We start from the raw sequence: 113706 nt of genomic DNA on the forward strand, positions 1-113706 counted from the left end.
CAGCGGCCAACCTCAAGTATGGAACGACATATTTCCTGGTCGTCGAGTATGGTGGCTGGGATTCAGGCGTCAATGGCTACACCACTGCGACCTCCTGGGTCTATGCCGACGATGGCGAGGGAGGCACTACCATTGTCTCGGCCACAAAGACCGTAGTGTCGGAGACGACGGGCTCGAAGGGCATTATCGGCCTGAACCTGCGCACGCATTTCATTACGGAAGATACCCACCTTTTGTTCGATGATATTGTCTTCGGAGACAGCCTGGCCAGCGTGACCGGAGCCATTCCTGAGCCGGCGACCTACGCGGTCTTTGCCGGGCTGGCCATACTGGGCATCAGCATTCTTCGCCGTAAGCGTCGCTCCTAGGAGAGCGTTTTTAGAAACGATTTTATGAAAAAGCCGCAGCCGAAACGTGCTGCGGTTTTTTTGTGCCTGTCGGATGCCACCCCTCAAGGAGCTTTGTCCTGTGCATTTAAGAGGGGCGGGGGAGAGGGCCGTCCCAGCTCTCGGTCTTCAGGCGGATGCCGCCCATCTCGCGCATCTTCTCGGGGAGCATGAGGTAGACCCAGACCTGTCCGAGTGAATCACCGTCGAGGTCCCAGCATTCGACACTGCGGCGTTGGTACTCGTTTTCGGCTTCAGGGCGCCCCTCGACATAGCCTTCGAGTTCGTCGAAGCCTTGCAGGGCCGCTTCATCCTGCAGGGTAAGCAGGACGCCCTGTGCCCAGCCTTCACCCTCCAGTAGCCCGGGATAACCGGGGGAGAGGTCGTAGAGCAGGCCACGTACACGGGCGGGCTGATGGGCGGCGACTTTCCCCTCCGCATAGCGGCCCCAGTAAAAGCCGCCGGGCTTGAGCGTGCCATAGACGAATACGCGCAGACCAGCGGGATTACTTTGCTTTGGAGCCATGCATGTCGCGGTTTTGCATTTGGCGGCCGGGGACAACGACCTCTGGATCGTCGTAGTTTTTCATCTGGCCGGGAGGTGCTGGCAGCAGGTTGGTGCCGGATTCGGTGGTGGCACTCAAAAAGATCATGACACGCTGTCCGCCGGACTGGCGGGATTTTTCCAACGGGATGAGCGGGATGCCCTGCTTGCCGTTGCTGCCGCTGGTTGTGCTGGAGCCGCCGATGGCGACGGTGCCGCCATCGGGCACGGTGATGCGGGTTGCGGCGCCACGCACGATGATGTCGTCTTTGCCGCCGCTGCGGCTGACCACAGGCGTCAGCATCACGTCGATATCGCCGCTCTCCGGTTTTACGCGTGGGAGCACCTGGAGGAATTCGCCGACGGGTACACGGGCATAGATGGTCTCGGGGTTGCCCCATGCATCTTCCTGCTGCCCGAGTGTGACAAACTGGTCCGAGGAAACCTGAAGGTAGGCGGGGTCGCCGCTCATGGTTGTCGCCTCCATAAACTGCTCGATGCGGCCGCCCTGGCCGGAGTCGATCAACTCGAGGGCGGCATCAAATTCCGAGCGCGGAAGCACCGTCTGCCTGGAAATATCGAGGCCGAAGCGTTTCTCCATGGCGGTGTTGATCTCGGCCACGTAGACGGTGAGTGAGACCTGCTTGAGGGCCTGATCCAGCTCGGCAAGCAATTGCCCGAGCTGTTCGAGCTGGGTGGAGGTGCCGTTGGCGATGATCGTATTCGTGCGGGTATCAACGCTGGCGCTGCCGTCGGGGCTCACCATCTGCTCAGCCACAGAGAGCAGCTCCTGGGCGTCACGGTTCTCAAGCTTAAAGAGTTTTACTTCAGTCGTGCCTTGCGCGAATGCACAGACGGGCAGCATCCATAGGGCCAATAGAGTCAGGCAGAGGAATCGCATGAGGTAGATGTTAAATCGCTGGCCTGCAATTTCAAGTATTTGGCGCTTTCTCGTTCTTGAGCAGATGGGAATGTTTGGAAAATTTTAGGGTTTATTGTTCATGCAATACCTATAAATATCATTAAAAGATGAAACACCGCCTGTTTCTACTTGGTATTCGATGTTACTATTACAACATCAAGCTTTGCTTATGGGTGAGCCGACGTATCCATAAGAAGAGCCTGAAGCGCTGGGCGTTTCTCTGTCTCTCGCCTTGGCTACTGCTGCGTTGGCTGGCTTTCGGTCTTTACGAGTGGGGAGTGGGGCGTGCCCTGGTGGAAAGGCAGAAGCGCCGTGAGGCGGGGATGGACTTTGAGCACGAGTTGTCGGTCGTCGCGATTGCCAAGAACGAGGGTTTGTATGTGCGTGAGTGGGTGGAGTACCACCGGCTGATCGGTGTCGGGCAGATTATCTTTTACGATAACGAAAGCACCGACGGGACGGCCGAGCTTTTACAGCCTTACATTCAGTCCGGGTTTGTGAAGTATCATACCATTGTAGGAAAAGCTCAGCAGCTGCCTGCCTACAACGATGCCGTGCGCCGGTACCGGGACACGACGCGCTTTATGGCCTTTATCGACCTGGACGAGTTCATGAAGACGAGGGTGGATTTTGAGCCGATCGGGGAGGTTGTCTCTCGATTGATAGAGGGCAGAAAGGGCGCGGTTGGCATTGGGGTTAACTGGCATGTCTTCGGAGGGGGCTTTCACAAGACACGCCCTGATGGATTAGTGATCGAGAGTTATACGCGCTGCTCCGAGCGTCAGACTCAGATGAATGCCCACATTAAGACGATTTGTAATCCGCGCTTTATCAAGGAGTACATCAGCCCGCACTTTCCGCTATATGTGCTGGGAGCCTCTGCGATCAGTCTCAGCGGTAAGCGAATCTATGCCTGGTTCGCCGATCCGCTTTGCGACCCGGTCATTCGCGTTAACCACTATTCGTGCAAGTCGGAGGAGGACTATCAGATCAAGATGGCTCGCGGCATGGGCGACCGTATCGGCTCCTACGACATGACCTCGTACCGCGCGATGGATCTGAATGACTGTGAGGACATCTCGATGATGGTCTATGCCTGTGTCCTAAAGCAGCAGATCTCTAAGGTCATGGAGCTATAGCCGGACGCCCCCATCGGGGCTGGCAATCCTGGAATCTCCAGCGGCAGATGCCAGGGGCTGGAATCATCCGCCGGTATCGGCGATCGCGATGGTGATCGGTTTGCCTTGTGTGATCAGCACTTGAACTCATGGGCGTTTAAGCTTATCTACTAGCCCCTTTTCACCATGAACCGCGTCCACATAAAGACCTACGGCTGCCAGATGAACGAGCGTGACTCGGAGGCGGTGGCTGCCATGTTGCGCACCCGCGGCTACAGCATCGTGGACGATGAGGCCGAGGCCGACGTCGTGCTGCTCAACACCTGCTCCGTGCGCGATCAGGCAGAGCAAAAGGCTATCGGCAAGGCCAGCCACCTCAACCGCCGTAAAAAGCGCAACCCGAACTTTCTCGTCGGCGTCATGGGCTGCATGGCGCAAAACCGTGGCTCGGATCTGCTCGACCGCCTGCCGGATCTCGACCTGCTGGTGGGCACCCAGAAGTTTCACGCCGTCCCGGACCACCTCGATAACCTGATCAGCAGTCTGCAGGGGCAGGGGCCGCGCCCCTCCACACTCGTAGACCTGGAGGCCGAGGAGGGCTCGCAGAACACGATCCGCGATCATGCTCCCGGCGAGCGCCAGGTGTCGGCTTTTGTCAGCATCATGCAGGGTTGCAACATGAAGTGCAGCTACTGTATCGTCCCCAAGACCCGTGGCCCCGAGCGCGGGCGTCCGATAGACGACATCGTGGCCGAGATCGAGCAGCTGGCGGCCAACGGGACGAAAGAAGTGACCCTGCTGGGCCAGATCGTCAACCAGTACGGTATCCGCGAGTTCCCGTTTGTGGACGGCAAGAGCCCCTTTGTGCAGCTGCTGGAGCGCGTCAACGCCATCGAGGGCATCGAACGCATCCGCTTCACCAGCCCGCACCCTTCCGGCTTTAAGCAGGACCTGATTGACTGCTACGGACGGCTGGAAAAGCTCTGCGAGTACATCCACTTTCCACTGCAGAGTGGCTCGGATAAGCTGCTCAAGGCGATGCGTCGCCCCTACACGGTGGAGAAATTCCGGCGCATCCTCGACGCCATGCGCGCCCGCTGCCCGGACTTGTGGGTGTCTACAGACGTCATTGTCGGCTATCCCGGCGAGACGGAGGAGGACTTTGACATGACCTGCGAGGTCTTCGAGCAGATCGGCTTCGATATGGCTTTTATCTTCAAGTACAGCGTCCGCCCGGACACGACCGCCGAGGCCCTTGGCGATCCGATCCCGGCCGAGGTCAAGGATGCACGGAACAAGCTCCTCCTCGACAAGCTCCAGGCCCGCTCACTGGCCCGTAACCAGTCCTTGGTTGGGCAGACGCTGGAGGTGCTGGTCGAGGGGCCGGCCCGGCGCGGAGAGAATCGCTTCACCGGTCGCACCCGTGGCTACCGCAAGGTGGTTTTTGACGGTAACGAGCGCCTTGTCGGCCAGCTTGTGCCGGTGACGATCCGTGAGGCCACCGTCACAACGCTGGATGGGGAGCTCGTCCTGAGCGGGGTGGACGCCGATGTGGCTGCACTCTGAGGCGACTCTCTTGCTAGTCGCCAGAGGGCTGTCATCTCTATGAGGAGGTGCACACCGATATTTAGAGGATTATTTCTCTGGGAGGGGTGTGTTTACGATATTTTTACAAATTAAGCGGCCTGATGCTTGCTTTGCGGGGACTGTTCATCAACATGGCGCGAGGTGAGTAGAAAATGGACGAACTACATGGAATTTATCCGGCGTTGCGGAGGGGCTGTGACCTTCGAGCGTTTCATGCGTGAGGCGCTTTATCACCCGGATAGCGGCTACTACTCTCAGCACATTACGAATGTCGGGCGTGAGGGCGATTTTTCCACAACCACGACGTTAAACTCCATCCTTGGGGACGCCGTGGCGGCCTGGCTGGTTGATCAACGGCACCGGCTCTTTGGGGATACGCCCTGCGCAGTGATTGAGCTTGGCCCCGGTAATGGCGCTCTACTGCGGCAGGTTCACCAGGCACTGGAGAAGGAAAAGCGTATCGAGGGCTTTAGTTTCTGTGCGGTGGAGACCTCTCCGGTGTTCCGGGCTGGACTGCGTCGCAGTTTCCAGGGGGCAGTTGAGGTCTGCGACACACTGGCTCAGGCGCTGGAGCTCTGCGATGGGCGTGCGCTCATCTACTCGAATGAGTTTGTGGATGCCTTTCCGGCTGTGCAGCTGGCGTGGCGCAAGGACGACTGGAGGGAAATTTACGTCGGGGTAGACGATGGGGAGCCCCATGAGTGGAGCAAGCCGCTGCTGCGCGGGATCGACGCCGACGCTCCTACCCGTGTGCGCGAGGACCTGCGCATCTTTGTGCATCCGTCCTACCATGCCTGGCTGCGGCGCAGCCTGTCCCGGCTCAAGCTCGGGGCGGTACTGACGATCGACTATGGCAAAGCCTATCCCTCGACCGAGTGCCGCGCCTACCGGCGTCACGAGCGTCTGGAGGGGATGGATATATTCGCGCATATGGGCGAGCAGGATGTGACCTGCGATGTCAACTTTACGGACCTGCGGCGTTGGGGCGAGCAACTGGGCCTTCGCACGCGCGGCATGGGCTCGCAAGCGGAGTTTTTGGAGAAGTGGGTGCCCGATTTGGCTGAGCGCGTGCAGGCCAGCCCGGCTGCGGCTTTTGTCGCGGACCCCTTCGGGGCTGGCGGGGCTTTTTACGTACTTGAGCAGGTACGCCCCCATGTTTGAGGCGGCAGGCTTGCATCGGCGGTAAATGCGAGGCAGAATCCTACGGACTTGAACGCCGTTTAACCATGTGGGACGAAGCTTACGACACCGACGAATACGTGTTCGGCACTGCGCCGAACGACTTCCTGGCTCAGCAATACAAGCAATTGCCGAAGGGGGACATCCTCTTCCTGGCCGGGCAGGGCTATCACGTGACGGCGGTGGATAACTCCACGGTCGGCCTGAAAAAAGCCGCTGCCCTCGCCAAGTCAAAAGGCGTCGAAGTAAACTACATCCACGCCGACCTCGCCGAGTATGACCTCGGCCGTACATGCTGGGACGGCATCGTGGTGATCTTTTGTCACCTGCCGCCGGAGCTGCGGGCAAAGGTTTACCGGGGCATCGTGAATGCCCTCAAGCCCGGTGGCCTGCTCCTGCTGGAGTGCTACGGGCCGGGGCAGATGGCCTTTGGTACCGGGGGGCCGCGTGAGGAGTCGCTGCTCCTCAGCGCGGACATCGTTCGCCGCGAGCTGGTGGGGCTGGACTTTGAGCTTTTGGAGGAGAAACACCGTCCGGTCGTTGAGGGCAAGCGCCACAGTGGCCAGGCCTCCGTCGTCCAGGTCCTCGCCCGTCGGGCTACACCCGCTGGCAATGACGGGGCCTAGGCTGGGTCCTGCTCTGGGGAAGAATCAGTTTGACGCTCCGGCGAGGCGGGTGTTCTTTTTTTTGCATCGATATGAATCACGCACGCACGCGCACCCTCGTTATTGTAGGAAGCTGGATTCGCCTTTGGGCGGATGGAGCTCTCCGGTGACGCCGTGTGCGCATCTGCCGGAGCGGCCTGACGGATCAGGGCTTTCGCAGATGAACGTGAGACACCAGACCGCCGGGTCGCTTTTTCTAAAGCGAAGTCAGCCATGAAACGACCCGAATCCCAAACATCTCCCATCGACGGACACCGTCGGGGTGTGCTCTTGATGGTCCTGTCCATCTTCCTCTTTGCGGCCAGCAGCCTTATCTTTAAGGCTGCCGGTGATATGCCGGGTGTGACGGGGTGGGTCATTTCTCTGGCGCGTGGCGCAGTTGGGCTGGGGATCGTGGTCGTGTTTTTCTGGCCGCGCGGGCAGTTTCAGCCCACCCACCTCTTTACGAATAAACTGCTCGTGCTTCGCGGCATTCTCGGTGGCGGAAACCTGACCCTCCTCTACATGACAATGCTCGAACTGGGGGCTGGGCGCGCGATCGTGCTCAACTGCATGTACCCGATTTTCGGGAGTATCCTGGCCGCGATTTTCCTGAAGGAGAAGCTGCGGGTGGTGCAGTTCTTCTGGATGGGGCTGGCGTTTTTCGGGCTCACTCTGATCACGGGCATCTGGGAGCAGGGGCTGGACATCAACGGCTACTATGCTCTCGGTGTGCTGGGGGCGTTCGTCGCTGGCTGTGTGATCGTGGTCATCCGGCACCTCTCGCGCACGGAGCACACCGCCACGATTTTCTCTGCCCAGTGCTTTTACGCCGTGCTGGTCGCTATCGGGCCGGTCGCTGCGCACCCGCAGATCCCACCGCCCGCTGCGTTGGCCGTGCTGGTGCTGGGGGGAATCCTGGTCAGTGGAGGTCAGCTCTCCATGACGCGCGCGTACCTGTATCTGCCGGTGGCGCAGGGATCGAGCATGCAGCTCTCTCTGCCGGTCGTAACGGCGCTCGGAGCGGTTGTTTTCCTCGGGGAGCAGTTCAGCCTGATCGAGGCGTTCGGTGCTGCCCTGATCATCGTCGGCTGCCTCCAGATGGTTCGCCTTAAACACCGGGGATGATCCGTCCCGACCCACGCGGTGAATCTCCCGCCCTGCAAGCGAAAGCTGGCATTTGGTGCACTGATGCCCGATATTAGCCGCATGCAGGAAACGGCCAAAGAGGGGCTGCAACGCCGTGCCAAGGCACTGGGGCTGGACGCATTGGGCGTCGCCCCGGTCGATCTGTCTTTGCGCCATGACTACTACCTGCGCTGGATCGCCGAGGGCCGCCATGGCGATATGGGCTGGATGGCGCGCGACAATATCCGCCGCATGAATCCCGAGCGCGTGCTCCCGGAGGCCCGCAGCATTATCTGCGCGGGCATTAACTACTGGCAGCCGGAGCCGTCTCGCCGTGGCCGCATCGCCAAGTACGCCCTCGGCGGCGACTACCACAAGGTCGTGCTCAAGAAACTGAAGCAGTTGTGCAGGTATCTGCGCGAGGAGCATGGCGGGGCGCAGCGCCCCTACGTCGATACCGGTCCGGTGCTGGAGAAGCCTGTCAGCATGCATGCGGGTCTCGGCTGGCAGGGGAAAAGCACCATCCTGCTCAACCCGGAGCACGGTACCTGGCTATTTCTGGGGATCATCTTTACCACGGTCGAGCTTGAGCCCGATGCGGCCGCGACTGAACGCTGCGGATCGTGCACGCGCTGTATCGATGCGTGCCCGACGCGCGCCATTAATGCCCCCTTCCAGCTCGATGCGCGCCGCTGTATTTCCTATCTCACCATCGAGCACAAGGGCTCCATCCCCGAGGAGTTCCGGACCGCTATCGGCGACCGCCTCTACGGCTGCGACGAGTGTCTCGATGTCTGCCCCTGGAACAAGTGGGCGCGCCTCACCCGCGAGGTGAAGTTCACGCCCCGGCCCTTTCCAGATCTGCGGGAGATGCTCCGGTGGGATCAGCACGACCTCGATACCGTGCTGGCGGGGACCGCCATGCGGCGCATCGGGCTCGTCCGCTGGAAGCGAAATGTCTGCGTCGTGCTGGGAAACATCGGCGAAGCTGCCGACCTGCCCGCGCTTACTCAAGCAGCGGCCGATCCCGATCCGATTATCGCCGAGCACGCGCAGTGGGCGCTCAAGCGTGTGCGGGAGCGCCTCGATGTTTCTTCAGAGGCATCTATTCCGGATTCTCGTCGGGCATAGTTGGTTGTATTGCGTTGCGTTGGGGCGGATGCTGAGATACCTTTTATCACGATGAAGCCCCTTGATCTGCGTGAGTGGCCGAAGCTTGTCCGGCCTGGAAGCCGTGTTTTTATCGGCTCGACGGCAGCCTGTCCTCACGCCCTGGTAGAGTCGATGCTCGCCTGCCGGGAGCGGCTCAGAGATGTCGAGCTGGTGCACATTTTCGTGCTGGGTGGCTCACCCTGGGCGGATGAAAAGTATCGCGACACCTTTAAGGTGAATTGCTTTTTTCTCAGTACCGGCACGCGCGAGTCGGTAAACGCCGGCTGGAGCGATTACACGCCGAGCTTTTTGAGCGACGTGCCCGCGCTTTTCAAGGAAGCGATCCTGCCGCTGGATGTCGCCTTGATCCAGGTCTCGCCGCCGGATGAGATGGGCTTCTGTTCGCTGGGTGTGAGTGTGGATGTGGTGGCAGCCGCAGTGCAGAGCGCCCGGTGTGTCATCGCGCAGGTCAACCCGCGCATGCCGCGCACGCTCGGGGAGAGCTTTCTGCATGTCGACGAGATTGACTACTGTCTGGAGGCCGAGGCCGAGCTGCCCGAGTGGCATCCCTCGCCCGGCGCGGGGGAGGCAAGCATCATCGCCGACTATGTGGCGCAGCTGATTGAGGACGGTAGCACACTTCAGCTCGGCGTGGGCAATATCCCTGACCAGGTCTGCCGCGCCCTGAGCGGACACAAGCACCTCGGCGTGCATACCGAGATGTTCAGCGACGGGGTCATGCGCCTGATGCAGTCGGGGGTGATCGACAACAGCCGCAAGACCTACAACCGCGGACGGACGGTGTCGTCGTTCTGTATCGGTAGCCGCGAGCTGTACGACTTTGTTGATGGTAACCCGCATATCCATTTCCTGCCAACAGAGCTGACGAACAACATTACGAACATCGCCCGGAATACCCGCATGGTGGCAATCAATAGCGCCGTGGAGGTGGACTTAACCGGCCAGGTGGCGGCTGACTCGATCCGTGGCCGCTTCTACAGTGGCATCGGCGGGATGGTAGACTTTATGCGTGGAGCTGCTCTGAGCGAGGGTGGGCTGCCGATCATTGCTCTGCCCTCGACCGCAGAGGATGGTATGACCTCGCGTATTGTGCCCCTGCTTAGCCCCGGCGCAGGGGTGGTTGGCAGTCGCGCCGACGTGCATTTTGTCATCACCGAGTATGGCATTGCCACGCTGCGTGGCCGGAGTATCCGCGAACGGGCGCTGGAGCTGATCCAGATTGCGCATCCGAAGTTTCGGGATGATCTGCTGCGCTTTGCGCGTGAGCAGTGCTACGTGCCGCCCTACCAAAAGCTCGTTCCGCGCCCGACGCGCGAAATCGGCGGAGTAGAATTTGAGCGGCTCAAGCTTGCTGACGAAGAGTACGTGCTGCGCCCCCTGCACCCCTCTGATGAGCGCAGGCTGCAGGAGTTCTTTTATTCGCACACGCCCGAGACTGTCCAGAAGCGCTATGGTTATAACATCACCAGCATGACACGCGAACGCGCGCACGAGCTGGTAAGTGTGGACCAGGAAAAGGACCTGGCTTTGGGCATCTTTGCCGTCAAGGGGCCGCGCCAGCGTATCCACGCGGTGGGCCGCTACTATCTGGACCCGGATGGCGAATCGGCAGAGATCGCCTTTGTCGTGCGCGAGACCAAGCGCAGACTCGGGATGGGCGGAGTGCTGCTGCGGCGCATGATCGAGATTGCCACTAAGCGGGGCCTGAATCGGCTATGGGCATTTGTGACAAGGGGTAACGATCCCATGATTCGTTTATTCTATAAGCACGGCGGCCACGGGGAAAAGGTCAATGACCAGGAAGAGCTACGCATAACCTTTAAGCTGAATGCTGATAAGAGCCCGTCTTTGGGTGAGGATCTTGAATAAACAATCGCATAAAGGGACTAGGGTGAGTCCCTTATGGGTGTTGTAGTGCTCTTATGATTATAGGCATGAGTAGTCTATAGGATATTCAAGAAAATGTAATGTATAGCCTCGTTAAGGCTTGCCATAGTTACCGTCTGACCTAGCTATTGCATGTTTAAACACTACAAACAAGCGAGACTATGAGTATTGATAACGAGCTGAAGCGCATAGAGAAGGCTGAGCAAAACCTGGCCAAACAAAAGAAAAAGCTGATTGATCAGCAGAAAAAAGATAAGGCTGCCCAGGCTAAATTAGAAGCCCTGGTTAAGCAGAGCGGGTTCGCAACCCCGAAGGAGCTTGTTGAGGCGCTGATCGAAAAGTACAACCTGCGCCTGCATCGCCGCCGTACGACGACCGGCTCCACGCCGACGGGTCGCCGCAAGCGCACCAAGATCACTCCCGAGCTTCGTGACGAGGTGAAGACTAAGCTTAAGAGCGAGTCGATGAATAAAGTCTCGAAGGATATGCAGATCAGCTACGCGGTTATCGCTAAGATCGCCAAGGGCGCTTACGATAAGATCAAGTAGACTGAGAGTCCATTTTTCTTACCCAGCGCAGGCCTTGAGGCCTGCGTTTTTTTGTGCCTGTTCACCGCGGGCTGCGTTTTGACAAGGCGTTACAGGTGGCATAAGCTATGCTTAAGCAAATTGTCATGCGGCTCGTATTGCCCAGATGCAGGCAGCGCCTCACCCATGAGGATGAGAGCTTCCTGAGTGATACGCTCGCGGTTTCCACCGGAGCGCGTGAGGCGCTTGTTATGCTGCTCAAGGATTCGCAGATGCGCGATGTCCTGCTGGATGAGAAAGCCGTGCTCCACGCTCTGCTCGAGTCGACACGCCCCCTGCCGGTATCGCCCGATCTTTATTTCTATGTGCTCGTGCGCCACAGCCTGCGAAGTGGCGGGATCGACGATCGCGACCTGGCCGACTATCTGGCCTCGCTCCTGATCGCCTATCTGCCGGAGCGGGGATCAGGGCGGACGCATGTGCCCTACATCGGGGACCGGATGAGTGATATCTCCGCAGCGACCGGGCCGGACCGGTTCTTTATGGTGGTCGAGTTGGCGGACCAGTTGCTTTTTCTAACCGGTGTCTTTCCGGCGCATGTCGAGCACCGTCGGCAGCGGCGAGGGGCTCCGTCTTTAGACTTCTATGAGCATGTCGGTCTGGCGCAGTACCGCACCGCCAGCAGCCATGCGCTCGCGCGCGAATTTTGCCTGGAGCCGATTTTTAACGCGCTCGGTGAGGCATTTCACGAGGTGCGGGTCGGCCTGAACCGCCTTGGTGAGACATTGGCCTTTACGGGGGATGATGGTCAGATGCCCTCCGGCCCGCTGCTGAATTAATGATCCCGAAGCGGCCTGCGTGTTGGATAAAAAAGAACCGTAAGCAGCCCGTTTTGGTGCGGGCCGCTTACGGCTCAAGCTGAGTATATGAACGAAAAGCGTTCTGCGGATTACAGGCGCGGGAGCGTCAAGCCGCCGTCCACCATGATGACCTGACCGGTGGAGTAGGGGAAGTCTCCGCGTGCCAGCGAGCTGACGGCGCGGCCGATGTCGTCCGGGAAGCCCCAGCGCGGAGTCACACACAGACCATCGGCGATGAGCTTGTCATACTTTTCTGTGACGCCAGCGGTCATGTCGGTCTTGATCACACCGGGGCGCACTTCGTAGACCGGGATGCCGTACTCGCCGAGGCGCACCGCGAAGAGCTGAGTGGCCATGGAGAGGCCAGCCTTGGCGATGCAGTATTCGCCGCGGTTGACGGAGATGACGGTGGCCGAGATCGAGCTGACGTTGATGATCGCGCCCTGATAGGCGTCGTCGGCTTTTTTCTGCTCCACCATCCAGCGGGCGGCTGCCTGCGTGAGGAAGTACGCGCCCTTCAGGTTCGTGCCCACCACGTAGTCGAAGCTCTCTTCGGAGGCTTCGAGGATGTCGAGGCGCTCCTTGGGGGCGACGCCGGCGTTGTTGACCAGCACGTTGAGCTTGCCGAAGCTTTCGCGCACGACGGCGAGGATGCCTTCGCGGCTTTCCTTCGAGCCGATGTCACCGCGGGCGTAGGCCGTGCGTGCGCCGAGGTCCTGCAGGGCCTTCAGCGCATCGCCGACAGACTCCTCGGGGCGCATGCCGTTAATGACCAGGTCGAATCCGGCCTTGGCCAGTTGTTCGGCACAGCCGAAGCCGATGCCGCGGCTGCCGCCAGTGACGAGGGCGACGGGTTTGTTGACAGTGTTTTCGCTCATAGAAAATAAGGGCGGGCGCTGCCCGCGATTCGGATTAGCTATCGGCGAGCTTGGCCACGGCCTGCATCAATGCGGGATCGGCCGGGTGTCCAAGCCAGAGCACCTTGCCCTCGGGCGAGATCAAGGCGACGTGCGGAATGGAAGTGATGTTGAGGAGGTCGGAAAGGGGGAAGGCTTCGGTCTCGAGGAGCCATTTGAGAGGCGTGCTGGAGATGTCGAGGTCCTTGGCGACTTTCTCGGCGCTGGCGGCGTCTTCGAGGTTTACCCCGGCGAAGACAATGCCCTTGGCGCTGTACTCGGCGGCGCGGGCTTTCAGCTCTGGCATGGCCTGCATGCACGGTCCGCACCAGCTGGCCCAGAAGTCGATGTAGACGGCCTTGTTGCCTTTGACCAGGTCGCCGAGGGTGGTTTCCCCTCCGGCGGCGATAGCAAGCGGCTTGTCCATCGGGATGGTTACATCCGCCATGACCTTATCCTGCCAGTAGGTGTTGACCCATTCGCCGGCGATGGCCTGGGCGACTTCAGGGACCTGGACGAAAGCCTGGCCGATGAGAGCCGAGGCGGCATCCATATCGCCCTTGTCCCAGCTTTTGCGGGCATCGCCCATCAGCACGATGGCGCGGGCGGCGCGGGCGTTTTCAGAGTTGGGGCCATCCGTTTTCTCGATCTCGGGGATGGCTTTCTTAACGTCGGCGATCTTCGCATCGGCCTGTTCGTTCATGCCGAACTGATAGTAGGCCATGGTCTCCAGAATGGTCAGCTCCATGTCGCTGGCTCCCTGAGCCTTCAGCTGCTGGAGCTGCTGCTGGATGATCTCGACGCGGGGGTCCTGCTGCGGTGCGGCAGGTGCGGACTCCTGCGCGAAGGCAGGCTGGGCGATGAGACAGAGCGCAACGGCGGCGCCCGAGAGAATGCGGGTCAGTGATTTCATAGGGTTTATCCGGTGTGGGTGGAGGATGTTTGAGAGTACCTTGCCCGCGGTAGAGACCGCGGGCAAGGCTTCCCTCGAAACAGATTCCGGTGGAACCGGATAATGACAAGGCTTTAGGCCTTCAGTTCCGGCAGGTCGATCCACTGGCGGGCATCGCTGCTCTTGATGCCGTACTCGGCCAGCTGCACGCCCTTGGCGCCTTCGAGGAGGGTCCAGCGGAAGGGCTCGTCGAGCACCACGTGGCGCAGGAACAGCTCCCATTGTACCTTGAAGGCGTTGTCGAAGTTCTCCTGCTCGGGCACCTTGCTCCAGCCGTCGAAGAAGTCGATGGGCTGCGCGATGTCCGGGTTCCAGATCGGCTTGGGGGTGTTCCCGTAGTGCTGGATCCACACGTCACGCAGGCCGACGATGGCGCTGCCCTTGGTGCCGTCCACCTGCATGGTGAGCAGGTCGTCGCGGCGCACGCGCACGTTCCAGGAGGAGTTGAAGTGGCAGACGACGCCGTTTTCCAGCTCGAAGGTCGAGTAGGCGCTGTCGTCAGCGGTGCACTTGTAGGGCTTACCCTGCTCGTCCACGCGCTCGGGGATGTGGGTCGAGGCGAGGCAGGAGACGCTCTTGACCGGGCCAAACAGGTTGTCGATCACATAGCGCCAGTGGCAGAGCATATCGACGACCATGCCGCCGCCGTCTTCCTTGCGGTAGTTCCAGGAGGGGCGCTGGGCCGGGATGGTGTGGCCCTCGAAGACCCAGTAGCCGAACTCACCGCGCACGCTGAGGATGTCGCCAAAGAAACCATTTTCCTTCAGGCGCATGAACTTGAGCATGCCGGGCAGCCAGAGCTTGTCCTGAACGACGCCGTTTTTGACACCTGCGTCACGGCAGATCTTGTACAGCTCGTAAGCGTCCTCGGTCTTGATCGCGGTGGGCTTTTCGCAGTAGACGTGCTTGCCGGCTTCGGCAGCCTTCTTGACCGCGTCAAAGCGCTGGAGCGTGCCCTGCGAGTCAAAGTAGATGGAGAAGCGGTCGTCGTTCATCACGCTGTCAAGGTCAGTGGTGTACTCCTTGACGCTGCTGATCTCGGTCAGGTGCTTGAGCTTGTTCTCATTGCGGCCGACCAGGATCGGATCGGGCATGATGACTTCGTTCGGGCTGATCTTGACGCCGCCCTGCTTGATGATCGCGTCGATGGAGCGGAGCAGGTGCTGGTTGGTACCCATCCGGCCGGTGACGCCGTTCATGATGATTCCGACTTTGTGTGTCTTCATTTCAGTTTTTCCGTTAACAGTTTTCAGTTTTAAGTTGTGGGGAAATGGAGCGCTCGCTCAGGAGTGCTTCAGGTAGGCTTCCTTGATCTGGTCGAGGAACTTGTTCTGGTCTTCATTCCACCAGCGGTTGGAGAAGATTTCGACTTCGTTGTAACCGGTGTAGCCGGTGGCTTCGACCCATGAGCGGATCTCGCGGATGTTGATCACGCCCTCGCCCATCAGGCCGCGGTCGAGCAGGAAGTCCTCCGTGGGGCTGCGCCAGTCACAGATGTGGAAGGCGAAGAGCTTGTCCAGGGCGGCGCAGCGTTCGATCTCGGCCTTGAGCATGTCGTCCCACCACAGGTGGTAGACGTCCACGGCGACGCCGCAGTGGTCGTCGGCGATGGCTTCGCACATGTCGTTGGCCTGCTTCATGGAGTTCACGGCGGAGCGCTCGGCGGCGTACATCGGGTGCAGCGGCTCGATAGCGAGCTTCACGCCCTTGTCGCGGGCGCGGGGCAGCACGGCGCGGATGCCGTCGGCGATCTGCTGGCGAGCCTCGGGCAGCGAGATGCCGGGGGCGGCGCCAACCACGAGCACGATCAGCGGGGCGCCGATAGCGGCGGCCTCGTCGATGCACTTTTCATTGTCGGCGATAGCGGCAGCGCGCTCGGCCTCGGTCTTACCGGGGAAGAAGCCCCCACGGCAGTACGAGACGATGTCGAGGCCCTTGTCGCGGATCATCTTGCCGGCGTCCTCGTGCGTCATGTCCTTGACGGCGTCGCGCCACACGGTGATGCCGGGCACGCCCTCGCGGGCGAAAGCGTCGGTGGTTTCCTTGAGACTCCAGGGCTTGTGCGTGATGGTGTGGATGCACAGGCGGGAGAAGTCGGTCAGCTGGTTTGTATCCATGATTAAATACAGTTAAGCGGTGATGGGACGACTTAGTTGAAGAAGCGGTAGTAGGGCTCGTCCTTGAGCATGCGGGTGACGAGCAGGGCTGCCTCGCGCATGTGGTAGTCACCCCACATGGAGGCCTCGCCGCAGGCGATCTTCTGCCCGGCGGGGACGTGATCCCAGCCGTTGGGCTCGTGGTAGATGCTGTGCAGGGTGAGGCCCTGATGCTTCGGGTCAGTGGAGAGGTAAGGCTCGTCGAGCAGCGTCTTGAGCGTGGTCAGGCCAGCCTGCCAGTAGCGCTCGGCGTCGGCGGTCTCGCCCTTTTCTTTGAGGTACTTGCCGAGGCGGAAGAGCCCCTGCACACCGATGGCGGCCGCGGAGGAGTCGACCGGTTCCCAATCGTTGAAAGGATCGGCGGGACGCTCGGTGTAGTCGCCGAGCTGATACAGCTTCGGGGCGCCGGTGTCCCAGTACGGGATGCCGTCCGATGCGGTGTTCTTGATGAAGAAGTCGTTGGTGGCCTTGGCGGCCTTGAGGAGGAAGGCCTCGACCTCGGCGCGGCCACCGAGGGGCTCAAGCGCTTCGTCCGGCACGGAGGCGACGAACTCCAGCTGCTCGGGGAAGCCGATCATGGCCCAGGACAGGCCGCGCGTCCAGGTGGTGAACCCGGAGAAGCCCTGCTGGGAGTTCGGGCAGCGGAAGGCGCCGTCGTTGATGTTAAAGATAGCCTCGTGGGAGGTGCGGCCCCACTCGTCGTAGCTGTCGCGGCCTTCGCCGTAGAAGACGTTGTAGGCGGCAGTGGAGCGGGCGTGGTTGAGGGCGCGCTCCAGCAGGTTGATGTCGGCGTCGTTGTCGGTCAGCAGGGTGTGGCCGAGCAGCCAGCTCATTTCGACGGCGCGGATGGTGCGCACGGTATCGACGAAGAGCGAGTGCGGCCCGTTGAAGGAGTAGAGGTAACCGCCCTTGTCGTTCGGGCTCCAGCGCATGGCCTGAACGGCACCGGAGGCCTTGAGGGCCATTTCGTAAAAGTTCATCTCCCAGTCGTCCTGAGCGATCTTACCTTCGCGCATCAGGCGGCGGAGGTTACCGTAGGTGGAGACGTTGTTAAAGCCGTGGTCGTGCACGCCCTTGTGGGTGATGTGCGGGGCCATGACGGCGAGGGTCTGCTCGCGGCCATACTTGAGGAAGCTCTCTTCGCCGGTGGCGTCAAACTGCAGGATGGCCGAGCCAAACTGGAAACCTTGGGTCCACTCCGTCCAGCCACGGGTGGTGTACTTGCCTTCGACGGTGAAGACGGGCGAGCCCTTGGAGGTGTCATATTCGGCCTCGATCAGCTTGATCTTTTGACCGGAGATTTCCCAGAACTTGTCCAGGGCGGGCTTGAGGGATTCGAGGGTGAGGGAGGTATCGATTTTCATCGTTAGAAGCTAGTGGGTTATTGTTTATTAAAGATTAGAAGCGGTTTTCCTTACGCAGGTGGACGAGGACCAGCTCGGAATCCTCCAGCGCTTCGTAGGAGTGCTCCAGAATGGCGTCAAACTGTAGGGCGCGTCCGGATTTGACGATGCGGGTCTCCGAGGGGAGGTTGATCTTGATCTTACCCTTGAGTACCCAGCAGGTCTCGAAGTCGTCGTGGTGCATCTCAGGGCGGGTGATACGGCTGCCTTTTACGGCGCGTCCGTAGAAGACTCTCGCCTTTCCGTAGTTGATGCGGCTAAATTTGAAACCGTCATGCTCATACCCTTCGGCCTTCACCTCGTGCGCCATGCGCGCTTCGGCCAGCCCCAGCAGCTCGGCCGCGCTCATGCCGAATACCCGTGCGAGGCGGTAGAGGGTTTCCAGTTCGGCGCTGGACTGGTTGCGCTCCAGCTTGGAGATGCCGGCGACCGATACGCCCGAGCGCTCAGCCACCTGACCCAGCGTCAACGCCTCCCGCTTGCGCAGGGCGCGCAAGACCGAGAAGTCGTACAGCGGGGCAGATTCGCCCGCGGGGCTGGTGTGGGCGGTGGGCATAGTAAAATTTTCGCTTGCGATAAAAAATAGATAGTTTCATATTGTCAAAGAAAAATTCAAACCCATGAGTGAACATCCTGCCGTAACCCTGCTCCAAGAAAAACGCCTGCTGCCCGTCGCCGTCCTCGAAGACGTCGAATCGGGCCTGAAAACCGCTGCCGCTCTGCGTGAAGGTGGCCTGAACATGATCGAGGTCACCCTGCGTAACCCTGCCGCCAAGGAGGTTATCGCCGCCATCATTAAGGAATTTCCGGACATGGTCGTGGGCGCCGGTACGGTGCTGGACCCAGCCATGGTGCAGCCGCTGGCTGACATGGGCGTGCAGTTCTTTGTCGCTCCGGGCCTGAATGAGCAGGTCGTGGAGGCCGCCCACAAGGCTGGCTGCCCGATCACGCCGGGGGTTGTCACCCCGAGCGAAGTTGACCGCGGCATCCGTCTGGGCTGCAAGGTTCTGAAGTTCTTCCCGGCTGAGCCTGCCGGTGGCGCCAAGATGCTCAAGGCATTGACCGCGGCCTTTGGCCATACGGGCGTGAAGTTTATCCCTACCGGCGGTATCAACGCCGCCAAGGCCCCCGAGTACTGGGCGCTCAAGAGCGTGCTGGCCGTGGGTGGCTCGTGGTTTGTAGCCGGCGACCTGGTCAAGGCTGGCAAGTTCGACGAAATCGCCAGCATGACGAAGGAAGCGCTCGCGCTTGCAAAGGCTTAAGCCGTCAAATCCAATTTTTTACGAGAGCTTCCGGATGCGATCCGGAAGCTTTTTTTGTATCCCTGGCCTTCGGGCTTGCGCTGTTTTAGGTGATGGAGGATAAAAATACATACGGTCGCCCGGCGCGTATCCGTTACGCCAAGGCGCCGTGAAGATCGCCAAAATCTCACCTGTTTTATCACATGCGTAGTGCCTTTAATTTTATCCTGGGGCTAGTGGCTCTGGCTGCAGCTATTGTCGGTGGCTGGTTCTTCTACCAGATGAAAACTGAGGAAGCCTCGAAGAAGGCTCCTGAGGTCTCTGAGGCGGAATCCGGCTCTGCGCCTTCGGTCAGGGCTTTTGGTAATGGCCAGATGCCATCCATATCCAGTGACGAGACCGAGGATAAGCCTGCGAGCGAAGTCGCATCTATCACTGAGCCCGAGCCTCCAGCAGCCACCGAGGAGGAGGAAGAATACGATGGACCCCGCTGCCGCATCACGTATCCGGACCTGGGGGAGTATTTGCAGGGTAAACCGGTTGTCATCAGAAGCCAGAGACTGGACGATGCTACGCGCAGACTGATGGAGCGGCAGGTGCTGCTCTTTAAGAGTGTCATGGGCCTCGAAGATGAGGATAAAAAAGCCGAGTTGAATCGGCGCTTTATCGAGCTTTGTGCTGCGATCCCGGAGCCCGATGGTCGCGGGGGCTACAAATACGATTTAGGGGAGGATACCCTCTACGCCATCCCTGTGCGTGAGCAGTCTGATGCGCGGATGGTGCGCGACTTTCGCCTCCCCCTGCAGAACGGAAGCCTCGACACGATCGACTATATCGTAGCGACGCTACAGTCCAGAAATGACAAGTGGCAGGAAATCCTCGTGAAAACGGCGCCTTCAGGCTCGGGCAGTACAAGTGACGCCCGTTATCTTCAGTACGGGGCGAATCGTGCGTTTTTGAGGCGTATGCCGGGATATATCGAGCACTGGGTATCGCTTCAGGAGGACCTTAAAGCTTTTAGGGAGGACAGACTGGAGACCAGCGCGGCCAGAGCGCAGTGGGCTGCGTTTGAGGCTGATGGGCTGCCCCAGCTCAATGCCTACATCGAGACCGATGTGAAAGGGACCTGGGAGCTGGATGACAATGACATTATCGAAACAGGCCGGTGGGACCGTGACCGGACCTACCTCCAGCTCAATGTGGTCGGTCGGCTGATGTATTTCCCGCTTGATACAGGCTGGGACCCGGCGTTGGGCATTTCCATGCTTGATCCCGAGTAGGGCTGCCTGTGCTGCAGAGCCGTTCCGCTAGGCAGCGAGTCCTCTTGGGCGTGGCGGATGCGTGCGACGGAAGCGCTTGATCAGCTTGATCCCGAGCCACAGCACGATGCACAAGACAACGATCCCGATGAGCACCGGGATGACGATGGCAAGGATGGCCGTGAGCAGTGAGCTGCCAGCCTCGACGGTCGAAACGACGGGGTTGCCGATGCCACCGGTCGTGGCGGTCGAGGTGCCCCGTGTGAGCACGGTGCCTGCCTGGACGACTCCGGCCGGGGCTCCGCCCATGATGGCCGCGAGCGTCCACTTCAGGCCGGGATTGAGGTCGGGCAGGACAGCCGCCGAGATGACGGTACCTGCGATAAGCGCGGCAGGGGTGGAGATGCTGTCGAGGGCGTTGTCCACCCACGGGATGTAGTAGGCCGCGACCTCCGCGATGGTGGCAGTAGTCAGACCGACCAGAGCCGGCCAGCTGGAAAGCCATTGAAAGCTCTCACCCAGCTCGATCGCACCACTACGCCCGGCGATGCTGAGAACCAGCATGGGGATAAACACGCGGAAGCCAGCCGCGGCGCTCAGGCCAATACCTGCGATGACGGCTATGATGCCTGTGAGGGTCCCTGGTTCAATTTCGTTCATGGGCGTGCTGGGTTAGGCTTATTTCGGACTAAAGGATAACAGAATTAAGCCCGATGCCAAGCTCAGGGCCGGATTTATCGGAGGGGTGATGTCGGCGGCAGATGTTTTGCGAATGCAATGGGCTTGCGCCAAGGGGGCGTATTTCATAGCGAATGGGGCATGAGCAAACCTCAGGAGCACGCTGAGCACCTACTACGCCGCCTCAGCTGGGATGAGCTGGACCCGGCATGGCTGCGCCGTTTGATCGAAATGGCCCGTGACGAGGACCTCGACGGGGCTGGGCTGCGCAAGCCTGCCAACCCGGCGGGTGACGCGACCACGGACCTGCTCGCTGGTGACAAGCCGGGGACGGTGGAGCTGATCGCCCGCGAGCCCATGCGCGTCTGCGGGCTGCGACTGGTTCCGATGATACTGGAGGCCTACGGTAGCGGCTGCGATTGGAGCCCGATGGCTCGGGATGGTACGCCGCTGGATGAGGGGGCCCTGATCGGGCGGATATCCGGCCCTGTTGGCACGATCCTGCGGGCCGAGCGCGTGATGCTGAACTTCCTCCAGCGTCTCAGCGGTATCGCCACGACGACCGCACACTATGTCACTCTCTTGGGACAAAATGGTCCGCGTCTGCTCGACACCCGTAAGACCACACCGGGCTTTCGCATGCTCGAAAAGTACGCGGTGGCGGTGGGCGGTGGCTGGAACCATCGGCTGGGGCTCTTCGATCGCATCATGCTGAAGGATAATCACTTGGCGGCCAATGATTCCAGTGCCGGTGAGCGTCTCGCAGCGACCATTCGGCAGGCCAAGGAGACGCGCCCTGATCTCGCCGTCGAGGTCGAGGTCGACCATTTGGACCAGATCCCGCCGGTGCTGGAGGCTGGGGCCGACGTCATTCTGCTCGATAATTTCACCACGTCGGAGCTGAAGCAGGCCGTCAACCTGATCGGCGACAAGGCCTGGACGGAGGCAAGCGGAGGCATCAACGAAGCCAACGCCAAGTCCATCTCCTCGCTCGGGCTGGATTTTGCTTCCAGCGGGGCGGTCGTTCACCGCAGCCACTGGATGGATATCGGTCTGGATTGGAGCAGCCATGGGTGAGGTCTCCGATGCCGAGATACTGGCCGCCTTTCTGGCGGCTGACGGCGACTACGTGTCGGGATCATCCATCGCCGAGGATACTGGAGTCTCGCGGGCTGCGGTCTGGGGGCGTCTGGATCGGCTGCGGACCGAGGGCTTTTCTTTTGAGGCTGTCCGGAATAAAGGTTACCGACTGGAGACAATCCCAGAGGTTCTGCATCCTGCCTTGCTGGCTGCTCATCTTCTGCGGCTTGCCTGTCCGGCCAATCTGCACTTCCTGGCCGAGACGGATAGCACCAACTCCGAGGCCGAGCGCCTGCTGGCCCAGGGCGAGCATACGCCTTTTGTGGTTGTCGCGGGTAAGCAGACGGCTGGCCGTGGTCGGCGGGGGCGCGCCTGGTTCAGCGAAAATGCAGGCAACCTGACGCTCAGCCTGGCGCTGCGCCCACAGTTGCCGCCCGCCCGGATGCAGACGTTCACGCTCTGGATGGGGCTCTCTACCTGTATGGCGGTCAATGACTTGTGTGGCGTGTCACTCAAGGTTAAGTGGCCGAACGACCTGCACTGGGACGGGAAAAAGGTGGCTGGTATGCTGACCGAGGCCCGCTCGGACTCGGAGATGCTGCGGGATCTCGTCTTTGGAATCGGGCTCAATATTAACAGTGTCACCGATCAGTTTCCTGAGGAGGTGCGTCCCTTGGCCAGTTCTCTGCGTGAGGCGGCGGGCAAGGTGTTTGATTTAAACGCGACGGCTGCAAAAATCATCGTCGCTCTGCAAAAGGCCTGCGACGACTTTCTGGAGGATCGCTACCGGGAGACGTTTCGTGAGGAATGGCCGAAATTCGATGCCCTCGTCGGCCGCACCGTTACGGTTTCGCTGACGGATGGCGATATATCCGGCGAGTATCTGGGCATCGACGAGACCGGCACCTTGCGGCTGCGTCTGCCCGACGGTGTCGAGCAGCGTTTTGCGGCGGGGGATGTCACCTTGAGGAAACAAAAATGAAGGTTTTGTGCATTGATATCGGCAATACCCGGCTGCATCTGGGCAAAGTGGAGGGCAAGCGCGTGTCCGATACGGAGGATCTGCCCACCCGCGAGATCACCCGACACTTGCCTGAGCGCTTGAAGGCCGGTGGTTTTGATGGCGTGGCCTACTGCTCGGTCGTGCCCGCGGCTACCGCTGAGCTGGAGGCCTGTCTGAAGGCGGCGAATATCGCGCACGCAGTGCGGCTGGACCATGTGTGCTGCCCGGGGCTGACGATTTCCTACCCAAATCCGCCCGAGGTCGGTCCGGACCGCCTCGCTAATGGTATCGGCGCACAGGTCATTTGCGGTGCGCCAGCCATCGTGATCGACACCGGAACGGCTACGACTTTCGACCTGGTAACGCAGGGTGGGGGGTACATCGGGGGCATTATCGCGCCCGGTCCGGCGATGATGACCAAGTACTTACACGAAAAAACCGCCCTTTTGCCCGAGTTGAGCCTGGAGGAGCTGAAGGACCCCGGCAGGATTGGCCGCTCGACCCGCGACGCGATGAAGCTGGGCTGCGTGGTCGGCTACGGGGGGATGATTCAGGCGCTGCTTGAGCGCTCACGGGAGGAATTTGCGGAGCGCGGCGAGGAGCCACCGACTATTCTTGCCACGGGGGGCGGTACGGTTGTCTGGCACGGGCAGCTCACCGAAAAGATCGAGGTCGTCCCGTATTTGAGCCTGATTGGACTCGGTGAGGCCTATGTGCGGGCGACGAGCCAGCCGTAGGCGTGCCCGTGCGAGATAGCGTGTGATCAGCCGAGGGTCATATTCGGCTTTTTCTGGGGTTGCCAGCGGGGGAGTTCATGCCTCAAAGTGACGGAATAGGCCAAGTTGAGGCAGTGCCTCAGACTGGGTGAACCCTTTTGCCAGAAACGAGTCTAAACCACTATCCTTGGAATCAGAGCAACCAGCTATTGAAGTTCTCGATCTGACGAAGCGTTACGGCCCGCGCAAGGCTATTGACCGCATCAGTTTTGAGGTCGCACGCGGCCAGGTCGTCGGCTTTTTGGGGCCGAACGGCGCGGGCAAGAGCACGACCATGCGTATCCTGTGCGGGATCATGGGAGCCAGCTCGGGTATCGCGCGCGTCTGCGGCATCCCGGTGGCGAGCCAGTCAGGTGAGGTGAAAAAGCGCATCGGCTACATGCCCGAGTCCAATCCCCTGCCCGAGGATATGCGTGTGATCGAGTACCTGCGCTACCGCGCTCGCCTGAAGGAAATTCCCGGCCGCTTGATCCGTGACCGGGTCGAGGAGGCGATGGAGGTGTGTGAACTGCACCGCAAGCCCCGCCGTCGCCTGATCGGTACGCTCTCGAAGGGCTTCCGGCAGCGTGTGGGTATCGCCGACGCCATCCTGGCCAAGCCGGAGGTGATCGTGATGGACGAGCCGACCATCGGCCTGGACCCGCACCAGATACTGGGCATCCGTAGCCTGATCGACTCCCTGCGCGGTAACATGACCGTGATCCTTTCCAGCCATATCCTGCCCGAGATCGAAATCTGCTGCGACCGGGTGATCATTATCAATCAGGGGCGCGTGGTCGCCAACGGCACCTCGCAGAGCCTGCGCGAGCAGTTCCTGCCGCGTACCCGCTACCGCGTGCGCACGACGCTCGAAGCCGCCAAGATGCGTGAGCTGCTGCCGTCCGTGAGCCCTGAGCTGACGCTGGAGAACACCACCGAAAACGCGGGCATGTGCGAATACCTGATGGAGGCCCCCTCCCATCTGGATCTGACCGAAAACTTTATCGATGCGCTGCGAGCCCGACAGGGACGTATCCATGAGGTGGCCCGTTTGCAGCCTAACCTGGAGGACATCTTTATGTCCGCCACCAAACGCAGCTGGGACGAAACCCTGCCGGAAGACGGCAAGGACGGAGTCACTCCCCAGCCGGTTGAAGCGCCCTCCGCCTGATCCTGCACCGATGCGACACTTTCTGACTCTCTTTTCCCATGAGCTGCGCATGCTGTTGATTGCGCCGGCCACCTATGTGGCTTCGGTGCTGTTTCTGCTGCTGATGGGGTTGATCTATCTGCTCGTTCTCAACGAGGCGGGTGCCCGCGAGGCGGATCTGCCGCCCTCCGTGCTGTTCTTCCAGGTCTTCTGGATTCCGGTCTTTTTTATGGTACCGCTGCTGACGATGCGCTCCATCGCCGAGGAGCGCCGCCTGGGTACCCTTGAGACGCTCATGACCACCCCAGCCACCGCGATACAGGTCGTGTTGAGCAAATTCCTGGGGGCGTACGTCTTTTATCTCATGCTGTGGGGGCTGACGATTTGCTTCCCCTTTATCGTGGCTTACGGACTGCCGGGGACGGCCGACCGGGCCGTGGTGCTGGAGCTGGCCCCGATGCTCGGCGGCTACCTCTTTGTCGCCCTCAGCGGTGCACTCTACATCGCGCTGGGGATCTTTGCCAGTAGCCTGACCCGCAGCCAGCTTGTGGCGGGGATGCTGAGCTTCAGCATGCTTTTTATCATCATTATCAGCGGCCAGCTGCTCCTGCGCCTGCCGATTCAGGACTACTCCTGGATGACGTGGCTGGAGTCGCCGCTGGAGTATATCCGCACTTTTAAGCACCTGGAGGACTTTAGCCGCGGGGTGATCGATTCCCGGCCCTTCGTCCTCTACCTCAGTAACGCCGCCCTTCTGCTGGGCATCACCACGCTCGTCGTCGAATCCAAGGCCTGATCATGTCTCGAATGGAAGAGTTCAGCTACGCGCGCTGGGTCCTGCGGATCAACCGGCTGGTGCAGGTCATCCTGTTCATCTCGCTGGTAGCGGCCGTCAACTACATCGCCTCGCATAACTTTGAGCGTGTGGACCTGACGCGTAATAACCGTTACTCGCTTTCGGCCGAGACACTGGCCTATCTGGAACAGATTCAGCAGCCGGTGCGCATCATCGTGACGACGCCGCCGGAGTCTGCGCCGGAGGAGATGCGCTTTATCTTCCGCCAGGTCAGTCGCCTGCTGCGCGAGTACGAGCTGGAGAGCCGTACCAAGGGCGGCGAGTCGATGATCGACGTGGAGTACGTCAACGTCTACCGCCAAAGCGACAAAGCCGAGGAGCTGGTTAACAAGTTCGGGATCAGCCCCGATCAGGACAACGTGATCGTCGTGGCCAGCGGTGATCGCTATAAGCAGATTTTGCCCCTCGATATGTGGAAGACCGATGAGGGTGGGGTGAGCGCGTTTCAGGGCGAGCAGGCCTTTACCTCGGCCATCCTCGATGTGACCAACCAGAACGCCAAGACCATCTACCATCTGTTGGGTCATGGCGAAATGCGGGCTGACGATGTGGACCCGCTGCGTGGCTTCTCGCGCGTCTCCTACTACCTGCGACAGCGTAACTTCAAGCAGGAGCCGCTCGACCTGATGGAGGTGCCCAAGGTCCCCGAGGATGCTGGTCTGGTCATCATTGCCGGCCCCCAGACGCAACTCCTTCCGCCGGAGCAGGAGAAGCTGCGCCGCTACCTGACCGAGGACAATGGCCGCATGCTGGTCCTGCTTGAGCCGGGTAATCCGCACGGGCTCGACGATCTTTTTTATGACTGGGGCATCATGTCCGACGACATGATTGTGCTGGAGGCTTCGAACGAGTTTATCGCCTCCGAGGGAGACTCGCTGGTGGGTAACTTCACCGAGCACCCCGTGACGAAGATCCTCCGCGATAACAAGCTCAAGGTGCTGGTCGGGCTGAGCCGCCCGGTGCGCCCGGATCTTGGCGCTCCCATTGATAACAGCCTTGAAATTACGCCGCTGATGGCCTCTTCGCCGAACAGCTGGGCTGAGCGCGACTACCTGCGCAAGCCGCTCCAATACAACGAAGAGACGGACCTGGCAGGGCCGATCCCGCTGGCCATGGTCTCGGAGCGCTCGGCGGGCAGCCGCTTCGGGCTGAACATCCCCGGGGGCAAGCTCGTGGTCTTCGGTAATGCCGGTATGTTCAGCAACAACCGCTTCCCCGCCGCCGCCAACGAAACCCTTTTCCATAATCTCATCCACTGGATTCTCGATCAGGAGTCGCTCGTGAACATCGAGCCCCGCAAGCTGGAAAACTACAAGCTCAGCCTGAGCCGCCAGGACCTGATCGACACTGGGCTTCGTCTCTTGATACTACCCGGTGCCGTCGCTTTGCTCGGGGTCATGATCACCTTTATCCGCCGCCGCTAAACCTTTAAACGCCATGCGCCTCAAACTCACCATCGTTCTGGTCCTCCTCAACCTGGGGGCGTTTTATTGGATCTACGTTCTTGAGAAGCAGTCCGACCCGAAGGAGGCGTACCTGCACCAGACGGTTAACATCCTCTCCAACGCTTCAGGCGTGGACCAGATCCGCATCCAGGTAAAAACCGCCCAGCGGCAGGAGGAGCGCGTCATCGCTCGTACACGCACGGGCTGGGAGATTACCAGCCCCTACGTCTGGCCGGCGAACGACAACGCGATCCAGCGCATTTTGACCCAGTTGCAATTCCTGGAGAAAGAGGTCTCGATCCCGCTGGATGAGATCAAGCGCAGTGGGCAGACTCTGGCTGACTTCGGCCTGGAGGACCCCTCGATCGTCCTCAGCTACAAGATGGGAGAAAAGGAAGTCGAGCTGAAGATCGGCGCCCCCACCCAGCTGGGCAAGCGGGTCTATCTGCTGCCGCCAGGTGGCGATGCCGTGCTTGTCGTCAGCGACGAGCTGTTGAAGGCGATCACCATCGGACTGGCTGAGCTGCGCAGCGATCGCGTCTTTGATATTCCGCTCTTTGAGGTCCGCTCACTCACGATTGAGCAGGGCGAGCAGCGTTACCGTTTTGAAGAGAGTGGGGATAAGTGGTGGCTGGAGTCGCCTATCCGTGTGCGTGCTGATAACGACAAGGTCGATGCGGCCCTCGGCCAGCTCACCGCCTTGCGTTCGGTGCACATTGTGCGTGACTTGCCGAGCGGTGGTGAGGCCGCGCTCTTTGCCACGCCGTATATGCGCATCACGCTCGGGGGGAACAACCGCCGCCGCACGCTGCAGGTTGGCGCACCGGTGCCGAACGTCTTGGAGGGGGAAGCCCCGCAGCGCTACGCCCGCCTGGAGAACGACCCGGCCTCGGGGACGATTTTCACCGTGGAGCAAAAGCCGCTTGAGCGCCTGAGCGATCCGGCGGACCGCCTGCGCCAGCGCAAGTTCTTCGTCTTCAATCCGGCGGAGGTCAACGGCATCGAGATCACCGAGGACGGCAAAAGCCTGACCCTCCAGCGGCTTGAGAAGCGCCAGGCAGACGAGAAGGAAAGCTGGCAGATCTTCCGCAAGGAGGCCGGGGGCAAGATCGTCACCCAGCCTGCGGACACCGAGGTCATCGGGCAACTGCTGCAATCCCTGCGTGTGCTGGAGGCCAAATCCTTTGCCTCCGACGCTCCCTCCGGCAAGGACCTGGAGCAGTGGGGGCTGGCCGGGCCGAAAACCCGCCGCGTCACCCTGCGTGGGGGCACGGAGCAGACGCTCCTGCTCGGCGTGGACAAGGACAGCGACGGGCTCTACGCCAAGCTCGCTGCCGAACCTTTCGTTTATAAGGTCGGGAGCCTGATCCTTCAGCAGATCAACTCTGATCCCTTGACCTACCGTAGCCGCGTGCTGGACCAGAGTATGGCCGGCGCTCGTGTCGTCGGGCTCACCTTGACCGATCTCAACGGGGACAAGGAACTGTTCTCAGGCAAGATCGACACGCAGAAAGAGACCTGGACGACGTACTGGTCCTCTCTGCCTGAAAGCGAACGCGAAGCCGCCCTTAATCTGGTCGACCAGCTGGAGAACTTCCGTGTCAGCGAGTACGAAGACAAACCCTTTAAAGGGTGGCCGGACTCGACCTGGCGCTATCGCCTGAGCGTCGATTACTTCCTGCCCGGCAGCCAGGAGGGGGCTACGACACAGCGCGTGTACGACTTCAGCCCCCGTGAGCGGGCGAACTACCAGCTCGGTGGCTCTTCTGCCAACGGTCTGGCCTTCGTGCTGACGCAGCCGATGATCGACGCTCTCTTCACGCTGACCTTTGTGCAGGATGCGCCCAAGCTGCCATCGACGCCCGAGGGTGTCGAAAAGGCTGAGCCTCTCCCGCTGCCTCAGCAATCAGCGCCGTCTACCCAGACGTCTTCCTCATCCGCAGACGCCGCTCCCAAGAAGCCTGCGTCCTCGGATGGTGCTTCGAATTAAGCCTCTCCCAACCGCCATGTCCTCTCTCCTGAGCTATTCCTCCAAAAGCCCTGGGATGGTTCCCGCATCCGGCTGCTGCTGAGCGTGCTCTCCCTATTTATCCTATGAGCGCGCCTGGCCAGAAAACGGTACGTCCCTGGTGGAAACGTCTGCTGGGCTGGGTACACGTCCTGTTTAACCTGGGGCTGCTCGCGGCCCTGATCCTGCAGGGGGTGCTTTTATATCTGCTGTGGGAGGACGGCGAGCTGCCGATCCCCGACTTTGCGGTGCAGAAGCTCGAGCGTGCCGTTGCCGAGCAGGGGCTGGAGATCGACATCGCGCGCATGAAGTTCGACCTGCGGGGGATTCTCCTGCTGGAGGATATCAAGGTGAGCCTGCCCGGCTACCATGAGCCGGTGGCAGAGATCGACCTGATCATGGTAGACTTTCCGCCCTGGGCATTGCTGGACCGCAAGCTCCTGCCGAATGAGGTCTGGCTCTCGCGCTGTAACCTGTATTGCCCGTCAGTGCTCTCTCCGACGGGGACGCGTGAGCGGGTGGCTGAGGATATCTTTACCGAGGTGGCGATCCGCCACCAGCGTCTGGATCTGGACCGGCTCATCCTGAAAGTGGACGGCCTCGACATTCGGGCCGAGGGTTCGCTGCCGGTTACGATGATTCAGAAATTGACCGAAGGCCCCGCCATGGACGAAAAGGAGCGGGAGCGTCTCATGGCCGAGGGATACACAGCCTTTTGCCGCGCCTTGTTGGAGGCGCGCCCCTGGGTCGAGCGTTTCACCGATCCGCGTATCCAGCTCCAGCTTGGGGTGAGTGGTGAGCAGGCGTCGGTCATCGCCCAGTTCCAGGCCGAGTCGTTTAATCTCGGGCAGGGGGTCGAGGGCGAGCGCATCGTGGCCACGGCTCAGGCAGTGGGAGCAGGTGCCGATTCTTTCCGGTTAAAAAAAGCACGAGCCCGTGTCCAGCAACTGCACTGGGAGGACAAGGTCAGTGCTCGCTTCGCGGCGGTCGAGGCCGTTATCCCGAACAAGGGTATCCAGGCGCTGCCGACGGCCTGCCACTATGGCGCGGCCGGGGTGGAGGGGATGAATCTCTCCGCCGAGGTGGTTATCGGGCAGGTGAACTTCGCACAGATAAAAAAGCCCTCAGGTTGGATACACATCGACTCGGGGGCGAACTGGCTACTCGTCGAGGGGCGGGTCGATACCGAGCAGGAAACGGCGAACCTCTCAGTGGATGCCTGGTGGGACCCGCTGGACCTGCTCAAGATCAGCTTTCTGGAGGGAAAGTTTACCCATCCGCCGGATCTGGACTGCTCGGAGCGCCCGCGCTGGGGCGGGAGCGTGGTCCTGGACAAGGGCTACGAGTTTGACTCTGCCGAGGTTTATCTGGATTTCGGGAAAACCCGCTACGAGGCGCTGAATCTGCTGAGCGCTTTCGCAAAGGCGCGGATCACCCCGACACTGGTGTATGTGTCGCAGGCCGAGCTGACCACCGCACGCTACACAGTCAACGGCACCTATCGCGAGGAGCTGGACACGAAGCGCTACCGCTACCTGCTCAACGGTAATGTAGACCCGCTGGAGATTTCATTCCTCATCGATGCTGATTGGTGGGACCCGCTCTGGAAGGACTTCGATTTCCACGGCGTCATGCCGTACTCGAACATCGATATTCAGGGCACCTACGGTCAGGGCGACCTTGGCAAAACCTTCTTCGGGTATAACGAGTTGCTGGACTTTTCCTATCAGGGGGTCGAGGTAAATGCCTTTACCGCCATGCTGTGGCGCGAGCAGGCCCGGATCATCCTCTACGATATGGATGGGCAGAGCAACAGTGGCGACTTCAACGCCGCCATCCAGTTCTCCTATACCCCGGATGGTGAGACCCGGACCTCACTGGGATTTGCTGCTGCGACAACTCTGCCCCTGAAGGAGGCTGCTTCGCTGGCCGGAGACGAGGCGCTCAGCTACGTGGAAGATTTCAAGCTGTCTGCTGCTCCACGCCTGCAGGTGAACGGCTTGACGGTCGATGGGGTAGGGGGCAAGGACGATGAGCTCTTTCTCAAGATCATCGCCGATATGGATGACAGAGTGGTGTATGAGGGCTTCATTTTTGATCACCTGGCGTTCCACGGGATGAAGCAGCCCGACGTGCTCCAGCTGCGTAAAATCGCCTTTGGGATGGCTGGGGGTGAAGGCACGGGCCAGGCCGACGTGAAGCTGGTCGATGGCGGAGAGGGTAATGAAATGGCCCTCGGGCTGTCACTGCGGGGGGCTTCCTACGCAGACCTGCTAACCTCGGTGCCCATGCTCTCCACCCACTCAGAGACGGTTAAAAACAGTAAAACGGCTCAGCCTCCAACGACATCCTCGGAGAAAAAGGCCATGGAGCTGGCGAAGATCGACTTCGACCTCAATGCGCAGGGCACGACCGGTGATGTGAAAACTTTCCGCGGGCATGGGCAGATCGGCATCAGTAATGCCTTGCTCGGGCAGTTCCATATCTTTGGAGGTCTCTCGCGGGCGATCCAGGCCATTGGCCTGAATCTCGGCACGGTTGATTTTACCAAGGGGACGGCACCTTTTGTCCTCGGCAAGGGCTACGCACACTTCCCGGGCTTGACCATCTCTGGCCCGACGGCCCGCATCGACGCCAACGGCAACTTCAACCTCGATACCGGTGAGCTGGACTTTTACCTCTCGCTCTATCCGTTGGGGGGCGTCGACATCCCCCTGATATCCACCATTTTCTCGGCCATCAACCCGCTTACGGACGTGGTGGAGGCGCAGTTGACCGGTACAGCGAGCGAGCCCAAGTGGGCGGTTGATTTCCGCCCGTTGGGGATCATTACTGGCCAGAAGCAAGTGGACAATCCTACCGGAGAAACTCTCCCCAACAAGGGCCAGAGCGGCCAGTACATCATGGACGACTGAGTCGTCCGCGCGGGCTTATTGCAGGCGGGAGAGCGCGTAGATTTCCGCAGGGCTGAGAGCCCGGTTATAAACGGCGAGCCCGGCAATGTGCCCGGTAAAGAAGTTTCCGATCTCTCCGCTGCGGTCTACGGCCCCGACGGTGAAGTCTGAGCCCTTGGGGCCGCCATCGTGCAGGCCACCGGAGAGGGAGTAGGGGTTGAGCCCGGCGCGGGCGTCGAGTTGCCCGTCGAGCCAGGCATACCCATTTTGGCCGTCGTAGCTCATGGCCACGACTGCCCACTCATCGCAGGACACGGGCGTTGCGCCGACCGGCCCGTCGATGCAGTATTTAAAGCCCGGGGTGGGGCCGCCTACATTCGAGAGGTGCCCGCAGACCTGATGGTGCTGTTGCCAGACGCTGATATTGAGAAAAAGCCCGTATTGGCGGCCGCAATGGCTCTCGTTCCACTGCCCGGCGATGAATTCGCAGTTCCCGTGAGCGGTTTTTTGACGCCGGACCCAGGCCACAAGGGTCAGGCGGCCTTCCGGGCCGTGGATATCGAGACTCGGGCAGGCAGCCCGAGCGCAGTTGAGCCAGTCGCCCTCGTCGATGCGCAGGGCTTGACCACCCAGGGGGGCGCCGGGTACGGCCTCGACGGTTAATTCGCCGGTGCGTGACTCCAGGGCGTAGGGCTCGCCTTCTTCGGCTTTAAAGGTCGTGCCACTCTCTGTGAAGTTCCAGAATGTGATCAAACCGGGAAATGTCGCCGGGGTGGCGTCAAGGATCATGTCGGGGCAAACGTGCTCGGAGGAACTCATAGGTATTTCATAGTGGAAAATACGCCTCCGGGGAAAAGACCAAAAAGCTGTGACAAACAAAACATTGCCCGCGGGCCGGAAATTCTCCTAATCTTAACATTTAATCTATTCGGGCTGGCGTGCACCGGCCTTTCTGCTCACCTTTTCAGATCCAAAAAATTTAGCCGACATGGACCTTAAGGAAATCAAACAAGTCGTAGAGTTGATGAAGCGTTCGGACCTCACTGAGTTCGAAATCGAGGAAAAGGACCTCAAGCTGCGCATCTGCCGTGAGTCTCAAAAGCCTGTCGCGGTTGCCGCGGCACCTGTCATGGCGCCTGCCGCCCCGGCTCCTGCTGCCGCTCCCGCGGCTCCTGCCGCCCCGGCCAAGCCCGTCGAAGAGCCGGGCACCGAGTTCATCAAATCGCCCATGGTAGGCACCTTTTATCGTGCCCCCAGCCCGGACAGCCCGTCCTTCGTGGAGATCGGGGCCGTCGTCAAGGCCGACTCTGTCGTGTGTATCATCGAGGCCATGAAGGTCATGAACGAGATTCACGCTGAGGCCAAGGGCAAGATCCTGGAAGTGCTCGTGGAGAACGGCCAATCGGTCGAGTACGGCCAGCCGCTTTTCAAGATCAAGGCTTCCTGAGCCTCCGCCCGCCCAACGTCATCCCGCGCCTCCGCGTGAACGCACGCGGCCACCCGAGCACCCATGATCAAGAAAATCCTTATTGCCAACCGCGGCGAAATCGCCCTGCGCATCGTACGAGCCTGCCGTGAGCTTGGCGTCAAGACCCTGGCCGTCTACTCCGAGGCCGATGAGCAGTCCCTGCACGTACAGCTGGCCGACGAGGCCATCTGTATCGGTCCGGCCGCCTCCAGCGAGAGCTACCTGAAGGCTGACCGCATCATCAGTGCGGCCGAGATTGCCGATGTGGACGCGATTCACCCCGGCTTCGGCTTTCTCTCGGAAAACGCCGAGTTCGCCGAGCAGTGCGAGAGCTGCAACATCAAGTTTATCGGCCCGAACTCCTCTACCATCCGCTTGATGGGGGATAAGGCGATGGCCAAGTCCGTCGCCCTCAAGGCCAAGGCCCCGGTCATCCCCGGCAGCGACGGTCCCGTCGAGACCGAGACCGAAGCCCTCAAGCTGGCCAAGCAGATCGGCTTCCCGGTGATCATCAAGGCCGTCGCCGGTGGGGGTGGTAAGGGCATGCGCCTGGCCCACAACGCCGTGGCCTTCGTCCGCGAGTTCCAGCTGGCCCGCGCTGAGGCCGAGAAAGCCTTCGGGAATGGCTCGGTCTACGTGGAGAAATTTATCGAAAACCCGCGCCACATCGAGTTCCAGCTCCTGGGTGACGAGCACGGTAAGATCATCCACCTCGGTGAGCGTGACTGCTCGGTGCAGCGCCGCTACCAGAAGGTGGTTGAAGAGGCTCCGTCCCCCTTCGTGGATGAGAAGCTGCGCGCGAAAATGGGTAAGGCCGCTGTGGCCATCGCCGAAGAGTGCGGCTATCAGAATGCCGGAACGGTGGAGTTCCTCGTCGATAAAAACGGTGACTTCTACTTTATCGAGATGAACACCCGCATCCAGGTCGAGCATGGTATCACCGAGGAGGTGACCGGCTACGATCTGGTCAAGCGTCAGATCGCGATCGCCGCTGGTGAAAAGCTCGACCTCGACCAGAAGGACGTGCGCTTCATCCGCCACGCCATTGAGTGCCGTATCAATGCCGAGGATCCGGCCCGCAACTTTGCCCCGTGCCCCGGTAAGATCGACCTGTACTACCCGCCCGGTGGCCATGGCGTTCGTATCGACTCGCACATTTATGGTGGCTATGTCGTGCCTCCCTACTACGACAGCATGATCTCCAAGGTCATCTCCTACGGGCAGACCCGTGAGATCGCCATCGACCGCATGTACCGTGCCCTTAACGAGTACATCATCCGTGGCATCCGCACCTCGATTCCCTTCTGTGCCGCTATCATGAAGGACCCGGTCTTCCGCTCCGGTGAAGCCACCACGAAGTTTGTGGGCGACTTTATGGAGCGCACGCCGAAGGATCTCTTCGCGACGGCTGAGGACTGATTCGTCAGTCTTCGGGGCCGCGATTTTTGCTTTGCCGAGCCGCCTTTTTGCCTCAAGGCTTCTTCCAGCGCTTGCGCAGATGCACAATATCCTCTGATCTAACCTTAACCGAGAAACTCTTATGCCAGCCAAGAAACCTTCCCAGCCCGCCGACGAATCGGATCCCAATAGCATCCCTACTCCGGTTGAAGCTACGGAAAGCTCCGATGAGATTCATATTAACATCCCTGTGGTCGCCAATATCGTGAAGATGGCCGCGCTGCAGGTGGACGGTGTGTACTCCGTGGGCGGTACCTTCGCTGATGGCCTGTGGGAGACTCTCGGTGCCAAGAAGGGCGACCGCGGCGTCGAGGTAAAGGAAGACGAAGCGGAAAACTACCTGATCCAGATCCACGTGGAAATGCGCTTCGGGGTCAGCATCGCCACGACCGCCAAGATCGTCCAGCAGACGATCCGCGAGCAGGTCGAAGCCATGACCAGCAAAGGCGTGGCCAAGGTCGAAGTCTTTATCGACGGCGTCCGCATGGAGCAGCCCGAGTCGGCTAAGAAGAGCGCCGAGCAGTGGGAGCAGCAGCCCCACACCGACTAGTTTTTGATCCCGTCGGCTTGCTTTCCGCAGGCCGGCGATCCCATTTTCTCCCGGCGAAAGCCACCATCAGGGACTGACAGCGTATGAACGAGGAAAACAAGATTCTGAGTTTTTATCACACGCAGATTGAGCCGTACCTGCAGGACCGCGTGCTCGTGATCTGCGTCGCCATTGTCCTGCTGTTTCTGCTGCTGGGTGTCGGTATGCTGCGCCGTCGCGGGCGTCCGATCCGGGTTTTCAAGACCACTTCCGGGCGTGTGCAGGTGACACGCGGGGCCATCCGTGATCTCGTTCTCGGTGCCTGCCGCCACGTCAACGCCGCTCATCGCCCCAAGGTCCACATCAAGGCTCGCCGTGGACGGCTCGCCATCCGCATCGATCTGCGCCTGAACGAAGACCAGCGTCTGAATGACGTTGCGGTCAAGCTCCAGACGCGCATCGAGGATGTCCTGCAGGACACGCTAAGCCTCGATCGGCGCAGCGTGCGTATCGACATCGGCCTGAAGGGGATTCGCCATAACAAGAAGACCACACCTCCCGAGGAGGAGGCACTTCCTGTGGCCGTCGCTCCTGTCCCCGATGTGGCTCCGGCACGGGCCGAGGAGGACTCTTTCGTCCCCGCCACGAGCCCGAGCGAGCCTGAGCTCGACAATGTCGCCGAGGACACGGAATCCGAGCCCAAGCCCAAGCGGAGCTTTTTCGGCTGGGGTAGCCGTAAATCCACGCCGTCCGATGAGGACGAGGTCGAGGATCCGGTCGATGCTACTGCCGACGACGACGATCCTTTCGCACCCGGGCATGTTTCCGAGTCGGACGAAGATCGCGAAAAGAAGGCCTGAGCGGGGTTCGCTCGGAGAGTTATCCCATGGCGGCAGACCTGCAGTCGGCGTTGTTTTACGCTATTTTGGATACCGGCTATGTGCCGCGTGACTCACTGGTGGACAAGTGCCGGGCCTTGCTGGCCGGTGGGGCGGATATTATCCAGCTGCGCGCCAAGCACGAAAACACTTCGGAGCGTATCGAAATTTTAAATACGCTCGTCCCGCTTTTTGCCGACACGGAAGTGCCGCTGGTCGTGAACGACGATCTGGAGGCTGCGTTGGCTTTCCCGGGGCTGGGGCTGCACGTCGGGCAGGATGACCTGCCGCCGGATGAAGCACGCGAGCGTCTCGGAGAGGGGCGTGTGCTCGGCCTCTCCACGCACTCACCGGATCAGGCTGCTGGCGCGATTGACCATGCGGCGGTCCTCGACTACTTCGCCGTGGGTCCGGTCTTTGCCACCCCGACCAAGCCGGACTACACGCCCGTGGGCCTGAACCTTGTCAGCCATGTCGCCGGGCTGGATGCACCGCTACCGTGGTTCGCCATCGGGGGGATCAAGCTCCACAATGTAGCTCAGGTGCTCGCGGCTGGAGCGCGCCGAGTGGTTGCGGTTTCAGATGTGCTGTGCGCGGAGGATTCGGCAGCGGTCATCCGTGACTATAAGTCGGCGTGCAGTCGCTGATAACCGGTCTGGTCAAGGCTGCGTGTTTGTTGCCTTCAGGCGCCACTTGCCGGATGCCGGATCTTTCTCAAAATCGCGCTCTGCCGGTACTCCGGCAGCGGTGTAAAGGTCTCTGACTTCCAAACCCTTCAGGTACTCGACAAATCCTTTCAGGTCCTGTGAGCCGTAGAAATTCCCCAGCTTAAGGAGCAGCCCGCCGGGGCGTTGGGTGAGGACCGCAATGGCCTCGGCGGCGTTGAAGCCCTGCTGTATGGCTACGACCAGAAAATCAAACAGGACCTGCTGAGTGGCCTCCGGGTTATTGCACGTCTGAGCCGCAAGCGGGTAGAACTCCTTTAACAGCGTCTGGCTGACGGTGGCTCTCTCCTGCTCATCCATGGCAATATGGTTACAAGGTTATCTTACAAAAAGTAGCAGAGGTCGGCCCATTCGCCATCTACCCGCGTGTCCACGCGATAGCTGATGCCCGCCTCGGTCGCGACGGTGTTGAAATGCTCTTTCACCTCATCGAGCTCGCGGGCGAGGATGCCGCTGAGGGCGAGGGTACCGTTTGGCGCCATGGCAGCGAACAGCCCGGCGGCGTGAATCTTCAGGATGTCGGCCTGGATGTTGGCCATCATGAAGTCAGTCTGGCGGCCTTCGAGGCCGGACTCGATCCCAGCCTCGGCAAAGGCGACGGCCTCGGGGGAAATCTTGTTAAAGAGCGTGTTCTCGCGGCTGACGCGGATCGCCTCGGGGTCCTGGTCAAAGCCGTAGACATTCTTTGCACCGAGCAGGACGGCGGACAGGGCCAGGATGCCCGAGCCGCACCCGGCGTCGATGATGCGCTGGGAGGGGAAGGCGTCCCCGCGCTCCGCACGAAAGTCGAGCAGGCGGCGCGCCATCAGGCGGGTCGTTTCGTGGCTACCCGTCCCGAAGGCCATCCCGGCGTCCAGGTACAGGGCCACGTCCCCGTCGGGCAGGGGGTAGCTCTCACGTTCCCAGGCGGGCACCCAGTGCAGCGGGGGCTTGGCCCAGGGCTTTAGGAACTCCTTGTACGCTTCCTGCCACTCGCGGTCCTCGATCTGCTCGCGGGCGAACTCAGCGGGCAGCTCAGCGAAGGCTTCGCGCAGAGCGGCCAGCCCGGCGTCAGCCTCGGCCTCCGTTTCGTAAAAGCCTTTGAGGAAAAGGGGGCCGCCGGGAGCGGATTCGATGCCCCAGTCGAGGAGCCCTTCTTCGCAGAAGTAGGCTTCGAGGGCCTCAGCCAGTTCGGTGGGGACTTCGGTTTTGAGGATAAACATTGGGATGGGTGCGAAAAGTTACTGGAGGTTGCCGAGCATGAGCTCGTCGGAGAGGCGTCGGATGGTGGCGGGCAGGAGCTCGTGCTCTGCGGCGTGGACCTTTGCCTCGACGGCTTCCAGCGGCTCGCCTTTTTCGATCGGCACGCGTGTTTGGCCGAGTATTTCGCCAGCGTCGATCTCGGGGGTGACCCAGTGGACGGTGCAGCCGGTCTCGGCATCACCGGCCTCGATGGCGCGCTGGATGGAGTGCAGGCCGGGATACTTGGGCAGGAGGCTGGGGTGCAGGTTGATGATGCGCCCGTTAAAGGCCTCGATAAAGGGCGGCTTGATCACCCGCATGAAGCCGGCCAGCACGATGAAGTCCGGCTGCAGGCGCTGGATGGTCTCGATCCAGTGGGCTTCGGCTTCGCCTTCGAGCTTGGTTTTGAACTTACCCGGATGCAGGTAAAAGGCGGGCACGTCAAAACGCGGGCCAAGCTTGAGCATGGGGGCCTCGGGCTTGTCGCAGAAGATACCCACGACCTGGGCCAGTCCGAGCTTGCCGTCGTCCTGTGCTTTGAGGATGGCCTCGGCATTACTGCCACGGCCGGAACCAAGTAATACGATGCGTACCATGTAAAGTTGGGGGTCAGAATGTGTCGGCGGCAGCGCGGATCTTCGCGATGAGCGAAGTGGTGCTGTAGCCTTCGAGAAAAGGCAGGAAGCGGATGTCGGTCCCGCAGGCTTCGAGCGCCGCGCGCTCCTCGGGGTTGAGGCTGCCGATGTCGTAGTCACCGGCCTTGACGTATACGTCTGGCTGCAGCACCTGAATCTCGTGAGTCAGCCGCGGCGTGTGAAAGATGACAAGCGCGTCGATAAAGGGCAGGTTCCCCATCAGGTAGGCGCGCTCTTGTTCGCTCTGCACGGGGCGGGTGGGGCCTTTCAGCGCCTGCACGCTCTTATCGCCGTTGAGGGCGACATAGAGCCGGTCACCCTGCTCGGCGGCTTTCTTCAGGAAAAACAGATGCCCGGTATGCAGCAGGTCGAAGCATCCGTTGGTGAGCACGACTTTTTCCCCGGCCTGGCGGGCGTCTTCACGCTGGCGGGCAGCGTCGTCGAGGCTGAGAAGCTTGGGGATGTCGAGTGCGGGCGGCATAAAGTCCGCATACTTCGCCCGCTATGGCTTGGGGTCAAGCTTTAGCCCGCTCCTCGGTACGACTAGGGCACTCCGCCTAGCGGCTCTGGGGAGGAGCGATCGGACCGTCCATGCCGTAGTAGGTCTGGCGCAGTCCGGTCTGGTTGGACTTGTAGCGCTGACCGTCGATCTCGACCGTGACGTTCTGGATCTCAGGGCTGACCACGCGGATGGTACCGGCGCGGCTCAGGGTCGTAGACTGACCGTCACTGAGGTTGCCCTTAAAGAGTTCCTGCAGGTCGCTTTCCTGGCGTACGAGTACGTAGGCATTACCGCCGGTGGCGGTGATGGTCACGTCGCCAGCTTCGGCAGGTGTGGTGGCGGGCTGGAGGGGGGTGGTCGTTGAACTCCCGCTGGAGACGGCGGAGGCCGGGGCGGTGTCGTCCTCAACCGCTGGATCACTCGGGCTGATGAGCATGTTGACGAGGACGGCCAGCAGGCCGACCAGTACAAACGTGCCTGCTACGATGAGGCCGATTTTCCAGTAAAGGGATTTGTCCGTGTTCTGCTCGACCGGATCAGCCGGGCCGTCGTGGGCGCTGCTCGGGCGGTCCTTGAGGCGTGCGGTCTTGACCACTTTCGGGCTGTGCTCGCCAAAGGGCGGGGCGGAGTCCGTGCTGCCGAGAGTCTTTGTCTCTTCGGGCAGATCCATGCGGCCGAAGAACTCGCGGCTGTCGCGCTTGTTGGCCAGCTTGCTGGACCCGAGCAGGACGGCGTTGTAGTCCGTCATCAGCTTGTCGGTATCGAGCTTGAGGTAGTGGCCGTAAATTTTCAGGAAGCCGCGCTTATAAACATCGGGCAGATCGAAATCGAACTGGTTGTTCTCGAAGTTCATGAGGAAATCGCTGCGGATTTTCGTTCCTTCGGCAGCTTCGCGGATGGAGATACCCTGCCGCTTGCGCGCTTCCTCTAATCTGTCTCCGATGTTTGGCATGTAAAATCCTGAGTCTGTGAGAATTCCCTAACGGATGGCAAGGCAGAAAGCAGGGTGCGTGACCACACTGAACAAACATGGGGCGAGGCACCATCGCTCACTGCGTTCGCTCCCTCAATTATTCTCCGATTGCGCAAGAGGAGTTCGCTTGAGTTGGCGCAACTACCGTTGCCCAGGCCGCCACTTCAGGCGGCGGCTTCAGTGATGTGTGAGCATCACGCGGGTCCAGGGCTATGCCCTGGTTACAGGCTGTCCAGGTCGCGCATGATCTCGCGGGGGCTGGAGCCGTTCTCGGGGCCGACGATGCCCTCGTCTTCGAGGATCTCCATGATGCGGGCGGCGCGGTTGTAGCCGATCTTGAGGCGGCGCTGGAGCATCGAGGTGGAGGCGCGCTTGGTGGCTCGGAGCACGTCGATGGCAGCGGGTACGAGCTCGTCGTCCCATTCTCCCTCGGCACCGCCGCCGCCTTCCTCGCCACCGGCTTCGATCTGCTGCTGCACCTCTTCGGCGAAGCTCGGGTCCCCATTCTTGTCGTTGAGGAAATCTACAATGCCGTTGATCTCGTCGTCGGAGACGAAGGCACCCTGAGCACGGACGAGGTTCGAGGTGCCGGGAGGCACGAAGAGCATGTCGCCCTTACCGATGAGGGCCTCGGCACCGCCCTGGTCGAGGATGGTGCGGCTGTCGACCTTGGAGGCGACCTTGAAGGAGACGCGGGTGGGCAAGTTGGCCTTGATCACGCCGGTGATGACGTTCACGGAGGGGCGCTGGGTGGCCAGGATGAGGTGGATGCCGGCGGCACGGGCGAGCTGGGCGAGGCGGGCAATCCCCGTCTCGATGTCCTGCGGGGCGACCATCATGAGGTCGGCCAGCTCGTCAATGATGCACACGATGTAGTGCATGCGCTTGTCGGGGATCTCGAACTCCACGTCGTCGTCGCGGGGGACTTCCAGGTTGGAAGCGGCTGCGCGCTCCTCCGGGCTCATGGCCGAAGACATTTCTGCCTCGCGGGCCTCGGCCTCGGCGCGTTCCTTTTTGTTCTTCGCGATCTTGGCGTTAAAGCCAGCGATATTGCGCACGCCTACCTTGGCGAAAATCTGGTAGCGCCGTTCCATTTCGCTGATCAGGTACTTGAGCGCGCCGGGCACCTTCTTGGGCTCGGTCACGACCGGGATCAGCATGTGCGGCAGCTTGTTGTAGACCTGCATTTCCACGACCTTCGGGTCCACCATGAGGAAGCGCAGGTCCTCGGGGGCGGCGTGGTAGAGCAGGGAGGCGATGACGGAGTTGATGCAGACCGTCTTACCCGAGCCGGTGGAACCGGCGATGAGCATGTGGGGCATGCGGGTCAGGTCTTCGACAATGGGCTTGCCGGTCACGTCCTTACCCAGGACGACCGGGATCTCGGCCTTGGACTCGGCCCATGCGCGGGACTCGACGATCTCGCGCATCGTTACGGGCAGGGGCTTGGGGTTGGGCACCTCGATGCCGACCGTGCCCTTACCGGGGACGGGGGCGAGGATGCGCACCGCCTCGGCCCGCAGGCCCAGGGCGAGGTTTTTGTCCAGGTTGAGAATCTTCTCTACGCGCACGCCGGGAGCGGGCACGATCTCGTAGCGGGTGATGACCGGCCCGGTCTGGACCTCGGCGGGCTCCACCTTGACGTTAAACTCGTCCAGAATGCGGGCGATGTCGCGGGCGCGCTCCTGATGCTCCTCGGGGGAGGCGTGGTTTTCGCCGGGCTGCACGGGCTCGTTGAGCAGCTCGATCGAGGGGAAGGTGTGGTTACCCTTTTTCTCAGGGCGGGTGATGCGGGCCTTTTCAGTGACCTCGCTGTCCAGAATCTTGAGTGGATGCTGGGTGACGGAGAGGGGCTTGCGGGCCTGAGCCTTGTCTTCGGCCTCTTTCTTGCGGGTGAGGTTAAAGATGGCAGGGCCTTTCTTCGGGCCGGAGGCGGCAGCAGGCTCAGGAGCGGGGGGAGGTGGCTCTTCCACGGGCGCAGCTTCTTCCGGGGCGGTGCCGGGCGTGATGATGGCTTCATCTTCGCTGCGCAGGGAGGGCTTGCGCTCTTCCTTCTTGGGCGGCGGTGCCTTCTTGCTGGGGAAAACCCCCTTGATCGAACGCTCGGGCGGCGCCTGCTTGGCACGGGCGGCTTTAAGTTCGGCCTGGCGCTCCTTGCGGGCTTTGCGCTTTTGCTCCAGGCGCTCCAGCGTTTGCTGCAGGTTGTCCGTAAACAGAAACAGCCCGCTCACGAGGAAAATCAGCAGGATGAGCAGGCTCGTGCCAAAGGAACCGGCGTACTTGATCGCCAGGTTATTGAAGACCAGACGGCCCATGAGCCCCCCGAGTCCGTTAAAGTAGTAGCGACGCTCCGGGGCACCCTGGCTGGTGGTAAGAATCTGCAGGCCGGTATCGGTCGATGCGGGAGCGTTCCAACTGAACTCCTCCGGGCGCGGCGTTTCGAAGACTTGCTCATCGACGAGGGTGGACAGACCGGTCAGCGAGATCAGGAAGAACACAGCCGAGATCGCCAGGCGCAGGCGGACCCGGTGGGCCTGCCGGAAAAGCAGGAGATAGCTGATCCAGAACAGCAGCAGCGGGATCAGCCACGAGACGATCCCGAACAGCCAAAACGTCCGGTATGCCAGCTCGGCGCCAAGGGTGCCCGTGAGGTTCTGGTCCGAGTCCCCGCCGACATGCAGATGCGGCGACTGGCTCGGGTTAAAGTCCAGCAAGGCAACAATATAGATGATGCTGAGAGCCAGCACCACCAAGGCCCAGAAAGGCTTGGACTGGGGTTGGCGCGGGGCGAAAGATGTTTTCTCCTGCGTGGCGGCAGGTTTTTTCGAGAAGAGGCCCATTTCCAAAAAGACCATCCTACCCGTGCTGCGTTCAAAAACAAGCCCGAACCCCAATACCGGTAGTTTTCATGACTGCATCAAGTGGTGTGCGGTAGGTAGGCAGGCCCCTTGACCCCAGCCGGGGCGGATTATACCCCCAATGACGATAGGATCACCCTGACATTGACCGCCGCTGCCGGGGACTTTAGCGTTGGGTCATGCGCTTTTACGCTTTCAAACCTATTTATCAGGAACGTGTCTGGGGCGGACGTGGTCTGGCAGACCAACTCGGGCGGGCTCTGCCCGGCGAGGCCCCTATCGGCGAGAGCTGGGAGATTGTGGATCGCCCCGAGGCCCAGTCTGTCGTGGCCGAAGGGCCGCAGGCAGGGCTGACCCTGCGTGAACTGGTGGAAAAGCACGCCGACACCGTGATGGGGCCCGGCTACGATGCCTCGACCCCCTTTCCGATTCTGGTCAAGTGGCTGGACTGTCAGGACCGTCTGAGCCTGCAGGTTCACCCCCCGGCAGACATCGCTCCGAGCCTCGGCGGCGAGCCCAAGACCGAAAACTGGTACGTGGCCGAGGCCGAGCCGCACGCGGCCATGCTCATCGGGCTGAAAAACGGCGTCACCCGCGAGGAATTTGAAACCGCCCTGCGCGAAAACCGGGCCGAGCCTCTCGTGCACCGTATCCCCGCCAAAAAGGGCGAGTCGATGTTTGTGCGCAGTGGCCGCCTGCACGCGCTGGACGCCGGTTGCCTGATCCTGGAGATCCAGCAAAACTCCGATACGACCTACCGCGTGTACGACTGGGGGCGTGTCGGGCTCGACGGCCAGCCGCGCCAGCTCCACATCGAGGAGTCCCTCAAGTGTATCGAGTTCAACGACTACGAGCCGGACCTCCTGCGTCCGGTGGGCGACAAGCAAGTCATCGCCGAATCCGAGCTGTTTAACATCACCCGCTATACACTCCGCTCTGGCCAGAAGCTGGAGTTCCCCGCCGGGGAGCAGCCGCGTCTGATCGGTGTGGTCGACGGTGCGCTGCGCGACTGTGCGGACGAGACCACAATCGGTCGCAGTGCAAATGTTCTGCTTCCCTATGCGGAGAGCTTCACGCTGGAGGCCATTCACTCGCCGACCACCGTGCTGGTGACGGATGGTTTCGGGGGTGCGTGACCGCACTGGCCATTGATGGGGTTTGCCCGTCGCTCACTGCGTTTGCTGCTTTGGTCACCATCATTGATAACAGCTTCTCTCACCGATGCTAAAACTCCTCTTTAAACCCATTGGCTGTCTGGGCTCGGTGCTGGCGACACTGCTGGTGCTGGCGGTGATTGCGCTCATCGTACTGTTTTGGGTGGCCGAGGCGTGGACCCCGAAGTTCGTCTCTGAGTGGATGGAGCAGCATAGCGGCTTTGACGTGCAGATCGACGACGCCAACCTCGAGCTGCTTTCGCAGGAGATCGTCTTTGAGGACATCGTGGTGGGAAATCCCCCCGGTTTCCCGGAGGAGAGTTTCCTGCACATCCGTGGGCTCAGTGTGAAGCTGCCCCTGACTGCGGTGGCTGAGGGAGACTGGCGCGCGCGAGAGGTGGATATGGTGATTGATTCGCTCACCGTGGTCATCCCCGAGCGTGGTCCCAGTAACCTGGCGGCCTTTATCGATGCGGTGGGATACGAGCCGACCATCAGTGATCAAGCCGCCGCCACGGCGCTTGCCGATGGCCCGCAGCTGGAGAGCTTCCGGCTCGCGATCCGCGAGGTTATTATCGAGAACCACTCCATCGGTCGCCCGGACATTGCCCGCTACAAGGTGGAGTACGTGGGCGAATTTACCGGTGTGAGCCTGAGTTCGGAGGTTTTCCCGGAGGTGCAGCAGGCGTTGCGGCAGAGTGGGTTGCCCGGTTTCGGGCCGGCCTTTTTCCGGGCGCTTTTTGCGACTTTTCCGGTTCAGTGTTTCGCGGATATCGAGCCGCGTACGCCCGAAATTATCCCCGATAAAATCGACACACTGATCCGTGAACACGGTGAAGATGCTAAAAAAGCCCTTGAATCTCTCTAAGATTGGGTAATGGTTTCTCCCCTTACACAAATGTCTATGAAGGAGAAACCCGAAAGCAACGAACCGGAAGCGGCCACCGAGGCACAGGCCGCGCCTGCGCCGGAAGAAGCGGTCGCTCCTGAGGAGGCTTCCGCCGAAGCCGGCTCGGAGACGGCAAAGCTGCTCGCCGAGCTCGACAAAGCCCAGGCCCAGGCCAAGGACTACGAGGACCGCTACCTGCGCTCCATGGCCGATCTGGATAATTTCCGCCGCCGCGCCGCCCGCGAAAAGGAAGAGTCGCGCCTGCTGGCCAACGCTGTCCTGATCGAGGAGTTGCTGCCCGCGCTTGATAATTTTCGTCTCGGCCTCGCTGCCGCCGGTAACCACCCGGAAGCCGCCGAGGTGGCTAAAGGCTTCGAAGTCGTCGCTGCCCAGCTGCGCCAGGTCCTCAACGGCCATGGCCTTGAGGTGATCGAACCCGCCCCCGGCGAGGACTTCGACCACAACCTGCACGAGGCTGTCTCGCAAAGCCCGAGCGACGAAATCGCCGACAACAAGGTGCTCACCCTCGTCCGGGCGGGCTACCAGCTCAACCAGCGCCTGCTGCGCCCGGCTTCGGTCGTGGTCTCCAGCGGCCCCGCCGAAGGTTGATCCAGGATGGCGAATAAAGATTACTACGAACTGCTCGGCGTGAGCCGGGAGGCTACCGAGCAGGAAATTAAAAAGGCCTACCGTAAGCTGGCCATGAAGTATCACCCGGACAAAAATCCGGGCGATGCCGAGGCCGAGGCCAAGTTTAAGGAGATCGGCCACGCCTACGAGGTCCTCAGCAACGAGGACAAGCGTGCCGCCTACGACCGCTACGGGCATGCCGCCTTTGAGCAGGGCGGCGGGCGCAGCGCCGGGGGCGGTTTCCATGATCCCTTCGACATCTTCCGCGAGGTCTTCAACAGCGGCGGCGGTGGCGGAGGCGGTATCTTCGAGGAATTCTTCGGTGGCGGCAGTCGCGGCCCGCAGCGCGGGAACGACCTGCGCTACGATCTGGAGATTTCGCTGGAGGAAGCGGCTGAGGGCGTCGAAAAGACGATCAAGTATCGCCGTCAGGCCGCCTGTGATAAGTGCCACGGCTCCGGTGCCGAGCCCGGCAGCAGTGAAAAGACCTGCCCGACCTGTAACGGTCACGGCCAGGTCATCAGCTCGCGCGGTTTCTTTCAGGTGCGTCAGGCCTGCCCGACCTGCGGTGGGCGCGGCAAAGTCGTCGAAAAGCCCTGCTCGAAGTGCTCGGGCCACGGCGTCGTCGATGAGACGCATACGCTCAAGGTAAAGATCCCTGCCGGGGTCGATACCGGCTCACGCCTGCGCTCAGCAGGTAGTGGCGAGGCTGGCCCCTCCGGGGCACCCGCTGGCGACCTTTACGTGATCATCCACGTCAAGGAGCACGAGATTTTCGAGCGGCACGAGAGCGATCTTTACTGCCTGATCCCGATCAAGTTCACACTGGCCGCGCTCGGTGGCACCATCGAAGTGCCCACTCTCAAGGGTAAAGCCTCGCTGAAGGTTCCCGCCGGAACCCAGAGCGGTACGACCTTCCGCCTGCGCGGCAAGGGTATGCCCACGCTCCGCGGCGGACATCACGGTGACCAGCTTATCCAGGTCGAGATCGAGGTGCCGAAAAAGCTCAATGGTGAGCAGCGCGAGAAGCTGGAGGAGTTCGCCACCGCCTGCGGTGACGCCGACCAGCCCGTCAGCGAAAGCTTTTTCGAAAAAGCCAAGAAGTGGTTTGAGTAGCGGGTAGCACCCGCTGGCAATGATGGGGCTCTGCCCCATCGCTCACTGCGTTCGCTGCCCCAGCAGGGCGTAGCCCTGCACCCATGATCCTAACGAATGCTTGTCCAAATGGTGGCACCCAGTCTGGATGCTCTGCTAGGCGATCACGATGCGCAGCATCGAAAGTGCAGGCTTCGTCTGCTGCGGGTCTGGGCTGCATAAGCCCAGCGATACTACAGTGAGCGCTTACGTGTCCAGGCGGCGGAGGCGAAGCGTGCGGTCTCGCGGGCGAGGCGTTGCTCGTCCCAGGCAGGCGCATCGACGGGCGTAGGCGTGGTGTCGAAAAGCGCGGCGAGGCCGGTCGTGAAATCCTTTTCGAACTGTATCCAGTCGATGGATACAGGGAGGGCGCGGGTGATGCTGCCCTGCACGAGCAGGCCGTCGCGGGTACGCTTCTGGGCGGCCCCGGCGATTTTCTCGCCGCCGGGTAGGGTGAGATCGTACTGCTCGGGCTGCTCGAAGCAGACCGCGTGCAGCCCGTCGGTGCTTTTGATCGCGTGCAGCTCGCTGGCGAGCCCCTGTTGGGCAAGGGCGGCGGCGATCTTCTCGTGGACGAGCCGGTAGAGCGCGGCGGGGCCGTCGCGGTAGCCGCGCGCGCCGGGCGGCACGACGAGCGCGTAGGTCCAGTCGTTGAGGTGGTCCACCAGCCCGCCACCGGTGGGGCGGCGTACGAGCTCGCAGGGTAGGGCAAGGATGCGCTCGTGGGTTTCGTTAAAGGTCTGCGACAGCCCAAAGCTCCACGCCGGGTCGCTCCACCCGTAGTGCCGGAAGCGCGGTGTATCCGAAACCGGATACGCCTCCAGCAGCATCAGGTCCGTAGCCATGTTGGCGGCGGCTGAAGCGGTATGTCTGGGTAGAATGTGCATCCTTCAAGACAGGCTAGGTGATCGGGGGAGGATGGCAAGATTGTGAGCGGTGAAATCGGCTTGAATGCTTAACTTATTCTGGATAGCTTTTGTTATAGATGAAGGTTAACAAAGTCGTAGCAATCTCCGCAATTGTGGTCGTTGTCTTGCTGACGTTTGTTGCTCTGCCTATGTGTGGGCATGTTTATCGCTCACCGAGTCGTGTTAATGCCAGCAATATCAGGCAAATGGGGTTTATGCTCTCTAACTACTGCGAAGCATCTGATGGACAGCACCTCTTGCCAGCCAGTGTTTTTGCCTTGCCTGAGTATGTGGAGGACAGGAAGGAGCTTTCATTTCGCGATGTCCATGATGGGGATGTGGTACGTGGTGACTGGATTATACTCGCGTCTAGCTACCCCGTTGATCCGGGGGAAGTTATGTTGGCTGCACCCGTTCCCTACTATTTTGAATCAAAAGCACCTCAGCGTTTGGTCTGTATGGGGGATTGCGTAGTCACCCGCATGCCGGAGGATGAGTTTCTGGCCATGATGAAAGCAAGGGGGCAATGAGCATGAAGAAGCGAATTCGTATCCCTATTGTTCTCGCACTGATCGTGGTAGTGCTAATCGGTCTATGCGCGCTCTTCATCGCGCTCGTTGGGTCATTTTCCCCTCCGGCGATCAATACGGCGAACAGTAGTTGTCTGCGGCAGCTGGGATTCCTTTTGGTGCAGTACCAGAAAGAGCATGGGCGGTTACCGGATAGCATGTATGGACTCCCTGAATACTCTCAGGACCCTAAATACTACCAGTTTCGAGTCTCCTATGATGTGCCCAAGAGAGGAGCCGACTGGATCATTGCTACCCGTGTGTGGCCTGAGGACAGTGATGCGCAACGGATCATCGCAGCGGCACCGTTCCCGAGCGAATGGCATACAGGACAGATGATGCGACTGGTCCTGCGTGGGAGTGGCGCTACGGATTGGATCCCCGAAGACGAGTTTCTGTCGCAAATTGCCGTCCAGGCATGGAATGAGTTTTCTTCCACAGGTAAATGAACCCGTGGCGGTCGCCCTCGGCCTCTTCTTCGCGCTCTTTGTGTCCTTTGCGGTTTCTCTATCCTAAAAATCCACGCCCTTCTTCAGGCGCACGGGGGCGGCGGAGCGGCCGCTGGTTTGCTCGTACCATTGGCGGGAGGCGGCGGGGACTTCCATCTCGTCGAGCTGGAACTCATAGGAAATCGGGACGGTCTTGAGCTTGCCCACGAGCGGAGCCAGCTCAAAGCGCAGGTCAGAGGCGCGGCGCTGGCCCTCGCAGGAGGCGGCCTGGATGAGGTCTTCGGGCAGCCCAAAGCGCTTCAGGATGCGCAGGCCCATATCGTGGCGGGTGACGGTTTCGTTGCCGGCCCAGTGAAAGATGCCGTGCAGGTTGCGACGCTCGCACAGCTCGACGAGCAGCTCGCCGAGATTGGCGGCGGAGAGGGGCTGGCGGATCTCATCGGTGAAGAGGGTGGGGCGCTCGCCTGCGGCCCAGGCGTGGAAAAGCTTCTCGTGAACCGAGCGGGTACCGGAGGGGCTGTTTCCGGTGAGGATGGGGATGCGCAGGACGGTGGCCTCGTCCACACCGTGTTCGAGCACTTCGCGCTCGGCCAGGAGCTTGAGCTGGCCGTAGAGGCCGATGGGGTTGGGCAGGTCCGTCGAGCGGTAGGGGGTGCCGCTCTGCCCGTCGAAGACCATGTCCGTAGACAGGTGGATGAGGCGGCAGCCCAGGTGGTGGGCGACCTGCGCGAGGCGACGGGGGAGGGCGACGTTGAGCTTCTCGGCGCGCTCGGGGTCGGCGTCGCAGTCAGCGGGGCTGGAGACGGCGGCGGCGTGGATGATCACGTCCGGAAAGAGCTCCAGCAATGGGCCGACGATGCTCTCGGGCTCGCTGAGGTCGAGCTGGTGCAGGTTGAGGCCTTTAGGGGTCGGCTTACGCGAGTGGTAAAAGGCGTGGACTTCGTGGTTGCGGGCCAGGGCGGCGAGGGCGGCATGGTGGCCGGCGAGGCCGGAGGCTCCTGTCAGGGCTATTTTCATCAGGTACGGAAGATGCTGATCGTGGCAGTCTGTGGTTTAGGATTGCAAGCAAAGGGGGATATGACAGCTTAAGGGGTCTTTTTCAAATGAAATACCGGGATTTGGTCAGGCCGGGAGTACTCTCCCTGCCAGTTTATGAGCCGGGTCGACCGATTGAGGACGTGGCACGCGAATTCGGCCTCGACCCCAACGGCGTGCTTAAGCTCGCCTCTAATGAAAACGCCATGGGCCCCTCGCCCAAGGCTGTCGAAGCCGCTGCGCAAGCCATGCGGCACGCTCACCTGTACCCGGATGGCAGCGCCATCGCGCTGCGTGAAAAGCTGGCCGAGGTACGCGGCCTCAAGCCGGAGCAGATCTTTGTCGGTACCGGTTCAAACGAAGTCATGGTGCTGCTGGCTCAGGCCTTTGCCGGGCCGGGCGACGAGATCATCTTCGGCGAGTACGCCTTTATCGTGTATAAGCTGGCGGCGTTGCTCTTTGGCGCGAAGCCGGTCTCCGTCCCGATGCCGGGCCTCGCGCACGACCTCGACGCGATGGCCGACGCGGTGACCGACCGCACCCGGATCATTTTCATGCCCTGCCCGAACAATCCGACGGGTACGGTAGTCGATCCGGACGACCTCAAGTCCTTCATTCGGCAGCTCCCCGAGCACGTGATTTTCTGCTTCGACGAGGCCTATGCCGAGTATCTCGATGAGCCCGCTGATCTGCGTCCGCTCATCGACGAGGGCTACAAGGTCTTCTGCACGCGTACCTTCTCCAAAATTTACGGTCTGGCCTCGCTGCGCGTGGGCTACGGCTACGGCGATCCCGAGCTGATCAAGCTTCTGAATCAGGTCCGCCAGCCCTTTAACAGCACCGGAATTGGCCAGGCGGCCGCACTGGCGGCGCTCGATGACCACGCTTTTGTGACGCGTTCCCGTGAATCCAACCGCGCGGGCCTGAAGCAGCTGACCGAGGGCTTCAAGCGCCTCGGGCTGGACTGCCCGCCGAGTGAGGCGAACTTTGTGCTCATGGCGGTCGCGGACTCACGGAAGGTTTTTGAACTGCTGGAGGCCCGTGGCATCATTGTCCGCCCGCTGCATGGTTACGGGTTGTCCGAGTATCTGCGGGTGACGGTGGGCACTGAGGAGGAAAATACCAGGTTGCTGGGCGCGCTGGAGGAGCTTCTGGCCGGACCGGATGCCGCATCGCTGAAAGGAGAGTCGGAACGACGGTGAATTTGACCGCCATCGATTTTCTTCTCTACGGAGTCTTTCTCCTACTGCTGCTGTTTATCAACGCGATGCTGGTCGTCTGTGAGATCAGCATGGTCAAGGTGCGCTACAGCCTCCTCGATGACGAGGCGATGGATCGCCTGCGCCAGAGCCGCCGGGTGGCCCTGCTGCTGGATCGGGGTGGCCAGATCGCCCAGGTGCTGCGCTTTGGGGTGCTGCTGACGACAGTCGGGCTCGGTCTGGTGCTCGTGCCTACGATCTTCTTCCTGATCGGGCGTATCGAGTGGTTTTCAGAACAGCCGGGTAAGACCTTGCTGGTCTTGTTTACCTTTGTCCTGACGGTCTCGCTAACGAGCGTATTCGGTTTTCTGGTTCCGCGCGGGATTGCGCTGGCTTATCCGCAGGCTTCGCTGCGCTTCTCCTCGTGGTTTATCCTGGGCTTTGTCACGCTGGTTTCGCCGTGGTCCCGCATCCTCCGCAAGGTTGCCGGGCTGGTCCTGCAGCCTTTCCAACTGAAGCTGAAGGAAGACTTTAACGTGCTCGACTACGAGGTGCAGATCCGTGCTCTCGGTGAGGAAGAGGTCTCCGTCAGCCCGCGTATCCGCAATCTGCTTCGCAACGCCCTGCGCATCCGGGACCTGGAAGTCTCGGACGTGCTCCTGCCGCGCAATCAGGTCAAGTACATGGATGTGAACCTCACGGTGGAGGAAAACCTGGCCATGGCCCGCGAGAGCGGGCACACGCGTTTCCCATTGTGTGAGGAGGACCTCGACCACTGCATCGGCCTGATCCACATCAAGGACATCTTCCGCCGCAAGGGGCAGGTCGTGGACCTGTTGCGCATCCGCCGCCAGATTCTGAGTTTCGACGAGTCCGATCCGCTGGAAAACGCCATGGAAACGATGCTTCAGCAGAAGTTTCACATGGCCGTGGTGAGGGATGAGTTCGGCGGCACGCTTGGCCTGATCACCCTGGAGGGCATTTTGGAGGTGCTCGTCGGAGATATTCAGGACGAGTTCGACGTGGCGGAAACCGCCATGGTCCGTCCGGTGGGCGAAGAGGCCTTCCATGTCGACGGGCTCACGCCCCTGCACGATCTGGAGGAGGCGCTGGAGATCAACGTCGGCGATACCGAGGCGTCCACCTTTGGGGGCTGGATTACCGACGAGCTTGGCCGGATGCCGGATGCAGGCGAAAACTTCGAAATCGAGACTCCGCCACTCGCGGTTACCATTCTCGAAGTGGACGAGAAACGCATCCTGTCGGCAACGGTTCGCCTGCGCTCCGACGAAGAGGCTGAGGATTAATCCGCTGCTGATTCCCTGCGCCGCATGTTGTAGACGGGTACGATGGCCGTTGGCGGAGCAACCGCATATATCGGGCGATTGCCCAGTGTGCGGCTCAATATCCTTCCCGCTGATGCGGCACTATGAGCCATTCACCGTCTCCCTCTCGGAGGCGAGACAAGCGGGGCGCTATCCTGAAACGTGCTTTTTTGCCAAGCTCAGCTTGGGCGCTGCTTCTCAGGGTGGATAATGGTATCCAGCTCGATCAGTAGCGTCTCCCGGTCCTGCGTGTAGATGAAGCGGTCGCTACCGAGGCTGCGGTAGGCCTTCATGAGCAGATCCGCCGAGGGGCGGCGCATTTGCAGGAGTTTCTTGAGGTAGGTGCCGAGTTGGGCCGAGTTGCCCATGTCGATCTCAAGTTCGATCAAGCGGGAAAGGGCAGCCTGATTGTCTGAATTAGCCTCGATCGCTTTCGTCAGGATTTTGCGGGCCTGTTCCTTGCCGCCCAGGTCGACAAAGCGGCGGGAAACGGCGATGAGGGTGTCTACACGGACACTGCTCTGCTTGAGGAACTGCTCAAGGTAGATGTCGCTGTAGTCCTTGTTGCCGATTCCATAGTAGGCGACGGCTCGGAGGCTGTTAAAGACGCCGAGATTACGCTCCATCCACTCGGGTTTTTCTTTGGCCAGCTCTTCGGTGAAGTTGATCGCACCCTGATAATCAGAGCTGGTGATGTGGGCTTCGACCAGCAGCAGGGCAAACGGGGCGATGTTGAAATCGTTCTCCAGTGCGGCTTCGTAGATGCGCCGTGCCAGGTCCACCCGGCCGGAGTCGGTGGCATAATTTGCCAGGGCGATCAGAGCTTTTTCGTTATCTCCGAACTGATGCAGGATGGTTTCTGCCTCACGATCGGCGCGCTCCTGTTGATCGGTATTGTCGAGGCTGTAGAGCAGGTCGATGCGGGGGGTAACGCTGAGGGGGGAATTAATGTTTCTGAGGACGGCATAGCGGCGTGCTTTCGCGTGCTCGCCCATGTCGCGGTAGAAACGGCTCATCAAGGCATAAATCGGCTCATCGTTAGGATACTTGCCCAGGGATGATTCCAGCTTCGAAATGGCCGCCTGCTGCTGGCCACGGTCCCAGCTGATGTTGGCGGAGAGCAGAGTGCCCTCAAGGTCGTCGTCCAGGTCGTAGTCTCTCACATAGTCCTCGGCCTGGTCGAAATCGCCTCGGTAGTAGTGGGCCGTGGCAGCCGCCAGGGCCAGCAGGCGCTGGACTTCGGGGCCAGGATCTTTGCTGAGCAGGTTATCGGCGACATCCATCACCTCCTGGTCCTGCTGATAGCGCAGTAGCATCTGGATGTAGCGCTTTAGATATTCCTTGTCATTACCCGCGTAGGGGATGCCGCCACGCATGATGCTGATGGCGTCTTCCGGGGGACGCTTTGCCAGCAGGCTAAACTCCGAGAGCATTGAGCGGCCCTCCAGGTTCGTCGGGTTATGGACGACACCGGAGCGCAGGAAGAAATACGCTTTGCGGACATCGCTCTCCCGCAGATACTGTTTCGCCTGTTCGATTTCGTAGTCACCACGCTGCTTTTGGAAGCCCTCCATATTCCAGGGGAGGGTGAGGACGTCGGTGTACGAGACCTCCTCGTAGCTTTTGCGCTCCTTGAAGTAGAAGTAGATGGCCGTGGCCCCTGCCAGGTAGCTCGCAATGACCAGTAGGGCGAGGGTCCCGAAGATGCGCCCCCACAGGAACCGGATGCGCCACTTTCCGCTGGGCCCTCTTTGTCGTACGGCGAATCCCAGCAAAATGGTTTTTCGGCTGCTTTTGGAATCGGATTTTGTGTTCTTACGGGCCATAGCGAGAATAGTAAAGGTATTGAAACTCGAATAGAGATGCAGTTGCTAGACAAGAGGACAGGTCATCTTTGGGAACGTTTCATGAAAATCAATGCGGTTTTTTGCCTGTAATGTGACGATTAGGGTTTTTTTGACTGGAGTTTGGGAGTAGAACGCTCTTGACTAGGCTAGTGGTGTGTGGCAAATCCGGGAATATTCTGACTCAATGCTTTAAATAAGAGTTAATCTTGCCTTGCCCATCAGTTTCTGCAAGTTGTCGGGCTCTGCGATTAATCAATCCTACCACCTGCTGCAAACCGTCTATGAAAAAAACATCTCCTCTCTCCGCCCTGATCGGAGCCGCCGCACTTCTTGCTGGTGGTACTGCTCAAGCGGCACCTCTCGTGACTGTCGCTGATACGGTCGATATTTTCTTTAATGGCATTGTCGCTGGCCGCTATCAGACGAATGTCTTTAACTCTGCCACCGCAGAAGATGATTTTCTGTTTATCGTCGGCCCTGGTGTGGAGATGAATCTCGGACGCAATAGCCTGTTTAACGTCAACCTGCTGTTCCGCGAAGACTTTTACTTTTACAACCGCTTTGATAACCTGAACACGCAGCGGGCAAACCTTTACCTCGACGCCAGCTACGAGAATGGCCCGATTTCGGCTGAGACCGGCTTCTCCTATGTCCAGACCCAGCAGAACTCGCAGGGGACAAACATTGGTAACCCGGCTTTGAATTCTAACCTGGTTAAGCGCGACCTCTACAACGCCTTCATCGATGGCCAGTATGAGATCTCCACGAAGTACTGGATGTCTGGTGGCTTCACCTGGAGCCGCACCGATTACACCAATAATCAGACCTTTGGTGGTGCTTATGCCAGCAACGACACTTACACCCTGCCCGTCGATCTGTTTTACAAGGTGACTCCCAAGTGGAGCCTTGGACCGGGCTTCCGTTACCGCTACACCGATACCGAGCCGACCAATACCGAGCCTGGCCGTAACTATAACGACTACTTCCTCAACCTCGCCGTTACCGGTGAAGTCCTCCCCAAGCTGGATGCGAATGTGAATATCGGTTATCAGATTCGTGACGGTGGTGGCGTGACCAGTGACGGTCGCTTTGCCATCTACTCGAATTTCACCTACAAGTTCTCCGACAAGCTGAATCTGTTCTTCGATATCAACAAGGACTTCGGTGTCGGTGGTCAGGGTACTTCGACTGACAACATTGGCACGGGTGTGGGTGCCCAGTACCAGATCAATACCTACCTCGCAGCGCAGGCAGACTTTGATTACTACAACACCCAGTACCAGACGAATCAGTCAACGACTGCTGGTGTTGCTGGCCGCGAAGATAACACTTACACGGCCGGTGCTTCCATCACTTGGACCCCGGATCCGATCTTCAGCCTTTCGCTTGGTTACACCTACTTTAAGAATGACTCGAACAGACCCGGCCTCAGTTACGATAACAATATCGTGAATCTCCAGGCCTCTATCCGCTACTAACGGATAATTAGTCTGAACATTTTCATTGCGGGAAGGTCCCATTGGTTCCTTCCCGCAATTGTCTAATAAACCCTATATCTACCATGAGCCCTTTTTTGCGCATCTGTTTGCTGCTCTCCGCGATGTGCCTCTACTCGCCGACGTTATCGGCTCAGGACGGGGGCGCCGCATCTTCCGATGGCTCCCAGAGCTCGCCCCCTCCGTCAGCATCTCAGCCTGCTAACCCCTCTACCTCTCCTGTCAGCGGACCACGTGCCCCGACAAGTACTGCCGGTGTTGTCGCCGGTAATTACATCCTCCAGCCGATGGATGTGATCCAGGTTGATGTTTTCCAGGAACCCATGCTGCAGGTGCAGTCCCGCCTGTCTGCCGACGGGACGGTTTCTCTGCCGTTGATCGGTGAAATGCCCATTGGCGGCATGACCGTTACCGATGCGCAGAATCTTGTTACTCAAGCATATAAGGGTGATTATCTGATTAATCCCCATGTGACCATTTTGGTACTTCAGTACACCGAGCGTTTTATTTACGTGCACGGGATGGTTAACCGGCCCGGTCCGGTTCCGATTCCCCCTGAGCGAGAGCTGAGCCTGACGGAGGCGATCAATAGTGCTGGCGGTCTGACCCGCTTGGCACGTCGCGGTAACATCAAGATCCGCCGCGTGAATCCGGATGGGCAAACGGAGGTCATCACAGTGGACTTTGGAGATATTCTTGAAAGCCCTGAAGTCTCTGACATTAAGCTCAAAGATGGTGACCATGTCATTGTCGATGAACGCATTATTTAATTAATACACGTAAAATTCCCGCAGCATGAGCGACGAGAAATCTAAATCGGGTAGCGGCTACGGTGGTTATGGTGGCTACGGACAATCCTATCCCGGCTACTCTAACTACGGCGGAGGCAACTACGGCGGCTATTATTACGGCTACGGATACAACTACGGCGGCGGCAATAACTATGGAGGGGGCCAGCAGGGTACTCCTCAGCGCAGCATCAAGGACTACCTGATGATCCTGCGGGAGCGTATCTGGCATTTCCTGGTTACGTTCTTCATCGTTTTTGTTGGCACGCTGCTGTACACGCTCAGTACCACAGAAATTTTCTACTCGGAGTCCCGCATCCAGTTGCTGCGCGATGACCCCGATATTCTCGGCAGCGGTGATATTGAGGAGAACCGTATTCTTACCAATGAGGACTTTATGACTCAGGTGGGGATCCTCGATACGATTGCCATGGCTGAGGCGGTGGCTTCCCGTATTAAGGAAGAGGACCGGGCGCGGATCATGGAGCCCTACCTCAATGAGGTACGCTTCTCTTCTCGCGAGCCTAGCCTGGTTGAGATCATTTACAAAAATAAGAGAATCGACAGCATTCGCTCGACCATGCTTATCCGGATTGGATTTTTCCATCCGGAGCCTGATGTCGCCGCGATGATTGCGAACTACTATGCGGATGAGTTCATCATGTATAGTGTGCGCCTGAATATCGACCTGTCGATGCGAGCGGTCGAAGACCTGCGCATGCGCGCTGACGAACAGCGCGCTGAAGTGGACGCCATTCGCGAGAAACTGGTTGAGTACCGTGAGAAATCGAATCGTACCTCACTGGAGCCGGATGAAAACATCGAGGCTCAGGAGATGTTCCAGCTCAACCAGCTTGTAACAGAAGCTAAGGCCCAGCTCGACACCCTTGAGAACCGCTGGCAGCTCGTTCAAGAGCATGTCGCCGAGGGGAAGCCGATGTGGAACCTGCCCTTTATCTCCAATCGCCCGCGTATCGCTGACCTGTTGAGCCAGCTCAGTATGCAGGAGGTCGAGCTGTCCTCCATGCGCAAGCGCTACGGCCCCAAGTGGCCCGATCTGGAGCAAGCGGTACGTGGCCATGAGCAGACCAAGCAGGAGCTGGATTCGGCCGTGCAGTCCGCTATTCAGGAGATCCGCGTCGAGTACGTAGAGGGCAAAAACTCTTACGAGCAGGCCGAAAAGCGTCTGGCTGAAAAAGAAGCCGACATTAAGGAGCTGCAGCGCCTCGCGGTTGGGTACCAATCGCTGGAGCAAGACCTGGAGGTCAATGTTGGCGTGCTCTCTAACATCATCTTCCGCCTTGAGCAGGAGAAGAACAACATTTCACTGGTATTGCCCAGTGCCCGTATTATCGAAAAGGCATTGCCCTCTCCCTATCCGGCCAAGCCCAATGTAGTGATGAATCTGCTCGTCGGGGCTTTTGGCGGGGTCTTCCTCGGTTTGGGTATCGTCTTTGTCATCGCGTTCCTGGATGACCGTATCAAGTCCGCCTTCGATGTTGAGACTTCGGTCGGCTTGCCGCTGATCGGGATTGTCCCGCGTATCAAGCGTCTGAACTCGCTGGAAAAGGCGCGCGCTGTGGCCGCAAATGTGGACCGCCGCGTGACCGAGTCCTTCCGGGCTATCCACTCCGCTCTGAAGATCAATGAAGCGAGCCGGAACGCCAAGGTCATCGTCTCAACCAGTACCTCACCCAGTGAGGGTAAGTCTTTCGTCACCACCAACCTGGCACTCACGTTTGCCATTCACGGTGAGAAGACCCTGATCGTTGACGGTGACTTGCGCATGCCGAATGTCGGCAAATCTCTTGAGATCGAGGAAGCCCACAAGGGGATCATCCACTATTTCAACGAGGAAGTCTCCCTTAAGGAAGCCATCGTCGAGGAGCTCTATCCGAATCTCGACGTGCTCATGGCTGGCGGTAAGGCTAAAAACCCGACGCAGATCCTCAACAGCCCGCGCTATGAGGAGATGCTGCACGAGCTGCGCTCGCAGTACGACCGCATCATCATTGACTCGCCGCCTATCGGTGCTGTCAGTGACGTGCTGACGATCCTCCCGCATGCGGACGGCATCATCTATGTCATCAAGTTTAATGCGGTGAAGCGCCGCACGGCCAAGGCCAACCTGCGCCGGATCATCGAGTCGAATACACCGGTCTTTGGTGCGATTCTGAATCAGATCAGCGTCGCGGTAGCCAGCTACTACTACGCGAACTACTACGATAAGTCCTACCAGAGCTATTATCACACCGATGATGGCGAGGATGTCATGACCGAGACGAAGGAGCGCAAGACCAAGCCTCCCGTCGCTCCCGTCGGTGATCCCAATGACCCGACCCCTGGGGACAAGGCCTGATCAGACAGTAGTCTTTACCTTTTAACAGCGGCGAAGCTTCGGCTTCGCCGTTTTTTTGTCGATGGAGGACAAAGCTTCTTTTGCCCCAAAGAGTTTCTGGGCGATATGATCGAAGCTTTCGTCCGCACACGGCCGTTGCTTTACAGGCGCGTGTTGGAGCGGTGGGGCCGGTCTTTATCGGGCGGCAGCGCGAGTGAGCCTGTCGATGAGCGCCAGGCCGATGCCATTGGCGGGGGGGAGCTCGATATAAATGCGCGAGTGCTCGAGCGTGTCGAGTTTACGCAGCATGGCAAAAAGCGTGCGCGCGATGTCCTCGGGGTCGCCGGTTTCGCTGAACCAGTAACGATCGTAGCCGCTGGGGGAGCTTTCAGCCTGTTGGCGGGAGGTGGCGACCCATGCGCAGCGGCCTTCTGGAGCCTCTGGAGGCTGTTCACCGTGTGAAACTAGGCAGAGGGGAGTATTCGGGCTGTAATGGCGCGCTAACAGGCCCGGAGCGGCTGGTTTGGCCGCATCCTGTGGTGTATGAGTGGAGATGGGGAGTCCATCCAGCGTGGCGGAAAGTGCATCGGGGGAGAGGGGGCCGGGACGTAGCAGGCGAACGGCGTCCGGTCGGGACACATCGACGATGGTGGACTCGATGCCGGCCTGACAGGGGCCACCGTCGACAATCCAGCTCAGGCGCTCTCCGAGGGAGTCCATCACGTGAGCGGCGCAGGTCGGGCTGATGTAGCCAAAAGGGTTCGCGCTAGGCGCTGCGAGGGGGACGTCTGCGGCCTGCAGGATGCGACGGGCCAGCGGGTGGGCCGGCATGCGTACGGCGACGGTCGGGTTACCCGCCGTGACCAAGTCGCTGACACAGTCAGCCTTGGGTAAAATCAGAGTCAGGGGGCCGGGCCAGAAGGCTTCAGCCAGCTTCCGGGCATGCGGTGGAATCTCCGCTGTGATGCTCTCAACCTGCTTCCATTCATGGACATGCAGAATGAGGGGGTCAATAAGAGGGCGTCCCTTGACGGTAAAAATCTGGCGGACGGTATCCTCCAGTAGGGCATTCCCGGCCAGACCATAGACAGTCTCGGTGGGGAGTGCTATAAGTTGACCCTCACGCAGGAGGGTTCCGGCCATGCGGACATCTCCGTCCGAGTCACCCAGTATGGTTGCGGACGGCATGGCGGGTCATTAACCGCGTACGCGGCCGCTTACTTCATCAGCAGCAGATTGCGTGCGCGCTTGATGGCCTTGGTGATACGGCGCTGTTGGAGGGCCGTGAGACCAGTGATGCGGCGCGGCAGGATCTTGCCGGTGTCGGTGACGTAGCGCTTCAGGATATCGACATCGTTGAAGTCGAGGCCCTGAGGTGTCTTGCTCTGTGATTTCTCTTCAGACATGGGAAAAAGCGCTGGATCAAAGCGGTTTTCAGAGCAAAGGCAAGGGGAAAATGCACCCTTTCTTGTCTCTTTTTGGCGGGGAGGGGGTGCTTAGTTGCGGTTGACGCGGCTGAGCAGGTAGAAACCGAGCCCCTGATAGAGCAGGTTTGGCACCCAGATCAGCAGGTCGGGGCGTAGGCTGGGCTTGCCCTCAAGCCAGGATACGACGACGAGCAGGAAGAAATAGGTGAGAGCCAGGCCGAGAGCGAGAGCGAGGTTGGCGTAGGTCTCGGAGCGGCTGGCCTTGATGCCCAGTGGGATGGCAATGGCGCACAGAGAGAGCACGGCGACGCCCATGGCGGCCTTTTTCTGAATGGCTGTCTGCACTTGGTTAATCCGTGCCGTCTGGGTCTCCTCGTCGAGCCCTTCCTCGTTCTCGATGTAGTGCTGCCGCTTGCCCAGCAGCTCATTGAGGTTGAGGTAGGAGAGCTTGCGTTCCTTGCTGCGCTCTCCGAAAAGCGCGTCCAGCGAGAGGCTGAAGCTGAGTTGCTCGGCGGCGAGGGATTGAATGCCACCGGCATCCTCGGCATCACTTTCGCTGCGGCCTTCTCCAGAGCCTTGCTCGACAGTCAGGCGGATGGCGTCTCTTTCTGCGTCAAAGCTGATCACCCCCGAGTTGCTGGTCAGGTAACGGGTCATCTTGCCTTTGTCTCCGATCAGCCAGGTGCGCAGGTTCTTCACGGTCGAGCCTTCGCGCGACTCGAAGTAGAAGACGTAACCGGGGAACTCTTTGACGAAGGTCTTGGGCTGGAAAAATCGTAGCGGGTCCTCGCGCACGACGTTGGCCAGTGAGCGCTTGTAGAGCGTGTCGGCCATGGGCGCGTAGTAGAAGCCGATCGCGACCGCAAAGGCCGTGCCGCCCATGGCGATGAGGAAAATCGGGGCTGCGATGCGCCACAGGCTGATTCCGGCGGCTTTCATGGCGAGGATTTCTCCTTGAGCGGAGAGACGTCCGAGCACCAGCAGGACGCCCGTCAGGATGCCCAGCGGCAGTGCGTAGGGGATCACGCGCGGGATCAGGATGGCCATCAGGTAGATGAACTGCCCCCAGCCCACGCGGCCAGAGGCCAGCAGGCTAAACACTTCTTTGATCGCGTTACCCGCGACCAGGACGAACACAAACATGGCGACGGCCATAACCGTCGCCATCAGCACTGAACGAAAAATGTACCGATGCAGGAGGATGGCGAAAACATTGGCTGCCCGTTTCACGCCTGACAAGTGCTGTTTTTGACGATGGGTGCTTTCACCCATGCAAAGGTGCTTTTAAGTGATATTTCCAATATAAATATTTTTTCTGGCAAAATCGCAGGAAATTCACTTGGCTAAACAGCTCGCAGTTTTTACCCCCCACTAGATTGACGACGTGATCCGAAAGGCCCGCACTCGATATTACCCTTGCTTGACACTTATCCTGACCCTCTTTTGCTTCCAGCTGACTGGCTGGGGACAGGAGGTAGATACGTCTGGCATGACCCTTACCGAGCTCCAGAAGGAGACGGGAGACCTCATTGAGCACCGTGACTACATGGGTGCCCGGCCCTACCTGCAGGAGATGATCAAGCGCTTCGAGGGCGAGAGCGAGGATATGCGCCAGAGCCTTAACGGCGTCTACTTCTACATGGGGGTTGGCTACCTGGTCGAATACGGCGAGGAAAATGACACCAAGTTCCTCCAGGAAGCCATCAAGTGGTTCCAGCGCCTGAACAAGGAATTTCCCAACGGCTCGTTTGCCGTTACCGCAAATCTGGCCATGGCCGATGCCCTGCGTGGGCTCCAGAAGTTTAACGAAGCCGGTGAGGTCTACGCCAAGCTGCTCTCGCCCCCGCTGGAAATGCGCCTGGACTCTGACCAGCGGATCGAGGCTCTGCGCAATATCGTGGGCTCTTTCTACATCTCGAAGAACTGGAATGCCGGGCTGAAGTGGTTCAAGCTCTACCTGGACGAGGCCCGTACCGTGGATGATGAGGCCAAGGCCGCGGCCGCTCTGATGGAAGCCTACATCGCTCAGGGCAAGTTTGACGATACAATGAAGCTGCTGCCCTATCTGGTCAGTGAATCGCCCGCCCGCTACAGCCTTCAGCTCAACGTTGCCCTGCTCGAGGCCGGGGATAAACTTTCCAAGCTCCAGCGCTTTAATGAGGCCATGCTCATGTACCGCATGGTGCTCACCGTGCAGGAGATTGTGGACTGGCAGCAGGACTACCTGGCCAGCCTGCAGCGCCAGCTCAACCTGCTGAAACTTTCCACCCAGGAGGGCGAGCAGCTTGCCGAGCTGGAAACCTCCGTCCTCAATACCGAGGCCCAGATCGGTGCCCTGAAGAAGATCAAGGACTACACCCCCGAGCTTAAAGTGCGTATCGCGCGCACCTTCCTGCTGACCGGGCGCGATTGGGAGTCGTTTTTCGCTTATAAGGAGCTGGTCAAGGACTACCCGAACCACCCCGCCGCGCAGGACTTCCTCTATGCTGCTTTCAGTGCTGCCACTGAGCTCAAGCTGACCGATGAGGTCATCGCCATGGGTGAAACCTACGTCGGGAATAAGTCGTGGAAAAAGTACGCCGACGACATTATCGTCCGGCTTTGCCAGTTCTACCTGGATAAAAACCAGTACGAAGACTTTTTCGATCTGGCGCGTGGGTTCCTGGCTGAAAAGCCCGAGTCCGAGTATGCCAGCCAGATCATCTTCATGATGGGCGCGACCTACGTGAAGCTTGAGCGCTTCGGCGACCTCATTGAGCAGTTCAACGGCTACCTTAAAAAGTACCCCAAGGGCATCATGTCCGAAGGCTGCCACTACTGGATCGGCCTGGCGGATATCTTCCTGGGCGACTATAAGGATGCGATCGAGCACTTCAGCGTCATGATCCAGTATTACAATACGGGCGCCTACGCTGAGGACTCTCTCTACCGCCGCGGTATCTGCTATTTCGGGGTCGAGAACTACAAGGGCGCCGAGCAGGACTTCCTCACTTTCATCAAGAAGTACCCGAACAGCAATCTGCGCGGGGAGGTCGAGTACTTCCTGGCCGATATTTACGCCACCACGGGTAACCTCAAGCCGGCGTTGATGCACTACTCCGAGGTGGAGAAGTACACCGACTCCGAGAGCTTTATCCGCAACGCCTACTTCCAGAAGGGCGACTTGCTGGAGAGCAATCACCGCTACGACGAGATGGCTCGCAACTTCCAGGACTACATGGATAAGTACCGCGAGCAGGGGGACTTCACCGGCGCACTGTTCGAGCTGGGCCGCGCCCGCGAGCTGCAGGGCCGCCCGCAGGAAATGCTCGCCGAGTACCTCAAGGGTGTAAAACGCTTTGGTAATGATCCCCAAGCCTACGGGGTGGACCTCATCCTGGAGGTTTATGGACAGAAGTACGCTGAGAATCGTGCCCAGATCGACGAGACCCTCGCCTTCCTGGAAAAGGTCAAAAACGACAAGGCCTTCCGCGAAAAGATCATCACCGACCGCCAATACCTTTTCGATTACCTCCGGGCAAACCCGATGATCAAGCAGGACATCCAGGAAGCCTTCTACTCGAAGGAGTTCCGCGTTGGCCTGCGTGAGAACATGAGCCCGGTCGATAAGTGGCTGGAGCAGGTGCGCGCCGTTGATGCCGATTTCCCGAAAGAAGACCCTGCCACCACGCTGACCAAGATGTACCGCGAGGCGGAATCCCAGGGTGAGAATACGCTGGCATTGCGCCTGGCGATGACCCTGGACGGCCTCGACGCACCTGCGGATGACGGCCGCATCTATACCGATCAGGATCTTGCCTATGCCAGCCCGCAGACTTTGATCTGGATCGGCAAGCAGGCTGAGGAATTCGACCAGCTCCTTTCCCGTCAGGCTTACCTGACCGTGCTTGAGAGCCACCCGGATGCCTACGAGAGCCGCCTCAAGGCCTATCTCGCCCTGGGTAACCTCAGCATGAAGCAGAATCAGTGGAACGAGGCGATCGGCTACTTCAATGAGGCTCAGGCCCAGTTCCCCGGTGCCCCGGATGTGGTGTTGGCTGCCATGGGCGAGGCCGATGCCATGCGCCAGCAGGGCGATATCGATGGTGCCCGCGGGAAGTACCAGCAGATTATTTCACGCCGTGAATGGCGCGGTGAGTATCAGGCTGAGGCTCTCTACAAGACCGGCCTGACCTATATGGAGGAGAAGGACTGGCCCTCGGCACAGGCTTTCTTCGAACGCGTTTACATCGGCTACGCCGGATTCCCCGAGTGGGCGTCTGCCTCATACTTTCAGAGTGGTCAGGCGTTGGAAAGCCTGGGTCGCCGCGACGATGCCCGCCGCACCTACGACGAGTTCCTTTCCAATCCCTCCCTCGAAAACACCCCTTACTACGATAAAATCAAACAAGCGAGGTCGGCCCTGTGATGACTTCTTTCCTGAAAACCGCTTTGACGCTGGCCGTCGTCGCCGTGGCCCTTCCCGCACAGGGGCAGAATTACGTGCAGCAATACGGCTCGCAGCCTGTGCCCATCGTTAACAGAACCGGTGGCGCCAGCAATAAACTGTACCTGATGGGCCTGGAGGGCAACGAGCTGGTCTTCCGCTATAACCCGGCCAACCCGCAGGAGATCATCCTCCCCCTGAATACGCCCGGCCTGTCTCTCCTCTACACGCCCCCGAAGGAATACGAGAGCCAGTTGAGCATGATCAAGGCCGGCAGCTATGACCGGGCTGTCGAGGGCATGCGCGAATACGCCTACCCGCTGGTGCGCTTCTTGCAGGTGCCGGCGAGCAATATCAATATCCACCCCATCGTCGACCGCTTCATCTTTGCGCTGGCCAACAGTAGCTACCTCGATGAGTCCGCGGCGTTGATGGAGTCCCTGCCGCTGCCCAAGCTCGACCCGCAGTACCTCGACTATGCCTTTACCGTGACCGAGAAGCTCGTTGAGGCGGGCAAGACCGAAGAGGCCCTGCGCCTGTTGAATCGCATCCCGTTGAATAAAAACAACGAGGCTCTGCTGCCCAAGGTCATGCGCTTCGCCAACAGCCTGCGCGAGAGCGGTAACACCTCCGAAGCTCTTTTCCTCTACCAGCGCATCCAGGACATCCCCGGCACCAAGGTGCAAAAGGAGGCCATGCTATGGACCGCTTACTGCAATGTCGAAGATGGGCGCGCCCAGACGGCCGAGCTGTTTGTCGAAAAGGCCGGTCAGATCGGCCCCGACGAGCGGGCCTTCTCCCTGCAAAAGCTTGTTCAGGGCCTGATCGCCATGGCCGTAGGTAACACCGACGCAGCGATGGGCAGCATCAGCCAGGGCGTTGTCGCCGCCGATATCAGCTACCCGTGGACCCCCGAGCTGTTTTACCGCTCCGGTACACTTTATCAGCAAATCGGGCGTCCCGCCGTTGCCCGTCAGATTTACGGCGAGGTCGATTTGTTCTTCGGCAGCACCCCCTGGGGTGAAAAGAGCCGCGAGCAGATGGCCAAACTCCCCAAGGGCAGCTAACCCACATTTTCCCAAAACCTTTCCTTTCAACCACAACACCCTACCCGTATGTACGACCTTAAGAAACTGATCACCATGCTCTCGCTGGGACTGGCTGCGCTGATCGCTGTGCCACTGCCCGCGCTTGCCCAGGAGGCCGATGACGCCGCTCAGACCGAGCAGGCCGCCGAAGCAGATGCTCAGGCTGACGCTGCCGCCAGCAAGTCCCTCTGGGACCTGTTCAAGGCTGGTGGCAATGCCATGTGGGTGCTGCTGGCCCTGTCCGTCAGTGGCGTTGGCCTGATCATTTACAATCTGCTCATGATCCGCACCAAGCCGTTCCTGCGCCCGGATCTGGCCGAAAAGCTGAGCCCCGCTCTGGAGAATCTCCAGTTCGACGAAGCCCGCAAGATTTGCGACGAGAACCCCTCCGTGCTGACCAATATCGTCAGTGCCGGTCTGGAGCGTATCGACGGTCAGCACATTGACCCGGACTCGATGAAGGAAGCGATGGAAGAAGCCTCCACTGAAGAGCTCGCTGCTCCGTTTGTCATGATCAACATGCTCTCCGTGGTCGCCACGCTGTCCCCGATGGTCGGGCTGCTCGGTACGGTTTCCGGTATGGTGAAGGCCTTTAACGCTATCGCCACCCAGGGCATGGGTAACCCGCAGATGCTCGCCGATAACATTTCTGAGGCCCTTATTACCACGGCCTCCGGTCTGATCGTCGCCATCCCGGCCATGTTCTTCTACATCGTTTTCAAGAATATCTACGGCAAGATTACCTCTCGTGTGGACCGGTCCGTTGGTGACCTCTTCCATGACATGATGAAGGGTATCCGCCGTCACGCCTCCTGAGCACCTGCTCCTGACCTCCGATGAAAACACATCGCCCCGAAACGCCCGACCAAGCCATGGACATCACGCCGATGATCGACGTGGTGTTCCTGCTGATCGTGTTCTTCATGGTTGTGGCCGCGGCGGTTACCCAAAAGGTCGAGATCATCATGCCCCAGGCGGACCAGTCAGTGGTCCCTGAGGACAATAGCCGCCGCCTCGAAGTTACCGTGGTTGAAAACGGCGAGGCTTTCATTGGCATGATGCCCGTCACTCTGGATGAGCTCTCTGAGCGTATCCGGATCGACAATCAGGAGATACCCGGTTTTCGCGTCTACGTCCGTGCGGATGCTAACACACCGCACGAGTACATTCAGGTCATTATGAAGACCTGCGCCGAGAACGGGGTTTTCGATATTATCTTCGCCACGCTTCAGAGTTAGCCCACCATGTCCAAGAGAAAACGCGTCAACGCCCTCGCCGAAGAGGACAAGACAGACCTCACGCCGATGATCGACGTGGTGTTCCTGCTGCTTGCCTTCTTCATGGTGACGACGAACTTCCAGGAAGAGGCAGACCTCGGCCTGAAGCTCCCCGCTAACCTGCCTCCGCCCAAAAACGTGGAGCTGCCCAACGAGCACGTGGTGGATATCGAGCCCAGCGGCGATGTCTTCCTCAACGGGGCGCCGATGGACAACGTCAACAGCCGGACGATGCCCGAGTTGGTCAGTACCCTTAAGCGCCTCAAAGCCTCGGCAGACCGTGGTGACATCCGTACATCTGTCACCATCGTAGCCTCCCCGGCGTCGCTGCACCAGCGCTCGATCGACGTGCTCAATGCCTGCGCCTCCGCGCAGATTAAATTCGTATCTTTTTCCGCTGAGTAATTCGCACCCCCAGCCCTCCCCATGAGCAAGAAACGCAAGGTTAACCTGCCCCTGATCGAGGTGATCGCGATCAGCCTGATTGTGCATCTGGTTGCCATCATCGGCCTGGGCGGTTACACGATTTACACCGCTCTCGTCCCTGAAGACCCGGACATGGAGGCTCCGCCCCCACCGGAGAGAATCGAGCCCAACAAGCTCCAGCAGCAGGTGCGTATCCAGCAGCAGCAGAAGCGCAGCTCGCGTCCGGTGCAGAAGATCAGCGTCACGAACGCCTCTTCGGTTAATCTGCCGGACCTCAGCGTTGATATGCCCACCGTGAATACGACGGTCGCCGTCGGCGGTAACTATGGTGCCGGTCGTCTGGACGATGACTTCGGCGGTGGCGGGATCGACTTCAGTAAGTCGGCGGTCGACTTCTTCGGGATTAAGTCCACGGGTGAGCGCGTGACCTTTATCGTCGACGCCTCCAAGTACATGCTGGAGGACAAGAAGGGCGGTCTCCCGGCCTACAACATCATCAAGGAGGAAATCTCCAATATGGTGGACAAGCTTTCCTCGGGTACGCTTTTCAATGTCATGTTCTATGACGGGGGTAAGCTGCAGGCCTACTCGACTAAACTGCTTCCGGCCACCCGCCAGAACAAGGAATTGTTCAAGGAGTGGATCAAGCCCATCAACAAAGACATCGGCAGTGTCGGTAAGCTGAGCACCAACCTCAGCATCGAGAATAAGGATATCCAGCCGATGACCGACAAGGCCAGCAACTGGGTCAAGGCCCTGCAGGTCGCGATGGAGCAGGGCAGTGACACGATCAATATCATCGTTGCGGCCTGGCAGTTCCATGGTCGTGGACTCCAGGGCGAAGAGCTTGAGCGCTGGTACCGGAGTGTTGATTGGGGCGAAGAGCAGCAAAAAGCCTGGGACGATAGCGTGAAAAAGGCTGAAGCGTGGCTGAAGGCCGAAAACGAAAAGCGCCGCAAGGCCAGCAAGCCGGAGCGTGTCGTGACCTGGATTGGCTCCATCGTAGCCGAGCTTTTCCCAAAGGTCCGAAGAAAACCTGCTCCCTCCTTTGATGTCGATGAAGTGGACAAGTTTATCTCCAATGTCCAACGCCAGCTCTACCGTGGACGGGATGAGCGCCCGCCGCCCATCAATGTGGTGCTGTTCCTCGGCTCTGATGAAAACGAAAGTAAGAACAGCAGCGTGAAGGCGTTTGAAGACCTGGCCAAGTCCAACCGCGGCAAGTTCAGTATCCTCAAGGGGATGCAGGCCCTGAAAAACGTCACCGGACGCAGTAGTTAGTCCTCATCTGCTTTGTAAATCGCAGTTTTTACCTAAGACGCCATGCAAGTGGCGTCTTTTTTTATGCCCCGCATCGGCTCTTTCGCGTCTTTCGCGGCCAGCGTCAGGAGAAGGGGCGAGAGGGGATACGCAGATCCTGCAGGCCGCCGTGTGGTCCTGTACGGCTGGCCTAGTACCCCGTTATTTCATGGTGGCCTTATCCGGTCTTCAGGCCGGAGCGGGATTGATAGCGAGTGCCCGGCGAAGAGCCTCTTTTAGGGAGACGGGGGACTACTTCTTGGTCGATTCCGCGCTGGCAGTAGCTATCTCCAGCGTGCCGACGGGCAGGCTGCGCTCCTCATCCCCGCGCAGGCTGACGGCCTCGAGGCTGTAGGTCTGCAGCGGGGGAAGACCGGGCTCCTTCGGCTCGATCTGCCACAGAGCGTTGTAGCTGCTCTCGGTTTCCGTGTCTTCGCCGCCAAGTGCCTCGGCAAAAAAGTCGTAGTCGCTCATCTGGATGCCGTTGCTGGCGCATAGGTGCTTCATCAACAGTCTGCACTGGCGGGCACGGTAGCTGTTTGCATCCCCTTGATAGCGTATGCCAAAGCTGTAGGAGGCTCCACTTGACTGCAGGCGAGTGATAAAGCCGGTTTCATCACTGACGGTGATGGTGAGCGGCTCTGAGGGGCGGGCCTTGATTGCTTCGGTCTTGTCTGTCGTATCCTGAGCCAACAGCGTTTCCAGATCACTGTTCGTCGTGAATAGAAATAGCTGAGTGTCAATGAGCTTCAGGGTGGACGCATCAACCGTGCGCAGGAGCATCCAGCACTCAAGCTGGTCGGCAGAAGGCAGCACCTGCACGTAGATCAGGGCGGTGGGGAAGGCCTTGAGCATTTGCTCCCTGTTCGGGAACTGAATCGCCGGGCCGCCGTCGATTTGGAGGTAGCTGAAGTCGCGGGTCGGCGTCGAGACGAAGCTGAAACGGTTGCCGTCCTTGGTGCGGATCTGCTCTTCAATCAGGGTGCGCAGAGGCGGCAGCTCCTTGAGGCCGTCTTCCTGGCTCGACCATGCGCCGAGCAGCTGGATACGCTTGTAGCCTTGCTCCCAGAGTTGGGCGACGAGCCCCTGCACAGTTTCGCCGAGCGAGTCCTTGGAAAACTCTACGGGCTCAAACTCCTGGGTGAGGTGCGTTGCTTCGACAGGGGCCGGACCTTGAGAGGCCTTTTCGCGCAGGCTATCCAGTATTGTGTCTGCCTCGGCGACCTTCGCCTTACCGTCTTCGATCATGCGCTTACCGGATTCAACGTCGCGTTTGATGTCTTCAGCATCGCGCAGGGCCGTTGCTTTGCGTTGGGTCAGCCGGGTACCGCTATCGATGAGCGAAAGTCCCTGCTTCTTGAGGTCCATGGCACGTTCCCAGGCCAGGACATCAGAAGTCCCGAGCTTGCTGACGACCTGCTCGTCGGTCAGGCCGGTATCGTTACCAAAGGCAGCAGTTTCAAAACTGAGGGTGAGGATTGCTAGCAGCAACAGGAGGGGGAGTCGGGGCATAGCGTTACGCTTGGACAGCTAGTTGGCGTTACAAAAAAGGATTAAATAAGGCGAGATGGCGTAATCGGCAAGGTCGAACATGGCCTTGTGCCGGTGAAAGGACTCGATATCACTTTGCAGGGGTGATTGCAAACGAACCGGGGGTGTCGGTTGACTTTTTGCGAACGATTAACAATTAAAGGGTATGCTTGATGAGACCATATACCTCGAGCGGGACTGTCCCGCCACGCTTATTCCCGCCGGGGACGTGATCACGCTGGCCAAAGAAAGCCCCGTTTCCGTGAACCAGGCCCTCGGGGGCAGCGTCACGGTGACAACCCCGCAAGGCCTTTTCCGCATCGACCGCGAGAATTGGGAAGCACTGGGAGCCGAGGCTGCCGCAGCGCTTGAGCAGGAGTTTCAGGCCCAGGAAAGTGCCCGCCCGGACATGGATGGACCTTTCAGCGAAGAGCAGGTCTGGTATGTGCTCAAGTCCTGCTACGACCCCGAGATCCCCGTCAATATCGTGGATCTGGGCCTTATCTACAGCCTGGAGACCCGACCGGCCGATGGCGGTAAGCACGAGGTCGATGTCCAGATGACCCTCACCGCGCAGGGCTGCGGTATGGGGCCGACCATTGCTGCTGACGCCAAGGAGCGGATCGAGGCCCTGCCGGGAGTCGACTTTGCCAACGTCCAGATCGTCTGGGATCCACCCTGGAACCCGCGCATGATCTCCGACGAGGGTAAGAAGAAGCTCGGCCTCGTCTGATTCTGCTATCCACGCCATGAAAAAGCTGGGCCTCCCGCTTATTGTTGCGCTGATTCCGGCGCTGGCGATCTTGGTGTGTACGATTACCTTCTCTGTCGTGCAGGTGAAGGATTTCGTCGATGAGCTGACGAGTCTGGAAGGCGTTTCCGTCTTTCCCGGGGAGTATACCTTTAACTGCCCAACGGCAGAGCCTCAGGTTATCTGGCTCTATGAAAGCATCCTCTACGAGGGACGACAGTACACCACGGACAGACTGCCCGAGGGAACAACCCTGAAGGTCTGGTCGGTCGATGGGCGAGAGGATGTAGAAGTCACAAATCCAGATGGAAGCATGACGAAAAATAGCGGTAGCATGTCAGCCAGGGTCATCGCCAGGTTTACGCCGCCACACCCGGGCGACTATGTGCTCAGCGTCAGCGGAGCCTCGAAAAGTTTTATCCTGCAGGTCGGGCCTGACGATTTCATGGACACGCTGATGAAGATCTTCACAGCCGTTTTTGTACTGCTGGGAGGTCTTGTCGGGGCTGCCGGTGTCTTTGTCGCTGTTTTCTTTATCCTTCGAGCACGTATCTCAAAAAAAGCCGGACCACCGCCGCTAACGCGTGCCTGAGTCCTTTGGCTACAGGGAGCAGCCTTGCTCCGGTTCGGGGGGGGCGGCCTCGTGGTTGGGGCGGGCGATCACGCCCGCGTAGGGCTCCTCCGCGTAGGGGCGCTCGGCGGCCCCGTCATTGACGAGGTGCTCATCACAGACGGTAAACAGCTCATCGGGGGTCTGGGCGCGGCGCATGGCCTTGAGGAAGCGGCTCTCGGGGTCCACGCTCTGCCCCACGAAGTTGAGGAACTTCTTCATATAGGCGATGTGGCGCTTTGTGGGGCTGCCGGGGCGCAGGGTCGCGGCCCAGAGCTTGTCGATGTAGGTGCGCACATCGCCCAGAGTCGGGCGGAAATATTTTTGTCCGGCAGCGGCTTCGCGCCACTGGCGGAACAGCCACGGGTTACGGATGGCCGAGCGCCCCATCATAATCCCGGCGGCGCCAGTCGCTGCGAGGACGGCCCGGGCCTTCGGGACGGAGGTGATGTTGCCGTTGGCCAGTACCGGGCATTTAACGGCCTGCACAGCCTGCTGGATGAAGTCGTAGTGGACCTCCCCCCGGTACATTTCCTTCACGGTGCGTCCGTGTACGCTGAGCAGGTCGATGCCATGCTTGTTGATCAGTCCAAGCAACTCCTCGTAGTGCTCGGTCGAGTCGAAGCCGATCCGCATTTTGACGGTAAAGCGTCCGGGGCAGGCCTCGCGAAGTGTGCCCAGCAGGCGGTTGACATGGTCAGGGTCGCGCAGCAGCCCGCCGCCGACGTTCTTTTTGTACACCTTGGGGGCCGGGCAGCCGAGGTTGAGGTCCACGCCCGCGATGGGGTAGGCCTGCAGCTCGCGGGCCGTGCGGGCCATCGACTCCAGATGCTCGCCGATCAACTGCGCGAAAACCGGTCGCCCCGAGGGATTCTCGGTTATGGAGGAGAGGATGTACGGGATGAGCCGCGAGTGCTCATAGACCCGGAAGTATTCGGTAAAGAAATAGTCCGGTGCGCCCAGCTCCGAGACCACGCGCATAAAGGGCAGGGTGGTGACATCCTGCATCGGGGCCAGCGCGCTGGGCGGCTGGCCGGGGATGAGCGTTTCGGGTAGCGGTTGCACGGGTGGTCTTGTTGAGTAAACCGCCCAAGAAACCCCCATTCGCCCCCGCCTGCAACGCTAAGTTGCGCTTTTGCGGGTATGTCTGCTTTGGCTTAGAACGTCTGCCCGTAGAGGCGTTTGACCGAGTCGCGGGAGAGCACGACGATGGTGAAAATTCCGAGAATAGTACCAAGTGGAACGGAGGTGCAAAGCAGGCAGGCTACGACAAAACTGAATATGTAGTGGCGATGTTGCCTTAGAAAGCGCCCGGATATGATGATCCCGACGCCGATGGCCACGTTGAATAACAGGCCCACAACTATAAGTGTCGCAAAAAATCCACCAAAGATAGTCGGAAGAATAGCGAGTATAGCAGGATCGCCGCTCCCGGGAGGCATATTGCGTGCCGCTTCGTCCACGGCAATGGCTACACCGCCTGCCAGCAGGGCTGAGCCGGAAAGGATAAACAGCAGTGGCAGGCAGGAGATCAGGATGAATAAGATCCCGGCGACGATATGCACGGTAGCCAGCGTATCGAGGTGGCTGCGGTCTGCGTGGTTAGCCGAAGTAGAGGCAGAGCCGTATAAAGGTGGAGGAGGGCGGTTAGTCATAGCGGCTTGGGCACACCATGATACGCCTTGAGGACAATGTCACGCAGTAAGCCTGGGTTGCTCCCGCTGGGCCGCGAGACGACGTTACAGGAGGCTGCTCCTCAGTTCTGCTGCTTGAGGATGCGCTCGAGGATCTCGGTCATGTCCTCGACAGCGTCGAGCACCTTGCGGGCGGCGAAGATCGGCTGCTTGGCCTGGAGGGCGAGCACCATCGAGTCGCTGGGGCGGGCATCGACTTCCAGTACCTTTTTACCCAGCTCGTTCTCCATCGACAGGATGAGCCGTGCGAAAAAGGTGCCGTCGTCCACGTCATTGATGATGACGCGGCGCAGGGTCACCCCCAGCCCGGTGAAGATACTCGTCATGAGGTCGTGGGTGAGCGGACGCTCCTTTTTGACGTTGTTGATCGTCATGGAGATGGCGTTGCCGATGCTTTGGTCGACGTAAATGACAAAGGTTTTTTCCGGGCAGCCGAGGAATATCGCGCAGCCGTTGGAGGTCGGCATGACGCCCTTGATTGTTACTTCCACCACATCGGTGCTCATAAGTGCCAATGTCGCAGATAAACCCTATCCTCGCAAGTGCTTTTAGGGAATCGTCGGCGGCGCGCAGGCCGTTTTTTACGAGGGGCGTATTTTTTGTTCGTCGGATCAGGCAGCAGGCATTGAATGGTGGCAGATGAGCCGCCCAGCGAAGACTCCGCGCCCAAACCTGTATCTGGTGGGCTTTATGGGTACCGGCAAGACCACGGTCGGCCGGGCGCTCGCGCGGCGTCTGCGCTTAAAGTTCATCGACTCGGATCACGTGATCGAGGAGCAGGCCGGTAAGCCTATCCCGCAGATCTTTGCCGAGGAAGGGGAGGCCCACTTTCGGGCGCTGGAAAAGGCCTTCGTCGAGTCCGGCCACCCGGCCTGCGGCTGTATCGTGGCCTGCGGCGGGGGGCTGGTTACACAGCCGGGTATGGCCGAGGCCCTGCGCGAACGCGGGATCGTGGTCAGCCTGTTTGCCTCGCCTGCGACGATCCTCAAGCGCACCAGCTCGAACTCCAACCGCCCGCTGCTCAACGTCCCCGACCCGGAGGGCCGCATCCGCGAGCTGCTCGCTGAGCGTGAACCGGCCTACCTGCGCGCCGGGATGAGTATCTACACCGATGAGCGTCCGATGAGCGATGTCGTCAGCCACCTGGAGCGCTTCTACCGTCGCGAGGCCAGGGCCTAGCCCTGGGTGATCGTGCTGGAGTCTTTTCTGCGGTTACGCCCCGCTTCGCTTTAAAAATGTGAGCCCATCAGCTCCATGAGGGGCTTGGGCGGGCGGACGGGTTCGCCTTGCGGGTTGATAAACCCATGGCGGGACCAGCCAGTGGCCAGCAGTTCGTCGTGGCGGAGGACTTCGTAGTCGCACTGGATTTTGACGATGGGCTTTTCCTTTACGGTGACGCGGACGATCAGCTTATCGTCGAAAAAGGCCGGGCGGCGGTAGCGGACGTTGACCTCCAGCACGGGCAGCAGAAAGCCTTCCTCCTCAAGCTGCTTGTAGGAGTAGCCGATGGTGTCGAGCATCTCCACACGGGCGACCTCGAACCAGGTCAGGTAGTTGCCGTGGTAAACGAGGCCCATCTTGTCGGTCTCGGCGTAGCGTACGCGGATGGCGGTTTTAGTCTGAATCATAGCGCTGGTCTTGCTATCGGTGTAAAGGTGGTTTAGGCGGTTGGGCTTGTCCGATAAAAAAACAAGCCCAACTCTCACCTCCGGGGCAAGCGCGGAAAATCTCCCGTCGTCAGACATGCCCGGCTCTGGCCGTGGTATGACCCTGCTGCGTGGGGTTCTGCACTGGCTGGGCTGGTGGGCGATTTTTACCTTTTCCTTTATCCTTTCAGGCGGGTTACTGGGCGGCATGGTCTATCTGGTCGCGGGTTTCCTCGGTAATCCCGAGCACGAGCTGAGCTACCGCCTGAGCAAGGGCTTTCTTAACGGGGCAGAGTACTTCGGCATCTGGGCCGGGGGCCTGAGCATTGTCCTGTGCTGGATCAAGGCCCATCGGGAGGGACGATTTTTATGAGCTTTGCGCATCGCCTAAAGATTTTTGCCGTCGGGTTTACCGTCGGGCTCGTTATTCTGTTTGTCGTGCTGAATAAACGCCAGGGGGAGCGCAAGGAGCTTACCGCACCTCCTACGGCTGAGGCTGTCCAGCGTGAGGCTGTGCCCGGCGTGCTGGAGGCCTACCGCGAGCGCCGGGTTGCCATGGACTCGAAATTCATCGCCGAGCAGCATCGTAAGCCGCTGCCCGGCAAGGCCTGGATGCGTATCCTTATCCTGCGGGGGATGGACCCCGAGCAGGTGCTGCGGATCGAGGAGTACACCCACGAGGAGAGTGGAGTGGACCTGGTGGATCGTGTGGTCGTGATGGCTCCCGACCGGGTGGAGGTCACACTCACCGCTGATGCGACCCCCTCCGAGCTGGCCCAGGCCGCACAACCCCTGGGCTGCCATCTGCTGGCGAAAACCCCGGACGGCGCAGGTGTCATCGTTGGGCTCGGGGGCAGTTCGCTGGATGACTATGCGCAGGCCGTGGAGGGCTTGCAGGCTCTGGATCAACTTGTGGCAGGCGTGCAGCCGGTTATCTATGGTGAGGCTGAGCCCTTTAAGGAAGACCAGCAGAAGGATTGAGGGGGGCTATTTCGCCTGCCGATTCAGAAGGAACCTCGCTGGATAGCGTTTGTCTTTGTTTTCCCGCAAGAACCTGTACGCTTCGCGGTTGCTTTGGGGGCGCTTTTCTCGCAACCTGCCATTTGTCCAAGCCATGAGAATCCGACTGTCTTCGCTCACCCTAACCCTGTGCGCTCTGTGTGCGCTGGCGGTTGCATCTGCCTGGGCCCAGGACGACAAGATGATGCCGGACGCTCCGATCATGAAGTTCCGGTTGCCCGGTTTCGATGAGGAGACCGGCTATCGCAGTTGGCTGCTGGCCGGGGATGAGGCCCGAGTCAAGAGCCCCGAGGAGATCGAGGTGACCGCTATGGTGCTCAAGACCTTCAGCAGTGACGATCCTATCAATGCCCAGACGACGATCCAGAGCCCGATGGCTATCATCTACCCCAAGGAGGGTATTGCCTGGGGTACGGGGCTGATCACCATCCACGACCGCTATGATGCCTACTCCATTATCGGTGAGGACTGGGCCTGGCACAACAAGGAGCACAGAATCACCATTAACCGCGACGCCCGCGTGACCTTCCGCGAGTCGCTCGGCTCCATCATCGAGTAATTTTCACAGACCATGAAGCACCTTTTATCCCGTACCTGCCTGTTTCTTTTGGGCCTGCTGCCTCTGGCCGCATCGCCGTTAGCTGCCCAAGGCGTGGGCGAAGACACAGTCGTGACGAGCGACAAGCTCGAGATGGTGGGCAAGGATGAGCAGAACCACTTCTTCTTCCAGGACAATGTCGTCGTGACCGGCACCAATCTGAAGGCCACCTGCGACGAGATGACGGTCATCGCCAGCCGCGTGACTGAGCAGGCTGCCGTCGGTGAGCTGGGGACTATCACCAGCATCACGCTCGTCGGCCATGTGGTGATCGAGCAGAGCGGCCGCCGGGCCGAGTCTGGCCGCGCCGAGATATTTCCGCGTGAGGGTAAAGTCGTCCTGACCGAGGACCCCGTCGTCTACGACTCCGAAGGCACGGTGAAGGGCGAGCGCATCGAGCTTTATAAGAACGAGAAAAAGGCCCGCGTCTTTGGCGGTGCCAAGAACGAGCCCGGCAAGCGCCCGACCGTCACCCTGCCCAGTATCGGCGATATGGGCTACAAGGAGGGCAGCAAGTAATGGCTACCGCTGAAGAAACTGTCGTCATGCCCGCTCTTGAGGGGGAGGCCGCCCATGGCTCCATCCAGACCAAGGGGCTCGTAAAGACCTACGGTAAGCGCACCGTGGTCAAGGGCGTGGATGTTCGTGTCGATGCGGGTGAAATCGTCGGCCTGCTCGGCCCCAATGGTGCCGGTAAGACCACGACCTTCTACATGGTGGTGGGCCTCGTCGAGGCCACCGGTGGCCAGGTCTTTCTCGATGACCACGATATCACCGCCAAGCCCATGTTTCGCCGGGCCCGGATGGGCATCGGCTACCTGCCGCAGGAGCCCTCTGTCTTTCGCAAGCTGACCGTCTACCAGAACATCCTCGCAGTGGTGGAGACGCTACCGGTCCCCCGCCGTGAGCGGCGCGACTTCGTCATGGCGCATCTGGAGGAGCTCGGTCTCGACCAGCTCGAAAAGCAAAAGGCCTACACCCTCTCCGGGGGCGAACGCCGCCGCCTGGAGATCACCCGTGCGCTGGTTGCCCGCCCGCGCTTTATGCTGCTGGACGAGCCCTTTAGCGGGGTGGACCCAATCAGTGTTGCCGAGGTGCAGGACATCATTCGCGGCCTGAAGAGCAAAAACATCGGTGTGCTCATCACGGACCACAATGTGCGCGAAACCCTCAGTATCGTGGACCGTGCCTACCTCATCCACCAGGGCGAAGTCCTCTGCGAGGGCACCAGCGATTTCCTCGTGAACGACCCCAAGAGCCGGGAGTTCTATCTCGGCGCCAACTTCAACCTCTGATCCGCCATGCCACCTCCCCCGAACGCCAAAATCGTTGAGAGCATCTCTGTCCGCGACTTTTACGAGTCCTTTTCCGAGCAGCTCGAACTGGAGCTGGTGACGGGCGAGGAGGGGATGAAACGCTTTATCCGCGAGAAGAGCATTAACCGGCCCGCGCTCGCGCTGACCGGCTACTTCAAGCACTTTGCCAACCGCCGGCTCCAGCTCTTTGGTGCAGGTGAGATGGCCTATCTGCGCGACCTGCCCGAGGCTGAGCAGCTGCGCATCATGCGGGAGATTATCGCGCGTCATATCCCCTGTATTGTTGTTTCCCGTAATCTGGTGCCGATCAAGGCCATGTATACCGCAGCTGAGGAGTCGCGCACCCCGATGTTCCGCACCCCGATGAAGTCGAAGGACTTTATCGCTGAGACGACGATCCTGCTGGAGGACAAGTTCGCGCCCCGTAGCTCGATTTACGGCACGCTGCTCGACATCAAGGGTATCGGTACGCTCATTCGCGGTAAAAGCGGCGTGGGTAAGAGCGAATGCGCCCTGGCTCTGATTGAGCGTGGTCACAGTCTGGTCGCTGACGACGTGACCTACATCAAAAAGGTCGGGGATCACGAAATCTTGGGAACCAGCGCGGAGCTTAATCGCGGCTACATGGAGTGCCGCGGGATCGGCATCATCAGTGTCAGCGACCTCTTTGGCATTCGCTGCGTACGTCTGGAGAAGCGTATCGACCTGGTCATTACCTTTACCGAATGGCAGCCCGGCATCGAGGAAGAGCGCACGGGCCTGGAAAAAGCCTATTACGAGATCCTCGGGATGAAGGTCCCGCACATCCAGATCCCGGTGCGTCCTGGTCGCGATATGGCCCGATTGGTCGAGGTGGGGGCCCTTGTTCAGGCTCTGCGCTCGATGGGGCACGACTCCGCCACGGAATTCAACGAGCGGCTCATTGCCGCCATGTCAACCGGGGCATAATAAGCCCCCCGGGTGAGGCTGGGGAAAATATTTTTCCCATACCAAAAGAGCGTTTGTTACGTTTTTGTTCCGCTTGCGCGGGATAGCCTGATCCGGCACAGTAAACGCTAACTTGTTCAAATCCTATACTTTGCATGACCACCTTCTGACGGGTTATTTATGCAACTAAAAGGTGACAAAATGGAGGCTCGAACCGGTGTTAGTAACTTGTGGAAAAGTAGAACTTGCCAATTGGGCCCCTGGAAAATTTACTTCGATCCATACAAAGCCACGGGTTGGACCCGCTCGGAAATGCTAAATCTCACCGCTTTCCCTGCTTCCTCTCCGACCCGTCTGGGTAACTCCCTAATTAACTAATTTTAAACTACTTATGGATTCTATCTCGCTGCCGTTCCGCTTGACTCCTTGACCCCTACTCAGCCCACTGCCCGTGCAGGGGGCTTTCTCGATTGATACAGACTCCTATGCTATAGCTGTTTGTGTGCATTTCGGAACTGCTTGTGAATAAATCCTTTAAAACCCGTAACTTTAAATGAGTCAGCAAAGCCACCAAACGACTTTATGGGAGACCATAAAAGGCGATTTGCAGAGTATTTTCCCTCATGACGTCTACCGTACCTGGTTTGAACCGGTACACTGCGTCGATGAAAGCGACGATTTTGTAACCTTGGAAGTGCCGAACGATTTTTCGGCTTTCTGGATCCAGGATAACTACCAGGACATCATCACCAAGCGCCTGCGCGAAAACACTGGCCAGGCCATGGGCATCCGCTATCGGGTGCACGAAAATGAGGCCGAAGAGTCTGCGACTGCCGAGGATGGCTCGCTGCCCGGTCGCGCGCTTGGCCCGACCGAGGCGGCCCGCGCCCCCCGCGTCTCTGAGCCCCGCCCCCGTGTGGGTAAAAAGGGCGGTTTCTCCTCCCGCATTATCCTGAATCCGCGCAACACCTTCGACAACTTCGTCGTCGGAGCCGGTAACCAGCTTGCCCACGCCGCCTGCATGGCTGTGGCCAATGCTCCCGCCCGCGCCTACAACCCGCTTTTCCTCTACGGAGATACCGGTCTGGGGAAGACCCACCTCATGCACGCAGTCGCCCAGCATGCCCTGCGTACAAACCCCGAGGCCGAAATCGCCTACATTTCCACCGAGAGCTTTACCAACGAGTTCATCGAGGCGATTCAGACCAACACCGTGACGAAGTTCCGCCAGCGCTACCGCCAGGTGGACATGCTCCTGATCGACGACATCCACTTCCTCTCCGGTAAGGAGCGCATTCAGGAGGAGTTCTTCCACACCTTTAACGAGCTCTTCGAGCGCCAGAAGCAGATTTTCCTCTCCAGCGACCGCCCCGCCAGTGAGATCGCCAAGCTGGAAAACCGCCTCATTTCCCGCTTCCAGTGGGGCTTGGTGGCCGACATCCAGCCGCCGGACTTCGAGACCCGCGTGGCCATTCTCAGTAAGAAGGCCCGCTCCATGAATCTCGACCTGCCCGAGCACATTCTCCAGTTCCTGGCCGAACGCGTCTCGCGTAACGTCCGGCGCATGGAGGGTGCACTCACCCGCGTGGCCGGCTTTGCTGCCCTCATGAAGGGCGCGATCGACATCCCGACCGTTGAGCGTCTGCTGCATGACATCCTGCAGGAGGAGGCCCAGAACAAGGTGACGATCGAAAAGATCCAGCAGAAGGTCGCCGACTACTACAAGCTGCGCCTGAGCGATATGGTCAGCAAGCGCCGTCCGGCAAACATCGCCTTCCCGCGCCAGATCGCCATGTATCTCTCCCGCATGCTCACCAGCCACTCCCTCCAGGAGATCGGGGACGCCTTTGGCGGCCGTGACCACGGCACCGTGATCCATGCCTGCAAGACGGTTGAGAACATCATGGAGCAGGACGACTCCGTCGCCCGTGCTGTCGATTACCTGCAAAAGCAGCTCGCCTCCCACCGCTTCTAGCGGGACATCGCCCTTTGGAGGCGGGGCTACGCACCCCGCACCCGCGGCAGGCGAAGCCCGCACTTTGGATGCTGCGCATCGTGTCGGCGATTACCGAAACCAGCCATGCTGGTTTCGGTAATCGCCGAGCAGAGCCTCAAAACTGGTTTGCCAGCAATGATGTTTGTACGTCAGTTGATCAGCGAAACTGGGTCGTGGCATTTTCTCCTGAAAATGCCAAGGTGATCCGAAGGGTCACAGGTGCAGGACTCTGTCCTGCGATTAACCGGTTGCCAAGCGTGCAAGTTTTTGTCTGACTGAGGCTTGGCAAATGCCCTTTAACTATGGCCGGCGTTGACGAAACGATCGTACGCGAGTACTTCGAGATGAACGGGTTCCTCGTTCGTCAGCTACGCAAGTACGCGGTGCAGTCGCGCGCCAAGCGCAGCGAGGAGGAGATCGACCTGATGGTCTACAACCCCGCCTGGCGCAAGGGCTCGGCCAAGCCCGGCTTTATGCTCTTCTCGAACGAGCTGGAGCTGGTCCAGCGGGCGGTCGTCATCGTCAAGGGCTGGCACAGCCAGCGCTTCACGCCCGGCACCCTGCGCGGCAGCTCCGACATCTTCAAGTTTCTGGAGAAGGACGTGTTGAAAAAGGCCGAGGAGCTCTTCCACGTGGACGAGAGGGAGGTCGAGGACATGGGCTCGTTTATGAAGATCCTCGTCATGCCCGGCCTGCCCACCCACGAGCCGCACAAATCCCAGAGCATCGAGCTGCTCGAGAGCGCCGGGATCGACGCCATTATCTCTTTTCGCTCGATCCTGCAGGACATCGTCCAAAAGCTCGAGGTGAACCACAACTACCAGAAGTCCGACCTGCTTCAGATCCTGCGTATCCTGAAGAACTACGACATGGTCAAGGAGCCGCAGCTCGAACTCTTCGGTAGTAAACGATGAACGCTCGGTCAGCTCACATGTATCTGAAAATGGATACACTCCATCGTTTGCTCCGTCTTGGTTTTAATTTTTAAACATTTAGCTATCTAACTCTTGAACGCCCAACCCTGTTTAATCGAACCCGGCGTCACCCTCGGCGCTGACTGTAACCTGGCCCCCTTTGCGGTGGTGAAGACCGGCTCCGTGCTTGGCGATCGTGTCACCGTGGACCACTTCGCTGTCGTCGGCGGCCTGCCGCAGGATTTGAAGTTCGACCCCGCGACGAAGAGCGGTGTGCGCATCGGCGCGGGCACCGTCCTGCGCGAGGGTGTCACCATCCACCGCGCGACCACCGAGGGCGGCTTTACCGAGATCGGCGCGAATTGCCTGCTCATGGTCAACTCCCACGTCGGCCACGACTGCACGCTGGGCGACAGCGTCATCATGGCCAACGGCGCACTGCTCGGCGGGCACGTCCATGTGGGCAAGAACGCCTTCATCAGCGGTAACGCCGTCATCCACCAGCACGTGCGGGTGGGTGAGGGCTGTATGATCTCCGGCGGCTCGCGCGTCGGGCTCGATGTGCCGCCCTTTGTCATCGTGGACGGTAAGAACACCGTGGGTGGGCTCAACCTCGTCGGCCTGCGCCGCCGCGGCCACACCGCCGAGGAGATCACAGACCTCAAGAACTGCTACCGCGCCATCTACATGAGCACCGTCAAGGGCTCCGCCGCCGACAAGGCCGCCACCGTCACCCCCACCACCGAAACCGGTAAAACCTTTATCGACTTCTTCGCCGCCCGCGGCCGCGGCTTTATCCACGCGAGACGGTAGTGTGTATTTAGATTTGGATACGTCGCTAAAATGAAGAATCGCTGGAAAATTGCCTTTTGGGTGTTGTTTTGTTTATCCTTGTTTGCTGGCTACGCATTGTTTCAGCTTGGGTTTCATGTGGGAGATCGTTTTGGCCAAGCGAACTATCACAATACCTATACGAGGGAAGTCAGTCGTATGATTTACCGCATTAATGATCTTCATGAAGAAGGCAAAGAAGCAGAGATGACGCTGAAGTTGCGTTACTTGAATGAGCACATGGTAGACGTTGGAAGTCAGACTCGCTTCCACGAAATGCTTGAGGGATTTGATACAATTGGAACTTCGGAGAATGTGAAATCTGATGACTGACAAACCCATCGCTATCACCTGCGGGGACCCGGCTGGAGTCGGGCCGGAGATTGTCGCTAAAATTTTAAAAGAGCGTCCCGACCTGCGGGAAAAAGTCTGCCCGGTCGGCCCGGCCTCGTGGCTGTCCACGCTCGACTATGCGCAGGCCAAGGAAGTCGGCGAGGCAGGTTTTCGCGCCACCCCGGGCGAGCCCACGGTTGATGGCGCGGCGGTCGCGCTGGAGGCGCTCGATGAGGCTGCCTACGGTTGTCGCCAGGGCCGCTACCGAGCCGTGGTGACCGGCCCGGTCAGCAAGGCCTGGATGACCAAGGCCGGGTGGACCTGGCCGGGACAGACGGAGTTTTTCGCCGAGCGCTGGTACGGCGAGCCGACCATGGCATTTGCGGGCGGTAAGCTCACCGTCGTCCTTGCTACCTGGCACGTGCCACTGATGGAGGTGATGAACCACCTCACCCGCGAGTCGATGGAGCGTGCCGTGAAAAACGCCGCCCACCTCGCCCGCAAGCTCGGGGCCAGCGAGTCGCGCATAGGCGTCTGCGGCCTTAACCCACACGCAGGGGAGGGCGGCCTGATCGGCTACGAGGAGCAGGGCCAGCTCGACCCGATGCTCGACGTTTTACGCGAAACCTATCCCGGCCTCTCGAAGTGCGAGCCCGGCGACACGCTTTTCCACCGCCAGCTGCAGGGCGAGTTTGATGTGATCATCGCCATGTACCACGACCAGGGTCTCGCACCGCTCAAGGCCGTGGACTTCGATCGTGCGGTCAATATCACGCTCGGTCTGCCCTTCGTGCGCACCAGTCCTGACCACGGGACGGCCTTCGGGATCGCTGGTCAGGGGAGGGCGGATGTCGGCAGTTTTCTGCGTGCGATTGAGCTGGCTGAGGTGCTGATGTAGAAGGGCTTGCGGAGTTTTTATCTGCGTTTTCTGCCCGGATGGATGGACTCGAGTGCCAGCCCCGTGCGGCTGCCCGCTAGCCGCCATGGGCCGGGTCTCCCGTCCGCCCTTGCGTTTTTGGCCAAGATGGCTTTTGTTTAACCCTTACCCATGACATCTTCTCTCTCCACTGAATTACCTGCGGGCGTGCGCGTGGGCGACGAGCGCCTTGTTCGTCTCACCGAGCCTGCCGGCGAAAAACTTGCCAGCCTCATCGCACGCGAGAACAAGGGCGAGTACCTGCGCATGGCGATCACGGGCGGCGGCTGCAACGGCCTGTCCTACAAGCTCAAGTTTGTCCCGGCCCCGAAAAAGGGCGACATCCTCGTGCAGTCGGCAGGGGCCCAGGTCGTGGTGGACTCCAAAAGCGCCCTCTACCTCAAGGGCACGACCCTCGACTATTCGGACAAGATGGTCGGCGGCGGCTTCAAGTTCTCCAACCCCAACGCCTCCTCCAGCTGCTCCTGCGGCGAAAGCTTTTCGGTCTAGCGGATTTTTGTTGGAGGCATTGCGTCGGGATTCACCGAGGCCCGCGCCCTAAGCCCTGTCCGTGGGTGAACGACTTGCCGCGCCATTCGTTTATCTCCTATCGGCTGGCCACCATCCACGACGAAAACAAGGTTGCCCGCGAGGCCGGAAACTCACCCGACATCATTTTTAGCAACTATCACGAAACGACCACCGGGCATGCAGCGAAGCTGTATTTTGGGATCGGGCCCTACTCTTAATGACATCCATAGCGCCTTAACACTCGCTTTCACGTACTAAAAATACTGAGTACACCGTCATTGGCTTACGAATGGCAGTATCATCAGTTTCTGTCGTTTACATTTCCTCGAGATCCTCGTCAGCAAGTAGCCTGCGCATACGTTCTCTTTCTTGCTCTAAGAGAATCTTTCTTTGTTCGCTAAAAAAGTTTAATACTTTTTCTTGCTCGTCACTGTGTTGACGCTGTGCACGCAAGTGCTCTTGCTCTCTCGGGGGAGCAAAAAGCTGCAAATCCATCTGAACCGGACCCATATTTTTTTTGTTATCCATTGGTAGCTAATGCGTTGCAATTCTCGACGCTATACGCTCCATTACTTTTGAATTTTGGAATCGTAGACCTTTGCCACCTCTCTCTCAAGCTCAAATAAAGCAGCTAGAGAGATTCCCTGAGGAAGTCGAGCTGTGGTGGTGTCGGATGGGGTTGCGTTACCATCTGATTTTAAGACACGACCTTGCGTGGAAAATATTTCAGAGAATCTCGTCGGGGCGATTCCCTCGAAAGGGATCAATTTTACCTTATTTGCTTCGTTCCTTTCAGTCAAACTGTCGTCATGGAGCTTGGTTGCTTTGGATTTTGGATATGGTTCTATGAAGTATATTCTCTCGATCCCTGATAATATTATATGCCTAGCACAGTTATGGCAGGGGTATGTTGTGACGTAGATGCTTGCACCTTTAACGCGTGATGAAGCACTACCAAGTGCATTGAAAATTGCATTCATTTCCGCGTGTATCGCTCTGGAGAACTCGATTAGATCGGACAATCTTGATTTGTTTCTAAGGTAATCGTAGGCGTCTCTTTCATGCTTCTTGTCAATGATTCCAATGTCAACAAGCTCAGACACCATTTGCTCGGATATGACGTCTTTTTCATTGTCGTTCCTGCAATCCTTTGTTTCGGAGGTTCTATATTTATAACAACGTTTGTCTCCATTATTGTTTTCCGAACAATATATCCCACCGCCATACTTAGGAACGTCATTCCATCCTGTTCCTATAATTATTCCATTGTTATCTACAATTGAAGCTCCCACTTGCCGAGATAGGCAAGCGCTGTTTAGTCCTGCCGACCAAGCAGAAAACATTGCCCTCTCCGATATGTCGGGCGTAATTGTCTTTGTGCCAAATATGGCATCAAAAAACCTCTTGATGCGTAGGTTTGAGTTGGTGTTTGTGCTTACATCGATAAAAAAGTCTGAAAGCGGGAATAACCCCCGTACGTCTTGTCCATGGTCGTCGATGTCACGGAAATCACGATCAATTAATGATTCGGCATTTGAACGCGTATCTCCTCTGCTGGTAAGCGCTTTTATACGACTTTCTCGATCAGAATATACCCCGATCATATAAAAAAGCTTCGTATATACTTTTTTAAAAATATGACGCTCATATTTGTTTTTTAGAGAGTCAATTATATAGCAAACTCTCTTTGGTTGCTATTCTCCGATTTTCTTTCGATGTTCGTATATATTGCTTATAATATGTTCGGCGAGAAATTCTTTATTGTGTTTTTCTCTAAGGGCATTTCCAGTGTTTATAAGCTTGCTTTTTCTCGCAGAGATGGAGCCGCTTTTAAATTCTGGATTATGTTGAGGGGCGGGGTCAAGAGTGTCGGAGAGTATTTCAATTACATTACTTACTTTGTATGTCTTGACCTGATATCCCCTCGATTCCATTTCGATTTTAATAGCTTCAGATACGTCTTTGATTGGGGCTCCAATTGGTCCACAAAGGCCTAACACGATCTCATTCGTAATAGTCGATTCGACGAACTCGAGAGAGTTTGTTGCCGATGTGCTTCCTGTCTCGACTTGCGATTTCGTTTGCCTTGCTGTGTCTGCCATTATTCCAATGTTTTGGTGTTTGAGGTACATTAAATTATGTGACATCTCTTTAGTTTTACAATGAAATATCAATATAATTTAATTGTTCCACTGCGATGCGGCTACTTCTTGATGTTGGCAAAAAGGGTGCATGTCATGCCTCAATTTAGCACAGCATTTAAGCGCCTGCGCTATGCGTGCTAGAGCCTTGCAAAATCTACTTTATGTCACGTCGAAGGCTATTTCCCCGTTTTTTCCCAAATTGGGGTCTTTAAGGCCCTTTTTTGCCTTTTTGAGTCGCAACTGGATTTGTGGCTCTAGTCGTTGTTTGACAACGATTTAAAAATGGTGCCCCCACCGAGACTCGAACTCGGATTAACGGTTTAGGAAGCCTCGAATTGTAGCCTATTTTCAATGACTTAAGAAACTGGGGCTCTATTGGGGCTCTATTTTGACTTTACTTTTCCCTCCTATGGCGGCTTAAGTGCCGTTAACATGGAAGACTACCGCAGGCGTCCACGGAAACGGGCAACAGGTGCACCGGGAGAACCCGTACTCCAATCGTACAATGAAAAAGCCCGCCCTGATCTAAAGTGGCGGGTGAAGTACAAGCAGGAAGGCGCGTGGAAAGTTCGGAAATTTAAGCTGAAGAAAGAGGCCCAGCGCTTCCACAATGAAAAGGTGGCCGAATTTCGGAACCTCGGTGTGGAAATGGCCAATGCTCTTTCGGAGGAGTTAAAGCGCGAGGCGCTGGACGCTCAGGAAGTGCTCGGAGGACTTTCCCTTGTCGAAGCTGCAAAACACTACCGTGCGTACGTTCAGCGGACTTCTAGCGGGGAAAAGGTAACCAACCTCGTGCAAGCCTTCCTGCGTCACCTTAGAGATGATCGAGGAGTGGGCCCCCGACACCTCAATGACGTCGCCGGGAGGCTGGGGCGCTTCGCTGAGGATTTTGGCCAGCACCACCCTGCCGCCATCAGTCCCACCGAAGTTGCGGACTGGTTGGGAACCTTAAAGGCCAGCATTAAGCCGAAAGGCGCAACCGAGCGTGAAGTGTTGGAGGTGGATTTGTCCGTGCAGAGTCGCCGACACTATCGCGCTGCGCTGCATAACTTCTTTGCGTGGTGTGTTGATAACGACCACTGTGCCTCTATTCCCGTGCGTGGCAGGCCACCTCGTGTACGCGAAGCACAGTCGCTGGCAATCTGGACGCCAACTGAGCTGGCGCGAGTTATTCAAATACTTTTCGACTGGAGCCCTGACCAAACGAAGAGTAAGGAAGGTAAGCGCACTGGCAATTACCCGACCAAGGTGCCCGAGAAAATGGATATCCTTGCTAACATTGTGATTTGTGCCTTTGGTGGGCTACGGCAAAGCGAGTTCGAGCGCTTGCACTGGGAGCATATCCACCTCGCGCACGACATTATCGACCTGTCGGATATCACGACCAAGAACACGCCGAGTAACCGCCATGTTACGATCCGTCCTACGTTGCGTGCATGGCTGGAGGTTTTCTTCGCCTTTGAGTCCGGCCCGTGCATCAAGCCGAACTTTCCGAATCGGCTAGCAGCGTTTCGACAACACCTGCGCGACAAGGGCATGGAGTGGAAGCAAAACGTGCTGCGCCACTCTTTCGCCAGTTATCTCATGGGCGAGCTACAGGACGCCGCGAAGGTCGCAGCCCAAATGGGCCACGTTGGTCAAGGTACTTTATACAAGCACTACTCCAAGCCCGTCTACCGCGATCACGCGACCGCCTACTGGAGCCTGACCCCCGATAGTCTAACTCTTAAAGCGGTGGATGCTATATGAGCATAAACTGTGAGGATGATTGCGGAGACGTCTCCACTCTTGAATCGCTATATGAGTGCGTGCATAAACTCATCTTACGCTACGACCTAGACTACCCAAAGTTCATGCCATATTTGGAGTTCGATTCTACAGGAGAGCTAAAAAGTGAAATAACGCGCTCAAAGAAGGAAAAAGAACTCAACAAACGTGAACTGTTACTCCTTGAGCTATACTTTCGATTAGGCGCATGTATTCGTAGGCAGGATCAGTTGCATTCTGATGAGGTCATACGTATGGCTTATCTGACGGGGCATATTTGTGCAGAGGAAGAGCGAATGCGCGTGTCTAATAATAAATTTGCTACCATCGTCCCCGATGACCGCTATTGGTTTGTGCGTGCGATGCAGATGTGCTGGCCAATGTACCTTCTGGCGACCCCTACTAAACGGCGGCCTGATCCAGGCAGTTTGAGGGAGAGTGAGATGAAAAATCTTTCTGATGAGTTAAGGGAAAAGGTATTCGAAGCACTGCATGCATGCCGTATCCACCTTACTGTACAGGAGGCCCGAAGAGGGGTTAGGCTGACGCCTGAAATGATATGCAGTAACATGCCCGATGGGTTTAGGCTTGGCGCTAAAACTGTTCAGCGCTGGCAGCGGAGGTGGGCTACGCTAATGATGTCCGGAGATTCGGGCATGCGCAAAAGGTCTCACCTATAAGACCTTTTGGATTTCTTTCGTTTTTAGTTATGTGGTCTAGGGTTGGCCGCATGAAGCGAGAGCCCATCGAACAACTTCCCGAACTCGTTACCAAGGACGCCCTTTGTGCGCGCCTTGGCGTGAGCCCGGATTTTGTCGAGCGGCTTGACCTTCCGCGTTATCGCTTCTCACGTCGCGCTGTGCGCTACGACGTCAAGGACGTCCAACGAGTGCTGGAGCGTTACCGCATTGCCGGTGGAACTGGGTCAACTGCGCGCAACTAATCTACGCAAGAGCGCTCGTTGTTCCCATTGTTGGCGACCAGCAACAAACAGTCCCCCGGACCAATCTGGCTGGGGGACATGTATTGTATAATTAACACAAGATATCAGCATGAATGACCATAGTCAAATTATCAGTGGGGTAAATGAAAAAATAGGCGATCGGATGGTTAGTATCTATCCGCCATTAAGTAGTGGACCCTCAAGGGTGCCGCTCGAGAATACGCCCATTTGGGATGCGTTGATGGGTATAAAAAATGGCATCTACAAGGAGGTTGTACAGAAGGTTCGCAAGGCAGAAGGTAAGGTTAAAAAAAGGAAGGCTAAGATGGAATTGCCATCCCTCATGCCTACTGGGGTTTTTGAGAACGGATTAAAAGACATGGTGCCTGATCCGTTCTCAGGCCTGCTTCAAGTTGACATTGATGACGTTCCTGATGTTCAGGAAGTGAAAAGCCAATTGATGTCGGATCCACATATATACTCTTGTTTTGTTTCACCATCAGGAAGAGGCGTAAAGGGGCTAATTCGTGTCCCGCAAGACTCCGACCCTTTAATGGCGAAACAGGCAGTGGTTCGCCACCTGAGTGCAGTACACGGTCTCGAAATTGATGAGGGGCCTTGTGGCATAAATTATCGGATGTATGTGTCCTATGATCCCGAATTATATATCAATAAGGACTGCAGGGAGCTCCCACTGGAGTTTTGTGAGGAAAAGGATCAGCGAGACTTGGTTGTTGGGGGCTCAAAAGAATCATTTCGCGAATACAACCTCTTTCCTCTGGATGAAATAAAGTGCGCACTTGGCGCAATACCGGATCGCCCTGACTATGATCTGTGGATCAGGTTGGCAAATGCGGTACGGGATGCTGCTGGTACCGAAAATGCAGTGGAACTATTGAAGGCTTGGTCTCCGGAGGAAAGACCGGGTGAGTATGGATTTAAAATCTGCGAATTACCCTTGGTAAAGGCTAGTTGCTTGTTTGAGGAAGCTTATCGGAACGGTTGGAGTCCCGAAGTTTACTACGAAAATTCATCAAACCGATATTGGCTGATGGATGCCGACAGTAAGTTTCGTACTTACACGCAATCGCACCTGACCGATCAGCTAAAACGCTATGGTCTCGATGGCGAGCAGGCTGCTAGTGTCGCACGCAGTGCCCGTTTCAGGTTTTCATTAGACTGCGTCTTAAATGTTGCGGGAATGCCGAAGGGGCTGAACGAAATGAACGGCAAAAAGCTGTTAGTTCCGCGTGGACCGAACCTCATTGAGCCCCACCAAGGCGAGTGGGAAACCATCAAGGCCATTTTTGTAGGCATGTTAGGCGAAACGCAGTATGAGTATTTTATATGGTGGCTGGCCTTATCCTTGCAGTCGTTGTACGGCGGCAATTGGCAGCCTGCGCAGGTTTTAGCCTTGGTGGGGCCGACGGCTTCCGCGAAAAGCCTTACTCAGTCCATCCTTACTCTGCTGTTTGGCGGTACGGAAGCACGTGTGATGCAGGCTGTCTCGGGCTCGACTCCGTTTAACGGCGATTGGGCGGAAGCTGCACACTTGGTCATTGAAGACGAGTTTTCTGATAACAATAAATCGACCCGAGATAGGATAAAGGAACGGGTCAAAGAGATAGCCGTTAACAGGAGGCACCGCATCCACCCTAAGGGCAAAGATGCCATTGATGTAACTCCGTTTTGGCGTCTCACGATCTCATGTAATCCTGTGCCGGAATCGTTGGCCGTCATGCCGCACCTAGATGAATCGTCGATGAATAAAATTAGTATCCTAGGTACCAAGCGGTTCGAGATGCCTATGCCTGCGGCTACTGCGAAAGAGAAGGAGAAACTTTGGTCTGCGGTCAGGCGGGAAGCGCCTGCACTTATACATGATTTGCTATCGTGGGGAAACCCGCCAGCGCACCTGCGAGATGAGGAGAATCGCTTCGATTTAGCAGCATACCACGACGAAGGTGTAAAGCGCATGATTGAGGATATGTCGCAAGAATTTGAGTTGCTGAATTTGATCATCGACGGAATGCGTAAAGGCCATTTTGACGTTGAGGATGAATTCGACGGTGGGCACTCGGAAACAAATTTAAAGATCGAAGTTACCGCTGCTGAGGTGCACGAAGTGCTCCGCTACAGGGGGCTGCCTAGTTGGATGAATACAAGGCAGATTGGCAAAATGCTGAGCTATCTTACGAAGATTCGGCCTGAATATGTAACAACCATAAAATCTAGCCGCTCAAACGGAAACAGGTATCAGATAGTGGGCAATGGTGGTGAAATTATCTGGTAGGGGTATTAGGGGTTGGATTGGTGAGCAGAGGAATAGGCTAAAGGGGTGAGGTGCGTTCAAAGAGGTCCAGTAAGACGAACGACTACCCCTGATACCCCTACTTGGCTTCATGTCCCCCCCCCTCGACACCCACTTTTCGCCTCGACAGCAATACAATGTGCGGATTCTTATTTTACGTGGCTTTTACGTCTGGGGCCACTAGTTTTCCGCCATGCCGCCCAAGAAAAAATCCTCCCCGAAGAAGACCAACGGCGACCTCGGCTTCGAGGCCAAGCTCTGGCTTGCTGCCGACAAACTCCGTAATAATATGGACGCGGCCGAGTACAAACATGTGGTGCTCGGGCTAATTTTTCTCAAGTATATCTCCGATGCCTTCGACGAGATGCACGCGAAGCTCGTTGCGGGCGAGGGCGATTACGACGGAGCCGATCCCGAGGACCCGGACGAGTACAAGGCCGAGAACATCTTTTGGGTGCCCCCTGCTGCCCGTTGGAAATATATCCAAGGTAGCGCCCATCAGCCCGAAGTCGGCAAGATCGTGGACGACGCCATGGTCGCCATCGAGCGAGACAATAAGGGGCTCAAGGGCGTCCTGCCCAAGGACTACGCACGCCCCGCGCTTGATAAGCACCGTCTGGGCGAGTTGATCGACCTGATCGGTACCATCGGCCTCGGTGACGCCGAAAACCGTTCCAAAGACATCCTGGGGCGCGTCTACGAGTACTTCCTGAGCCAGTTCGCCAGCGCCGAGGGCAAGAAAGGTGGCCAGTTCTACACCCCCCGCTGTGTCGTGCAGTTACTGGTCGAAATGCTGGCCCCCCGGCCCGGCTCCCGCATCTACGACCCCTGCTGCGGCTCGGGCGGCATGTTTGTGCAGTCCGAGAGGTTCATCGAGGAGCACGGCGGGCGCATCGGGGACATCGCTGTCTACGGGCAGGAGAGCAATCCCACCACGCGCCGCCTTGCCGCCATGAACCTCGCGATTCGCAGTATCGAGGCAAACCTCGGTCCTGAGCATGCTGATACCTTCCGGCGCGATCTCCACCCCGATTTGCGGGCCGACTACGTTATCGCCAACCCGCCCTTTAATGACTCCGACTGGTTCCGCAAGGACGACGACGTGCGTTGGCAATTCGGCACCCCGCCGAAAGGAAATGCCAACTTCGCGTGGGTGCAGCACTTTGTTCATCACCTTGCGCCGGGTGGCAGCGCGGGCTTCGTTCTCGCTAACGGTTCCATGTCCTCTAACCAGTCCGGCGAGGGGGACATCCGCCGCGCCCTCATCGAGGCCGATTTGGTGGACTGCATGGTCGCGCTCCCCGGCCAGCTCTTTTACTCTACCCAAATTCCTGTATGCCTCTGGTTTTTGACTAAGGACAAGTCGGCCCGTGTCGTTAGCTCGGGCGAAAAGGACGATCTGCCGGAACGAGCGCGTGACCGCCGGGGCGAGACACTCTTTATCGATGCCCGTAAGATGGGCTCTATGCTCGACCGCGTCCATCGCGAGCTAACTAACGAGGATGTCGCGCGCATTTCTCGTACCTACCATAGCTGGCGTCTTGATATTCCGATGGGTGAGGTAAAGCACGGCGATGCTATTGCAATTGTTGATCCCGACCCGGAATGGATTTACCAAGATATCCCCGGCTTCTGCAAATCTGCCACCAAGGATGAAATAGCCAGCCACGGCTACGTCCTAACGCCGGGTCGTTACGTAGGGGCAGAGGCCACCGAGGACGATGGCGAGCCCTTCGAGGAGAAGATGCCGCGCCTAGTGGCCGAGCTCGACGCCCAGTTCGCCGAATCCGCCAAACTCGAAGCCGCCATTCGGCAGAACCTCAAGGAGCTGGGCTATGGTGGCTAACGTGAAGACGAAAAAAACGCTGCATGTTCCTGTTGGTTTTTCGGGACCAGACACTTGGAGTTGGTCGTCGCTCGAAAATGTCTGCGATGGGATATTTGATTGCCCTCACTCAACACCGAAACTGACGGATTCTGGTCCCTATGTCGTTCGAACTCAGGATATCATCACTGGGGTTTTTCGCAGGGAAGAAGCTGCAAAGGTTTCAGAAGAAACATACGCGACTCGTATTAAAAGAACTGAGCCTCGCTACGGCGATCTACTGTACAGCAGGGAAGGTACATACTTTGGCATTGCGGCCGAAGTTCCAAAGGAGACTCGTGTCTGCCTTGGCCAGCGAATGGTTCTTATTCGGCCAAAGTCTACAAGGATAGACTCGCGATTTCTGAAGTACTGGTTGAATTCATCGGTCATGGCGCGGCATATCCTTGGTTTCCGCGATGGCTCTGTTGCCGAGCGCCTTAACCTTCCTACGATTCGAAGTCTGCCCACCTTGCTACCCCCACTGGCGGAGCAGAAGCGCATTGCTCACATTCTCGGTACGCTGGATGATAAAATCGAGCTTAACCGCCGGATGAATGCCACGCTCGAACAGATGGCGAGGGCCCTCTTTAAGAGCTGGTTTGTGGACTTCGACCCCGTCCGCGCCAAGCTCGACGGGAAAGCCCCTACCGGCCTCGACCCAGCCACCGCCGCGCTCTTCCCCTCCACCTTCCAAGACTCCCCCCTCGGCCCCATCCCGCAGGGCTGGGAAGTAGTAAAAATTAGAGACATTGCCGATAACTCACGCAGGAGCATTAAGCCCGAGCAAATTGATGTCGAATTGCCTTACATCGCACTTGAACACATGCCACGCCGATGCATCGCTCTGGACTCATGGGGTAGATCTGAGGGTATAGCTTCCGGTAAGCTCCACTTTGCCAAGGGGGATATTCTATTTGGTAAGCTTCGTCCTTACTTCCACAAAGTTGGCGTCCCAGCCGTTTCTGGTATCTGCTCAACTGATATTCTCGTCATTACGCCAAAAGGGCCTGAATGGTTGGGCTTCGCGCTTTGCCACTTGTCTAGCCACGAGCTTGTGAACTACACGGATTTGGCTTCTACTGGGACCAAAATGCCTCGTACTAACTGGAAGGATATTTCCGCATATGAAATAGTCTTGCCACGGAAGGAGATCGCCGAGGCATTTAACCGGCAGATTAAGCTATATATCGATCAAATCCACTTAAACATACACCAATCCCGCAACTTGGAAACCCTCCGCGACACGCTGCTGCCGAAACTACTTAGTAGAGGAGGGGATTAATTTATCGTGGCAAAAGAATTAGAGATCGTATGCCCCTATGTAATACCCTATCAGAAGGCTAGCACTGGGTCGGGTAAGCATATCGGAAAAAAAAGAATCCAAGACATTTTGGGATGATCCGGACGTCGCACGGGTGGCTGGCAAGCAAGGTTGCTATGTCTTTGCGTTGAAAGCGGGGAGGGGGCACAAACCATGGTATGTGGGTAAGGCGACAAAGTCGATGTATCAGGAGTGTCTGTCATTGGATAAACTAAACAAGTATAACGAAGTTTTGTTTAAGGGAAATAAAGGGACTCCGGTTTTGTTTTTCATAGTTTTAGGCGGCAATAAGAAAAAAGTGCCCAAGGGCGATATTGATGAGATGGAACCCTTTTTCATTCAAAATGCGCTCACGAAAAACCCCGATTTGACAAACATTCAAAAGGCCAATGTTCCTGCGTGGACGGTAAAGGGTGTTGTCCGTGGTGGAAGGGGGAAACCAAAACCTAATACGACTTCGTTTCGTAAAATGATGGGAATATAACCAATAGATCGTTGTGCAATGAAAGTTTTTATTAGCTATAGTGTGGCCGATACGGCGCTTGTTTGGAAGGTCTCAGAATCAATCAAGGATAAAGCTGAGGTTATTTATTGGGAGGATGCTCACCGTCCTGGGAATCAAGCATGGGAGCAAATTGCTACATGGATTGATGGGTCTGATTTGGTTTTAGTGATTATTACCGATCGGACGGTCAATAGGGCTATGTCGGTAGGGCAAGAAGTTGGTCATGCGAGGAGAGCAAACAAGAGAATTGTGCCATTGGTTGCTAGCACAGTTGACATAAAGGACCTCGGTTTTCTTGCTGGAATCACGTATATATCGCTAGACATGAGCGATGCAGCGTCCGCACTGGCATCGCTCCAAAGGGAGGTTGATAAGTTTTCAAAAGAAGTTCAGCAGAAAAGGGCGCAGTTGGAGCATCGGAAGAGCAATCAAGAAGGCGTTGTTGCACTTGCCGGAATTGCACTCTTGCTCTACATGCTCTCGCAAAACTAAACGTATTAACCGGTGATGAGTGAAGATATTATTAGTATCAAAACACGTCAGTTATTTCGTGAATACATGGTTAATTGGGTTCTTCGCGAGATTGCTGATGCGTTTGACGCAGCAAGGATACTATGTGACTTGAGCTATGACCCGCCAGTACATGGACAGCGTCGTGCCTTGGTTGAAAGGTACTACAAGGCTATAGAGTGGAGCGACGGTGGCCAAGTGGCTCGGGTATTAAAAGTTTTCGAGTCGGTGCTGTATGAATCTGAAAGGCTTGCGAATGATGATGCAAATAACGACAAGGAAAGATCGACGGAGGTATTTGATAAGTTAAAATGGGGCCTTGGTTGTGATGGCTTTCATTGGACAGGTAGGCGGATTGTCAGAAATGCTGGGACATCTACCTTGGATGATCTGAAGGAAGTCGCTGCTACATTCGATGCAAAGCATCTCATCGAGCAAATTGCCAGGATCGAGGGCTCAATTGATGCGGACCCATCGCTAGCAATTGGTACATCTAAGGAGCTAATAGAGACCTGTTGTCGCACTATTCTTAGTGAAAGAGGCCAACCAGTAGAAGGCTCGCCCGATGTGCAGACTTTGACAAAAATGACCCTTAAAGAACTTAACTTGGTGCCAGAGGGGATTTCTAAGTCGGTAAAGGGTGCAGATGTCGTCAAGCGAATACTAAGCAATTTAGGTTCTATTGGAAATGGGCTTGGTGAGTTAAGAAATTTGTACGGTACCGGTCATGGCAAGGATGGCAAAGCAGTTGGATTAAAGCCTCGGCATGCGCGTTTAGCAGTAGGTGCTGCCGCCACGCTGACTACATTTCTCTTTGCTACACACGAAGAAACCAAGTGATTTTTGTTGATATGCTTCTTAACGAATCCACAGTCGAAGATGCAGCCCTCGCTTGGTTTGGGGAGCTGAGGTATGCGGTGGGTCATGGACCGGAGTTTGCTCCCGGAGCGGGGCCGTCGGAGCGGGAGTCGTTTAGTGGGGTGTTACTGGAGAAGCGGCTTCGTGAGGCAGTATCGCGGCTGAACCCGAAAATTCCTACTGAGGCGCAGGAGGACGCTTTACGGAAGGTAAAGCTCATTGCGACGCCTTCGCTTGTACAGACCAACCGTACTTTCCACAAGATGCTGCGGGATGGGATCGAGGTGGAGTACAGGCGGCCCGACGGTTCGATTGCGGGCGATCATGTTAAACTGATCGACTATGCGTATCCCGGACGAAACGACTGGTTGGTCGTTAACCAATTTACTGTGGTCGAAAATGGCCATGAGCGTCGCCCGGATATCGTCGTTTATGTAAATGGGCTTCCGCTATCTGTCGTTGAGCTCAAGAATGCGGCGAACGAAGATGCCACGATCTGGTCAGCCTACCGGCAACTCCAGACGTATAAGGCTGAAATCCCGTCGCTGCTGCATTATAATGCAACTCTCGTTGTTTCTGACGGCTTGGAAGCTCGCATGGGCTCGCTGACAGCGAATCAAGAGTGGTTCAAGGTCTGGCGTACTGTAAGCGGGCTAGAGGACGCGCCTGACGCCGCGCTGGAGCTTGAGACTCTAATACGCGGTGTCTTCGATCAGCGCCGCTTTCTGACACTGCTGGAGCATTTCATCCTTTTCGAGGAAGATACCGATAGCGACCGCCTGCATAAGATCATTGCTGGCTACCATCAGTTTCATGCGGTGAATGCCGCTGTCGATGAAACTATCCGGGCCAGCGGTATGGGCCAGGATGAGGGCACGCGTGGCGAGTCGGGTGACCGGCGTGCGGGAGTCGTCTGGCATACCCAAGGCAGCGGTAAGAGCTTTTCCATGCTTTTCTACGCGGGGCGTATCATCCGGCATCCGGTGATGCAGAACCCCACGCTGGTTGTCTTGACCGACCGCAACGACCTTGACGACCAGCTTTTCGGGCAGTTTCAGCGTTGCCACGAAATTCTAGGTCAGACGCCTTTACAGGCTGATCGTCGCGAGGAGCTTCGAGAGCTGCTGACCCGAAATAGCGGAGGGGTGATCTTTACCACTATTCATAAGTTTCTTCCCGAGACGGGCGAAGATATGCCAGCCCTGAGTGATCGCCGCAACATTGTCGTAATTGCGGATGAGGCGCACCGCTCGCAATATGGATTTAAGGTCCGAGTTAATAAGGAAACAGGCGAAAGGCGTATCGGGTTGGCTGTCAGTATGCGACAAGCTTTGCCCGGAGCTACCTTTATCGGATTTACGGGGACGCCCATTGAAAAAACGGACGCCAATACACGAGCGGTTTTCGGGGACTACATCAGCGTATACGACATCCAGCGTGCCGTGCACGACGGTGCCACCGTGCCGATTTACTACGAAAGTCGCATCTCCAAGCTTCGCATGAACCGAGAGGCTCTACCGACGCTGGATGAGGAGTTTGACGAGATAACCGAAGGGCAGGAATTTACCGCCAAGGAAAAGATCAAAACCAAGTGGGCAGCGTTGGAAGCGCTTGTGGGTGATCCAAAGCGGGTTGAGTTAATCGCACAGGATTTAGTTCAGCATTTCGAGCGACGTACAGAGGCGATGGAGGGCAAGGCGATGATCGTTTGCATGAGCCGTCGTATCTGCGTCGATATGTACAACGCCTTGATTAAGCTGCGTCCAGAATGGGCCAGCGCAAAAGATGACGATGTCGAAGCTGAGCGCCAAAAGGACTGTCTTGCGAGGGTCATCATGACGGGTAGTGCTTCGGATGGCCCTGAGTGGCAACAGCACATCCGTACCAAGGATAAGCGCCGAAAACTGGCTACGCGTTTCAAGGATACGAAAGACCCATTTCGTATCGTGATTGTGCGCGATATGTGGCTGACGGGCTTTGACGCGCCTTGTATGCACACAATGTACCTGGACAAGCCGATGCAAGGTCATGGCCTAATGCAGGCCATTGCCCGTGTTAACCGTGTCTTTAAGGATAAACCGGGCGGTCTCATCGTTGATTACCTTGGCTTGGCGGACCAATTAAAGCGTGCTCTGGCTACATACACGGATAGTGGCGGTACGGGAAGCCCGACCATCGACACTGATCGTGCGATCGGTGTTATGCGCGAGAAGCACGAAGTCGTCTGCGACATGATGCATGGCTTTGATTGGTCAAAGTGGACTTCAGGCACGCCAGCGGAGAGACTCGCGTTGTTGCCTTCAGGGCAAGAGCATGTCTTACAGCTTGCTGAAGGTAAGGCGAGATTCACACAGGCTACTTTGGAATTGTCGCATGCATTCGCGCTATGTGCTGCCAGTGAAGCTGCTGGCGAAATTCGCGATGATGTCGCATTCTTTCAGGCTATATCCGCAGCACTGAATAAGAAAACTCTCCAAGGGCAGAGGTCCCCCGAAGAGATCGATGCGGCTGTCCGCCAGCTTGTATCCAAGGCAATTGCGCCCGACGGCGATGTCATCGATGTATTCTCCGCAGCAGGCCTCGCAAGGCCCGATATCGGAATCCTAGATGACCGATTCCTTGCTGAAGTACGGGGCCTAAAACACAAGAATGTGGCGGCAGAGTTGTTGGAGAAACTCCTAAAGGATCAGATTAAGGTTCGGGCCAAGCGTAACCTTGTTCAATCTGAGCAGTTTTCCGATAGACTGCAAAAAACCCTTAACAGTTACCACAATCGGGCCATTGCGACGCAAGAGGTGATCGAGGAGTTGATCAGACTTGCCCATGATCTCGATGCTGCAACTAGGCGGGGGGAAGAGCTTGGACTAACGGATGACGAAGTTGCGTTTTATGATGCTTTGGCTGCAAACGGCACGGCTCGGGATGTCATGGGCAACGAAAAGCTGAAAGTTATCGCTGCCGAGCTGATTTCTAAGGTGCGCAAAAGCACGACCATCGACTGGCACCTGAAGGAAGGTGCTAGAGCTAAAATCCGCGTGTTGGTTAAGCGCATTCTTAATAAGCATGGATACCCACCCGACTTGCAGGCTGAGGCCGTCCAGACAGTGCTTAAGCAGGCAGAATTACTTTGTAAGGACTGGGTATAGATTTTATCCTACTAAAAAATGCCGCTACCTCCATACGACAAAATGACTCTCCCTGTTCTCCGATTTATCGCCGAGAAGGGAGTGCATAAGATTTCAGAGATCGAACCTTTGGTCGTCGATTATTTCAGCGTATCGCCGGATGAGAGCGCTGAGACACTTCCTAGCGGTACAGAAACTAGACTGCATAACCGTGTAAGCTGGGCGGTCTACGACCTGTATAAATCCGGTCTTCTTAAGCGAGTAAAGCGGGGACATTACGATATTACTGAGCACGGCCAAAAGGAGTTACAGTCCCCACCCGAGCAAATGGACCGTACCTATTTGCGAAAATTTGATAGTTTCCGAGAGTGGGAGGAAAAAAGTGCCAGAAAAAGCAAGACCTCCAGTCCAGTTAATAACACTGCCGAGACATCAGGCACGCCAGAAGACCAAATGGCGGAGGCTTTTGCTGCTATGCAGGTAGCTCTTGCTGACGAATTGCTGGAGAAGGTGAAAGAAATTAGTCCTGTAGGCTTTGAGCAACTCGTTCTGAACCTAATGATCCGCATGGGATATGGTGGGTCACGAGAGGCATCAGGATTTCTGACAAAAGCAAGCGGAGATAACGGGATTGATGGTCTTATAAACGAGGATCGCCTTGGGCTGGATGTTATCTATTTGCAGGCCAAGCGGTATACGGAGAATAACATTAGTGAGCCACAGATACGTGAATTTGTCGGTGCCCTTGCTGGTAAGCAGGCAAACAAGGGCGTCTATATTACGACTACGGCGTTTTCTCGGCAGGCTATTGCATTTGCTGAGCGGGTACAGCAGAAGGTTATCCTGATTGATGGCGAAAAGCTTGCAGAGCTAATGATCGAGCATGATTTAGGTGTTTCGACGAAGACCGAGTACAAGATTAAGCGTTTGGATACCGATTTCTTTGATTTCTAGGGGTGGCTATTCCATCACCTTGAAAACATCTACGTCCGGATTCTCGGCTTCTATTTGCGCGACTAGGTCTGTTGCGGGAATGCCTATTACCCTAGCGATGGCAAACAGGGTATAAAGTGAAGGGGCGTTCTCGCCGCGCTCAATAAGGGAAAGGGCGGACACGCTCATCTTGGCGTAAAAAGCGAGTTTCTCTTGAGTAAACGCTCGTTCCTTACGCGTGCGCTGGATGGTTTGCCCAACTGCTTGTTTAAAATCCATGCTTTTCGGGATTTTACCAAATTACGCGCTGAATTAACCAAGGCCTGTAATACGCGTAAAATAATGCGCGTTTATTCTTGATGGTTTGAGTGTGCCGGACAGCGTATCGGGTAGGATGCTGTTACGCGAAATACCCCGGTTTGAGCCCTATCTTCGCGAATCCACGAAGCTTGTGCGCCATATTGAGCGCAAGTGGGATGTGCGGATGCTTATCGAACATGGGCAGTTCGACTGCTACCAAAACTATCAGGTGCATCCCGTTTTTCACGACTGCTCCTACATATTGTCGTTCTTGGGAGAGGAGCAGGGGCGGGCACGCTTCATTGGGCTTTACAAAAAGACAGGAGTTGAGGGGCCTACTAGCTTTTCTGCGCCGAGTGGCTTCCCTTATCCACAGATGTTTGAGTCTCCGAGGCCACACTACATGTACGCGTTTGAAAAGCTTGATGGCTTTAGGGATTTAGAGGGGCGCTTGGTCATTGATTGGGGAGGGGCCACGCTATCGTGGCATCAGTGGTTTCGTCCCAGGAGCAGAGCTAAGGAAGTGGCCGAGATCAGCCCGGTTGGGTATGTTAAGCCCTTTCCGGGGTATGAGGATTTCGTTTTAACCTATCGTGAGCTTCGGCAGCTAGTTGCCCACCCGCAATCGAACAGGGAGTGGTATGACCTGCTTAGCTCAGTGGCTGGCGTCTACCTGATCCTAGATATTCGTGACGGCAAGCAATACGTCGGGAGTGCCTACGGCGAAAAAGGACTCTGGGGGCGGTGGGCGACCTATGCCAAAACCGGGCACGGCGGTAATAAGCTACTGGCCGAGCTTTGCGAGCAGGACCAACAGGCTCCACAGCACTTTCGTTTTACTGTTTTACGGACCCTGCCACGTACGATGGCTAAGAATCGCGTTATTGCCGTAGAGACTCTCTACAAGGAGAAGTTGGGCTCCCGGGCATACGGACTAAACGCCTCGGAGAGTAAGCGCGGGTAATTCTGGGGCTCTATTGGGGCTCTATTTTTACGCGAAAAGGCGGTTTTACGCAGTTTATAGCGGCTGGGAAGTAGATCCAGTTGATGTGTGTAAATCGCTGTTGGTCAGCGTATTTAGTAGTAAAATAGACTGGTGCCCCCACCGAGACTCGAACTCGGATTAACGGTTTAGGAAACCGCGGTTCTATCCATTGAACTATGGGGACCTTGGCTGTGGAATCGCATCCGTAGCGCGGGCGTGTGTTTGGCGCAGGGCCGTGTGGCTGATCGGCACGGGATGGTAACGCAGCCTACGCAAGCGAAAACTCCACCGGGCGTCAACAGAATCGTACCGGTGTTAGCGGGCGGATGCGTTGGCGGACCGTGTACTGAGACCCGCCGGTGAGCGGGCTGTGGTGTACGTCTATTGTCGAGGGGTTGGGTAGGGTTCAGTCAGTGCGCTAGTGAGAAGGGGCTGACGTTGGCCGTCGTCGAATAGCGGGCGCGTGTAACGACAGGCGGAGGCCCACCTGGATAGAAATTCCATGCAACCGTCTGTGCGGTTTTCCGGCTGAGAGGCGGCCCTTTTGCAGGGCGTCGCCTTTTAGCAATACTCAAAGGTGAGCGTCTGTCCGCTGAGGCAGTGGGGGCCGACCTGCAGGGTGTAGGAGCCTGCTTCGGTTTTCCAGCATTTGTCCTCGGGCGAGTAGGTGTCCAGATCTGCTGCGCTCAGCGTCAGGCTGATCTCGCGCGATTCACCGGGGCTGAGGGCGACTTTCTGGAAGGCCTTAAGCTCGAGGCGTGGGCGTCCCTGCTCGGGGGAGCTTGCCCCCGTGTAGAGCTGGACGACTTCCTGCGCGGCTGTATCGCCGGAGTTGGTGAGGAGAACCGTCACGCTCAGCGGTTGGTCCACGCTCATCTTCGAGCACGACAGTCGGGGCTCGCCGTAGGTGAAGGTGCTGTACGTGAGCCCGAACCCAAAGGGAAAGAGCGGGGCTACCTCCGGGTGCGTGACGTTGTAGCGGTAGCCCATCATCAGCCCCTCGGTAAAGGCTGTGCTCTGCTCGTTGCCGGGATAGCCGGCCATCGCGGGCACATCCTCCAGCCTCCGGGGCAGCGTGACGGGGAGTCGGCCAGAGGGGGAGGCGTCGCCGAGCAGCAGGCGGGCGAGTGCCGTGCCGCCTTCCTCTCCGGGGTAAAAGGCGTGCATGAGCGCGTGCACCTCGTCCAGCCACGGCATGGCCATCGCGGTTGCGCCGTTGAGCACGACGACGGTGTTCGGGTTTGCGCTGTTGATGGCGCGGATCAACTCGTCTTGACCGGTCGGCAGCTCAAAGCTTTTGCGGTCGCCGCCGCCGCCTTCGAAGCGGTTGCACAGCCCCGCACAGACGATGACGGCGTCGGCCTCACGAGCCAGGGCGACGGCCTCATCGAGGAGGAGGTTTTGACCGCTGTCGCGTGTTTCCAGCCGCAGGGCAGCACCCGAGGTGAGGGCGCGAAACTCCAGGCAAAACTCGACGGGCTCATCCGCCTGCGGCAGATCGAGCGTGATGTCGTGCGAGCCAAAGCGATCCTCGAATCCGGTGTTCTTGTCCGGGATCCACCTGTCGAGGATAACCTTTCCACCGACGCTCACCCGCACGCCACCGGCCTCGTACAGCAGGTGGCACTCCCCGCACAGGGCGGGCAGCTGGAGTGTCCCTGTGAAGCGTACGCTAAAGGAGCCGCGCTGGACGCCAATCGCCGGTGCGGCCCAGCCCCAGGCATAGTTGATGGTGGGCGTCTGCAGCTGGCATACGGGGCCGTCGGCGAGTTCGGTGTTGTTGAAATACTCAGCTTTAAGACCTCCTCCGAACACTCCCTTGAGGACCGGTCCGCTGCCATGAGCAGGGCAACCCTCGGCGTAGACGATCTCCACGCCACTATCGGCCAGGCGCGTTTGCAGGCCCTCCAGGGGTGAGACGGCATGGCTGGGGGTGACGGAGGCACTGCCACTGCCACCCAGTCGGGCGATGGCGGCGTTGGGGCCGATGACGGCGAGGCGCTTGAGCGAGTCCTGCTTGAGCGGGAGGAGGTTCCTCTCGTTTTTGAGCAATACGATACCGGCCTCGGCGACCTTGGCGGCGATGCTGCGGTGGCGCGGCGTGTCCAGTTCGGCGGGTTGATCCGAGCGCACCTGGTAGCGGAAAACGGCGGTCAGCAGACGCAGGACATGGCGGTCGATTTGATCCTCGGTCAGGGCGCCGCTGTCGATCTCGGCGCGAAGTTTTTCGGGGGTCAGGAATTTTCCAGGTCCGGGCATTTCCAGGTCCAGGCCAGAGGCAGCAGCCGTAGGGCTATGGACGCCGCTCCAGTCGGAGACGACCATCCCCTCGAAGTTTAACTCCTCGCGTACGAAGCCCTCCAGCAGCTCCCGGTGTTGCGCCGTGGGGATGCCATTGAGCTCGTTGTAGGAGGTCATCAGCGCGGCGGGCTGCTCACGCAGGACGACGTCGCGGAAGTGACGCAGGTAAAGCTCGTGGAGCGTGGGCTCGTCGATCTCGACCGTATGGGTGTAGGAGTGCTTGATCTGAGCGTAGCCAGCGAGGTGCTTGAGGCAGGCGCCCGTGCCCGTGCTTTGGATGCCGTGAATGAGCGCCCCAGCCATTTTTGCGGTCAGGTGCGGGTCTTCCGAATACGTCTCGAAGTTCCGGCCACCGACGGGCAACCGCTGAAGGTTGGCCATGGGGCCGAGCAGGATGCCGACGCCGAGCTGGCGGCACTCGCGCCCGAGTAGCTCGCCGGCCTGCTCCAGCATGGTCGGGTCCCATGTTGCGCCGAGTGTCACACCGGTGGGCAGGCAGGAGGTAGCCTGCTTACCCCCGTCCGTGAAGGTCAGGCCGTGGCCGCAGTCCGCCACGCGCAGGGGCTGGAGCCCCAGGCGCGGAACGCCTCCGAAGTGCCAGGTGTCGTTGCCGCTGAGCAGCGTCGCCTTTTCCTCAAAGCTGAGCTGCGCGAGAATCGCCTCAGCTTGTGCCTGTGGGTTGGTTTCGGAGGTGTTCATGGGAGCCGGTCGTATTGCGAATTAGTTTTCGGGGGTGGTCAGCGCGTACTCGATGCCGAGGATTTCGGCGATCTGGATGATCGTGTCGGCGTGGTGGCCGATCCCGAGCGCGAAGTGGTGGGTGGGGCCTTCGGAGCACCAGCGCTTGAGGAAGGTGCGCACGTCGGGCTTGAAGATGCCGTGCGTATTGGTGTTGCCCGTGGGCGGGATCGGGCGGCGGGCGGACTCGCCCTCGGCGATGACAAACTTGAACTTGCCCTCCGCGGTCTGGCCGATGCTCAGCATGGTGATCGGGCCTTCCTTGATCTGGAACTCCACGCCCGCGCCACTGCCGGGCTTGCCGTGGTACTTTTTCAGGCTGCGGATAACGGGCTTGGCGGCGGCGATGTTGATGTGGTGGGGGCCGTCATGGCCGACCAATACACTGTCGAGCTCGAAGTCCACCGGGTGGAACTCCGCGAAGCTGCCTCCGATGTCGAGCCGGTCCATGATCATCATGGCCACGCAGGTCTTGATGTCGAACTCGCCGCACATGGGGAAACCGCCACCGGTGAGCAGGGAGTTGGCCACGATGAGGTTTGTCACCAGCGTGCGCAGTTCGGAGCCCGGCTCGGCCTCGTAGTAGTAGGCGAAGCCGTCGAGGTTCTTATCCGCGATGAGGCCCTCCAGGGCGACTCCGGCCTTGGCGGCGTTTTCCAGATCTTGCTCGGTGAGCTTCTCGGTCAGCGGGTCGGAGACCGGGTCGGGCGTGTCGAAAAAGGCGAGGATGCGCTCCTTCCAGGACTCGACGCGGGCCGGATCCGGGTCGGTGTAGTGCTTGTAAAGGTCACCCGGTTCGACCGTGGTGACGTGCGCGCCAAAGGCGGACGTGATGGCGGTCGGGTCGCAGTGCATGTCGAGCATGGACTCCAGCACATGGCCCATCAGGCCGAGGCGGGCGGTGCGCAGGCTGTGCAGGACCTTGGCGATGCCGCACCACTGCTTGATCTCGGCCAGAGCGGCCGGGTCGTCTCCCTCGTGCCCGAGGATAAACGGCGGGGCCTTGCGCCCGAAGCGCACGGCTACACCGGTAAACTCCGGGACCGAGCACACGTCGTCATTGCACAGCTGCATGAAGGTTGTGCCGTTCGGGTAGTCCATGGCCTTGAGCGGCTGGAGCGCGACCAGCACGATCGGCACCTTGATCTCGCGGCAGAGCACGCCAAAGGTGGAGGAGGTGCCGTAGGTCACCATGTCGATGAAGAGCACGTCGATGTCGGCGGCCTTGATGGCGGGCACGGCATCGTAGGCGACCTGCGCGTTGTCGATCATCCCGAACTCGGCGACCTCGACAGCATTGTCTTCGAGCAGACCCTTGAGCACGCCGAGCTTGCGGTGCATCTCGTCGAGCAGACCGTCAAACTGCGGCCAGTACACATGGTGGCCGATGCCGAGCAGGCCCACGCGGGCTTTCAGCGGGTTAATGCGCTCGACCTTGGTCGGCAGGGGGGTGGTTTGCGTGGCAGACATGATGTTTGCTTCTATGGTTATGTATTTAAGGTTTGAAAATGCGGACTCTTACCAGGAAATGAGCACCGTGCCGGAAGCCGGTTGTGTCGTGGTCAACAGCTGGCCATGAGCGGTGGTGGATGCCTCGTAGGGGACGGTGTTGCCGGTGACATATGGCCACTCGGGATTGTGCCAAAACGTGACCTCGCCGGCACCGGTGGGCGGGAAAAACCGCAAGGTCGCATCCTTGAGGCCGTGTACCCACATGCGGCGCTTGACCCAGACCTGTCCGGGCAGTTCTTCCTTGTGGCTGACGAGGCTGCTGCCTGGCTGCTCGACGAAGACGCGGCACTCGTAGCGCCAGCCGCGCTGGGGCCGATAGGCTGCGCGATTGTCGTCGATCCATGTCTCTGTGCCCAGAAGCAGCGGAGCTCCGAAAGGTGTGCCGAGCGCAAGCTCGACTGTGGTGTCCGAGTGACAGCCGGAGAAGAACCAACCGTTGCTGTAGCGATGAATGGATACAACCGGCGTTGTCTGGGTGATGCTTCGGCGGTTAAATGCGATACTCCAGCCCAGATCAGACAGGGCCTGCCTGTTGAGCTGCCCAAAGTCGAAGCAAGTGCCGCGTGCATCGGGAGTCGGCAGGTGCTCGGTCTTGCTGATGCTCAGCGGCAGTGGGCCGCGCAGCCACCACAGGCGTCCGCCGGTGTCGGAGCGGTAGAAGGCCGCCAGAGCGCGGCGCTGGCCGTCGATAGTTGCAGTGGCTTGAGCTGGTTTATCGTCGCTGGGTGTTTCGGCTAAACCCCCACCCGACATCACGGGGCGATGCACGAAGCTCTTGCAGGGTTCTTCGCTGGTGGCGTTGTCGATGGCCTCCAGATTTGTGGAGACTTCAGTCGCGCCGCTCAGGGCGTCGGCCTGCGCCAGCCCCAGGCGCTTCCGCAGGGTCGGTGCGTTGTCCAGCGGTCCATAGACGATTGCGCTTTGTCCGGACTCGATCCAGTCGATGAGTAAGCTTTCGGTGGCGGCGTCAAAGGGCGCGGGGGAGACGAGGATGCGGCCCTCAAGCGACTGCCTGACGGCTTCGCTGTCAAAGTTGCGGGTGCTCACGATCGTGTTCAGAGGGAGGCCGTTGTTGATGGCTTCCCGCATAAACCAGTCCGTCTGAAACAGACGCTCCGGGCGGTGCGGTTTTTCAAACATCGCGTCATGGAGCTGCTCGAACGGGTAGAGCCATACCAGCGGGCCGGGCGTGTCCGGTAGCTCCTCAAAGGCGCGCAGCAGGTGGGGGGAAGCTTCTGCCGGGACTGCGTCGGGCATGTGGCCGTAGGAGTCGTCGATACTGAGGAGGTTCAGCTTCTGCGGAGCTTGTATGCTGCCGTTTTCGTCGATGCGGCTGACGGCTAGCGGCAGATAGATGTCGTGCGGCTGGCGTTCGTAGCGGTCCAGCCACGGGCTGTTGAGCCACCATGGATCATGGATGTAGAAGCGGAAAGGAATCTCCTTCCCGGCGGGAAGCTCCACGATGCGGCTGAGGTAGCCAGCGACCTCCAGGCCAAAGTCTTTGTTCAGCGCGGCCCAGGGTGAGTTGGGCGGTGGCTCGAAATCGAAGCCGCCTGAGTAGATCTCGCGCAGCGGTGTCGCGTCGCTGGCCAGGTCGGTGCCTGTGCTGAGGTTTGTGCCACGCGTTTCGATGCCCAGCGTGGGGCACTCGGCGCGGAAGTCGCGCCAGAACTTGAGGATCTTCTCACGGATTTCGGTGCTCTGCTCAGGGGTAAAGTTTTCCCCGTCAAAGAGCGGGCCGCGCGTCATCCAGGTTTCCATCCCGAACCCGAACCCGTTGGACAGCCAGATGAAATCAAACCCGATGTCCGCGGCCAGATGCTGGAACTGACGCCCGAGAAAGGTTCCCATGCTCGTGTCCTGCGGGATGCCCTCGGGGAAGCCCGCGTAGGGGCGCTGATCAGCGTTGAGGATGCCGTAGCAGCAGACAAAGCTGGCCTTGCCCATGGTGTCGGCGAGGCAGATCTCGCGGTGGCGCTCGTACTTGAAGCTGGAGGGGGCGAACTCGCCGCCGGGGTCAAAGGTCGTGCCGATGCGCACAGGCTTGCCAAGCGCCTCTACGGCCTCGCGCCAGCAGCGGGCGATCTCGGCGAAGCGGCGGTACGTGATGGGGCGGGCGTCCTTCCGGTAGAGGTGTGAGCGGGCGTGCAGCGATATGCTTTCCGGGTCAGTCGGTATCTGAGGGTGGACATGGGCGTTGCCGTTGCCGATGTAGCGTGCCCATTCCATCTCGCTGTCGAGGTCGCCGGTGTAGTCCAGGATTTCCGAGCCATCGGAGGCCCAGAACATGATCGAGACGCATTCGCTGTCTTTGATCAGCATGGACCACTGCTCAAGCGCCTGATCGCAGCAGGCGCGCGTTTGCTCCAGACTGAGCCCGTAAAAGGGTTTGAGGGATACTTCGAGAGTGAGGTTCTTCATGGAGAAAGGAGTTGGTGGGTGGTTGCGTTTAAGAGGCCGGGGTGGCGTTCACGCTTTGGCCCCAGACGGTTTCGATCTCTTGGGCGGCTTTTTTGAGTGTGCTCAGGCACTTGTCGAAGAGGCCGTCTTTGTTCATGCGCAGCGAGGGGGCGCTGGTGCCGATACTGGCGATGACGTGGCCCCAGGGGCTGTGGATAGGGACGGCTACCGCGCTGATGCCTTCGCAGAATTCATCCCTCGTTTTTGCGTACCCTTGCTGGCGCACGTTAACCAGCTCTGCCCGCAGGGCATCGACGGAGTTGAGCGTGTTTCGCGTAAAGGCGGCCAGGGGCGTATGGTGAAGGTAGATTTCCAGCTCGTTCTCGGGGAGGGAGGCCAGGAGGACCTTACCGAAAGCCGTGCAGTGCGAGTGGTCGCTCACATCCTCGGGCTCGTGGGCCCGGAGTGCCTGCTTGCTGGGGATGTATTGCAGGTTGATGATGCGGCCGTGGTCGATGGCGCCGAGCAGGACGCTCTCGTTGAGGATGTCCGCGGCTTCGCGGACGAACGGGCCGGCTGCAAGGGTCAGCGGGCGCAGCCCGGAGGGATGGCGACCCATGAGCGGGATGCGGGCGCCGGGGTGAAAGAGCTTGGTCTTTGGGTCTTGCCGCAGGTAGCCACGTTCGCAGAACGTGCGGGCGATGTTGTGAACGGTCGCGACGTTCAGGTCCAGCTTTGCGGCCAGTGCGCGTGTCCCGATGCCATCTGGAGCCTGAAATACCGCCTCCATGATAGACAGGCTTTTGTCGAGAGTGTTAACGCGGGGCATATTTGAGGGGGTAAGTGTTCTTTTATTGTGAACGCAATATTCGCCCAGAATACCTGTTTTCTCAATGAGAAATAGGCATCTTGACTGATGATATGCGCGTATAAACGACGATTTAGCCGAAATCAGACCCATCGGACTTCTTTTTGTTTATTTTATATAAACACGAAGGTGCCCTATGCCTAGGATAGCGTGACGGGCTTGTTTGGATACAGCGAACAGAGTCGAGAGGTGGCTCACCGGGGAGACTGAGCTGGGTGTGAGCTTCTCGTGCCGGGGTCAGAGTGGCTCATCTACGGCTACGACTCGTCTGTGCGTTTAATATTAAATAAAGATGTCCCTGATTGCTATTGCTTGAGTGGAGCACTGTGGAAAAATGGAGCTATCCATGCAGCCTAATATCCTCGTTTTCTTCACGGACCAGCAACGTTGGGACACGCTGGGCCTGAATGGCAACCCCGCCGGCTTGACTCCGAACTTCGACCGCTTCGCGCGGAAGGGGACCTTCTTTAAGCACGGTGTCACCCCGCAGCCGGTGTGCGGCCCAGCTCGCAGCTGCCTGCAGACTGGGCAGTATGCGACCACGACGGGGGTTTGGCGCAACGGCTTCGCCCTGAAGCCGGAGTCGCCCAAGCTGGCTGAAATTTTGGGTGAAGCCGGATACCGCACCAGCTACATCGGTAAGTGGCATCTGAGCCACGCGAAAGACGATGGGCCTGTCCCCGCCGAGTCGCGGGCCGGTTACCAGGACTGGCTGGGCGCTAATTGCGTGGAGATGACCTCCGGGCCCTACTCGGCTCGCCTGTGGAACGAGGAAAACGAGGAGGTGCAGCTGCCCGGCTACCGTGTGGATGCGATGGCTGACGCCATTGTCCGCTACATCGGTGAACGCGCCAGTGAGCCCGAGGCCGACCGCAAACCCTTCCTGCTTTTCAACTCCTTCCTCGAACCGCATCACCAGAATACGGACGACTCTTACCCGGCCCCGCACGGACAGGCCGAGCTTTACCGCGATCTGCCGCTACCGCCCGACCTGCGCGCGCTGGGCGGGAGTTCCTCCGGGCATTGGGCGGGCTACTGTGGGATGATCAAGCGTCTGGACGAGGCCCTTGGCCGCGTGATGGACGCGCTCGAGTCTACCGGCCTGGATAAGAACACCATTGTCGCCTTTATCAGTGACCACGGCTGCCACTTCAAAACCCGTAACGCCGAGTACAAGCGCAGCCCGCACGAGGCCTCCGTACGCGTACCCTTTGCCATCTGGGGGCCGCTCTGGGACGGGGGCGGTGAGCGCTCCGAGGCCGCCAGCCTGGTCGATCTGATGCCCAGCCTGTTGGCCAGCGCCGGGATAGAGATACCGGCCGAGGTACAGGGGCGCAGTCTGCTTCCGCTGACGCGAAATGAGACGGCGCACTGGCCGGAGGAATCGCTTATTCAGTTCGGGGACATCGGCATGTCGCCGGGGCGCGCTCTGCGCACGAACCGCTGGAAATACGCCGTTAAATCTTCTGATGAGTACACCAGCCAGCCCACGGCTCCGGCCTACACGGAGATGTGTCTGTACGATTTACAGACTGATCCCTACGAGTTGTTGAATCTGGTCGCTCTGGAGTCTCATGCCGAACTGCGCGAGCAGCTGAAGCAGCGCCTGCTGGACCGGATGGCTGCCGTCGGTGAGACTGGGGCAGAGATTCTTAGCCAGCCTCCTGAGCCAACGCCTCAGCGTACGGTCGAGTATCCCAATCACCGCTAAGGGGCAGTCTCAAGCCTGCCGGGGCAGGTGCGCTATAGCCATCCTCGGTAGACCGCTTAGTTAACCGTGGTCGGAGCCGTTTCGGCCTCCTGCGTGTCGGGCGTATGCTGGGCGGTGCTTTTCTCGGGCATCAGGCCGGAGATGTTAAAGGGATTGGCCGGGCCGTCGATGGCCTCCTCGTCGGTCTCGGGCATTCCGAAGTCGCCTCCGAGCACGAGATGGAGCTGCACCCGGTTGATACAAGCCTGGGTACGGACGGACAACAGGTTGAGCTGGGCCTCGCTCAGGTCCACCTGGAGCTGCGTCACGTAGTACATGCCGGTCTGTCCGACCTCATACTGGAGCTCGGCCAGCTTGAGCGTGCGCGAGGTGTCGTCGACCACGGTGTTCAGGTAGGAGCTCTGCTGCTCCAGTGTTTCCAGCGTGTTGAGGGTCGTCTCGACTTCCTTGAAGGCGTTGAGCACCGCTGTGGCGTACTGGGCCATGGCTTCGCGCTGTTGGGCGCTTGCGCCTTCCTGGCGGGCCTGCAGCTCACCACCCATATAGATAGGAGCGATAAGGTTCGCTCCGACATTGATCAGCGGGTCGGAGATGTTTTGCAGCTGGTAGAAGTTACTGGAGAGCGAGGCGACTGCGGCGGTCAGGTTGATCTTCGGCAGGCGGGCCGCGCGGGCTGATCCGACGAGGTTAAATTTCGAGGCGACGTTGCGCTCGGCGGCGAGGATATCCGGGCGGCGGTCCAGCAGCTCTGCGGGCAGTCCGGTGGGGATGGGCTCCAGCGTATCGGGCAGCTCGGGGGTGACGTCCAACTGCGCAGCCGGGTAGTGCCCGACTAGGACTTCCAGCGCCCGCACCGCGGACTTGTACGCGAGGCGGGTCTGCTCCAGCTCGCTGCGAAACTCATTGATGCTGGCTTTCGCGGTGAGGTAGTCCTGCTCATTACCCGAGCCGACATCCCAGCGCGTCTTGGCGATTTCCACCAGCTCCTCGCTAGCCTTGATCACATTTTCCAGGATAAGTGTCTGCTGGCGGGCCTGCTTGGCGAGAAACCACCCTGTGGCGACTTCGGCCACGAGAGACTGCCGCGCATAGGCAATGTCGTACTGTGCGGAGACGTACTCCTCCATCGCGGCACGGCGTCCGTAGCGGACACGCCCCCACACATCGAGCTCCCAGGTGGAGCTAACCAGCCAACCGCGCAGACCACCGTTGGCACCGCCCAGGTGGGTGCCCGCTTTGCCGTCTCCGGCGAGGTTCGGGTAGAGGGCTGAGCCGGCAACGGCTACTCCACTGGCGGCCTGCTGCATGCGTGCCTCAGCGGCCTGGAGGTTCGTGTTGTAGGCCAGTGCCTGCTGGATCAGCTCATTGAGCTGCGGGTCCTGAAAGGAGTCGGGCCAGTTTACGACTACCTCGCCCTCACTGCTGACGCCCTCCGCCCATTGCTTGGGGATCACCAGCTCCGTGGCGGTAGTGTTGAGGATTTCCGGGTTCTTGGGGGCGTCCTGCAGGGCACACCCGGCGAGCAGGCCAAGCAGCCCGATCGGAACGAGCCGGGAAAGCCATCCGCGTGTAAAAGGTGAAAAATGAACGCTCGGGGCCACTGGATCAGAGTTTGAGAATGAGCCAGTTGACGTACGAGTTCATGCGCAGGATGATCATGCGCAGGATGCGCAGCTCCTCGAGGAACTTCGTGTAAACGGCGGCTTCACCGACGGCACCGGCCGGCAGGTTAAGGTCTTTGATCTCCTCGGGGTCGAGCTCGATGCGTACGCCGTACTGGACGGGGGGCAGGATGTTCGCGCCAGAGTTCGCCGAGAGGGTGGAGATGGGCAGGAGAGACTGGCCGTTGATCCAGGCTATGTAGTCTACCTTACCCTGAAGGACGCGGCCGGGGTGGCTGCGCAGAGCGACCTCGGCATCATCCCCCTCCTCGATATAGACGAGCTGGTTCTGGTCAAAGTAAGCGACCAGGTAAGTCTCCTCTTCCACGAAAATCTGCGGCGAGGTCATGGGAAAGCTTGTCAGCCGCTGGCCGGGACGGATCTGGAGGTTGGGGACGTAGCCGTCCGCCGGGGCGCGCATCACGCTCTGCTCAAGCTTCCACTCGGCGCCCTTGAGGTCGGCTTCGATTTGGGCGACTTCTGCCCAGACGCCATTGACCTTGGCGTTCAGGTCCTCGACGACCTGCTGGTATTCGGCTTGGGCGGCGGCGCGATCGGCTTCGAGGACCTCCGTCTTGGTCACGGTGTCCTGCACGTCAAACTTGTTGCCCGCACCCTTGTCGGCCAGGCTCGTGTACTCGCCTGAGCGTT

General features: G+C 58.8%; 109 protein-coding genes and 2 tRNA genes (2 of these 111 running past the window's edge). 72 read left to right on the forward strand and 39 right to left on the reverse strand.

What is annotated here, in order from left to right; all coding sequences use genetic code 11:
• A protein-coding gene (locus K0V07_RS04690; protein ID WP_220623381.1) for a PEP-CTERM sorting domain-containing protein crosses the window boundary here: on the forward strand, positions 1-368 show its 3' portion. 262 nt of this gene lie to the left of the window's left edge; the window shows 368 of its 630 coding nt (coding positions 263-630); its start codon lies beyond the left edge, outside the window; it ends in the stop codon at positions 366-368.
• 106 nt (positions 369-474) lie between these two features.
• Here K0V07_RS04690 and K0V07_RS04695 read toward each other — a convergent pair whose 3' ends face one another.
• Both K0V07_RS04695 and K0V07_RS04700 read right to left on the reverse strand, forming a co-directional pair.
• A complete protein-coding gene (locus tag K0V07_RS04695; protein WP_220623382.1) occupies positions 475-912 on the reverse strand; it encodes a gamma-glutamylcyclotransferase family protein in 438 nt (145 codons plus the stop codon).
• Entirely contained in the window at positions 893-1831 is a 939-nt protein-coding gene (locus K0V07_RS04700) for a secretin N-terminal domain-containing protein (RefSeq protein ID WP_220623383.1), read from the reverse strand. The genes K0V07_RS04695 and K0V07_RS04700 overlap by 20 nt, the downstream gene beginning before the upstream one ends.
• 194 nt (positions 1832-2025) lie before the next feature.
• On the opposite strand from K0V07_RS04700, the gene K0V07_RS04705 reads away from it, so the two are divergent.
• The 9 genes from K0V07_RS04705 (at position 2026) to K0V07_RS04745 (ending at position 11934) form a co-directional block, all read left to right on the forward strand.
• A complete protein-coding gene (locus K0V07_RS04705; RefSeq protein ID WP_220623384.1) occupies positions 2026-2991 on the forward strand; it encodes a glycosyltransferase family 92 protein in 966 nt (321 codons plus the stop codon).
• 165 nt (positions 2992-3156) lie between these two features.
• A complete protein-coding gene (miaB, locus tag K0V07_RS04710) occupies positions 3157-4536 on the forward strand; it encodes a tRNA (N6-isopentenyl adenosine(37)-C2)-methylthiotransferase MiaB (protein ID WP_220623385.1) in 1380 nt (459 codons plus the stop codon).
• 186 nt (positions 4537-4722) lie between these two features.
• Positions 4723-5718: an SAM-dependent methyltransferase gene (locus tag K0V07_RS04715; RefSeq protein WP_220623386.1), complete on the forward strand. Its 996-nt coding sequence runs from the start codon at positions 4723-4725 to the stop codon at positions 5716-5718.
• A 65-nt stretch (positions 5719-5783) separates the two neighbouring features.
• On the forward strand, positions 5784-6362 hold the full coding sequence (locus K0V07_RS04720; protein ID WP_220623387.1) for a methyltransferase domain-containing protein: 579 nt from the start codon (positions 5784-5786) through the stop codon (positions 6360-6362).
• A gap of 252 nt (positions 6363-6614) precedes the next feature.
• Positions 6615-7508, forward strand: coding sequence for a DMT family transporter (locus K0V07_RS04725; protein WP_220623388.1), 894 nt, complete (start codon positions 6615-6617; stop codon positions 7506-7508).
• Positions 7509-7571: 63 nt separating this feature from the next.
• Positions 7572-8639, forward strand: a complete 1068-nt coding sequence (gene queG, locus K0V07_RS04730) for a tRNA epoxyqueuosine(34) reductase QueG (RefSeq protein WP_255568155.1) — start codon at positions 7572-7574, stop codon at positions 8637-8639.
• A 51-nt stretch (positions 8640-8690) separates the two neighbouring features.
• On the forward strand, positions 8691-10550 hold the full coding sequence (locus tag K0V07_RS04735; RefSeq protein WP_220623389.1) for a GNAT family N-acetyltransferase: 1860 nt from the start codon (positions 8691-8693) through the stop codon (positions 10548-10550).
• A gap of 179 nt (positions 10551-10729) precedes the next feature.
• Positions 10730-11116: a hypothetical protein gene (locus K0V07_RS04740; protein ID WP_220623390.1), complete on the forward strand. Its 387-nt coding sequence runs from the start codon at positions 10730-10732 to the stop codon at positions 11114-11116.
• Between the two features lie 107 nt (positions 11117-11223).
• Positions 11224-11934 (forward strand): hypothetical protein, encoded by a 711-nt coding sequence (locus K0V07_RS04745; RefSeq protein ID WP_220623391.1) that lies wholly within the window; start codon positions 11224-11226, stop codon positions 11932-11934.
• Between the two features lie 110 nt (positions 11935-12044).
• Here K0V07_RS04745 and K0V07_RS04750 read toward each other — a convergent pair whose 3' ends face one another.
• The 6 genes from K0V07_RS04750 to K0V07_RS04775 form a co-directional block, all read right to left on the reverse strand.
• Entirely contained in the window at positions 12045-12833 is a 789-nt protein-coding gene (locus tag K0V07_RS04750; RefSeq protein WP_220623392.1) for a 3-ketoacyl-ACP reductase, read from the reverse strand.
• Positions 12834-12867: 34 nt separating this feature from the next.
• Entirely contained in the window at positions 12868-13764 is an 897-nt protein-coding gene (locus tag K0V07_RS04755) for a TlpA disulfide reductase family protein (RefSeq protein ID WP_220623393.1), read from the reverse strand.
• Positions 13765-13877: 113 nt separating this feature from the next.
• Positions 13878-15029 carry a Gfo/Idh/MocA family oxidoreductase gene (locus K0V07_RS04760; RefSeq protein ID WP_220623394.1) on the reverse strand — a complete coding sequence of 384 codons (1152 nt, stop codon included), beginning with the start codon at positions 15027-15029 and terminating at the stop codon, positions 13878-13880.
• Positions 15030-15086: 57 nt separating this feature from the next.
• On the reverse strand, positions 15087-15920 hold the full coding sequence (locus K0V07_RS04765) for a sugar phosphate isomerase/epimerase family protein (RefSeq protein ID WP_220623395.1): 834 nt from the start codon (positions 15918-15920) through the stop codon (positions 15087-15089).
• Between the two features lie 32 nt (positions 15921-15952).
• On the reverse strand, positions 15953-17323 hold the full coding sequence (locus tag K0V07_RS04770) for a hypothetical protein (RefSeq protein ID WP_220623396.1): 1371 nt from the start codon (positions 17321-17323) through the stop codon (positions 15953-15955).
• Positions 17324-17357: 34 nt separating this feature from the next.
• Positions 17358-17918 (reverse strand): helix-turn-helix domain-containing protein, encoded by a 561-nt coding sequence (locus K0V07_RS04775; protein WP_220623397.1) that lies wholly within the window; start codon positions 17916-17918, stop codon positions 17358-17360.
• Positions 17919-17982: 64 nt separating this feature from the next.
• Here K0V07_RS04775 and eda point away from each other — a divergent pair, with 64 nt between their 5' ends.
• Entirely contained in the window at positions 17983-18624 is a 642-nt protein-coding gene (gene eda, locus K0V07_RS04780; RefSeq protein WP_220623398.1) for a bifunctional 4-hydroxy-2-oxoglutarate aldolase/2-dehydro-3-deoxy-phosphogluconate aldolase, read from the forward strand.
• Positions 18625-18806: 182 nt separating this feature from the next.
• Positions 18807-19883 carry a hypothetical protein gene (locus K0V07_RS04785; RefSeq protein WP_220623399.1) on the forward strand — a complete coding sequence of 359 codons (1077 nt, stop codon included), beginning with the start codon at positions 18807-18809 and terminating at the stop codon, positions 19881-19883.
• A gap of 27 nt (positions 19884-19910) precedes the next feature.
• Here K0V07_RS04785 and K0V07_RS04790 read toward each other — a convergent pair whose 3' ends face one another.
• Entirely contained in the window at positions 19911-20522 is a 612-nt protein-coding gene (locus K0V07_RS04790) for a DUF4126 domain-containing protein (protein ID WP_220623400.1), read from the reverse strand.
• A gap of 159 nt (positions 20523-20681) precedes the next feature.
• Here K0V07_RS04790 and nadC point away from each other — a divergent pair, with 159 nt between their 5' ends.
• From nadC to K0V07_RS04830, 8 genes are all read left to right on the forward strand, one after another.
• Positions 20682-21617 (forward strand): carboxylating nicotinate-nucleotide diphosphorylase, encoded by a 936-nt coding sequence (gene nadC, locus K0V07_RS04795; RefSeq protein WP_220623401.1) that lies wholly within the window; start codon positions 20682-20684, stop codon positions 21615-21617.
• The gene (locus tag K0V07_RS04800; RefSeq protein ID WP_220623402.1) at positions 21610-22602 is read left to right on the forward strand and encodes a biotin--[acetyl-CoA-carboxylase] ligase; all 993 of its coding nucleotides are present in this window, start codon (positions 21610-21612) and stop codon (positions 22600-22602) included. Before nadC ends, K0V07_RS04800 begins: the two co-directional genes overlap by 8 nt.
• Positions 22599-23360, forward strand: a complete 762-nt coding sequence (locus K0V07_RS04805; RefSeq protein ID WP_220623403.1) for a type III pantothenate kinase — start codon at positions 22599-22601, stop codon at positions 23358-23360. Before K0V07_RS04800 ends, K0V07_RS04805 begins: the two co-directional genes overlap by 4 nt.
• Before the next feature lie 166 nt (positions 23361-23526).
• Positions 23527-24549, forward strand: a complete 1023-nt coding sequence (locus K0V07_RS04810; protein WP_220623404.1) for an ABC transporter ATP-binding protein — start codon at positions 23527-23529, stop codon at positions 24547-24549.
• Between the two features lie 10 nt (positions 24550-24559).
• Positions 24560-25324 (forward strand): ABC transporter permease, encoded by a 765-nt coding sequence (locus K0V07_RS04815; RefSeq protein WP_220623405.1) that lies wholly within the window; start codon positions 24560-24562, stop codon positions 25322-25324.
• Between the two features lie 2 nt (positions 25325-25326).
• On the forward strand, positions 25327-26808 hold the full coding sequence (locus K0V07_RS04820) for a GldG family protein (RefSeq protein WP_220623406.1): 1482 nt from the start codon (positions 25327-25329) through the stop codon (positions 26806-26808).
• A 13-nt stretch (positions 26809-26821) separates the two neighbouring features.
• Positions 26822-28819 (forward strand): DUF4340 domain-containing protein, encoded by a 1998-nt coding sequence (locus tag K0V07_RS04825; protein ID WP_220623407.1) that lies wholly within the window; start codon positions 26822-26824, stop codon positions 28817-28819.
• A gap of 104 nt (positions 28820-28923) precedes the next feature.
• Positions 28924-31752, forward strand: coding sequence for an AsmA-like C-terminal region-containing protein (locus K0V07_RS04830; RefSeq protein WP_220623408.1), 2829 nt, complete (start codon positions 28924-28926; stop codon positions 31750-31752).
• Positions 31753-31767: 15 nt separating this feature from the next.
• Here K0V07_RS04830 and K0V07_RS04835 read toward each other — a convergent pair whose 3' ends face one another.
• Complete coding sequence (locus K0V07_RS04835) at positions 31768-32550, reverse strand: LamG domain-containing protein (RefSeq protein WP_220623409.1); 783 nt, start codon at positions 32548-32550, stop codon at positions 31768-31770.
• Between the two features lie 169 nt (positions 32551-32719).
• Between K0V07_RS04835 and accB the strand changes: the two genes are divergently transcribed.
• The 5 genes from accB (at position 32720) to thiE (ending at position 36711) form a co-directional block, all read left to right on the forward strand.
• Entirely contained in the window at positions 32720-33178 is a 459-nt protein-coding gene (accB, locus tag K0V07_RS04840) for an acetyl-CoA carboxylase biotin carboxyl carrier protein (RefSeq protein ID WP_220623410.1), read from the forward strand.
• A gap of 63 nt (positions 33179-33241) precedes the next feature.
• Entirely contained in the window at positions 33242-34618 is a 1377-nt protein-coding gene (gene accC / locus K0V07_RS04845; protein ID WP_220623411.1) for an acetyl-CoA carboxylase biotin carboxylase subunit, read from the forward strand.
• Positions 34619-34739: 121 nt separating this feature from the next.
• On the forward strand, positions 34740-35207 hold the full coding sequence (locus tag K0V07_RS04850; protein WP_220623412.1) for an Asp23/Gls24 family envelope stress response protein: 468 nt from the start codon (positions 34740-34742) through the stop codon (positions 35205-35207).
• A gap of 83 nt (positions 35208-35290) precedes the next feature.
• Positions 35291-36046, forward strand: coding sequence for an alkaline shock response membrane anchor protein AmaP (gene amaP / locus K0V07_RS04855; protein ID WP_220623413.1), 756 nt, complete (start codon positions 35291-35293; stop codon positions 36044-36046).
• A gap of 26 nt (positions 36047-36072) precedes the next feature.
• On the forward strand, positions 36073-36711 hold the full coding sequence (gene thiE / locus K0V07_RS04860) for a thiamine phosphate synthase (RefSeq protein ID WP_220623414.1): 639 nt from the start codon (positions 36073-36075) through the stop codon (positions 36709-36711).
• A 12-nt stretch (positions 36712-36723) separates the two neighbouring features.
• Here thiE and K0V07_RS04865 read toward each other — a convergent pair whose 3' ends face one another.
• The 6 genes from K0V07_RS04865 to K0V07_RS04890 all read right to left on the reverse strand — a co-directional run bounded on the left by K0V07_RS04865 (position 36724) and on the right by K0V07_RS04890 (position 42975).
• Positions 36724-37089 carry a hypothetical protein gene (locus tag K0V07_RS04865; RefSeq protein WP_220623415.1) on the reverse strand — a complete coding sequence of 122 codons (366 nt, stop codon included), beginning with the start codon at positions 37087-37089 and terminating at the stop codon, positions 36724-36726.
• Positions 37090-37112: 23 nt separating this feature from the next.
• Entirely contained in the window at positions 37113-37991 is an 879-nt protein-coding gene (locus K0V07_RS04870; RefSeq protein ID WP_220623416.1) for a 50S ribosomal protein L11 methyltransferase, read from the reverse strand.
• 18 nt (positions 37992-38009) lie between these two features.
• Complete coding sequence (gene purN / locus K0V07_RS04875; RefSeq protein WP_220623417.1) at positions 38010-38606, reverse strand: phosphoribosylglycinamide formyltransferase; 597 nt, start codon at positions 38604-38606, stop codon at positions 38010-38012.
• Between the two features lie 13 nt (positions 38607-38619).
• The gene (locus K0V07_RS04880; RefSeq protein WP_220623418.1) at positions 38620-39126 is read right to left on the reverse strand and encodes an adenylyltransferase/cytidyltransferase family protein; all 507 of its coding nucleotides are present in this window, start codon (positions 39124-39126) and stop codon (positions 38620-38622) included.
• 76 nt (positions 39127-39202) lie between these two features.
• Entirely contained in the window at positions 39203-40099 is an 897-nt protein-coding gene (locus K0V07_RS04885) for a helix-turn-helix domain-containing protein (protein ID WP_220623419.1), read from the reverse strand.
• Between the two features lie 242 nt (positions 40100-40341).
• The gene (locus tag K0V07_RS04890) at positions 40342-42975 is read right to left on the reverse strand and encodes a DNA translocase FtsK (protein WP_255568156.1); all 2634 of its coding nucleotides are present in this window, start codon (positions 42973-42975) and stop codon (positions 40342-40344) included.
• A gap of 182 nt (positions 42976-43157) precedes the next feature.
• On the opposite strand from K0V07_RS04890, the gene K0V07_RS04895 reads away from it, so the two are divergent.
• The 4 genes from K0V07_RS04895 (at position 43158) to dnaJ (ending at position 46767) form a co-directional block, all read left to right on the forward strand.
• Positions 43158-44114 (forward strand): type I phosphomannose isomerase catalytic subunit, encoded by a 957-nt coding sequence (locus K0V07_RS04895; protein WP_220623420.1) that lies wholly within the window; start codon positions 43158-43160, stop codon positions 44112-44114.
• An 85-nt stretch (positions 44115-44199) separates the two neighbouring features.
• A complete protein-coding gene (locus K0V07_RS04900; protein WP_220623421.1) occupies positions 44200-45000 on the forward strand; it encodes a hypothetical protein in 801 nt (266 codons plus the stop codon).
• A gap of 36 nt (positions 45001-45036) precedes the next feature.
• A complete protein-coding gene (locus tag K0V07_RS04905) occupies positions 45037-45630 on the forward strand; it encodes a nucleotide exchange factor GrpE (RefSeq protein WP_220623422.1) in 594 nt (197 codons plus the stop codon).
• Positions 45631-45636: 6 nt separating this feature from the next.
• On the forward strand, positions 45637-46767 hold the full coding sequence (gene dnaJ / locus K0V07_RS04910) for a molecular chaperone DnaJ (RefSeq protein ID WP_220623423.1): 1131 nt from the start codon (positions 45637-45639) through the stop codon (positions 46765-46767).
• A gap of 212 nt (positions 46768-46979) precedes the next feature.
• On the opposite strand, the gene K0V07_RS04915 is transcribed toward dnaJ, so the two are convergent.
• Entirely contained in the window at positions 46980-47672 is a 693-nt protein-coding gene (locus K0V07_RS04915; RefSeq protein WP_220623424.1) for a hypothetical protein, read from the reverse strand.
• Positions 47673-47770: 98 nt separating this feature from the next.
• Here K0V07_RS04915 and K0V07_RS04920 point away from each other — a divergent pair, with 98 nt between their 5' ends.
• The gene (locus tag K0V07_RS04920; RefSeq protein ID WP_220623425.1) at positions 47771-48223 is read left to right on the forward strand and encodes a hypothetical protein; all 453 of its coding nucleotides are present in this window, start codon (positions 47771-47773) and stop codon (positions 48221-48223) included.
• Between the two features lie 2 nt (positions 48224-48225).
• Positions 48226-48711, forward strand: a complete 486-nt coding sequence (locus tag K0V07_RS04925) for a hypothetical protein (protein ID WP_220623426.1) — start codon at positions 48226-48228, stop codon at positions 48709-48711.
• 63 nt (positions 48712-48774) lie between these two features.
• On the opposite strand, the gene K0V07_RS04930 is transcribed toward K0V07_RS04925, so the two are convergent.
• Positions 48775-49728, reverse strand: a complete 954-nt coding sequence (locus K0V07_RS04930) for an SDR family oxidoreductase (protein ID WP_220623427.1) — start codon at positions 49726-49728, stop codon at positions 48775-48777.
• A 161-nt stretch (positions 49729-49889) separates the two neighbouring features.
• Here K0V07_RS04930 and hisC point away from each other — a divergent pair, with 161 nt between their 5' ends.
• Together hisC and K0V07_RS04940 are read left to right on the forward strand one after the other, a co-directional pair.
• Complete coding sequence (gene hisC, locus K0V07_RS04935) at positions 49890-50948, forward strand: histidinol-phosphate transaminase (RefSeq protein WP_255568157.1); 1059 nt, start codon at positions 49890-49892, stop codon at positions 50946-50948.
• Entirely contained in the window at positions 50945-52252 is a 1308-nt protein-coding gene (locus K0V07_RS04940) for a hemolysin family protein (protein ID WP_220623429.1), read from the forward strand. Before hisC ends, K0V07_RS04940 begins: the two co-directional genes overlap by 4 nt.
• A gap of 197 nt (positions 52253-52449) precedes the next feature.
• Here the strand turns inward: K0V07_RS04940 and K0V07_RS04945 are convergent, their stop codons facing one another.
• Positions 52450-54096 carry a tetratricopeptide repeat protein gene (locus K0V07_RS04945; protein ID WP_220623430.1) on the reverse strand — a complete coding sequence of 549 codons (1647 nt, stop codon included), beginning with the start codon at positions 54094-54096 and terminating at the stop codon, positions 52450-52452.
• Positions 54097-54398: 302 nt separating this feature from the next.
• Here K0V07_RS04945 and K0V07_RS04950 point away from each other — a divergent pair, with 302 nt between their 5' ends.
• The 3 genes from K0V07_RS04950 to K0V07_RS04960 all read left to right on the forward strand — a co-directional run bounded on the left by K0V07_RS04950 (position 54399) and on the right by K0V07_RS04960 (position 58760).
• On the forward strand, positions 54399-55595 hold the full coding sequence (locus K0V07_RS04950) for an outer membrane beta-barrel protein (protein ID WP_220623431.1): 1197 nt from the start codon (positions 54399-54401) through the stop codon (positions 55593-55595).
• 83 nt (positions 55596-55678) lie between these two features.
• Positions 55679-56383: a polysaccharide biosynthesis/export family protein gene (locus K0V07_RS04955; RefSeq protein ID WP_220623432.1), complete on the forward strand. Its 705-nt coding sequence runs from the start codon at positions 55679-55681 to the stop codon at positions 56381-56383.
• Between the two features lie 25 nt (positions 56384-56408).
• The gene (locus K0V07_RS04960; protein WP_220623433.1) at positions 56409-58760 is read left to right on the forward strand and encodes a polysaccharide biosynthesis tyrosine autokinase; all 2352 of its coding nucleotides are present in this window, start codon (positions 56409-56411) and stop codon (positions 58758-58760) included.
• A gap of 174 nt (positions 58761-58934) precedes the next feature.
• On the opposite strand, the gene K0V07_RS04965 is transcribed toward K0V07_RS04960, so the two are convergent.
• The 3 genes from K0V07_RS04965 to K0V07_RS04975 all read right to left on the reverse strand — a co-directional run bounded on the left by K0V07_RS04965 (position 58935) and on the right by K0V07_RS04975 (position 61396).
• Positions 58935-59927 (reverse strand): L-threonylcarbamoyladenylate synthase, encoded by a 993-nt coding sequence (locus K0V07_RS04965; RefSeq protein ID WP_220623434.1) that lies wholly within the window; start codon positions 59925-59927, stop codon positions 58935-58937.
• A gap of 29 nt (positions 59928-59956) precedes the next feature.
• Positions 59957-60145, reverse strand: coding sequence for a 30S ribosomal protein S18 (gene rpsR, locus K0V07_RS04970; protein ID WP_185676999.1), 189 nt, complete (start codon positions 60143-60145; stop codon positions 59957-59959).
• Between the two features lie 90 nt (positions 60146-60235).
• Positions 60236-61396: an LptF/LptG family permease gene (locus tag K0V07_RS04975; protein ID WP_220623435.1), complete on the reverse strand. Its 1161-nt coding sequence runs from the start codon at positions 61394-61396 to the stop codon at positions 60236-60238.
• 259 nt (positions 61397-61655) lie between these two features.
• On the opposite strand from K0V07_RS04975, the gene K0V07_RS04980 reads away from it, so the two are divergent.
• The 6 genes from K0V07_RS04980 to K0V07_RS05005 are packed head-to-tail and all read left to right on the forward strand — an operon-like array spanning position 61656 to position 68664.
• A complete protein-coding gene (locus tag K0V07_RS04980; protein WP_220623436.1) occupies positions 61656-64574 on the forward strand; it encodes a tetratricopeptide repeat protein in 2919 nt (972 codons plus the stop codon).
• Entirely contained in the window at positions 64571-65659 is a 1089-nt protein-coding gene (locus K0V07_RS04985) for a tetratricopeptide repeat protein (protein WP_220623437.1), read from the forward strand. The genes K0V07_RS04980 and K0V07_RS04985 overlap by 4 nt, the downstream gene beginning before the upstream one ends.
• 48 nt (positions 65660-65707) lie before the next feature.
• Positions 65708-66496, forward strand: coding sequence for a MotA/TolQ/ExbB proton channel family protein (locus K0V07_RS04990; protein WP_220623438.1), 789 nt, complete (start codon positions 65708-65710; stop codon positions 66494-66496).
• Between the two features lie 20 nt (positions 66497-66516).
• Entirely contained in the window at positions 66517-66918 is a 402-nt protein-coding gene (locus tag K0V07_RS04995; protein WP_220623439.1) for a biopolymer transporter ExbD, read from the forward strand.
• 6 nt (positions 66919-66924) lie between these two features.
• Positions 66925-67362: a biopolymer transporter ExbD gene (locus tag K0V07_RS05000; protein WP_220623440.1), complete on the forward strand. Its 438-nt coding sequence runs from the start codon at positions 66925-66927 to the stop codon at positions 67360-67362.
• A gap of 21 nt (positions 67363-67383) precedes the next feature.
• The gene (locus K0V07_RS05005; RefSeq protein ID WP_220623441.1) at positions 67384-68664 is read left to right on the forward strand and encodes a hypothetical protein; all 1281 of its coding nucleotides are present in this window, start codon (positions 67384-67386) and stop codon (positions 68662-68664) included.
• Positions 68665-68934: 270 nt separating this feature from the next.
• On the opposite strand, the gene K0V07_RS05010 is transcribed toward K0V07_RS05005, so the two are convergent.
• Complete coding sequence (locus tag K0V07_RS05010; protein WP_220623442.1) at positions 68935-70194, reverse strand: hypothetical protein; 1260 nt, start codon at positions 70192-70194, stop codon at positions 68935-68937.
• 184 nt (positions 70195-70378) lie between these two features.
• Between K0V07_RS05010 and K0V07_RS05015 the strand changes: the two genes are divergently transcribed.
• A complete protein-coding gene (locus K0V07_RS05015; protein ID WP_220623443.1) occupies positions 70379-70945 on the forward strand; it encodes an iron-sulfur cluster assembly protein in 567 nt (188 codons plus the stop codon).
• 16 nt (positions 70946-70961) lie between these two features.
• A complete protein-coding gene (locus tag K0V07_RS05020; protein WP_220623444.1) occupies positions 70962-71555 on the forward strand; it encodes a hypothetical protein in 594 nt (197 codons plus the stop codon).
• A 9-nt stretch (positions 71556-71564) separates the two neighbouring features.
• On the opposite strand, the gene K0V07_RS05025 is transcribed toward K0V07_RS05020, so the two are convergent.
• The 3 genes from K0V07_RS05025 to K0V07_RS05035 form a co-directional block, all read right to left on the reverse strand.
• Positions 71565-72638, reverse strand: coding sequence for a tRNA-dihydrouridine synthase family protein (locus K0V07_RS05025; protein ID WP_255568158.1), 1074 nt, complete (start codon positions 72636-72638; stop codon positions 71565-71567).
• A gap of 92 nt (positions 72639-72730) precedes the next feature.
• Positions 72731-73138: a hypothetical protein gene (locus K0V07_RS05030; protein ID WP_220623446.1), complete on the reverse strand. Its 408-nt coding sequence runs from the start codon at positions 73136-73138 to the stop codon at positions 72731-72733.
• A gap of 191 nt (positions 73139-73329) precedes the next feature.
• Entirely contained in the window at positions 73330-73773 is a 444-nt protein-coding gene (locus tag K0V07_RS05035) for a bifunctional nuclease family protein (RefSeq protein ID WP_220623447.1), read from the reverse strand.
• A 133-nt stretch (positions 73774-73906) separates the two neighbouring features.
• Here K0V07_RS05035 and K0V07_RS05040 point away from each other — a divergent pair, with 133 nt between their 5' ends.
• Positions 73907-74446 carry a shikimate kinase gene (locus K0V07_RS05040; protein WP_220623448.1) on the forward strand — a complete coding sequence of 180 codons (540 nt, stop codon included), beginning with the start codon at positions 73907-73909 and terminating at the stop codon, positions 74444-74446.
• A gap of 50 nt (positions 74447-74496) precedes the next feature.
• Here K0V07_RS05040 and K0V07_RS05045 read toward each other — a convergent pair whose 3' ends face one another.
• Entirely contained in the window at positions 74497-74895 is a 399-nt protein-coding gene (locus K0V07_RS05045) for a thioesterase family protein (protein WP_220623449.1), read from the reverse strand.
• Positions 74896-75010: 115 nt separating this feature from the next.
• On the opposite strand from K0V07_RS05045, the gene K0V07_RS05050 reads away from it, so the two are divergent.
• The 14 genes from K0V07_RS05050 (at position 75011) to K0V07_RS05115 (ending at position 84513) form a co-directional block, all read left to right on the forward strand.
• The gene (locus K0V07_RS05050; RefSeq protein ID WP_220623450.1) at positions 75011-75286 is read left to right on the forward strand and encodes a hypothetical protein; all 276 of its coding nucleotides are present in this window, start codon (positions 75011-75013) and stop codon (positions 75284-75286) included.
• Positions 75283-75894 (forward strand): hypothetical protein, encoded by a 612-nt coding sequence (locus tag K0V07_RS05055; RefSeq protein ID WP_220623451.1) that lies wholly within the window; start codon positions 75283-75285, stop codon positions 75892-75894. The genes K0V07_RS05050 and K0V07_RS05055 overlap by 4 nt, the downstream gene beginning before the upstream one ends.
• A gap of 133 nt (positions 75895-76027) precedes the next feature.
• A complete protein-coding gene (locus K0V07_RS05060; protein ID WP_220623452.1) occupies positions 76028-76492 on the forward strand; it encodes a hypothetical protein in 465 nt (154 codons plus the stop codon).
• Positions 76493-76504: 12 nt separating this feature from the next.
• The gene (locus K0V07_RS05065) at positions 76505-77050 is read left to right on the forward strand and encodes an LptA/OstA family protein (RefSeq protein WP_220623453.1); all 546 of its coding nucleotides are present in this window, start codon (positions 76505-76507) and stop codon (positions 77048-77050) included.
• Between the two features lie 26 nt (positions 77051-77076).
• Positions 77077-77826 (forward strand): LPS export ABC transporter ATP-binding protein, encoded by a 750-nt coding sequence (lptB, locus tag K0V07_RS05070; protein WP_220624065.1) that lies wholly within the window; start codon positions 77077-77079, stop codon positions 77824-77826.
• 6 nt (positions 77827-77832) lie between these two features.
• Positions 77833-78795 (forward strand): HPr(Ser) kinase/phosphatase, encoded by a 963-nt coding sequence (gene hprK, locus K0V07_RS05075; RefSeq protein ID WP_220623454.1) that lies wholly within the window; start codon positions 77833-77835, stop codon positions 78793-78795.
• A gap of 532 nt (positions 78796-79327) precedes the next feature.
• A complete protein-coding gene (dnaA, locus tag K0V07_RS05080) occupies positions 79328-80749 on the forward strand; it encodes a chromosomal replication initiator protein DnaA (RefSeq protein WP_220623455.1) in 1422 nt (473 codons plus the stop codon).
• Between the two features lie 68 nt (positions 80750-80817).
• Complete coding sequence (locus tag K0V07_RS05085; protein WP_220623456.1) at positions 80818-81045, forward strand: hypothetical protein; 228 nt, start codon at positions 80818-80820, stop codon at positions 81043-81045.
• A gap of 27 nt (positions 81046-81072) precedes the next feature.
• Positions 81073-81684, forward strand: coding sequence for a hypothetical protein (locus K0V07_RS05090; RefSeq protein ID WP_220623457.1), 612 nt, complete (start codon positions 81073-81075; stop codon positions 81682-81684).
• A gap of 93 nt (positions 81685-81777) precedes the next feature.
• On the forward strand, positions 81778-82497 hold the full coding sequence (gene lpxA, locus K0V07_RS05095) for an acyl-ACP--UDP-N-acetylglucosamine O-acyltransferase (RefSeq protein ID WP_220623458.1): 720 nt from the start codon (positions 81778-81780) through the stop codon (positions 82495-82497).
• Positions 82498-82527: 30 nt separating this feature from the next.
• Positions 82528-82848, forward strand: coding sequence for a hypothetical protein (locus K0V07_RS05100; RefSeq protein WP_220623459.1), 321 nt, complete (start codon positions 82528-82530; stop codon positions 82846-82848).
• Entirely contained in the window at positions 82841-83746 is a 906-nt protein-coding gene (gene pdxA, locus K0V07_RS05105; protein WP_220623460.1) for a 4-hydroxythreonine-4-phosphate dehydrogenase PdxA, read from the forward strand. The genes K0V07_RS05100 and pdxA overlap by 8 nt, the downstream gene beginning before the upstream one ends.
• 150 nt (positions 83747-83896) lie before the next feature.
• Complete coding sequence (locus tag K0V07_RS05110; RefSeq protein ID WP_220623461.1) at positions 83897-84274, forward strand: iron-sulfur cluster assembly accessory protein; 378 nt, start codon at positions 83897-83899, stop codon at positions 84272-84274.
• Positions 84275-84339: 65 nt separating this feature from the next.
• Positions 84340-84513 carry a hypothetical protein gene (locus K0V07_RS05115; protein WP_220623462.1) on the forward strand — a complete coding sequence of 58 codons (174 nt, stop codon included), beginning with the start codon at positions 84340-84342 and terminating at the stop codon, positions 84511-84513.
• A 97-nt stretch (positions 84514-84610) separates the two neighbouring features.
• On the opposite strand, the gene K0V07_RS05120 is transcribed toward K0V07_RS05115, so the two are convergent.
• The 4 genes from K0V07_RS05120 to K0V07_RS05135 all read right to left on the reverse strand — a co-directional run bounded on the left by K0V07_RS05120 (position 84611) and on the right by K0V07_RS05135 (position 86821).
• Entirely contained in the window at positions 84611-84823 is a 213-nt protein-coding gene (locus K0V07_RS05120; protein ID WP_220623463.1) for a hypothetical protein, read from the reverse strand.
• A gap of 41 nt (positions 84824-84864) precedes the next feature.
• The gene (locus K0V07_RS05125; RefSeq protein ID WP_220623464.1) at positions 84865-85899 is read right to left on the reverse strand and encodes a deaminase; all 1035 of its coding nucleotides are present in this window, start codon (positions 85897-85899) and stop codon (positions 84865-84867) included.
• Positions 85900-85989: 90 nt separating this feature from the next.
• A complete protein-coding gene (locus K0V07_RS05130) occupies positions 85990-86397 on the reverse strand; it encodes a hypothetical protein (protein ID WP_220623465.1) in 408 nt (135 codons plus the stop codon).
• 325 nt (positions 86398-86722) lie between these two features.
• Positions 86723-86821, reverse strand: a tRNA-Ser gene (locus K0V07_RS05135).
• Positions 86822-86871: 50 nt separating this feature from the next.
• On the opposite strand from K0V07_RS05135, the gene K0V07_RS05140 reads away from it, so the two are divergent.
• From K0V07_RS05140 to K0V07_RS05190, 11 genes are all read left to right on the forward strand, one after another.
• Positions 86872-88188 carry a tyrosine-type recombinase/integrase gene (locus tag K0V07_RS05140; protein WP_220623466.1) on the forward strand — a complete coding sequence of 439 codons (1317 nt, stop codon included), beginning with the start codon at positions 86872-86874 and terminating at the stop codon, positions 88186-88188.
• A gap of 59 nt (positions 88189-88247) precedes the next feature.
• Positions 88248-88886, forward strand: coding sequence for a hypothetical protein (locus K0V07_RS05145; RefSeq protein WP_220623467.1), 639 nt, complete (start codon positions 88248-88250; stop codon positions 88884-88886).
• Positions 88887-88915: 29 nt separating this feature from the next.
• Positions 88916-89149: a hypothetical protein gene (locus K0V07_RS05150; RefSeq protein WP_220623468.1), complete on the forward strand. Its 234-nt coding sequence runs from the start codon at positions 88916-88918 to the stop codon at positions 89147-89149.
• A gap of 109 nt (positions 89150-89258) precedes the next feature.
• On the forward strand, positions 89259-91442 hold the full coding sequence (locus tag K0V07_RS05155; protein ID WP_220623469.1) for a BT4734/BF3469 family protein: 2184 nt from the start codon (positions 89259-89261) through the stop codon (positions 91440-91442).
• A gap of 211 nt (positions 91443-91653) precedes the next feature.
• Positions 91654-93306: a class I SAM-dependent DNA methyltransferase gene (locus K0V07_RS05160; RefSeq protein ID WP_220623470.1), complete on the forward strand. Its 1653-nt coding sequence runs from the start codon at positions 91654-91656 to the stop codon at positions 93304-93306.
• Positions 93296-94609, forward strand: coding sequence for a restriction endonuclease subunit S (locus K0V07_RS05165; RefSeq protein ID WP_220623471.1), 1314 nt, complete (start codon positions 93296-93298; stop codon positions 94607-94609). Before K0V07_RS05160 ends, K0V07_RS05165 begins: the two co-directional genes overlap by 11 nt.
• Positions 94610-94742: 133 nt before the next feature.
• Entirely contained in the window at positions 94743-95132 is a 390-nt protein-coding gene (locus K0V07_RS05170) for a hypothetical protein (RefSeq protein WP_220623472.1), read from the forward strand.
• Positions 95133-95150: 18 nt separating this feature from the next.
• Positions 95151-95645 carry a toll/interleukin-1 receptor domain-containing protein gene (locus K0V07_RS05175; protein ID WP_220623473.1) on the forward strand — a complete coding sequence of 165 codons (495 nt, stop codon included), beginning with the start codon at positions 95151-95153 and terminating at the stop codon, positions 95643-95645.
• Positions 95646-95660: 15 nt separating this feature from the next.
• The gene (locus tag K0V07_RS05180) at positions 95661-96503 is read left to right on the forward strand and encodes an abortive infection family protein (RefSeq protein WP_220623474.1); all 843 of its coding nucleotides are present in this window, start codon (positions 95661-95663) and stop codon (positions 96501-96503) included.
• Between the two features lie 11 nt (positions 96504-96514).
• Complete coding sequence (locus K0V07_RS05185; RefSeq protein WP_220623475.1) at positions 96515-99667, forward strand: type I restriction endonuclease subunit R; 3153 nt, start codon at positions 96515-96517, stop codon at positions 99665-99667.
• Positions 99668-99685: 18 nt separating this feature from the next.
• Positions 99686-100600 carry a restriction endonuclease gene (locus K0V07_RS05190; protein ID WP_220623476.1) on the forward strand — a complete coding sequence of 305 codons (915 nt, stop codon included), beginning with the start codon at positions 99686-99688 and terminating at the stop codon, positions 100598-100600.
• A 6-nt stretch (positions 100601-100606) separates the two neighbouring features.
• On the opposite strand, the gene K0V07_RS05195 is transcribed toward K0V07_RS05190, so the two are convergent.
• Entirely contained in the window at positions 100607-100858 is a 252-nt protein-coding gene (locus K0V07_RS05195) for a helix-turn-helix transcriptional regulator (protein ID WP_220623477.1), read from the reverse strand.
• 115 nt (positions 100859-100973) lie between these two features.
• Here K0V07_RS05195 and K0V07_RS05200 point away from each other — a divergent pair, with 115 nt between their 5' ends.
• Complete coding sequence (locus K0V07_RS05200) at positions 100974-101843, forward strand: GIY-YIG nuclease family protein (RefSeq protein WP_220623478.1); 870 nt, start codon at positions 100974-100976, stop codon at positions 101841-101843.
• A 130-nt stretch (positions 101844-101973) separates the two neighbouring features.
• Here the strand turns inward: K0V07_RS05200 and K0V07_RS05205 are convergent.
• The 5 genes from K0V07_RS05205 to K0V07_RS05225 form a co-directional block, all read right to left on the reverse strand.
• Positions 101974-102048, reverse strand: a tRNA-Arg gene (locus tag K0V07_RS05205).
• A 377-nt stretch (positions 102049-102425) separates the two neighbouring features.
• Entirely contained in the window at positions 102426-104864 is a 2439-nt protein-coding gene (locus K0V07_RS05210) for a glycoside hydrolase family 3 C-terminal domain-containing protein (protein ID WP_220623479.1), read from the reverse strand.
• 21 nt (positions 104865-104885) lie between these two features.
• The gene (locus tag K0V07_RS05215; RefSeq protein ID WP_220623480.1) at positions 104886-106373 is read right to left on the reverse strand and encodes an L-fucose/L-arabinose isomerase family protein; all 1488 of its coding nucleotides are present in this window, start codon (positions 106371-106373) and stop codon (positions 104886-104888) included.
• Positions 106374-106421: 48 nt separating this feature from the next.
• Positions 106422-108836 (reverse strand): hypothetical protein, encoded by a 2415-nt coding sequence (locus tag K0V07_RS05220; RefSeq protein WP_220623481.1) that lies wholly within the window; start codon positions 108834-108836, stop codon positions 106422-106424.
• A 28-nt stretch (positions 108837-108864) separates the two neighbouring features.
• Entirely contained in the window at positions 108865-109644 is a 780-nt protein-coding gene (locus K0V07_RS05225) for an IclR family transcriptional regulator (RefSeq protein WP_220623482.1), read from the reverse strand.
• Between the two features lie 385 nt (positions 109645-110029).
• Between K0V07_RS05225 and K0V07_RS05230 the strand changes: the two genes are divergently transcribed.
• Complete coding sequence (locus tag K0V07_RS05230) at positions 110030-111394, forward strand: sulfatase-like hydrolase/transferase (protein ID WP_220623483.1); 1365 nt, start codon at positions 110030-110032, stop codon at positions 111392-111394.
• A 56-nt stretch (positions 111395-111450) separates the two neighbouring features.
• Here K0V07_RS05230 and K0V07_RS05235 read toward each other — a convergent pair whose 3' ends face one another.
• Positions 111451-112995, reverse strand: coding sequence for a TolC family protein (locus tag K0V07_RS05235; protein ID WP_220623484.1), 1545 nt, complete (start codon positions 112993-112995; stop codon positions 111451-111453).
• Positions 112996-112999: 4 nt separating this feature from the next.
• A protein-coding gene (locus K0V07_RS05240) for an HlyD family secretion protein (RefSeq protein WP_220623485.1) crosses the window boundary here: on the reverse strand, positions 113000-113706 show its 3' portion. The gene runs 430 nt beyond the window's last position; 707 of the gene's 1137 nt are visible here — the last part of the coding sequence; its start codon lies off the right edge, out of view; its stop codon occupies positions 113000-113002.

Source organism: Ruficoccus sp. ZRK36, from assembly GCF_019603315.1.
Lineage (GTDB): Bacteria > Verrucomicrobiota > Verrucomicrobiia > Opitutales > Cerasicoccaceae > Ruficoccus.

Bases quoted from the DNA above. Each gene is read 5' to 3' on its own strand.
- K0V07_RS04820 (WP_220623406.1), top strand. From the start codon at position 25,327: ATGTCTCGAATGGAAGAGTTCAGCTACGCGCGCTGGGTCCTGCGGATC.
- K0V07_RS05005 (WP_220623441.1), top strand. From the start codon at position 67,384: ATGAGCAAGAAACGCAAGGTTAACCTGCCCCTGATCGAGGTGATCGCG.
- K0V07_RS04750 (WP_220623392.1), bottom strand. From the start codon at position 12,833: ATGAGCGAAAACACTGTCAACAAACCCGTCGCCCTCGTCACTGGCGGC.
- K0V07_RS05215 (WP_220623480.1), bottom strand. From the start codon at position 106,373: ATGTCTGCCACGCAAACCACCCCCCTGCCGACCAAGGTCGAGCGCATT.
- K0V07_RS05160 (WP_220623470.1), top strand. From the start codon at position 91,654: ATGCCGCCCAAGAAAAAATCCTCCCCGAAGAAGACCAACGGCGACCTC.
- K0V07_RS04790 (WP_220623400.1), bottom strand. From the start codon at position 20,522: ATGAACGAAATTGAACCAGGGACCCTCACAGGCATCATAGCCGTCATC.
- K0V07_RS05210 (WP_220623479.1), bottom strand. From the start codon at position 104,864: ATGAACACCTCCGAAACCAACCCACAGGCACAAGCTGAGGCGATTCTC.
- thiE (WP_220623414.1), top strand. From the start codon at position 36,073: ATGGCGGCAGACCTGCAGTCGGCGTTGTTTTACGCTATTTTGGATACC.
- K0V07_RS05185 (WP_220623475.1), top strand. From the start codon at position 96,515: ATGCTTCTTAACGAATCCACAGTCGAAGATGCAGCCCTCGCTTGGTTT.
- K0V07_RS04895 (WP_220623420.1), top strand. From the start codon at position 43,158: ATGCGCTTTTACGCTTTCAAACCTATTTATCAGGAACGTGTCTGGGGC.
- K0V07_RS05225 (WP_220623482.1), bottom strand. From the start codon at position 109,644: ATGCCCCGCGTTAACACTCTCGACAAAAGCCTGTCTATCATGGAGGCG.
- K0V07_RS04770 (WP_220623396.1), bottom strand. From the start codon at position 17,323: ATGAAAATCGATACCTCCCTCACCCTCGAATCCCTCAAGCCCGCCCTG.
- K0V07_RS04830 (WP_220623408.1), top strand. From the start codon at position 28,924: ATGAGCGCGCCTGGCCAGAAAACGGTACGTCCCTGGTGGAAACGTCTG.
- K0V07_RS04760 (WP_220623394.1), bottom strand. From the start codon at position 15,029: ATGAAGACACACAAAGTCGGAATCATCATGAACGGCGTCACCGGCCGG.
- K0V07_RS05195 (WP_220623477.1), bottom strand. From the start codon at position 100,858: ATGGATTTTAAACAAGCAGTTGGGCAAACCATCCAGCGCACGCGTAAG.
- K0V07_RS05040 (WP_220623448.1), top strand. From the start codon at position 73,907: ATGAGCCGCCCAGCGAAGACTCCGCGCCCAAACCTGTATCTGGTGGGC.
- K0V07_RS04955 (WP_220623432.1), top strand. From the start codon at position 55,679: ATGAGCCCTTTTTTGCGCATCTGTTTGCTGCTCTCCGCGATGTGCCTC.
- K0V07_RS05035 (WP_220623447.1), bottom strand. From the start codon at position 73,773: ATGAGCACCGATGTGGTGGAAGTAACAATCAAGGGCGTCATGCCGACC.
- K0V07_RS05055 (WP_220623451.1), top strand. From the start codon at position 75,283: ATGAGCTTTGCGCATCGCCTAAAGATTTTTGCCGTCGGGTTTACCGTC.
- K0V07_RS04700 (WP_220623383.1), bottom strand. From the start codon at position 1,831: ATGCGATTCCTCTGCCTGACTCTATTGGCCCTATGGATGCTGCCCGTC.
- K0V07_RS04915 (WP_220623424.1), bottom strand. From the start codon at position 47,672: ATGCACATTCTACCCAGACATACCGCTTCAGCCGCCGCCAACATGGCT.
- K0V07_RS04900 (WP_220623421.1), top strand. From the start codon at position 44,200: ATGCTAAAACTCCTCTTTAAACCCATTGGCTGTCTGGGCTCGGTGCTG.
- K0V07_RS05125 (WP_220623464.1), bottom strand. From the start codon at position 85,899: ATGATCGGGGTATATTCTGATCGAGAAAGTCGTATAAAAGCGCTTACC.
- K0V07_RS05150 (WP_220623468.1), top strand. From the start codon at position 88,916: ATGTGGTCTAGGGTTGGCCGCATGAAGCGAGAGCCCATCGAACAACTT.
- K0V07_RS05165 (WP_220623471.1), top strand. From the start codon at position 93,296: ATGGTGGCTAACGTGAAGACGAAAAAAACGCTGCATGTTCCTGTTGGT.
- K0V07_RS04715 (WP_220623386.1), top strand. From the start codon at position 4,723: ATGGAATTTATCCGGCGTTGCGGAGGGGCTGTGACCTTCGAGCGTTTC.
- K0V07_RS05015 (WP_220623443.1), top strand. From the start codon at position 70,379: ATGCTTGATGAGACCATATACCTCGAGCGGGACTGTCCCGCCACGCTT.
- K0V07_RS04785 (WP_220623399.1), top strand. From the start codon at position 18,807: ATGCGTAGTGCCTTTAATTTTATCCTGGGGCTAGTGGCTCTGGCTGCA.
- K0V07_RS04775 (WP_220623397.1), bottom strand. From the start codon at position 17,918: ATGCCCACCGCCCACACCAGCCCCGCGGGCGAATCTGCCCCGCTGTAC.
- K0V07_RS05220 (WP_220623481.1), bottom strand. From the start codon at position 108,836: ATGAAGAACCTCACTCTCGAAGTATCCCTCAAACCCTTTTACGGGCTC.
- dnaJ (WP_220623423.1), top strand. From the start codon at position 45,637: ATGGCGAATAAAGATTACTACGAACTGCTCGGCGTGAGCCGGGAGGCT.
- K0V07_RS05060 (WP_220623452.1), top strand. From the start codon at position 76,028: ATGAGAATCCGACTGTCTTCGCTCACCCTAACCCTGTGCGCTCTGTGT.
- K0V07_RS04865 (WP_220623415.1), bottom strand. From the start codon at position 37,089: ATGGATGAGCAGGAGAGAGCCACCGTCAGCCAGACGCTGTTAAAGGAG.
- K0V07_RS05045 (WP_220623449.1), bottom strand. From the start codon at position 74,895: ATGATTCAGACTAAAACCGCCATCCGCGTACGCTACGCCGAGACCGAC.
- miaB (WP_220623385.1), top strand. From the start codon at position 3,157: ATGAACCGCGTCCACATAAAGACCTACGGCTGCCAGATGAACGAGCGT.
- K0V07_RS04880 (WP_220623418.1), bottom strand. From the start codon at position 39,126: ATGCCGCCCGCACTCGACATCCCCAAGCTTCTCAGCCTCGACGACGCT.
- K0V07_RS04815 (WP_220623405.1), top strand. From the start codon at position 24,560: ATGCGACACTTTCTGACTCTCTTTTCCCATGAGCTGCGCATGCTGTTG.
- K0V07_RS04765 (WP_220623395.1), bottom strand. From the start codon at position 15,920: ATGGATACAAACCAGCTGACCGACTTCTCCCGCCTGTGCATCCACACC.
- K0V07_RS04735 (WP_220623389.1), top strand. From the start codon at position 8,691: ATGAAGCCCCTTGATCTGCGTGAGTGGCCGAAGCTTGTCCGGCCTGGA.
- K0V07_RS05085 (WP_220623456.1), top strand. From the start codon at position 80,818: ATGCTGCGCATCGTGTCGGCGATTACCGAAACCAGCCATGCTGGTTTC.
- K0V07_RS05110 (WP_220623461.1), top strand. From the start codon at position 83,897: ATGACATCTTCTCTCTCCACTGAATTACCTGCGGGCGTGCGCGTGGGC.
- K0V07_RS04695 (WP_220623382.1), bottom strand. From the start codon at position 912: ATGGCTCCAAAGCAAAGTAATCCCGCTGGTCTGCGCGTATTCGTCTAT.
- K0V07_RS05090 (WP_220623457.1), top strand. From the start codon at position 81,073: ATGGCCGGCGTTGACGAAACGATCGTACGCGAGTACTTCGAGATGAAC.
- lptB (WP_220624065.1), top strand. From the start codon at position 77,077: ATGCCCGCTCTTGAGGGGGAGGCCGCCCATGGCTCCATCCAGACCAAG.
- K0V07_RS05180 (WP_220623474.1), top strand. From the start codon at position 95,661: ATGAGTGAAGATATTATTAGTATCAAAACACGTCAGTTATTTCGTGAA.
- K0V07_RS04960 (WP_220623433.1), top strand. From the start codon at position 56,409: ATGAGCGACGAGAAATCTAAATCGGGTAGCGGCTACGGTGGTTATGGT.
- K0V07_RS04980 (WP_220623436.1), top strand. From the start codon at position 61,656: ATGACCCTTACCGAGCTCCAGAAGGAGACGGGAGACCTCATTGAGCAC.
- K0V07_RS05230 (WP_220623483.1), top strand. From the start codon at position 110,030: ATGCAGCCTAATATCCTCGTTTTCTTCACGGACCAGCAACGTTGGGAC.
- amaP (WP_220623413.1), top strand. From the start codon at position 35,291: ATGAACGAGGAAAACAAGATTCTGAGTTTTTATCACACGCAGATTGAG.
- K0V07_RS04990 (WP_220623438.1), top strand. From the start codon at position 65,708: ATGTACGACCTTAAGAAACTGATCACCATGCTCTCGCTGGGACTGGCT.
- K0V07_RS05190 (WP_220623476.1), top strand. From the start codon at position 99,686: ATGCCGCTACCTCCATACGACAAAATGACTCTCCCTGTTCTCCGATTT.
- K0V07_RS05100 (WP_220623459.1), top strand. From the start codon at position 82,528: ATGAAGAATCGCTGGAAAATTGCCTTTTGGGTGTTGTTTTGTTTATCC.
- K0V07_RS04965 (WP_220623434.1), bottom strand. From the start codon at position 59,927: ATGCCGTCCGCAACCATACTGGGTGACTCGGACGGAGATGTCCGCATG.
- K0V07_RS04835 (WP_220623409.1), bottom strand. From the start codon at position 32,550: ATGAGTTCCTCCGAGCACGTTTGCCCCGACATGATCCTTGACGCCACC.
- K0V07_RS04825 (WP_220623407.1), top strand. From the start codon at position 26,822: ATGCGCCTCAAACTCACCATCGTTCTGGTCCTCCTCAACCTGGGGGCG.
- K0V07_RS05175 (WP_220623473.1), top strand. From the start codon at position 95,151: ATGAAAGTTTTTATTAGCTATAGTGTGGCCGATACGGCGCTTGTTTGG.
- eda (WP_220623398.1), top strand. From the start codon at position 17,983: ATGAGTGAACATCCTGCCGTAACCCTGCTCCAAGAAAAACGCCTGCTG.
- accB (WP_220623410.1), top strand. From the start codon at position 32,720: ATGGACCTTAAGGAAATCAAACAAGTCGTAGAGTTGATGAAGCGTTCG.
- K0V07_RS05200 (WP_220623478.1), top strand. From the start codon at position 100,974: ATGCTGTTACGCGAAATACCCCGGTTTGAGCCCTATCTTCGCGAATCC.
- K0V07_RS04745 (WP_220623391.1), top strand. From the start codon at position 11,224: ATGCTTAAGCAAATTGTCATGCGGCTCGTATTGCCCAGATGCAGGCAG.
- K0V07_RS04805 (WP_220623403.1), top strand. From the start codon at position 22,599: ATGAAGGTTTTGTGCATTGATATCGGCAATACCCGGCTGCATCTGGGC.
- K0V07_RS04720 (WP_220623387.1), top strand. From the start codon at position 5,784: ATGTGGGACGAAGCTTACGACACCGACGAATACGTGTTCGGCACTGCG.
- K0V07_RS05120 (WP_220623463.1), bottom strand. From the start codon at position 84,823: ATGGATAACAAAAAAAATATGGGTCCGGTTCAGATGGATTTGCAGCTT.
- K0V07_RS04725 (WP_220623388.1), top strand. From the start codon at position 6,615: ATGAAACGACCCGAATCCCAAACATCTCCCATCGACGGACACCGTCGG.
- nadC (WP_220623401.1), top strand. From the start codon at position 20,682: ATGAGCAAACCTCAGGAGCACGCTGAGCACCTACTACGCCGCCTCAGC.
- accC (WP_220623411.1), top strand. From the start codon at position 33,242: ATGATCAAGAAAATCCTTATTGCCAACCGCGGCGAAATCGCCCTGCGC.
- K0V07_RS04850 (WP_220623412.1), top strand. From the start codon at position 34,740: ATGCCAGCCAAGAAACCTTCCCAGCCCGCCGACGAATCGGATCCCAAT.
- hprK (WP_220623454.1), top strand. From the start codon at position 77,833: ATGCCACCTCCCCCGAACGCCAAAATCGTTGAGAGCATCTCTGTCCGC.
- K0V07_RS04740 (WP_220623390.1), top strand. From the start codon at position 10,730: ATGAGTATTGATAACGAGCTGAAGCGCATAGAGAAGGCTGAGCAAAAC.
- K0V07_RS04755 (WP_220623393.1), bottom strand. From the start codon at position 13,764: ATGAAATCACTGACCCGCATTCTCTCGGGCGCCGCCGTTGCGCTCTGT.
- K0V07_RS04945 (WP_220623430.1), bottom strand. From the start codon at position 54,096: ATGGCCCGTAAGAACACAAAATCCGATTCCAAAAGCAGCCGAAAAACC.
- K0V07_RS05155 (WP_220623469.1), top strand. From the start codon at position 89,259: ATGAATGACCATAGTCAAATTATCAGTGGGGTAAATGAAAAAATAGGC.
- K0V07_RS04925 (WP_220623426.1), top strand. From the start codon at position 48,226: ATGAAGAAGCGAATTCGTATCCCTATTGTTCTCGCACTGATCGTGGTA.
- K0V07_RS05010 (WP_220623442.1), bottom strand. From the start codon at position 70,194: ATGCCCCGACTCCCCCTCCTGTTGCTGCTAGCAATCCTCACCCTCAGT.
- K0V07_RS04890 (WP_255568156.1), bottom strand. From the start codon at position 42,975: ATGGTCTTTTTGGAAATGGGCCTCTTCTCGAAAAAACCTGCCGCCACG.
- K0V07_RS05020 (WP_220623444.1), top strand. From the start codon at position 70,962: ATGAAAAAGCTGGGCCTCCCGCTTATTGTTGCGCTGATTCCGGCGCTG.
- K0V07_RS04905 (WP_220623422.1), top strand. From the start codon at position 45,037: ATGAAGGAGAAACCCGAAAGCAACGAACCGGAAGCGGCCACCGAGGCA.
- K0V07_RS04950 (WP_220623431.1), top strand. From the start codon at position 54,399: ATGAAAAAAACATCTCCTCTCTCCGCCCTGATCGGAGCCGCCGCACTT.
- K0V07_RS04800 (WP_220623402.1), top strand. From the start codon at position 21,610: ATGGGTGAGGTCTCCGATGCCGAGATACTGGCCGCCTTTCTGGCGGCT.
- K0V07_RS04870 (WP_220623416.1), bottom strand. From the start codon at position 37,991: ATGTTTATCCTCAAAACCGAAGTCCCCACCGAACTGGCTGAGGCCCTC.
- rpsR (WP_185676999.1), bottom strand. From the start codon at position 60,145: ATGTCTGAAGAGAAATCACAGAGCAAGACACCTCAGGGCCTCGACTTC.
- K0V07_RS04885 (WP_220623419.1), bottom strand. From the start codon at position 40,099: ATGCCAAACATCGGAGACAGATTAGAGGAAGCGCGCAAGCGGCAGGGT.
- K0V07_RS05000 (WP_220623440.1), top strand. From the start codon at position 66,925: ATGTCCAAGAGAAAACGCGTCAACGCCCTCGCCGAAGAGGACAAGACA.
- dnaA (WP_220623455.1), top strand. From the start codon at position 79,328: ATGAGTCAGCAAAGCCACCAAACGACTTTATGGGAGACCATAAAAGGC.
- K0V07_RS04920 (WP_220623425.1), top strand. From the start codon at position 47,771: ATGAAGGTTAACAAAGTCGTAGCAATCTCCGCAATTGTGGTCGTTGTC.
- K0V07_RS05140 (WP_220623466.1), top strand. From the start codon at position 86,872: ATGGAAGACTACCGCAGGCGTCCACGGAAACGGGCAACAGGTGCACCG.
- purN (WP_220623417.1), bottom strand. From the start codon at position 38,606: ATGGTACGCATCGTATTACTTGGTTCCGGCCGTGGCAGTAATGCCGAG.
- queG (WP_255568155.1), top strand. From the start codon at position 7,572: ATGCCCGATATTAGCCGCATGCAGGAAACGGCCAAAGAGGGGCTGCAA.
- pdxA (WP_220623460.1), top strand. From the start codon at position 82,841: ATGACTGACAAACCCATCGCTATCACCTGCGGGGACCCGGCTGGAGTC.
- K0V07_RS05130 (WP_220623465.1), bottom strand. From the start codon at position 86,397: ATGGCAGACACAGCAAGGCAAACGAAATCGCAAGTCGAGACAGGAAGC.
- K0V07_RS04930 (WP_220623427.1), bottom strand. From the start codon at position 49,728: ATGAAAATAGCCCTGACAGGAGCCTCCGGCCTCGCCGGCCACCATGCC.
- K0V07_RS05065 (WP_220623453.1), top strand. From the start codon at position 76,505: ATGAAGCACCTTTTATCCCGTACCTGCCTGTTTCTTTTGGGCCTGCTG.
- K0V07_RS04995 (WP_220623439.1), top strand. From the start codon at position 66,517: ATGAAAACACATCGCCCCGAAACGCCCGACCAAGCCATGGACATCACG.
- K0V07_RS05050 (WP_220623450.1), top strand. From the start codon at position 75,011: ATGCCCGGCTCTGGCCGTGGTATGACCCTGCTGCGTGGGGTTCTGCAC.